The sequence below is a fragment of the Nocardiopsis metallicus genome, from assembly GCF_014201115.1.
GTDB lineage: Bacteria > Actinomycetota > Actinomycetes > Streptosporangiales > Streptosporangiaceae > Nocardiopsis > Nocardiopsis metallicus.
This window is the reverse complement of sequence record NZ_JACHDO010000001.1, coordinates 1,944,607-2,059,949: the sequence shown is the minus strand read 5'-3', so window position 1 is coordinate 2,059,949 and position 115,343 is coordinate 1,944,607. Positions and strand designations below refer to the sequence as shown.

The 115,343-nt window shown below is 71.7% G+C and carries 88 protein-coding genes and 2 pseudogenes (2 of these 90 only partly in view); 47 read left to right on the top strand and 43 right to left on the bottom strand.

The genetic code is table 11. The features are described 5' to 3' along the window. Positions 1–422: the start of a M20 family metallopeptidase gene (locus HNR07_RS08790; RefSeq protein ID WP_184364224.1), read on the bottom strand. 676 nt of this gene lie to the left of the window's left edge; the window shows 422 of its 1,098 coding nt (coding positions 1–422); it begins with the start codon at positions 420–422; the stop codon falls past the left edge of the window. A gap of 9 nt (positions 423–431) precedes the next feature. Beyond that, positions 432–911, bottom strand: coding sequence for an Lrp/AsnC family transcriptional regulator (locus HNR07_RS08785; protein ID WP_184364222.1), 480 nt, complete (start codon positions 909–911; stop codon positions 432–434). Positions 912–993: 82 nt separating this feature from the next. Here HNR07_RS08785 and HNR07_RS08780 point away from each other — a divergent pair, with 82 nt between their 5' ends. Genes HNR07_RS08780 through HNR07_RS08770 form a run of 3 tightly spaced genes read left to right on the top strand, consistent with a single transcriptional unit; the run spans position 994 to position 4,221 of the window. Next, entirely contained in the window at positions 994–1,989 is a 996-nt protein-coding gene (locus HNR07_RS08780; RefSeq protein ID WP_184364220.1) for a DMT family transporter, read from the top strand. Further along, positions 1,983–3,194: an aromatic amino acid transaminase gene (locus tag HNR07_RS08775; RefSeq protein WP_184364219.1), complete on the top strand. Its 1,212-nt coding sequence runs from the start codon at positions 1,983–1,985 to the stop codon at positions 3,192–3,194. The genes HNR07_RS08780 and HNR07_RS08775 overlap by 7 nt, the downstream gene beginning before the upstream one ends. Positions 3,195–3,219: 25 nt before the next feature. Beyond that, positions 3,220–4,221, top strand: coding sequence for a TIGR00341 family protein (locus HNR07_RS08770; protein WP_184364217.1), 1,002 nt, complete (start codon positions 3,220–3,222; stop codon positions 4,219–4,221). A 19-nt stretch (positions 4,222–4,240) separates the two neighbouring features. Here the strand turns inward: HNR07_RS08770 and HNR07_RS08765 are convergent, their stop codons facing one another. From HNR07_RS08765 to HNR07_RS08730, 8 genes are all read right to left on the bottom strand, one after another. Then, positions 4,241–4,528 carry a LapA family protein gene (locus HNR07_RS08765; protein WP_221318757.1) on the bottom strand — a complete coding sequence of 96 codons (288 nt, stop codon included), beginning with the start codon at positions 4,526–4,528 and terminating at the stop codon, positions 4,241–4,243. A 381-nt stretch (positions 4,529–4,909) separates the two neighbouring features. Beyond that, complete coding sequence (locus HNR07_RS08760) at positions 4,910–5,719, bottom strand: glycosyltransferase family 2 protein (RefSeq protein WP_246420194.1); 810 nt, start codon at positions 5,717–5,719, stop codon at positions 4,910–4,912. 117 nt (positions 5,720–5,836) lie between these two features. Beyond that, a complete protein-coding gene (locus tag HNR07_RS08755) occupies positions 5,837–5,995 on the bottom strand; it encodes a hypothetical protein (protein ID WP_184364215.1) in 159 nt (52 codons plus the stop codon). Positions 5,996–6,177: 182 nt separating this feature from the next. Beyond that, positions 6,178–7,419, bottom strand: a complete 1,242-nt coding sequence (locus HNR07_RS08750; protein WP_184364213.1) for an AI-2E family transporter — start codon at positions 7,417–7,419, stop codon at positions 6,178–6,180. A 66-nt stretch (positions 7,420–7,485) separates the two neighbouring features. Continuing rightward, complete coding sequence (locus HNR07_RS08745; protein ID WP_184364211.1) at positions 7,486–9,063, bottom strand: GMC family oxidoreductase; 1,578 nt, start codon at positions 9,061–9,063, stop codon at positions 7,486–7,488. Continuing rightward, positions 9,060–10,016: an alpha/beta hydrolase gene (locus HNR07_RS08740; protein ID WP_184364209.1), complete on the bottom strand. Its 957-nt coding sequence runs from the start codon at positions 10,014–10,016 to the stop codon at positions 9,060–9,062. The genes HNR07_RS08745 and HNR07_RS08740 overlap by 4 nt, the downstream gene beginning before the upstream one ends. Further along, entirely contained in the window at positions 10,013–11,569 is a 1,557-nt protein-coding gene (locus HNR07_RS08735) for a flavin-containing monooxygenase (RefSeq protein WP_184364207.1), read from the bottom strand. The genes HNR07_RS08740 and HNR07_RS08735 overlap by 4 nt, the downstream gene beginning before the upstream one ends. After that, on the bottom strand, positions 11,566–12,879 hold the full coding sequence (locus HNR07_RS08730; RefSeq protein WP_184364205.1) for a flavin monoamine oxidase family protein: 1,314 nt from the start codon (positions 12,877–12,879) through the stop codon (positions 11,566–11,568). Before HNR07_RS08730 ends, HNR07_RS08735 begins: the two co-directional genes overlap by 4 nt. Positions 12,880–13,077: 198 nt before the next feature. Between HNR07_RS08730 and HNR07_RS35525 the strand changes: the two genes are divergently transcribed. Further along, on the top strand, positions 13,078–13,707 hold the full coding sequence (locus HNR07_RS35525) for a TetR/AcrR family transcriptional regulator (protein WP_221318756.1): 630 nt from the start codon (positions 13,078–13,080) through the stop codon (positions 13,705–13,707). A 99-nt stretch (positions 13,708–13,806) separates the two neighbouring features. Here the strand turns inward: HNR07_RS35525 and HNR07_RS08720 are convergent, their stop codons facing one another. Beyond that, entirely contained in the window at positions 13,807–15,057 is a 1,251-nt protein-coding gene (locus tag HNR07_RS08720; protein ID WP_184364201.1) for a saccharopine dehydrogenase family protein, read from the bottom strand. A gap of 270 nt (positions 15,058–15,327) precedes the next feature. On the opposite strand from HNR07_RS08720, the gene HNR07_RS08715 reads away from it, so the two are divergent. Further along, positions 15,328–15,792 carry an NAD(P)-binding domain-containing protein gene (locus tag HNR07_RS08715; protein WP_184364199.1) on the top strand — a complete coding sequence of 155 codons (465 nt, stop codon included), beginning with the start codon at positions 15,328–15,330 and terminating at the stop codon, positions 15,790–15,792. Here HNR07_RS08715 and tnpA read toward each other — a convergent pair. Further along, complete coding sequence (gene tnpA / locus HNR07_RS08710) at positions 15,778–16,245, bottom strand: IS200/IS605 family transposase (protein WP_184364197.1); 468 nt, start codon at positions 16,243–16,245, stop codon at positions 15,778–15,780. The genes HNR07_RS08715 and tnpA overlap by 15 nt on opposite strands. Before the next feature lie 54 nt (positions 16,246–16,299). Between tnpA and HNR07_RS08705 the strand changes: the two genes are divergently transcribed. Next, entirely contained in the window at positions 16,300–17,568 is a 1,269-nt protein-coding gene (locus tag HNR07_RS08705) for an RNA-guided endonuclease InsQ/TnpB family protein (RefSeq protein WP_184364195.1), read from the top strand. A 316-nt stretch (positions 17,569–17,884) separates the two neighbouring features. Here the strand turns inward: HNR07_RS08705 and HNR07_RS08700 are convergent, their stop codons facing one another. The 3 genes from HNR07_RS08700 to HNR07_RS08690 all read right to left on the bottom strand — a co-directional run bounded on the left by HNR07_RS08700 (position 17,885) and on the right by HNR07_RS08690 (position 20,166). After that, positions 17,885–18,727, bottom strand: coding sequence for an MBL fold metallo-hydrolase (locus HNR07_RS08700; protein WP_312893693.1), 843 nt, complete (start codon positions 18,725–18,727; stop codon positions 17,885–17,887). 89 nt (positions 18,728–18,816) lie between these two features. After that, positions 18,817–19,644, bottom strand: coding sequence for an SAM-dependent methyltransferase (locus HNR07_RS08695; protein WP_184364193.1), 828 nt, complete (start codon positions 19,642–19,644; stop codon positions 18,817–18,819). A gap of 237 nt (positions 19,645–19,881) precedes the next feature. Beyond that, positions 19,882–20,166: a hypothetical protein gene (locus HNR07_RS08690; RefSeq protein WP_184364191.1), complete on the bottom strand. Its 285-nt coding sequence runs from the start codon at positions 20,164–20,166 to the stop codon at positions 19,882–19,884. Between the two features lie 65 nt (positions 20,167–20,231). On the opposite strand from HNR07_RS08690, the gene HNR07_RS08685 reads away from it, so the two are divergent. Next, entirely contained in the window at positions 20,232–20,591 is a 360-nt protein-coding gene (locus HNR07_RS08685) for a Clp protease/crotonase-like domain-containing protein (protein ID WP_184364189.1), read from the top strand. 312 nt (positions 20,592–20,903) lie between these two features. Here the strand turns inward: HNR07_RS08685 and HNR07_RS08680 are convergent, their stop codons facing one another. Further along, positions 20,904–21,791, bottom strand: a complete 888-nt coding sequence (locus tag HNR07_RS08680; protein WP_184364187.1) for an NAD(P)-dependent oxidoreductase — start codon at positions 21,789–21,791, stop codon at positions 20,904–20,906. Between the two features lie 429 nt (positions 21,792–22,220). Next, a complete protein-coding gene (locus HNR07_RS08675; RefSeq protein ID WP_312893692.1) occupies positions 22,221–23,612 on the bottom strand; it encodes an alpha/beta hydrolase domain-containing protein in 1,392 nt (463 codons plus the stop codon). Positions 23,613–23,852: 240 nt separating this feature from the next. Between HNR07_RS08675 and HNR07_RS08670 the strand changes: the two genes are divergently transcribed. Next, positions 23,853–25,226 (top strand): outer membrane protein assembly factor BamB family protein, encoded by a 1,374-nt coding sequence (locus HNR07_RS08670; protein ID WP_312893691.1) that lies wholly within the window; start codon positions 23,853–23,855, stop codon positions 25,224–25,226. Here the strand turns inward: HNR07_RS08670 and HNR07_RS08665 are convergent. The 3 genes from HNR07_RS08665 to HNR07_RS08655 form a co-directional block, all read right to left on the bottom strand. Then, a complete protein-coding gene (locus HNR07_RS08665) occupies positions 25,196–27,550 on the bottom strand; it encodes a hypothetical protein (protein ID WP_246420193.1) in 2,355 nt (784 codons plus the stop codon). The genes HNR07_RS08670 and HNR07_RS08665 overlap by 31 nt on opposite strands. A 103-nt stretch (positions 27,551–27,653) precedes the next feature. Next, positions 27,654–27,863, bottom strand: a complete 210-nt coding sequence (locus HNR07_RS08660) for a hypothetical protein (RefSeq protein WP_184364183.1) — start codon at positions 27,861–27,863, stop codon at positions 27,654–27,656. A 348-nt stretch (positions 27,864–28,211) separates the two neighbouring features. After that, on the bottom strand, positions 28,212–28,730 hold the full coding sequence (locus tag HNR07_RS08655) for a pyridoxamine 5'-phosphate oxidase family protein (protein ID WP_184364181.1): 519 nt from the start codon (positions 28,728–28,730) through the stop codon (positions 28,212–28,214). Positions 28,731–28,912: 182 nt separating this feature from the next. Here HNR07_RS08655 and HNR07_RS08650 point away from each other — a divergent pair, with 182 nt between their 5' ends. After that, positions 28,913–31,531, top strand: coding sequence for a M14 family zinc carboxypeptidase (locus HNR07_RS08650; RefSeq protein ID WP_184364179.1), 2,619 nt, complete (start codon positions 28,913–28,915; stop codon positions 31,529–31,531). Between the two features lie 130 nt (positions 31,532–31,661). Here the strand turns inward: HNR07_RS08650 and HNR07_RS08645 are convergent, their stop codons facing one another. Continuing rightward, entirely contained in the window at positions 31,662–32,423 is a 762-nt protein-coding gene (locus tag HNR07_RS08645) for an SDR family oxidoreductase (RefSeq protein WP_184364177.1), read from the bottom strand. Between the two features lie 175 nt (positions 32,424–32,598). On the opposite strand from HNR07_RS08645, the gene HNR07_RS35520 reads away from it, so the two are divergent. The 4 genes from HNR07_RS35520 to HNR07_RS08625 all read left to right on the top strand — a co-directional run bounded on the left by HNR07_RS35520 (position 32,599) and on the right by HNR07_RS08625 (position 39,174). Beyond that, positions 32,599–35,781: a BTAD domain-containing putative transcriptional regulator gene (locus HNR07_RS35520; protein ID WP_221318753.1), complete on the top strand. Its 3,183-nt coding sequence runs from the start codon at positions 32,599–32,601 to the stop codon at positions 35,779–35,781. 77 nt (positions 35,782–35,858) lie between these two features. Further along, complete coding sequence (locus HNR07_RS08635; RefSeq protein ID WP_184364175.1) at positions 35,859–36,338, top strand: GNAT family N-acetyltransferase; 480 nt, start codon at positions 35,859–35,861, stop codon at positions 36,336–36,338. 101 nt (positions 36,339–36,439) lie between these two features. Beyond that, positions 36,440–38,677 carry a fibronectin type III domain-containing protein gene (locus HNR07_RS08630; protein WP_312893690.1) on the top strand — a complete coding sequence of 746 codons (2,238 nt, stop codon included), beginning with the start codon at positions 36,440–36,442 and terminating at the stop codon, positions 38,675–38,677. Beyond that, the gene (locus HNR07_RS08625; RefSeq protein WP_246420192.1) at positions 38,677–39,174 is read left to right on the top strand and encodes a hypothetical protein; all 498 of its coding nucleotides are present in this window, start codon (positions 38,677–38,679) and stop codon (positions 39,172–39,174) included. The genes HNR07_RS08630 and HNR07_RS08625 overlap by 1 nt, the downstream gene beginning before the upstream one ends. 275 nt (positions 39,175–39,449) lie before the next feature. Here the strand turns inward: HNR07_RS08625 and eccCa are convergent, their stop codons facing one another. Further along, complete coding sequence (eccCa, locus tag HNR07_RS08620) at positions 39,450–43,358, bottom strand: type VII secretion protein EccCa (RefSeq protein ID WP_246420819.1); 3,909 nt, start codon at positions 43,356–43,358, stop codon at positions 39,450–39,452. Positions 43,359–43,703: 345 nt separating this feature from the next. Between eccCa and eccD the strand changes: the two genes are divergently transcribed. The 9 genes from eccD to HNR07_RS08575 all read left to right on the top strand — a co-directional run bounded on the left by eccD (position 43,704) and on the right by HNR07_RS08575 (position 53,960). Then, on the top strand, positions 43,704–45,050 hold the full coding sequence (gene eccD, locus HNR07_RS08615; RefSeq protein ID WP_184364173.1) for a type VII secretion integral membrane protein EccD: 1,347 nt from the start codon (positions 43,704–43,706) through the stop codon (positions 45,048–45,050). Positions 45,051–45,410: 360 nt separating this feature from the next. Continuing rightward, a complete protein-coding gene (locus HNR07_RS08610) occupies positions 45,411–45,743 on the top strand; it encodes a hypothetical protein (protein ID WP_184364171.1) in 333 nt (110 codons plus the stop codon). Between the two features lie 70 nt (positions 45,744–45,813). Further along, entirely contained in the window at positions 45,814–46,110 is a 297-nt protein-coding gene (locus tag HNR07_RS08605; RefSeq protein WP_184364169.1) for a hypothetical protein, read from the top strand. Beyond that, positions 46,107–46,526, top strand: a complete 420-nt coding sequence (locus HNR07_RS35865) for an ABC transporter permease (RefSeq protein ID WP_184364167.1) — start codon at positions 46,107–46,109, stop codon at positions 46,524–46,526. The genes HNR07_RS08605 and HNR07_RS35865 overlap by 4 nt, the downstream gene beginning before the upstream one ends. A 41-nt stretch (positions 46,527–46,567) precedes the next feature. Continuing rightward, the gene (locus HNR07_RS08595) at positions 46,568–47,572 is read left to right on the top strand and encodes an AAA family ATPase (RefSeq protein WP_312893689.1); all 1,005 of its coding nucleotides are present in this window, start codon (positions 46,568–46,570) and stop codon (positions 47,570–47,572) included. After that, complete coding sequence (locus tag HNR07_RS08590) at positions 47,572–48,702, top strand: DUF58 domain-containing protein (protein ID WP_184364165.1); 1,131 nt, start codon at positions 47,572–47,574, stop codon at positions 48,700–48,702. The genes HNR07_RS08595 and HNR07_RS08590 overlap by 1 nt, the downstream gene beginning before the upstream one ends. After that, on the top strand, positions 48,690–51,083 hold the full coding sequence (locus tag HNR07_RS35515) for a transglutaminase-like domain-containing protein (RefSeq protein ID WP_184364163.1): 2,394 nt from the start codon (positions 48,690–48,692) through the stop codon (positions 51,081–51,083). Before HNR07_RS08590 ends, HNR07_RS35515 begins: the two co-directional genes overlap by 13 nt. Then, positions 51,080–52,966 (top strand): protein kinase domain-containing protein, encoded by a 1,887-nt coding sequence (locus tag HNR07_RS08580; protein ID WP_184364161.1) that lies wholly within the window; start codon positions 51,080–51,082, stop codon positions 52,964–52,966. Before HNR07_RS35515 ends, HNR07_RS08580 begins: the two co-directional genes overlap by 4 nt. 283 nt (positions 52,967–53,249) lie before the next feature. Further along, positions 53,250–53,960, top strand: a complete 711-nt coding sequence (locus tag HNR07_RS08575; protein WP_246420191.1) for a DUF4352 domain-containing protein — start codon at positions 53,250–53,252, stop codon at positions 53,958–53,960. Positions 53,961–54,029: 69 nt separating this feature from the next. Here HNR07_RS08575 and HNR07_RS08570 read toward each other — a convergent pair whose 3' ends face one another. The 5 genes from HNR07_RS08570 to HNR07_RS08550 all read right to left on the bottom strand — a co-directional run bounded on the left by HNR07_RS08570 (position 54,030) and on the right by HNR07_RS08550 (position 58,576). Then, positions 54,030–54,662 carry an MBL fold metallo-hydrolase gene (locus tag HNR07_RS08570; RefSeq protein WP_184364159.1) on the bottom strand — a complete coding sequence of 211 codons (633 nt, stop codon included), beginning with the start codon at positions 54,660–54,662 and terminating at the stop codon, positions 54,030–54,032. Further along, positions 54,659–55,744, bottom strand: a complete 1,086-nt coding sequence (locus HNR07_RS08565; protein ID WP_184364157.1) for an S-(hydroxymethyl)mycothiol dehydrogenase — start codon at positions 55,742–55,744, stop codon at positions 54,659–54,661. The genes HNR07_RS08570 and HNR07_RS08565 overlap by 4 nt, the downstream gene beginning before the upstream one ends. A gap of 105 nt (positions 55,745–55,849) precedes the next feature. After that, positions 55,850–56,740 carry a LysR family transcriptional regulator gene (locus tag HNR07_RS08560; RefSeq protein ID WP_312893688.1) on the bottom strand — a complete coding sequence of 297 codons (891 nt, stop codon included), beginning with the start codon at positions 56,738–56,740 and terminating at the stop codon, positions 55,850–55,852. 95 nt (positions 56,741–56,835) lie between these two features. After that, positions 56,836–57,657 (bottom strand): alpha/beta fold hydrolase, encoded by an 822-nt coding sequence (locus tag HNR07_RS08555; protein WP_184364156.1) that lies wholly within the window; start codon positions 57,655–57,657, stop codon positions 56,836–56,838. Between the two features lie 562 nt (positions 57,658–58,219). Next, positions 58,220–58,576, bottom strand: a complete 357-nt coding sequence (locus HNR07_RS08550) for a DUF3817 domain-containing protein (RefSeq protein WP_184364154.1) — start codon at positions 58,574–58,576, stop codon at positions 58,220–58,222. A gap of 536 nt (positions 58,577–59,112) precedes the next feature. Between HNR07_RS08550 and HNR07_RS08545 the strand changes: the two genes are divergently transcribed. From HNR07_RS08545 to HNR07_RS08485, 14 genes are all read left to right on the top strand, one after another. Next, positions 59,113–59,898: a 2,3-dihydro-2,3-dihydroxybenzoate dehydrogenase gene (locus HNR07_RS08545; protein ID WP_376769911.1), complete on the top strand. Its 786-nt coding sequence runs from the start codon at positions 59,113–59,115 to the stop codon at positions 59,896–59,898. 128 nt (positions 59,899–60,026) lie between these two features. Continuing rightward, positions 60,027–61,190, top strand: a complete 1,164-nt coding sequence (locus tag HNR07_RS08540) for an isochorismate synthase (RefSeq protein WP_184364152.1) — start codon at positions 60,027–60,029, stop codon at positions 61,188–61,190. Positions 61,191–61,192: 2 nt separating this feature from the next. Beyond that, positions 61,193–62,881 carry a (2,3-dihydroxybenzoyl)adenylate synthase gene (locus tag HNR07_RS08535; RefSeq protein WP_184364150.1) on the top strand — a complete coding sequence of 563 codons (1,689 nt, stop codon included), beginning with the start codon at positions 61,193–61,195 and terminating at the stop codon, positions 62,879–62,881. After that, positions 62,881–63,540 carry an isochorismatase family protein gene (locus HNR07_RS08530; protein WP_184364148.1) on the top strand — a complete coding sequence of 220 codons (660 nt, stop codon included), beginning with the start codon at positions 62,881–62,883 and terminating at the stop codon, positions 63,538–63,540. Before HNR07_RS08535 ends, HNR07_RS08530 begins: the two co-directional genes overlap by 1 nt. A 37-nt stretch (positions 63,541–63,577) precedes the next feature. Next, on the top strand, positions 63,578–64,894 hold the full coding sequence (locus tag HNR07_RS08525; RefSeq protein WP_312893687.1) for a lysine N(6)-hydroxylase/L-ornithine N(5)-oxygenase family protein: 1,317 nt from the start codon (positions 63,578–63,580) through the stop codon (positions 64,892–64,894). Positions 64,895–64,897: 3 nt separating this feature from the next. Further along, the gene (locus HNR07_RS34305) at positions 64,898–65,167 is read left to right on the top strand and encodes a phosphopantetheine-binding protein (protein WP_312893686.1); all 270 of its coding nucleotides are present in this window, start codon (positions 64,898–64,900) and stop codon (positions 65,165–65,167) included. A gap of 83 nt (positions 65,168–65,250) precedes the next feature. After that, positions 65,251–76,317: a non-ribosomal peptide synthetase gene (locus HNR07_RS08520; protein WP_184364146.1), complete on the top strand. Its 11,067-nt coding sequence runs from the start codon at positions 65,251–65,253 to the stop codon at positions 76,315–76,317. Next, positions 76,314–79,700, top strand: coding sequence for a non-ribosomal peptide synthetase (locus HNR07_RS08515; RefSeq protein WP_184364145.1), 3,387 nt, complete (start codon positions 76,314–76,316; stop codon positions 79,698–79,700). The genes HNR07_RS08520 and HNR07_RS08515 overlap by 4 nt, the downstream gene beginning before the upstream one ends. A 61-nt stretch (positions 79,701–79,761) precedes the next feature. After that, entirely contained in the window at positions 79,762–83,832 is a 4,071-nt protein-coding gene (locus HNR07_RS08510) for a non-ribosomal peptide synthetase (protein WP_184364142.1), read from the top strand. Positions 83,833–84,022: 190 nt separating this feature from the next. Beyond that, positions 84,023–84,994 (top strand): ABC transporter substrate-binding protein, encoded by a 972-nt coding sequence (locus HNR07_RS08505; RefSeq protein WP_184364140.1) that lies wholly within the window; start codon positions 84,023–84,025, stop codon positions 84,992–84,994. A gap of 84 nt (positions 84,995–85,078) precedes the next feature. Beyond that, complete coding sequence (locus tag HNR07_RS08500) at positions 85,079–85,285, top strand: MbtH family protein (RefSeq protein WP_184364138.1); 207 nt, start codon at positions 85,079–85,081, stop codon at positions 85,283–85,285. 132 nt (positions 85,286–85,417) lie between these two features. After that, a complete protein-coding gene (locus HNR07_RS08495) occupies positions 85,418–86,221 on the top strand; it encodes a siderophore-interacting protein (protein ID WP_184364136.1) in 804 nt (267 codons plus the stop codon). A gap of 112 nt (positions 86,222–86,333) precedes the next feature. Beyond that, the gene (entS, locus tag HNR07_RS08490; RefSeq protein ID WP_312893685.1) at positions 86,334–87,614 is read left to right on the top strand and encodes an enterobactin transporter EntS; all 1,281 of its coding nucleotides are present in this window, start codon (positions 86,334–86,336) and stop codon (positions 87,612–87,614) included. Positions 87,615–87,627: 13 nt separating this feature from the next. After that, positions 87,628–88,026, top strand: a complete 399-nt coding sequence (locus HNR07_RS08485; RefSeq protein ID WP_184364134.1) for a GNAT family N-acetyltransferase — start codon at positions 87,628–87,630, stop codon at positions 88,024–88,026. Positions 88,027–88,225: 199 nt separating this feature from the next. Here the strand turns inward: HNR07_RS08485 and HNR07_RS08480 are convergent. From HNR07_RS08480 to HNR07_RS08465, 4 genes and pseudogenes are all read right to left on the bottom strand, one after another. After that, positions 88,226–88,672 (bottom strand): annotated as a pseudogene (locus tag HNR07_RS08480) (DUF5753 domain-containing protein); the annotation flags it as partial. A gap of 12 nt (positions 88,673–88,684) precedes the next feature. Then, on the bottom strand, positions 88,685–89,644 hold the full coding sequence (locus HNR07_RS08475; protein ID WP_184362065.1) for an IS481 family transposase: 960 nt from the start codon (positions 89,642–89,644) through the stop codon (positions 88,685–88,687). Between the two features lie 116 nt (positions 89,645–89,760). Next, positions 89,761–90,072: a helix-turn-helix domain-containing protein gene (locus HNR07_RS08470; protein WP_246420816.1), complete on the bottom strand. Its 312-nt coding sequence runs from the start codon at positions 90,070–90,072 to the stop codon at positions 89,761–89,763. A 460-nt stretch (positions 90,073–90,532) separates the two neighbouring features. Continuing rightward, positions 90,533–90,982 (bottom strand): MarR family winged helix-turn-helix transcriptional regulator, encoded by a 450-nt coding sequence (locus HNR07_RS08465; RefSeq protein WP_312893683.1) that lies wholly within the window; start codon positions 90,980–90,982, stop codon positions 90,533–90,535. 138 nt (positions 90,983–91,120) lie between these two features. Here HNR07_RS08465 and HNR07_RS08460 point away from each other — a divergent pair, with 138 nt between their 5' ends. The 5 genes from HNR07_RS08460 to HNR07_RS08440 all read left to right on the top strand — a co-directional run bounded on the left by HNR07_RS08460 (position 91,121) and on the right by HNR07_RS08440 (position 95,126). Beyond that, the gene (locus HNR07_RS08460; protein WP_221318752.1) at positions 91,121–92,206 is read left to right on the top strand and encodes a substrate-binding domain-containing protein; all 1,086 of its coding nucleotides are present in this window, start codon (positions 91,121–91,123) and stop codon (positions 92,204–92,206) included. 145 nt (positions 92,207–92,351) lie between these two features. Further along, the gene (locus HNR07_RS08455) at positions 92,352–92,624 is read left to right on the top strand and encodes a transcriptional regulator (protein ID WP_246420188.1); all 273 of its coding nucleotides are present in this window, start codon (positions 92,352–92,354) and stop codon (positions 92,622–92,624) included. Positions 92,625–92,634: 10 nt separating this feature from the next. Continuing rightward, positions 92,635–93,261, top strand: a complete 627-nt coding sequence (locus HNR07_RS08450) for an AmiS/UreI family transporter (protein ID WP_184364127.1) — start codon at positions 92,635–92,637, stop codon at positions 93,259–93,261. Between the two features lie 140 nt (positions 93,262–93,401). Continuing rightward, positions 93,402–94,649 carry a formamidase gene (gene fmdA, locus HNR07_RS08445; protein ID WP_184364125.1) on the top strand — a complete coding sequence of 416 codons (1,248 nt, stop codon included), beginning with the start codon at positions 93,402–93,404 and terminating at the stop codon, positions 94,647–94,649. Positions 94,650–94,859: 210 nt separating this feature from the next. Continuing rightward, positions 94,860–95,126, top strand: coding sequence for a hypothetical protein (locus tag HNR07_RS08440; RefSeq protein WP_184364123.1), 267 nt, complete (start codon positions 94,860–94,862; stop codon positions 95,124–95,126). Between the two features lie 12 nt (positions 95,127–95,138). Here HNR07_RS08440 and HNR07_RS08435 read toward each other — a convergent pair whose 3' ends face one another. Beyond that, entirely contained in the window at positions 95,139–95,948 is an 810-nt protein-coding gene (locus HNR07_RS08435) for a transposase family protein (RefSeq protein ID WP_376769974.1), read from the bottom strand. Between the two features lie 121 nt (positions 95,949–96,069). On the opposite strand from HNR07_RS08435, the gene HNR07_RS08430 reads away from it, so the two are divergent. After that, positions 96,070–96,639, top strand: a complete 570-nt coding sequence (locus HNR07_RS08430; RefSeq protein WP_184364121.1) for a hypothetical protein — start codon at positions 96,070–96,072, stop codon at positions 96,637–96,639. Between the two features lie 25 nt (positions 96,640–96,664). Further along, a complete protein-coding gene (locus HNR07_RS08425; protein WP_184364119.1) occupies positions 96,665–96,826 on the top strand; it encodes a hypothetical protein in 162 nt (53 codons plus the stop codon). Positions 96,827–96,896: 70 nt separating this feature from the next. Here HNR07_RS08425 and HNR07_RS36075 read toward each other — a convergent pair whose 3' ends face one another. The 3 genes and pseudogenes from HNR07_RS36075 to HNR07_RS08415 form a co-directional block, all read right to left on the bottom strand. Next, positions 96,897–97,346, bottom strand: a complete 450-nt coding sequence (locus HNR07_RS36075) for a DUF2207 domain-containing protein (RefSeq protein WP_344077526.1) — start codon at positions 97,344–97,346, stop codon at positions 96,897–96,899. Then, positions 97,344–97,729: pseudogene (locus tag HNR07_RS08420) on the bottom strand (VOC family protein); the annotation flags it as partial. The pseudogene HNR07_RS08420 and the gene HNR07_RS36075, both read right to left, overlap by 3 nt. A 318-nt stretch (positions 97,730–98,047) precedes the next feature. Further along, positions 98,048–98,947 carry a transposase gene (locus HNR07_RS08415; protein ID WP_184362068.1) on the bottom strand — a complete coding sequence of 300 codons (900 nt, stop codon included), beginning with the start codon at positions 98,945–98,947 and terminating at the stop codon, positions 98,048–98,050. Positions 98,948–99,029: 82 nt separating this feature from the next. Between HNR07_RS08415 and HNR07_RS08410 the strand changes: the two genes are divergently transcribed. Together HNR07_RS08410 and HNR07_RS08405 are read left to right on the top strand one after the other, a co-directional pair. Further along, entirely contained in the window at positions 99,030–99,566 is a 537-nt protein-coding gene (locus HNR07_RS08410) for a class IV adenylate cyclase (protein WP_184364117.1), read from the top strand. Between the two features lie 102 nt (positions 99,567–99,668). Continuing rightward, positions 99,669–100,364, top strand: coding sequence for a GNAT family N-acetyltransferase (locus HNR07_RS08405; protein ID WP_184364110.1), 696 nt, complete (start codon positions 99,669–99,671; stop codon positions 100,362–100,364). Positions 100,365–100,408: 44 nt separating this feature from the next. On the opposite strand, the gene HNR07_RS08400 is transcribed toward HNR07_RS08405, so the two are convergent. Next, positions 100,409–100,714, bottom strand: a complete 306-nt coding sequence (locus tag HNR07_RS08400; protein ID WP_221318751.1) for a hypothetical protein — start codon at positions 100,712–100,714, stop codon at positions 100,409–100,411. 31 nt (positions 100,715–100,745) lie between these two features. On the opposite strand from HNR07_RS08400, the gene HNR07_RS08395 reads away from it, so the two are divergent. Continuing rightward, positions 100,746–102,365 (top strand): LuxR family transcriptional regulator, encoded by a 1,620-nt coding sequence (locus HNR07_RS08395; protein ID WP_184364105.1) that lies wholly within the window; start codon positions 100,746–100,748, stop codon positions 102,363–102,365. A 135-nt stretch (positions 102,366–102,500) separates the two neighbouring features. Next, the gene (locus HNR07_RS08390; protein ID WP_184364103.1) at positions 102,501–103,355 is read left to right on the top strand and encodes a class I SAM-dependent methyltransferase; all 855 of its coding nucleotides are present in this window, start codon (positions 102,501–102,503) and stop codon (positions 103,353–103,355) included. A gap of 352 nt (positions 103,356–103,707) precedes the next feature. Here the strand turns inward: HNR07_RS08390 and HNR07_RS08385 are convergent, their stop codons facing one another. The 7 genes from HNR07_RS08385 to HNR07_RS08355 form a co-directional block, all read right to left on the bottom strand. Beyond that, a complete protein-coding gene (locus tag HNR07_RS08385; RefSeq protein ID WP_184364101.1) occupies positions 103,708–104,964 on the bottom strand; it encodes a DUF2207 domain-containing protein in 1,257 nt (418 codons plus the stop codon). A gap of 434 nt (positions 104,965–105,398) precedes the next feature. Beyond that, on the bottom strand, positions 105,399–107,153 hold the full coding sequence (locus tag HNR07_RS08380) for an ATP-binding cassette domain-containing protein (RefSeq protein ID WP_184371716.1): 1,755 nt from the start codon (positions 107,151–107,153) through the stop codon (positions 105,399–105,401). A gap of 104 nt (positions 107,154–107,257) precedes the next feature. Further along, a complete protein-coding gene (locus HNR07_RS08375) occupies positions 107,258–109,033 on the bottom strand; it encodes an ATP-binding cassette domain-containing protein (protein ID WP_376769910.1) in 1,776 nt (591 codons plus the stop codon). 137 nt (positions 109,034–109,170) lie between these two features. Then, positions 109,171–109,296, bottom strand: coding sequence for a SapB/AmfS family lanthipeptide (locus tag HNR07_RS08370; RefSeq protein ID WP_184364099.1), 126 nt, complete (start codon positions 109,294–109,296; stop codon positions 109,171–109,173). 35 nt (positions 109,297–109,331) lie between these two features. Beyond that, entirely contained in the window at positions 109,332–111,989 is a 2,658-nt protein-coding gene (lanKC, locus tag HNR07_RS08365; RefSeq protein WP_184364098.1) for a class III lanthionine synthetase LanKC, read from the bottom strand. A 1,012-nt stretch (positions 111,990–113,001) separates the two neighbouring features. Next, the gene (locus tag HNR07_RS08360) at positions 113,002–114,681 is read right to left on the bottom strand and encodes an ABC transporter ATP-binding protein (protein ID WP_184364096.1); all 1,680 of its coding nucleotides are present in this window, start codon (positions 114,679–114,681) and stop codon (positions 113,002–113,004) included. Beyond that, positions 114,678–115,343, bottom strand: partial view of an ABC transporter ATP-binding protein/permease gene (locus HNR07_RS08355; RefSeq protein ID WP_184364093.1) — the final stretch only. 1,008 nt of this gene lie beyond the right edge of the window; 666 of the gene's 1,674 nt are visible here — the last part of the coding sequence; its start codon lies off the right edge, out of view; the stop codon is at positions 114,678–114,680. The genes HNR07_RS08360 and HNR07_RS08355 overlap by 4 nt, the downstream gene beginning before the upstream one ends.

The following is a 115,343-nucleotide window of genomic DNA, read 5'->3' as shown; positions in this document are numbered from 1 at the left end:
GAGCCGACCTCCTCGTCGGCGGTCACCAGGAACTCCACCCCGGTCAGGTCGCCCAGGGCCGCCAGGCCGTGCACGGCCTGCACCAGCCCGCCGAGCATGTCGTACACCCCGGGGCCGGTGGCGCGCCCGTCCGCCACCCGGAAGGGGCGCCGCTCCAGGGTGCCGATCGGGAACACCGTGTCGTGGTGTCCCAGGACCAGTACCCGGGGCTCGCCCCCGCCCGACCATCGCACGTGCGGGCCGGCCGGGCTCGCGACGAGTTCCGCCCGTCCGCCCAACCGGTGTTCGATCATCGACGCCACCGCCTTGGCCGACCTCTCCAGGGCGGCCAGGTCACGTGAGGGGGACTCGGTCTCCACGAGCGTCCGCAGGTCCTCCAGCATCGCGTCGACGCTCACGCCGACACCTTCGTGCTTGTCCATGCCGACAGGCTACGGGCGCGCGCCCTCGCGGATCGGGAGCGGGGAGGTGGGTTTGGTGACGCTGATGGTGAAGGTGGTCTCGATGGAGGAGATCGCCGGGATGGCGCGGAGCTTGGTGCGCATCAGCTCCTCGTAGGCGGCGAACGAACCGGCGGCGACCTTCAGCAGGTAGTCGTGGTCGCCCGCGAGCAGGTAGGCCTCGATGACCTCCGGGATCTCCCGGATCGCCTCCTCCACCCGCTCCACCACCCCGGTGCCGTGCGAGTCCAGGCGCAGCCGAACGAACGCGGTGATGTCGAGCCCGACCGCGGTCGGGTCCACCACGGCGGTGTACTTGTCCACCACACCGGACTGCTCCAGGCGGCGCACCCGGCGCAGACACGGGGACGGGGACAGCCCCACCCGGTCGGCCAGTTCCTGGTTGCTGATCCGCCCGTCGCTCTGGAGTTCGTGCAGAATCCGCAGATCAATCTCGTCCAATGCGTTCATATGGCAGATTCTGCCAATATCGTCGTTCTGTAAGCAATAATTTGCAATCGTCAGTCTCGGTGTTTTCCGTACCGTCGCTCCTATGAGCAGACCAACCGGCGCCCCTTCCGCGCTCGCCAGCACCCCTTCGCTCGCCGTCGGGCTGGCCGCGATGGCGGCGACCGTGGTGCTGTGGGCCGGGTTCGCCCTGAGCATCCGCGGGATCGGTGCCTCCGACCTCACCGCCCTGGACACCGCCTTCCTCCGCTTCCTCACCCCGCTGATCGTCCTCGCCCCCTGGATCCCCCGAGCCCTGCGCCGCGTGCGCCGCGAACGCAAGGGCGTCCTGGCGGCGCTGTGCGTCGGCGCCGGGCTCCCGTACTTCCTCATCGCCGCCTGGGGCGGATCCCTGACCAGCGCCGCGCTGGTGGGGATCGTGATCCCGGGGACGGTGCCGCTGTTCGTCACCGTGCTGGCCTTCGGGCTCTGGCGGACCCGGGCCCGTCCCGCCCAGTTGGGCGCGCTGGTGCTGATCGTCCTGGGTGTGGCGGTGACCGTGGTGGCCGCCACCTCCCCGGACCGGGTCGCCGGGGTCGCTGTCCTGCTCTGCGCGGGACTGGTGTGGTCGGTGTACACCCTGGCGCTGCGCGAGACCGTGCTTGACCCGGTCAGTGCGGCGATCGTGCTCTGCGGTCCCTCCGCCCTGCTGTCCGGGGCGCCGATCCTGCTCGGCCTGGTCCCCTCCTCCCTGCCCCGGGGAGCCGCCCTCGGCGACGTCCTGACCTTCATCGTCGTGCAGGGAATCGGCGTGGGTGTGCTCGCCGCCCTCTGCTACGCCATCGCCATCCGCGGCCTCGGCGGTCCGGTCGCCGCGACCCTGGGCGCGCTCAGCCCGGTGCTGACCCTGCTCCTCGCCGTGCCGCTGTTCGGCGAGCCGGTCACCGTCGCGACCACGGTCACCCTGCTGCTGGTGCTGACCGGCGTGGTCGCCTTCAACCTCCTGGCCGCCCGGCCCGCACCACCGAGCCCGCCGTCTCCGCCCGACCTGCCCCGCACCCCGGCCGCGGGCCGCCGACCCGAACTGGAGCCCTCATGCTGATGCCGTCCATGCGCGCCCCGCGCACCGACCCCCTCTGGCAGCTCACCGCCGCCTGCGACGCGGACCGGCGCCCGCAGCGCCTGGACCTCATCGTCGGCGTCTACCGGGACGACACCGGCGCCTCCCCGGTCTTCGGCGCCGTCGCCGAGGCCGAACGCCGCCTCGCCGAACGCGCACCCTCCAAGGAGTACCTGGGCCCGGCGGGCAACCGCCCCTTCAGCGCCGCGCTCACCGAACTGCTCTTCCCCGCCGAACAGGTCCGCGACCGCACGCTCGCGGTCCAGTCGGTCGCCGGAACCGGGGCGCTGCGGCTGCTGGCCGAACTCCTCGCCGAGACCGGGCCCGACCGGACCGTGCACCTGGGCACCCCCGCCTACCTCAACCACCGCACGATCCTGCGCACCGCGGGGTTGCGCGTACGCGAGTACCCGATGCTGCTGCCCGACGGCCGCCCCGATCCCGACGCCGCCCTCGCCGCGATCGCCGGCGCAGCCCCCGGCGACGTGCTCCTGCTCCAGGGGTGCTGTCACAACCCCACCGGTACCGAGATGCCCGTACAGCGCTGGGAGGAGCTCGCCCACGCGATGGCCGCGCGCGGGGTGGTCCCCTTCATCGACCAGGCGTACTTCGGCCTGGGCGACGGGCTCGACGCCGACCTGGCGGGCATGCGCCGCATGCTCGAAGTCCTGCCCGAAGCGGTCGTCGCCGTCAGCGCCTCCAAGGCCTGGGGCCTGTACAACGAACGCACCGGCTGCGCGATCGTCGTCTCCGACGACCCCGCCCGCCGGGCGCACGCCTACAGCGTCCTGGAGACCGTCGCCCGCGCCGGCTACTCCCAGCCGCCGGACCACGGCGCGCGCATCGTCCACGAGATCCTCACCGGACCCGGCCTGCGCATGCGCTGGACCGACGAACTCGACGCCATGCGCGAGCGCCTGAGCGCCCTGCGCACCGCCCTGGCCGACGCCCTCGCCCACCGGACCGGAACCGCGGACTTCGAGCCGCTCCGCGAGCAGCGCGGCCTGTTCCTGCGCCTGCCCCTGACCGAAACCCAGATGGGCCTGCTGCGCCAGGACCACGCCGTCCACGGCCTGCCCTCGGGCCGGATCAACCTCGCCGGGATCCCCGCGCACCGCGTCGACCGCGTCGCCGACGCGGTCAGTAAAGTTCACCTGGCAGATCGCGCCGTGTCGTACTCCCGCTGAAGGGGGCCGCGGCGATACTCGACCCATGCTCAGCGGATTCCTCGAACGTGTCCTGCCCGCCTCGCAACGGCGTACGCCGGACGAGCTGGCCCAGGACCTCGACCTGTCGGTCGGCGACAGCCGGGCCAAGAGGTCGGCGTTCTGGACGATGCTGACACTGTCGTCGGTCATCGCGGCCGGCGGGGTGCTCACCGACTCCACCGCCACGGTGATCGGAGCCATGATCATCGCACCCCTGTCGACCCCGATCATGGGGATCGCCCTGGACATCGTCCGCCAGAGCCGGACCGGTGCTGTTCGGACGGTCGTGCTCGGCTGTCTGCTGGTGGTCGGCGTCGGGTTGCTGTTCTCCCTGGTGGTGCCGGGCGGCTACGACCTGCTCCAGAACGCGCAGGTCTCCGGGCGGACCTCGCCCGGGCTCATGGCTCTGGTCGCGGCGTTGGCGACCGGAGCGGCCGGGGCCGTGGGGCTGGCCCGCCGGGACGTCGCGGCGGTGCTTCCGGGCGTGGCCATCGCCATCTCGTTGGTTCCGCCCCTGGTGGTGGCGGGGGTCTGCCTGGGCAAGGCCGACCTGTGGCAGGCGGCGGGGGCGCTCGTGCTGTTCCTGTCCAACCTTCTCGCGCTGGTGTTCGCGGGGATGGTGGTGTTCGCGGCCTCCGGTTACGGCAAACCCCGGGAGCACCGGAACAGGCGGGCCGCGCGCAGGGCGTACCTGGCCCTGGGGTTGTTGTTCGCGGCCGTGTTCGTACCCCTGGCGGCCAACACGGCCGCCACCGTGCTGATCACGGTGTGGACCAACCGGGTCGAGGACGCGGCCGACCGGTGGCTGTCCGGACAGCCGGACTCCTCGGTGACGAGTGTGCGGCTGGTATCGAGGACCATGCACGTCGAGGTCCTCGTCGATGAGTCGGCGCCCTCGACGGACGATCTCCTGGCGGACCTGCGGGGCCGGATCCCCGCCCAGTTCCACGTGGTGGTGGACACGACGGCCGGTCAGCGTGTCGACGCCGGTCCGGTCGGAGGGTGAACCTCTCCGGTGAGGACCGTCATCTCCTCGAGCCCTTGCGCTTGCGGCGTTCCGAAGGGCGCAGCAGCAGCCCGATGGCCAGACCGACACAGACCGACACGGCCAGGGTGCCCCACAGCGGCGCCGTCAGGGAGATGAACAGGAGCTGGATCTCGGTCACGTCCCGGTTCTGGGTCACGAAGACGACCGCGACGACCAGCAGGCCCAGCGCCACCCACACACGGGGTGGGACCGAGGCTACGGAGAACCCCTTCGTGGACGTGCTGTCTCCGGACACGGCCTCTTCCCGCGGTGTGGGTGCCGTCATCGGATCGCCTCCTGCTCACAGAACCGTGGAATCAGCCGCCCGGAATGGTGGACCCCGCTCCGGCTGACCCGCGGTGCTCCCTTGCAGGCCCTCGCCTGCTCGGACAGCATTCCCCGGTCCGGGCACCGTCGAGGGCAGGCCGTGTCCAAATGTCGGCCCGGATTCGACAGGTGCGCACCCGTGCCCGGGCCGAAGGGGAACGAGGGCCCGAAGCGGGGGAGGGCGTTGAGCGGATCCGCCGTTTCATGGCCAACGCCGAGGCCGTGACCCACCCGGACACCACATCGGTGGACGCGCTCCGCGACTCACGGAGTGATGACGAAGAGAGGCCGAGGGCCCTGCCGCAAGGAGTGACACGGCCCTCGCCCTTTTCGGTTCCGGTTACGCGGAGACCTCGACCTTGTCGCGGGTACCCCACTGCGCGGTCCGACCGCAGGTGAGCATGGAGTCGTCGTTCATCTGCATGGGACGACCCATGAAGCTCTCGTTCTCGTACACCCCCGCGGCGTTCCGGACCAGGTGGGCCCGGTAGAAGGCCAACGTTCCCGAGTTGATGGTGACCCTGCGCATGACCGACTGCGCACTGCGCAGCCCTCGTGTGAACGGCAGGTAGAGCAGACCGGTCATCCGGGTCAGCAGGTTGGCGTCCCGGTTGAGCACGATGACGTGCCCGGCGACGGAACGCACCCGGGGATCGGCGAAGGGCGCCAAACCCTCCCGGACGGCGTGCCGGTCCATGACCGAGTCGCTGTCGAGCGTGGCGAAGATGTCCGCGTCGTCGTCGGCGAGGACGCGCACCTGCGCGAACCGCTTGCCCCGGTTGGGCGTGCGGTCCCACGTGGCGGTGGCCCCGGCCTCGGCGGCCCTGCGCAGGAACGCGTCGCGGATTCCGGCGTAGTCGACCACCGCCCCGGTGTCCGGATCGTGGGAGCCGTCGTCGACGACCCTGACCCGGTCCACCTTCCGGCTCTGTTCGAGTGCCGACCGCAGACACATCTCCAGGACCCGCGGGTCCTCGTTGTAGACGGGGATCTGCACGGTGACGAACAGTCGGTCGAGTGCCTCCCGCTGGTCGGCGGTGATCCGGAAGGGACGTTCGAACCAGGCCAGGGGAACCCACCACAGGAGCGCGAAGCACGCCAACCAGACCATGCCCAGGTTGGCTTCGGCTCCGATCCCGTGGCGGATCATGACGATGAGGTGAAGGGCCCCGGGACAGGAAGCCGCACAGGGCCAGAGCCCCGAGAGCGGCGACCACTCCGGGGCGCACACAGCGAGCCCGTGGAAGTTCGTCGAGTTGGCGGCTCACTACTGCGTCGGCCCCACCCCGGAGCGGAAGGAGAACCGGATACAGGCCGTGCCCACCAGTGTGAGAAGCAGGCCGATGGCGATGATCCACAGGTGTCCGGTGGCGAAGCCGGTGACGGCCAGGGTGGCTCCGGAGTCGGCCGCTGGTCCGTAGGGCATTTGATCACTCTCCGTTTCTTTTCGCCAGTCAGGATGACAGGGAGTGATGAGTGTTGGTTCTTGGGCCAGGAAAGGTCGATCACAGGTACGACCAGGAGGTGGTCGATGACGCTGAACGTGACCGCCACGAATCCGGATGGTCCGGTTTTCGGGAGGGGCCGTGCGCCTGCTGGGCCCTGGCCTCAGCCGCCTGCCCTGGTGCTGCCTGAGCCTTCCTGGGCGGGCTCCTCCCGGGCGCCTTCGTGCTCGTCCCCGGACTGCGGGTGCGCGGTCGGCCGGTTGCGCAGCAGAGCCGCCAGCACGGCCGCGACCGGGGTGGCCAGGAACAGGCCGGCGATGCCGCCGAGGATGCCGCCGATGGTGAGGGCGATCAGCACCACGGCCGAGGGCAGTTCCAGCGCCCGGCCGTAGATGCGCGGCGCGAACACGTTGCTCTCCAGCTGCTGCACGATGATGACCGCGGCGAGCACGACCAGCGCGATGATCCAGTTCTCGGTCACCAGGGCGACCAGAACCGCGATGAGCCCGCTCAGGAAGGCCCCGATGATCGGTAGGAACGCGCCGATGAACGTCAGCACGATCAGCGGGATGGCCAGGCTGGTGTCGAGGACGATGAGCAGCACGATGCCGATACCCACCGCGTCGAACACACCTACCAGCGCCACCCCCCGGATGTAGTTGCCCATCACGTCGTAGGACACCTGTGCGGAGTGGCGCAGGGTCGGGCGGGACCGGGGCGGGAACAGGCCGGCGACCCAGTCCATGAGCTTGTCGCCCGAGTGCACGAAGTAGATGGTCAGGACGATGATCAGCACGATCCCGAGTACGACGCGGGTCACGGCGGTGGTCGCTGTCCACGCACCGCTGAGGATCTGGTTGCTGTTCTCGGTGATCAGGGACTGCACCTGGGCCCAGGCGTTGTTGATCGCGTCGGTGAGCAGCGCCGGGTCCAGGCCGAAGGGCAGGTCCATGGTCTGGAGCTGGGTGACGGCGCGGTTGACGCTGTCCACGAGGGCGTCGAAGCTGGCGACGGCGGGGGTCACGATCAGGGTGACCGCCCCGCTGTAGACGATCAGGGCGACCAGCAGGGTGAGCACCGTCGACGTTCCGCGGCCGAACCCGCTCCGTTTGATCGGGTTCGGCCGGCGAAGCCAGTTGGCCAGGGGCATCAGCAGGGCGGTGAGGAACACCGCGATGATCATCGGGAGGGTGACCACCGCCAGGTAGGTGAGCGCGTAGACCAGCAGGCCCGCCAGCACACCGATGACCAGCAGGCGCCAGGCCGCGTCACTGATCACCCGCAGCAGGTCACCGGCGCGCGCGTCGTCCTCGGTCTCCTGTTCGGCCTCGGCCCCCTGCTGCTCGGCCTCCTGCCGGGCGTCGCGCTCGGCGCGTGCCCTGCGGGCGGCGTTCCACTTGTTCACAAGGGAGCCGACCCCTGGCCACTGGGATTGCACATCTACTCCGTTCCTCGGGCGCGTGAGCGTTCCTCACGCGCCCCTGGTGTGGCCGCCGCTCGCCTTGACGAGGTCGGCCGCCTTCTCCGCTGCCATGATCGTGGGCGCGTTGGTGTTGCCCCGCGGCACGGCCGGGAACACCGAGGCGTCCACGACCCGCAGGCCCTCCACGCCGAAGACGCGCAGTTGGGGGTCGACCACCGTGCCGATGGCACAGGTTGATGTTGGGTGGTACAGAGTCTGGCCGGATCGCCGTGCCCAGGCCAGGAGGTCAGCGTCCAAACCCCCGGTCGGCGTGTCGCCGAACGGCCCGGTGATGAGGTCGGCCAGGGCTGGTTGGGCGGCGATCTCCAGGGCGATCCGGATCCCGGCGAGCAGGCTGTCCCGGTCCTGCCGGGTGGTCAGGTAGTTGTGCGTGATCCGGGGCGCGGCGTCGGGCCTGGCCGAGCGCAGTGTCACCGCGCCCCGGCTGGTCGGTGCCAGGACACACGGCCCGAAGGCGAAACCGTGCTCGGTCGCGGCGCCCAGCCCTTCTTGATGGAACAGCACGTTGGCGGCGTGGAACTGCAGGTCGGGGGAGTCCAGGTCCTCCCTGCTGCGGAAGAACCCGCCGGTCTCGCCGATGTTGGAGGTCAGCGGTCCGCGCCCCTCGTTCTGCAGCAGCGCGGCGTTCTCCGGGGTCGGTGCCGCGAGCAGCGACGCGACGTCGGTACGGAAGTTCAGCAGCGCCATGTAGTGGTCCTGGAGCCCCTGGCCCACCGGAAGGTCGCGCACCACGTCGATGCCGAGGGCCGCCAGGGCGGCCGCGGGCCCGATCCCGGACAGCATCAGCAGCTTCGGGGACCCGTAGGCGCCCGCGCTCAGGACCACCTCGCGTTCGGCGCGCGCCATCTCGACGGTGCCGTCCCGTTCCATCTCCACACCGACGGCCCGGCCGTTCTCGATCACCACGCGGTGGGCCGTGGCCGAGGGGAAAACGGTCAGGTTGGGGCGTTCCAGGGCCGGGTGCAGGTAGGCCACAGAAGCGCTGCACCGCAGACCGCCGCGCTGGGTGAGCTGGTAGCGGCCCACCCCGAACTGGGTTCGGCCGTTGAAGTCGTCGTTGGCCGGGTACCCGGCCTGTTCGGCGGCCCGGACGAAGGCCGCGGGCAGCGGGTGCCCGGACCGGCCGTCGCTGACGGTCAGCGGTCCGCCAACCCCGTGGAACCGGTCCTCGCCGCGCTCGTTGTCCTCCGCCCGCCGGAAGTACGGCAGGACGTCGGCGTAGGCCCAGCCCTCGGCCCCGTCCCGGGCCCAGCGGTCGTAGTCGGCCCAGTCGCCCCGGATGTAGATCATCGCGTTGATCGAGCTGGAACCGCCGAACACCCGGCCTCGGGGCAGGTAGGCGCGCCGTCCGTCGATGCCCGGCTCGGGCTCGGTGTCCAGGTCCCAGTCCAGGCCGGACTTGAACAGCTGCGGAAAGGCGGCGGGGACGTGGATCTCCTGCGCGTGGTCGGGGCCGCCCGCCTCGATCAGCGCCACCCGGACGTCGGGGTCCTCGGACAACCGCGCCGCGAGCACACAGCCCGCGGATCCGGCGCCGACGATGATGTGGTCGTACGTACTGGTCATGCGCTGAGCGTTCCTTCTGCGGAGGGGGGTAGCCGTCGGTCGTTCGACGGGGTCAGGACGCGGGTGAGGAACTCGATCTGGTCGGCCAGCACCCGCAGCTGCCACGGTCCGTCGTAGACGTCGAAGTGGCCGAGCGGGTACTCACGCAGATATGCCCAGCGGCCCGCCTTCGAAGCGGCCCGGCGGGCGGCCGCGGGCGGAGCGACAAGGTCCTTGGTCCCCACCTGTATCAGCAGCGGACACCGCACGAACCCGGCGAAGAGCGTCGGCCGGTTCGGCCCCACCCGTAACGCGGCTCGGGCACGCACCGCGTTGATCCAGGTGGGACCCGCCATCGAGGCGATGATCCGCTCGGCGTCCGGGGTGGTCATGACCGCACTGGACCCGGGCGGGCCCACGATCGGCACATGGTGCGGCCGCCCCCGGGCCAGGGAGCGCGCGGCGTCGCGCAGCCCGTGCCCGGCCAGGCGCAGCAGCCGCCCGAACCCCGCGTGCCGCACCACGTGCGCCAGGGTGGCCAGCCCGTCCACGGCGGGTGTCAGCGAGACCACCGCCGCCACACCCCGGTCGCGCGCCGCCACCGCCAGTACGTGTCCGCCCGAGTACGACGTCCCCCACAGCACGATCCGGTCGGGGTCGATACCGGTCAGGCCGCGGGCTGCCGCGAGGGCCGCGTGGTAGTCCTGCCGCTGTCCGCGGACCGACACGTCCTGGCGCGGGGTGCCGCCGGAGGCCCCGAAACCGCGGTAGTCGAAGACGAACGCGTCGATCCCCGCTTCGGCGAAGCCCTCCGCGTAGCGCAGGAGCCCCGCGTCCCGGGTACCGCCGAAACCGTGCGCCATCACCACGCACGGCCGCCCTGACGCCGTGGCGAGGCGGTCGCTCACCGCGGGCAGGTGCCAGGCGGCGCATTCGTCGTCGTTCCTCCGGAAAGTGATCTCGCCCCTCTTCATCGGCGGCCCTCCGCGCGGGGGGCCGGTACGGCGGCCGGGGCCGAGGAGAACCGCAGCGCGTCGTCGGCGACCGGACCCCCGCGCAACCTCCGGACGTCCTTCTCGTAGGCCATCTCGACCGTCCACGGGCCCCGGGTCCCAGCCCGCGGGAACGCCCCGATCGCCCGGCGCACGTAACCGGCGCTCAGGTTCATCAGCGGTACCCGTTCCATGGCGGTGTCGGTCAGTACCGGTTGGACGATGTCGTGCCCGTGGGCGTCCATGTGGTCCAGCAGCCGGCAGAAGTGCTCGCAGACCAGGTCCACCTTGAGCGTCCACGACAGGTTCGTGTACCCGAGCGCGAAGACGAGGTTGGGCACCCCGTCGAGCATCATCGCCCTGAAGGCCGTGGTGTCCCGGGGCCGCACCTGCCGCCCGTCCACACTCAGCCGGATGCCGCCGAAGGGCACCATGTTGAGGCCGGTCGCGGTCACGACGAGGTCGGCGGGCAGTTCACGCCCGGATTCGAGCAGCAGGCCGTGCCGGGTGAAGCGCGCGATCCGGTCGGTCACCACCGAGGCACGCCCTGAGGAGAGCGCCTCGAACAGGTCGCCGTCGGGTACCACGCACAGCCGCTGGTCCCACGGGTCGTAGGCGGGGGAGAAATGGGTGTCCACGTCGAAGCCGTGGGGCAGGCGTCTGCGCACGTGGGCGATGAGCAGTTTGCGCATGAAGCCGGGGGTGCGTCGACAGGCCTTGTAGATCCCGCGGGTGAATATGATGTTCCGGCGCCGGATGAGGCGGTGGCCGAGTCGCTCGCCGACCAGCCGCCGCAGCCCGGCGGCCAGCCGGTCCCGGGACGGCATGGAGAAGACGTAGCTCGGCGAGCGCTGCAGCATGGAGACGTGCTCGGCCTCGGGTGCCATCGACGGCACCAGGGTGACGGCGGTGGCACCGCTGCCGATCACCACCACCCGCTTTCCGGTGTGGTCCAGGTCCTCGGGCCAGTGCTGGGGGTGAACCACCCGGCCCTCGAATTCCGTCGCCCCGGGGAAGTCGGGGGTGAATCCGGAGTCGTAGTCGTAGTAGCCGGTCCCCAGGAAGAGGAAGCGGGCGGTGAGGGTGACCGCCCGCGACTCGACGGCGCCCTGCGGGCCGGGCTCCCGCGGGTCGCTGACCTGGGCGGTGACGGTCCATCGCCCCTCGGCCGAGGAGAACTCCGCTCCGACCACCCGGTGGCCGTACCGGATGTGTCGCTCCACCCCGTGCTCGTGCGCGGTGCGGCGCAGGTAGTCCAGGATGCTGTGCCCCTCAGCGATCGCCCTTCGGCGCGTCCACGGCTGGAAGCCGTAGCCGAAGGTGGACATGTCCGAGTCCGAGCGGATGCCCGGATAGCGGAACAGGTCCCAGGTCCCGCCGAGCGAGGCGCGCCCCTCCAGGACGGCGAACGAGGTGCCCGGGCGGCGCGCCCTGAGCTGGCAGGCGGCGCCGATCCCGGAGATCCCGGCCCCGACGATCAGGACGTCGACGTCGGTGTCGGCGAACCGTCCCCGGTCCGCGGGTGTGGCGGTCACCGGTCTCTCCCCTCAGCCGTGGCGGCCAGGGCCGCCTCGATGTTCCGGGCGGCTCTGGCCCCGGTCTCCAGGGCGCCCTCGATCCCGCCCACGTAGACCGGGGCGATGTCGCCGCCGGCGAAGTGGATCCGCCCGTGGGGTTCCCGCACCAGCGGCAGCGCCCCGGTCAGGTCCCCGGGGCGGTGGTGGGCCCACGTGCCCCGGGCGAACGGGTCGCCGACCCAGTCATGGCCTGCGGTCTCCAACACCTCGATGCCGGGGACGAAAGTCCGCAGCGCGGTCTGGACTCCCGCGCGGTCGTCGGCGGCCAGCGACGCGGGATCGGAGACGAAGCAGACGACGAGCGTGTCGCCCTCGTGCCGGTGCTCCACCCGGGCGGTGGTGACGGGGTTCGAACCGAGCGGGGCGAAGGCCCCGAAGGGCTCGATCTCACCCCGGACACGGGCCCAGACCTTGGCGGTGCGTACCGGGTGCCCGCGCTCGATCAGGGAACGTACCGGGGGAGCGGGCTCAGGGGCGATCGCCACCTCGCCCAGGGTGTTCAGGGGCAGCGCCAGCACCGCGTGCCCGGCCCGGAAACGCTCGCCCGCGCGGGTGGTCACGGTGACCCCGCCACCGTCGTCCTCCACCGAGGCGACCGGGGTGGACAGGCGCAGCTCGGCCTTGGACTCGCCGAGCACGGCCTGCACGAGCCGGGTGGTCCCGCCTTCGATCGGCCAGAATCCGGCGGTCTCGAGGAAGGCGCCCCAGTCGCCGAAGGTCGTGGCCGCCCACAGCAGCATCTGGGCCAGGCCCTGCTCGCCGTAGGAGTGCACCAGCGTGGCCATCATGCCGTCCAGGACGTCGCGGTCGTGGGCGGACAGGTCCAGTTCGTCGAGCCGGTCGCCGAGGGTCTGCTTCTCCACGTCGCCGTTGTCGACGAGGCCGGGGGTGAGGGGGAGGGGGAAGCGGTCGCGGGCGTCGGCGAAGTAGCGGGCTGCCAGGGGAGCGGCGATCTCGGCGTACTCCTCCTGGCTGCCGGAGCGCACGGAGCCGTCGGCCAGCCAGTGCACGGTGTCGGCCTCGATCGGCACCTGTAGGGGGATGCCGTGGCGCTGGAGCTCGCGGCACACGTGCGGCTGGGACCAGTGCACGTAGCTGCCGCCGAGCTCCACCGGGTGGCCGAAGGCCTCGCCGGTGTGCGTGCGGCCGCCGACTCGCTCTCGCGCCTCCAGCAGGAGCACCGAGTGTCCTGCCGCTCCCAGGTCCCGTGCCGCGGTGATCCCGGCCAGGCCCGCGCCGATTACCACGACGTCACAGCTGTCGGTCATGACTCTCCGATCTGTCGCTCTCGCCCGCTGCGGCGAGGCGGTCGGTGGGCGTCCTGCCGCCCACGGATAGTAAACTCAATCTCGAATCGAGTTCGAGTTTATGGCACGGTGGTCGGCGCCTGTCAACCACGGAGCGGAGGAGTCATGGGAAGCGGGGGAAAGGGGGAGCCGGGCCCGGTGCTGGTACGATCCCGAATCGTGTTCGAGAAACATCCGACGACCCAGGAGCCGAGCCGCCCGGTGGTACAGCGCCGAGGGGTGCAGCGCAGACGCGCCATCCTGGAGGCGGCCGAGGAGCTGCTCGGCGAACAGGGCTACGAGGCCGCCACCCTCAAGGCGATCGGCGAGCGGGCGGGCATCCCGACCGCCTCCGTATACCACTACTTCGCCGACCGCTACCGGGTCGACGCCGAACTCCTGCGCTACCACGTGGGCGAACTCGACACGCTCATCGGCGCGTCGATGGAGGCCTCCGGCGTGAGTACGTTGTCCGCGGCCGTCGACGCCTTCATCGGCCTGCTCCGGGACTACTTCCGCCGCCACCCGAGCTGCACCGTGCTGTGGTTCGCCGGGCGGCACACCACCCTCGACCAGCTGGTCCTGGAATTCGACCGGGCCCAGGCCGAACGGCTCTGGCGCTTCCTGGTCGAGCACGGGCTCCTCCGGGAGGACACCCCGAAGCTCGCCCTGGAGCTGGCCTTCGAGATCGGCAGCCGCCTCTTCGACATCGCCTTCCGTGACAGCCCGGACGGGGACGACACCACGATGGTCGAGGCGCGGCGCGCCGTCACCGCCTACCTGGAGACCTACGCCCCGCCCGCGGCCTGACCGGCGCCCGCCCGTCGGCGCCGGGGCGACGTACGGGCCGGGCCCCGCGATACTCGTTGAGCGTCGCGGGGCCCGATCCGTTTCGCGCGACCGGCGTCCCTAGCGCACCGACTCCACGATCTCCGAGCGCGGGGTGCCCACGCGCTCCAGGGCGGTGTAGAACGCCTCCGGCTCGGCCCAGTCCTCGGGGGCGAACGAACCCGTGCGCTCCCCGAGCCCGTCCAGGGCCAGCACCATGAACGCCGCGCAGGCGGTGCCGGTCAGGGTGGCCATGCTGCGAGCGAAGTAGGTCTGCGGCCCGCTGACCGGGGTGCGTCGGACGGCCACCGCGGGTCTGCCGTCCCTGGTGCCGCTCACCCGGGACACCAGGCCGCCCTTCCAGGGTTCGGTCCGGTGCAGGGCCGAGGAGGCCAGGAAGCCGAGCGTCTGGCCGGTCCCGCTCTCGTTGCGGCGGATCTGCTCGATCATGCCCGCCGCCGAGTGGCGCCAGCCCGCCGAGGGGCCGTAGCGCTGCCGCGCGAGGTCGTGCAGGAAGTCGACCGCGTCCTTCTGGGGGATGCGGCCCTCGTGCACCGCCTGGCCCAGGCCCCGGGCGATGCCGTTGAGCGGGGCCGGACGGAGCCCGCCCAGGCAGCGGATGCGCTGTGCCCCTGGGTAGCGGCGGGGCAGGGTGACCGGCTCGGGGTGCCCGGTCTCGTACAGGAGGGTGTCGCCCAGGCCCCCGCCCATCGGGGCGATCCCGGTCTCCTCGTACGAGCGGTGCATGGCCGGTCCGCCGTGCTCCCAGGTCAAACAGTCTCCGCCGGCGATGTGCAGCAGGTGCTCCAGCACCGCCCGGCCCACGTTCGGCCGCTCATCGCCGACCAGCCAGAACATCTCGATGTTCTCGACGGTGTCGAGTTCGTTGGCAGCGTCCACCGTGAGCACGTTGCTCATCCCGGGGGAGGCGCCGCAGCCGACGTAGACCGGGATTCCGGCCTCCTTCGCCTTGTCGTCGAGGGCCAGCGCCTCCTGGGTGCTCTCGACGTCGTCGTCGAAGTCCAGGTAGGGCACCTTGGCCTCCAGGCAGGCCGAGATGACCGGCTCGGAGGTGCGGATGTAGGGGCCCGCGCCCAGGACCACCAGAGCGGCGCCCTCGACCACATCCATCAGGTCCTCGCTGTCGAACAGGTCCAGCCGCCGGGCGGTGGCCCGCCCGCTCGGCAGCCGCTTGACCAGCGGCTCGAGAATCTCGGGCCGGATGTCGCACAGGACCAGTTCCCAGTCCCCGCCCGCCCTGGCGAAGCGCTCGATGGCCAGGCGGCACATCTCGCCCGCGGCGCCGATGAAGACGATCCGCCCCGCGCTCATAGGGCGGCTCCGGAACCGGCGGCTTCGGTACGGCTCGCTTCGGTCGCCACCACGTCATGCCTCGCGGCCATGGCTCACTCCGTTCGGGTTGGCGGCGGTGCGCCCGGTCGGACGGCCCGAACGCACCACACTCGATCTCGAATCGAGTTCGAGTTTACCGATCGGTCGATGGTCGTCAAGGGGTTGGGGTTGACCGTGGGAATTCCGCGCCCCTAAAGTCGAACTCGATTCGAGATCGAAAAATTATGCCTCTCTGAACGGAAGACCCCCATGAGTGGACCGCACGGCGCCGCCGAACCGACCGAGATCACCGTCCTGGGGTGCGGACTGATGGGATCCGCACTGGCGCGGGCCCTCGCGGCCGCCGGACACCCGGTGACGGTCTGGAACCGCACACCGGAGCGGGCTGAGGCACTGGCCGGTGAACGCATGAGTGCGGAACGCACCGTCGCCGAGGCGGTCGGGTCCGCCCGGCTGGTCGTCGCCTGTTTGGCCGACTACGCCGCCACGCTCGCGGCCATCGACCCCGTCACCGACTGGACCGGCACCACCCTGGTCAACCTCGCCAGCGGGGCGCCCTCCGAGGTCGAGGAGATGGAGCGGCGGATCGAAGGGCGCGGCGGCCGCTACCTCGACGGGGCCGTGCTCGCCTACCCCGACGACATCGGTACCCCCGGCGCGATGATCGTCTACCTGGTCCTGGCGAGAGTGCCACCGGCTTCAGCCGGTGGGTGAATCGCCCCACCACCCCTCGGGCTGGCGGCCGGGACGCTCCTGCGCCTGGATGTAGCGCCGCACGATCTCCAACGGCGCGCCGCCCACCGACCCGGCGAAGTAGGACCCGGACCAGAACCGTCCGTGCATGATGTTGCGGTTCACCTGACCAGTGAACTCCTGGCGCAGATATCGGGAGGACACACCCTTGAGCGAGTTGACCAGCTTGGAGAGCGCGACCTTGGGCGGGTAGTGCACCAGCAGATGCACGTGGTCGCGCTCGCCGTTGAACTGCTTCAGCTCGGCGTCGAAGTCCGCGCACACATCCCGCATGATCTCCTCGCACCGGCCCAACATCTCGGTGGTGAAGACTCCGCGTCGATACTTCGTGACAAAGACCAAATGGGCATGAAGGTGATAAGCGACATGTACACCCCTGCGCACTTCAGGATTGTGTTCCCAACGTGGTGACATGAACCAAACGATAGAATGAGCACGTCACCGAACACGCCGGGAGGGAGGTTCCCTGTGCAACTCCAACGCGGACACAAGGCCAGACTCGACCCGACCCGCGACCAGGCCGCCCTGGTCGAAGACCAGGGCCACGCCGCCCGCGCCTTGTGGAACCTCCTCCACGACTGGTGGACCATGGCGTCGGAGAACCGGCGGGTGTCACTGGCCGACGCCGATGTCGCGATCAAGCAGGCACGCAAGGACATCCCCTGGCTGGCGGTGCTGCCCGCGCAGGCCGCCCAACAGGTACTGAAGATCTACTTCAACGCTTGGCGGGCCTGCTGGGCGGGCAAACGCGCCGAGCCCCGATTCAAGGCCCGGATGCGCTCCCGCGCCGCGATCGACGTCCCCCAAGGCCGCGACCTCCAGATCGTTCGGCTCAACCGCCGATGGGGACAGGTCAAGATCCCCAAGGTCGGCCGTGTCAAGTTCCGGTGGACCCGGGGCCTGCCCATCGGTAAGCAGACCAACAAGGACAATCGGGTCACCGGCGCCCGCCTGGTGCGTGAGGCCGACGGGTGGCACATCGTCTTTCGCGTCCAACGCCAGGTGGACAGCCCGGTCCCGCACGAGGGGCCGACCGTGGGCATCGACCGGGGCATCGCCAAACCCCTGGCCCTGTCCGACGGAACATTTTGTGAACACGGCCCGTGGATGACCGATGGCGAGACCGAACGCCTGCGCCGATTGGAGAAGAAGGCCGCACGTCAGCGCCACGCGCGCAAGCAGGGCGAGAGGAACTCCAACCGGCTGAAGCGGACCTATGACCAGATCTGCGGGCTGCGCGCGAGAGCCAAGCGCCGAGCCCTGGACTGGCAGCACAAGACCACTACCGAACTCGCGCGGGACTTCTCCCGCATCGGGGTGGAGGATCTGAACATCCAAGGGATGACCAGGTCTGCCCGGGGTAGTGTGGAAACCCCCGGCACACAGGTCCGTCAGAAGGCCGGGTTGAACCGCGCCATCGCCGGTCAGGCGTGGGGGCGCACTGTCACCCTGCTGGAATACAAGGCAGCTGAGCGTGGTGGGACCGTGGTGAGGGTTCCCGCCCAGGGCACCTCTCAGCGGTGCTCGGTGTGCGGCTTCATCACATCCGGGAACCGGGAGTCGCAGGACAGGTTCGTGTGCAAGGACCCCACCTGCGGGCACACCGATAACGCGGACACCAACGCTGCGAACAACATTGATCACGCCGCCGGACTGGCGGTGTCAGTGCGTGGAGACCTGGCCGGTAGGCGGTCTGAGAAGCGCGAACCACCCGAGAACCCGCCACAGGCGGCGTAAGGGATTCTCCCGCCTTCAGGCGGGAGAGGAAGTCAAGGAATCGCGTGCAACGGGCACGGCCTGTCCCAGGCTCCCTACCTGGGCACCCTGCTGGCCGACCGGATCGTCGGCGACCGGCCCCACGAGGACCTCGGCCCCCTGTGGCGCGAGCGCCCCCGCTTCGCGCCCTCACCGGTCCTCAACACCCCCGTTCTGCGTACCGTCTGGGCGGTCGACCGGCTCGCGGACCGGCTCGGCCGGGGAGGGACCGGCTCCGGTTCCGGCTACACGACGCGGTAGCGCCCGGGCTCCGCCTCGGTGACGCGGCCCCGCTCCATCAGCTGGTCCAGGTGCCGCCGGGCCGTGCGCCGCTCCACCGGCCGCACGTGCGCCCCCGCACGTGCGGCCGGTAGACCAGCCGGTGCTCGACGATCTCCTCGACGGTCCGCGGTTCGGTCAGGAACCTCAACAGGGTCTCCTCGCGCCGCCGGATCACCCCGGCGTAGGCGTCCAGGCGACTGCGGAACTCTCCGGTGCCCTCGATCACGCCCTTCTGGTGGGCGGTTCCGTACCAGCGCGCGTCGATTTCCCGCAGGCGGCCGATGGACGCCTCGAACTCCGCCAGGCTGCTGCCCACATCCCCGTAGTAGGGGCCGAACGACGTCAGGTCGACATCGGCAACGAACAGGAAGCCGTCCGGCTCGACGAGGAAACCGCAGTGCCCCGCGGTGTGGCCGGGCAGGTGCACGACCGTGACCGTGCGCCCGCCCAGGTCGAACACCGCGCCGTCCTCGAACCCTCGCGCGTCCGGGCGTCCTCGCACGTGGAACCGCTCCCGCAGCATCGCCGCCGCCTCCTCGGCCTCCTCCGGGGCGAAACCGAAACCGGCGACCAGGGACTCGGGCGAGCGCAGCGCCTCGAGGTCGCCCTCGTGCACGTGGACCGGGACGTCGTAGCTGCCCAGGCCCGCGATGTGGTCCTCGTGGGCGTGGCTGACCAGCACCAGGTCCGCGGGCGGCGCACCCTCGACCAGGGACAGCGACGGGTCCACCACCAGCGTCGCGTCCGATCCCTTGACGAGCAGGGAGTTCCCGTACGGGTAGGCTCCCCGCTCGGCGCCGTGGAGCACGGTCACCCTCCCGTAGTCCGCCCTCGTGTAGCCGTCGACGCGTGTGTTCACGGCCTGTTCGCCCCTCTCGGCTGGCTTGGTCCCGGAGGCCCCGGTCCCCACGACCCTCTCAACCCTGCGAAGGGCGGACTGTCACCGGGTCAGGGCTTGCGGGCCACTCCGCCGTACTGGTCCAGCCCCTTGCGGGCGCCCTCGATGTGCGGGCGCCAGAGCGGGCAGGGGACCACTCCGGGTTCCAACAGCTCCAGCCCCTCGAACCGGGCGGCGACCGCCTCGGGGCTGCGCAGGAGGTAGGGCACGTCGCCCTGCTTGTTGCCCACCTCGATGGCCTGGTTGTAGGCCTCGCTGGTGTTGGTGCCGTCGTAGCTCGCCAGGTAGCTGCCGGACGGCAGGGCGGCCACGAGACGGTTCACGATCGGCTGCAGTTCGTCGTCGGGGATGTGGCCCAGGATCCCCATCAGCATCAGCGCGATCGGCCGGTCGAAGTCCAGGGTCCGGGCGGCGTGCTCCAGGATCGTGTCGGGGTCGCGCAGGTCGGCGTCGACGTAGTCGGTGGCCCCCTCGGGGGTGCCGACCAGGAGAGCCCGTGCGTGCGTGAGGACCAGCGGGTCGTTGTCCACGTAGACCACGCGGGACTCGGGGGCGATCGACTGGGCGACCTCGTGGGTGTTGTTGGCGGTGGGCATGCCCGTGCCGATGTCGAGGAACTGCCGGATGCCGACCTCAGCGGTCAGGTGGGTCACCACGCGGACCAGGAACTCGCGGCTGGTGCGGGCCAGGTCCACGATCTCGGGGAAGAACTCGGCCACCTGGTCACCGGCGGCGCGGTCGATCGGGTAGTTGTCCTTGCCGCCCATCCAGTAGTTCCAGATCCGGGCCGAGTGGGTCCGGGTGGTGTCGATCTGCGGTTTGTCGCCGGAGGGGGCGCCGGCGGAGGGAGCAGCGGACGGCGTCGCGTCGTCGGTCATGGGGGTGTGTCCACCTCGGGTGCGTCGGGGGTCGGCTCCGCGGCCGGGCGAACCGCAGCACACCCGAAAGCGGCGCACGCCGGAAAGCCCTGCCACGACGGGGCTCATGATAGCCCGGGCGCCAGGGGGCGACCGGTGACGACTCCGGACGGTGCCCCAGCGGAGCGGCGCGGCCTCGAGAGATCGGACAGAGCAGGTCGGGGACAGCCGACTCGGACCCCTCACGCACCGTGGCGGTCAGGAAGACCACCGCTCGGGGCGGGCCCCGCCGTCCAGGGGCCTACGAGGTGGAGACGGGGTGACCGAAGCGTTGCGGCTGCGGCTGCGGCCACGGCCTGTCGGGCGGTGGCCGACCGTGCCTGGGGCCAGGGCCGCGTACCGTTCGGCCGGCTCGGTCGAGTCGATATCACCGTCGGGGTCGAACCGGTGCGGCACCGCCCGGCACATGGCCAGCACGGCCCGGTCCGCCCCGCGCGGGTACGGGGTGGTGAACCCGCCCCGCGCCGCCCCGGCACCGATCACCGCGTTGAGCTCGTCCTCCAGATGTTCCCGCCCCGGATCGTCGGCATCTCCCAGGCGATGAGTGGGTGGCCGCCGGACGGGTCTTCGAGGCCCAGGAGGCTCTCCCCGGAGGATCGGTCTCCCGGGCCGAACCCGCCTACGGGCTTCTTGCCACCGCCTACGGGACAGCCCGCGGGATCACCGAGAACACCTCCGCGGTGTCGGTGACGCTCTCCCGCCGCATGTTGTGGTCGATGCCGGGCGCGGAGGGCCCTCGGGACGCGCACCTAATGGACTCCCGGGCGATCCACCGGCTGGGCGGAGGTGGCGAGGCGGCCGAGGACGCGCTGTCCTTCCCGGAGAAGCGCCCGCCCCGCTTCTCCGGCCGCGTCGAGGAGTACCGCGACGTCCTGCCCGAATGGCCGCGGCGCCCCGAGGAGGGCTGAGCGGGGTCCCGGTCACGTTGCCCGGCGCCGCTTGTCCTGTCAGGCTTGGGCGTTCTCGCGGACGGACTCCCGGACGACCCCGTCCGGGCCGGTGAGGGCCGTGGCGCCGTTTCCGAGGGTGAGCCGGTGCGATCCACTGCCCTCGGGGGACCCGCGACCTCGGCCAGTCCACGGCGCTCGGAGAGCGCCAGCTTCACCGGGCCGGACCCGGCCTCGAACCGGACGTGCTCTCCGCCGAGACTGTCGGCCATGGCCAGGAGGGTCCGCGTCCGGAAGTCCGCGGGTGGAGCGGGGCCGTGTCCGGACCTCTGCTCACCCCCGCTCGCCCAGGAGCTCGAACAGACTGGAGAAGCCCTGCTCCCCGTGGCCGTCGGCGACGCGCTTGGCCATGAGCTCCTGGACCTCGCGCATCCGCACCGTGTCCGCGCCCAGGGTCCGCCGGTGCTCGACCAGGTCGCCCATCAGCGCGGACTGCACGGACAGGGGCCCCAGGTCCGGCGGGTACTCACCGTCCCGGACGGCCTCGCCGATGGCTTTCAGCAGGGGCGGGTACATGGCGACGGTCTCGGCGGCGCGGTCGGCGAACTCCGCCGGGTCGACCCCCTCCTCGCGCACCAGTCGGAGTGTGTGCAGGAAGCCGATCAGCAGCTCGTAGCCGAGTGCCACCTGGGCCATGAACTCCACGGAGGCAAGACCGGCGTCGGCCCCGTAGTAGGTGGGGGAGCCGAGCTCGCGCAGGATCCCCTCATGGGTTTCGTAGGCCTCCCGGGAACCGCTGACCGGGAGCAGCACCTCCCCCGAGCCGATCTCCGGCGGGTCACCCATCACCCCGCCGTCCAGGTACGCGGCGCCGTGCTCCCGCGCCCACCGCTGGACCGCCCGCGCCTGCTCCGGGGAACCACTGGTCACGTTCACCAGGGTCCGCCCCGACACCGCGTCGCCGACCGCGGCCAACACCTCGTCCACCGCCGCGTAGTCGAGGACGCACAGCACCACCAGCGGGCTGGACCGCACCGCCTCCGCCGCGGAGTCCGCCGCCGTGGCCCCGGCCGCCACCAGGGGCGCGGTCCTGCTCGCGGTGCGGTTCCACACCGTGGTGGAGTGGCCCCGCTCCAGCAGGGTTCGGGCGATCGCGGACCCCATGTCGCCCAGGCCGAGCACGGTGACCGCGGTGGTGGCGGAAACTGATTCTGTCGTCATGGTTCTCTCTCGTCGCCGGGAACCCGCTTCGGTTCCGACCAAGCTAGAACCTCTAGTTGACTTGAGGTCAATGGGTGCTCTCCGGCCAGAACCCCGCCGCCGGTCCCGTGGACCGGCGGCGGCCGGTTCGCTGCGATGCGCTTGCCCTGGCCGGGGGCGGAAGAACGCGGGGACCAGAGCGCCCGAGGCCGCCCGGCGTGCGCGCGGCCCCGTGGACCGGTATCAGCTGCCAGTCCCGGAGGCCGACCAGGAACAGCTCCTGTGCTCCGTCCCTGTTCGCGATCGCATGAACGCACGCGGACGTTGACGGGCGGTCGGGTGGGCCACCGACTGACTTGAGCAGGCCGAACGGCCGGTGCCCCCGTCACCCGCTCGGCTGACAGGGACACCGTGAGGGAGCGGGCTCCCGCCGGGGGCTCGGGCGGGGGCCTACTCGGAACCGCGGAGGCGGGCGGCCTCCTGCCGGTTCTGCGCGGAGTCCGCGGCGGTGACATGACCCGCGGACACGTTCTTCCGCTCAGCCCGCACCACACGGGACACGTAGTCACCGTGGCCCCGGTACCGCTCGGCGAGCTGCTCCTCGCTGAACTGCACATGGGTGCCGAACAGCACGCAGAACTCGTTCTCCGGGGAAGCAGGCAGGTTCGTGCCGGTGTTCAGGGCCCGGGGCGCCTCCACCTGGGACAGGCGGATACCGCCCAGGGCGAAACCGTCGCCGTCACGCGCCACCCCGCCGCCCGGGGCCCGCTCGATCGGCTCCGCGGTCGGCGGCGGGGTCCCGTCGGCGGCCCAGGTGCGCAGATGGTCGTAGGAGGCGTTGAGGACCTGGTAGAGGGGAGCGCGGCTGAACGGCGGTTCCGCGCAGTCGTACTCGCCCTGCTCGCCGAAGTCGCGGACCTCCGCCTCGCGCCGGGCCTCCCGGCCGTCCCAACCGGAGTGCGCGGTCCCGGCGACCTCCCACACCCGCACGTCGTCGCCGTCCTCCTGGACCGGGAACAGCGTCACGTCCGTCTCCGACATCACCTGGAAGACCGGCTCCGGCCGCTCTCCCGCGGGCGCGGTGCCCACCACGAAGCCGTATCCGTCGTAGACCGGTTCGATGTGGGGCAGGACCTCCTCGTAGTAGACGGTCATCCGCATCGCTGACTGGGACGCGCCGATCGCCAGGACCTCGTCGAACTCGATCCCGCCCGCGATCCCCGTCTCCGGAGAGCGCAGGGCCTTCGCGGCCTGGGAGAAGACGTCGTAGGACAGTTGGTCGTCGCCGACGGTGCCGTCGTCGGTCACGTCCAGACCGCCGTAGCGCGCGGGGCTCCACCCGGTCAGGTGGGACACGCCCACGTGCTGGGCCGACACCCCCACCCAGGTGTAGCCCGAACGCATGATGTGCTCGGCGCTGGGGCCCCACAGCGCGTCCAGGTCATTGCCCGCGGTGACGTTCTGCCACTCCACCAACGCGGCCCCGTTGGAGCCGCCCTGGTCGGCCGGCCGACGTACCAGGACCCGGGTCCGGTAGGGGTGCTCTGAGACGACCGCGCCGTCGGAGTACCGGTGGCCGGTGCCGGAGACGACGAACTCCTCCTCCACGTACCCGTAGGCGTCGAGGTCCTCGGTCGTGGCGAAGAAGGGGTAGGTGTCCTCGATCCTGTCGGCGTCGCGGTCCCCGGGAACACCCCCCGGCAGGGGGCCCTCCACCTGGGGGACGGGGACGGGGATCAGGGGTTGGTCGGGCGCGGGGGAGGCCGACGCCGTCGACGCGAGTAACGCGGTGCTGACGCCGAGGGCGGCGACCGTTCCCAGGCGGGACGCGAGTACAGCCACGGCAGTGCCTTTCGTGGGGCCGGTAGGGGGCGGGCCGGAGTGATCACTGGCGGCCAGGCGAACGTAAACCCTTCGGTGGGCGCCCACAACGGGGGTTGTGCCGCCCGGAACCCGGACTGGTCGTTTTCCTGATGCCAGGGCGGGCGCATCCGGCCACGCCCCTGGAACGGGGCCGGGAGCCCGGATCGCTACGATGCGCGTATGCCTTCCGCGCTCCCTCCCCCCGGTTTTCTTCCCGGTGTGCGAACCCTCTCCGTGGTGGGGCTGGTGTGCGTACTCGGGCTCACCGCGTGTTCCCGGTGGGCGCAGGAGAGTGACCCTGCGGCCTCGGAACCCACCGCGATCAGCCCGGACGCGCTGGTCACCTGCGAGGAGAACGGGGACTGCGGTGAGGCGGGCTCGGTGCGCTGGTCGCTGCCGCTGGAGGGCGACTACGTGATGTACACCTATGGCGATGACGCGGCCGTGCTGCTCGACGAGGAGCACGCGGTCGCCGGCGCGTACCCCTACTCCGGGGCCGTGGCCCACGACGGAGTCCTCTACCACTTCGAACACGAGCGGGTCAGAGCCGTCGACCTGGACACCTTGGATCTGCTGTGGACCGAGGAGGTCGACCCCGAGCAGGCCAAGCAGGTGCAGATACTCCAACCGGTGGGGGACCGGTTGCTCATGCTCGCCCAGCACAACCGCGGGCGGGAGGACCTGGTCTACATCCTGGACCCCGGCGCGGACGGCCTGGAGTGGGAGGCCCTCGACTTCACCGCGGACACCGGTTGGAACCGTGAGCTCCCGGCCAACGACACCCATCTCCTGGTCCCCGAGGAAGGCGGCGCCGGGCTCCACCACTACGTCGAGACAGTCAGCGGGGAGGTGGAGTGGTCGGCCGAACTCCCGGGGCGGATCGATCCCACCGCTCTTGTCGTCGACACCGCCTTCACCCTGGAGAGAGCGGACGAGGACGACGGCGAACCGGACCTGATCCGGCGGATCGACCTGACCGACGGCCGGGTGGTGGACGAGATCCCGGTCCCCGGGGGCCTGTACCCCGAAGGGAGGCCCACCCTGGTGGCCAGCCCTGACGGTGACATCCTGATGGGGACCCGGGGCGCCCTGGACACCGCGACCGGAGAGCTCCTCTGGACGCATCCGCAGGGGCGCCTGGGTGAGGAGGCCTCCCTCGACGGCGCCGGCCGGTTCGACGAGGACGACCCGGCCCTGTTGCACGTCCAGGAGGGTGGGGACGCCTGGGTGTTGGAGGCGCGCACCGGTGAACTCGTCGAGGAGGACGCCCCCGATCCGCGGCCGGAGGCCTTCGAGAACCAGAGTCTCTGGAACTCGGACGCATTCGACCTGTCCGGTTCCGACCGGTACCTGGCCCCGATCCGGGTGCTCGGTCCCGGGATCGAGGACGCCCTGATCATCGAGTTCGGTGCGGGCGCCCGCCATCTGACCAACTACCGCACCGAAGACGGCGCCTACGTCGGGGTCTACCAGGCCTGTGCCCCCGACGGAATGCGCTCGACTGGCTGGGACCGAGCGACCGTCCACCGCGCCTGTGTCGCACCCCGCCTGTTCGCCGTCGACTACGGGGTGAGGGGCTCCGAGCCGCAGTAGGGTTCCGCGCACCCCAGGTACAGGAGCTCGGTCAAGGGCCCGCCGAAGGCCGTTTCCGCGCTGTGCCCGACCCACGCCATGTGCGGACGGTCATGGGGGTCGAACGCCAGGGCGGTGACCACGGGCTCGTCCTCGAACCCCACCAGCCCTCGGCTCACCGTCTCCTCGCACCCCCGGTCCACACAGGAGAGCAGGACCAGGCGGTTCTCCTCCATGTCCGTGGTCAGCAGGTGGGGGCGGTCCAGCGAGTCGACCGCCAGCCCCGGAACCGGCCGGGCCCAGCTGGGCCCGGTCACGGCGGTGTCGGTGAACTCCGAGCACACCGCGTCGTGACAGTCCACCAGATGTGCCTGACCAGTGAGGGCGTCACGGTAGGCGACCACGGGTGCGCCGTCGGAGCGGTACTCGACCCGAGCACCCGCCTTCAGCCCTTGCCTACTCTCGTTCTTGAGCCGGAACCGGTCGCCGACCAGCTCGGTCACCTCCGGCTCCGCGCAGTCGGCGTCGGCACAGGTCACCAGGGACAACGCACCGAAGCTCAGATCCATCGCCGCCACTGCGAACCCGCCTTCGGGGGTTCCGCTCACGTCCAGGTGGGCCCGGTCGAGGTCGAAACCGTCCTCGATCAGTTCCGGTGGCACGTCGAGTACGCGCGGGCCCGCGCAGCCGGTGTCCTCGCACACGTGCACACGCAGACCTCCGGTGTCACCGTCGACCACCTCGTCGGGGGCCAGTCGATCGTCGTGGCGGACGTAGGAGGCCACGACTACTCCGCCCCCGGGCATGGGTGCCACAGCGGAGGCGGGAGCTGCCATGCGGCCGCCGAAGGGCCGCAGGAACACGGGGTCGGTGTCGTCCCCGCACGCCGAGGCCTGGTCACACGCGTACAGGTAGAGCCCGGACTCCGGGTGCGGGGCCCGGCGCTCCTTTACGGCTCCCGTCGCGTGCTCGAACTCCATCCACTGCGTCCGCAGCGGTTGGCCGCCCTCGACGGAGAAACCCTTCCCCTCGTCCCAGGTGTCGTGCTGGAGCTCGACCGTGCAGTCGGGGTCGCAGCTGGTGAATTCGAGGCCGTTGTGATGGGCTCTGCCGATCAGCGCGGCCCCGTCCGTGACCCCGATGCTGACCGGACTGCCGTAACCGGCCACCGTCTCCGAAGGGCTCGCGGTCATTTCGGCGAGCCCGAAGGGGTTGGCGGCGACCGTCACCGGGCCGACCAGCGGGGGTGCGAACAGAGCGACGACCAGCGCGGTCATGGTGATCCACCGTCGACCGCGGCCTCGGCGGGGCGCTTCGGAGCCCTCTTGAGGGACATCCGAGGCGGGAGCGGCGGTTCCGGGGGCGATCGCGGACAGCTGCCGGTCGACCCGGCTCAGATCCAGGTCGTCCGTGGGCCGGAGCCCTACGGAGTTCGTTCCGGAGTAGACCACGGGTGCGCAGAGCAGCAGTAGGGCCAGTGGCGCCACCAACGTCGCCGACGTCGCGGTGAGGGCCACCGTCAGCAGGCCGTCCTCGGGCAGCTCGGCCCAGCGCGACAGTGACCGTGGCAGCACGGTGTTGAACAGCACGGTGACGCCGTAGGAGGCGGCGACGAACAGCAAGTGCGGCCACCGGCGCTCACGGCCGACGCGCCAGGCCGCCGCCAATCCGCGCAAGGGTCCGTGTCCCTCCAACAGGGCGGCCGGGAGCATCACCGACAACGGGGTGAGCAGGTACAGCAGCGGCGGCAGGACCACCACGCCGATCAGCGGCAGTGGCCACCCCAGAAGGATCAGCCACAGCGAGACCGCCAGGGCCACGACCACCAGACCGAAAAGCATCAGGGCCCAGGTCAGGGTGGTGAAGTAGCGGCGCAGCGCTCCCCGCCAGGCGTCCCGGACGGTGATCCTCCGGCCCAGGAGCGCACCGCCGCCGAGCAGGACCGACCCGCCGAGGGGGATCGGCCCGACCAGCACGGCCAGCACCAACACGGTTCCGAGCACGACCAGAGAGGGCGTCCCCAGTGTTTCGGCGGTGCTCTGCAGCACGCCGTTGAGGTAGGCGCCCTCGCGCGCGGGCAGCACCACGGAGATCTGGGCGAGCAGCACCAGGGGTACGACCGGCAGACCCGACACGAGCAGCAGCGGCCACAGGTTCCGCGCGTACACCTCGAACACCCGCTTGCGCAGGTCCGAGGCGTAGTCCTGGAGGGAAAGATCCGTGGGGGCCGCGTCCGGGGGCTCCGCAGCGGCCCCTCCGGCCCCGGGGCTCCCGTCCGGATGGTCGGCGTCCGGCTTCTCCTGACCGTCACCGTCGTGATCCGGTCTGTCGTCCGGCTCGCCCATCATCTCCCCTTGCGCCTTCTGAAACCGCGCTGAGTCGCGTGTGTCGGCAGACTACTGGGGCCCGGGGCCGCCCACCGAGCCCAGGGTGAGGAAGGAGCTCGGGTTACTCGGAGGGTTCGGGGATGGGCGGGCACTCCACGGTCGGGTTGACGCCCATGTAGTTCAGGGGGCCGACGAAGATGGTCACCACGGTGCTGCCCAAGCTCGAACAGGAAGCCTCGGAGGTACTGAAGTAGCCGCGTTGGACGGCGGCTGCCACGCCGATGGCCAACCAGATGAGGACGAGTACCGACAGGGTGATACTGGTGCGCACTGTTGCCTCCTGGGGGTGGGGCTTATGCGGGTGGCGGGCCTGCGGGAGCCGTCGGTCCGCTTCGGCCCGAGCTGGTTCGGCCAGGGCCCTGTACACCTCCTACCCCAGGCCTCCCGTCTTCACCCGACTTTGGCCCGCAACGTGCCGGGCAGGCGCTGCGCGAAATGGCGGTGGGGACCGGTAGGTCCGCGCCACTCTGGCCGGACGCGCTCGGAGGGTGGTGGCCGTCTCCGGCCGCCGAGGCGTGGCGCGGAACGCGGCCAAGCCGTTCCGGTGAAGGTGAAGGCTCTCCTGCCCGACCGCTGTCCCCTCCGTCCGCCCGCGGCCTGACCCCGCAGGCGCTCAGGCCTACGTGTCGAACCGCCAGCGGGTGGGGCCGTGGCCGACGTCGTCGGCGGGGAAGGCGTAGACGGTCTCGGGGGTGATCCCGTACACCGCGTAGGGCGGGGGACCGGCGGTCGGGGCTCCCTCCGGGCCGGTGATCAGCTCGCCCTCGGCGACCGGCGCCCAGCCGTAGACCGCCGGGTAGACCCCGGCCACCTCCTTGACCAGGTTCTCGTCCTGGACCCGGGCCACCCTTCCCTCGACGACCACGTCCAGGCTGCCGGTGGTCACCGCCAGGCTCACCCGTGGTGAGCCGGCCAGCAGCCGGGCCTTGCCGGTGCCGTCCCCGCAGGCGAAGTACGGCCGACCGGCCACCCACACCGCCAGCAGCGGCCGGGTGTGCACGGCCCCTTCCTCCCGGGGCACGGACAGCCAGTACGTACCGGCCGTCTCGCTCAGGTGGGGGAGCACCTTCGCCCAGGCACCGGGGGAGTGGTCGGTCAGGGCCTCGGCCCGGGGGCGCAGGGAGTTCTGGGACGCCATGGCATGCCTTCCATCGTGGTCACCTGTGCTGGCCGTCACCCTATCCCGGGGTGCCGACACGCAGCGGGCACCCGACCGCACGGCTCCGAACGTCCAACGAAACAAGCATTTCATGACTTGGCGTATTGTTCCGGGCCGTTCGGGACGGTAGGAACGTCGAAGACCACAGAGGAGCCTTCTTCGTGTCACAGACCCCCGAAGCACCGTCCCCCGTCTCCGCCCGCCCTCTCACCCGTACCCTTTCCCTGGCCGGTTCCGCGGCCGCCTTCGTCGCGGTCGGGCTGATCGCCCTCCCCGTGCCCGCCCTCGCCGAGCCGCGCGAGGACGCCGACGGAGCCGACCGCAACGAGATCGCCGCCGGCCCCGAGTCGCTGCCCGCCGGACCGGGGGCCGCCGACACGATGGCCGGTGCCCTGGACGCCGTCGGGATCGACCCGGGCGCCGCCTACCCCCGCCAGACCGAGCTGCCAGAACCCCCCGAGGACCCCGACGACGCGTCGGTCAAACTCGACCTGATTCCCTACCACGGCCTCGCGCCCGCGCTCAACGAACTCCAGCAGACCTCCGACCGGGTCAGTGTGGAGGTCATCGGCGAGTCCCTCCAGGGCCGAGAGCTGTACCTGGTCACCCTCACCGAACCCGAGACCCGCGCCGAGGCCCGCCACCAGCAGCGCATGCGCGAGCTCATCGCCGAGAACCCCGACCGGGCCGCCCGCGACCGCACCCTGCCCGACCGGTACAAGACCCCCGTCCATGTCAACGCCAACATCCACGGCAACGAGTGGGAGGGCACCGACGCCTCCCTGCGGATCATCGAGGAACTGGCCACCGCCGAGGACGAACAGACCCTGGACCTGCTGGGCGCCTCGCGCCTGTACTTCACCGTCACCGCGAACCCGGACGGGCGGGTGGCGGGCACCCGCGCCAACAGCGCCGGCTTCGACCTCAACCGCGACTTCGTCACCGTCTCCCAGCCCGAGACCGCCGCGATCCGTCAGGTCATGCTGGACACCCAGCCGCTGGTCATGATCGACCAGCACGGGTACGTCAACGGCACCCTGATCGAGCCGGCCACCCCGCCGCACGGCCAGAACTACGAGTACGACCTGTTCATCAAGAACACCTACGCCAACGGCCTCGCCATGGAGCAGGCCGTGCTCGACCTCGGCTACACACCCGAGGACGACGGGGTGCGGCCGCCGCAGATCCCCTTCCGGGACTGGGAGGACGGCTGGGACGACTGGCCGCCGATCTTCACCCCCATGTACGCCCCCTACCAGGGCGCGGTCGCCGCGGCCACCATCGAGTTCCCGCTCCGGGTGAACAACGCCGACTACAACCTGCCCGAGGCGGAGCTGCACCGGCGCACCGCGATCAACACCGACATCTCCGCCGCCACCATCGAGGCCACCCTCGACTTCGCGTACGAGAACCGCGAGGAACTGCTCGGCGACCAGATCGAGGTGTTCCGCCGCGGCGCCGCGGGGGAGGAACAGGTCGTCCCGCCCGAGGACTGGGTGCCCGGGTTCGGCCCCGAGGACGTCTACACCACCGACTTCCCGCGCGCCTACGTGATCCCGGTGGGGCAGGGCCAGCGGTCCGCCCCGGCCGCCGCCCGCCTGGTGGACTTCCTCATCGCCAACGACGTGCGCGTGGAGCGGGTCCGGAACGCGTTCGAACTCGACGGCACCGCCTACCCCGCCGGGACCTACCTGGTGGACATGCACCAGCCCAAGCGCGGCATGGCCAACGTCCTGCTGGAGGACGGCCGGGACATCACCGAGGACATCGAGGCGATGTACGACATCTCCGGGTGGAGCCACGGACGCCTGTGGGGTGCCACCGTGGAGTCCACCGAGTCCGCCCCGCCCGGAGCCACCGCACCCGTGACCGGGGCCGCGCCCACCGGTGCGGTCGAGGGCGACGGGGACTGGACACTGCGCTTGGACGACACTGCGGATGTGAGCGCCCTCAACGATCTGGTCGCCGCCGGCGCCGGGGTCACCTGGGCCGGGTCCGGCACCGTGCGGGTCCCCGCCGAGGCCGCCGACGCCGTGGCCGAGGCCGCGGAGCAGCACGGCGCGGTCTTCCACCCCGTGGATCCAGAAACCGGGCCCGGGTCCGACGCGGCATCCGGGCCAGCGGTGTCGGAGACGGTGAACGTGGCCGTGGCCGGAGCGGCCGACGAGGTGCACACCCTCGGTGAACTGGGCTTCGGTGTCGAGACGGTGTCCACCGCCGTGCTCAACGACGGCTTCGACTGGTCCGGCACCGACGTGCTGTACGTGTCGAGCGGCCTCGTCTACTCCAACCTGACCGAAGAGGCCCGTACCGGCCTGGACGTCTTCCTGGAGGAGGGTGGTGTGGTCGCCCGCGGCACGACCGGAGCGAGGTTCAACCAGGAGGCCGGGCTGTTGGACGTGCGCCACCAGGCCGGTCGTTCGGACGCCAACGGCGTGGTCCTGGTGGAGGACGGCGGTGGAGAGCTCGCCGGTACCGGCGGCTACGGGTTCGTGTACTCGCCGGGCTGGTTCACCGACCTCGGCCCCGGGGTCGTGGCGGAGCAGACCTACGGCGCCCAGAACCCGCTGCTGGCCGGGCACTGGCGGGCCGCCGCCGACGGCTCGGGCGGTCAGGACGCGGCGGCCGGGCGGGCTTCCGTGGTCAGCGGTGTGGCCGCCCCCGGTGCGTCCGTGGTGCTCTTCGGCACCGAACCGCTCTTCCGCAACCATCCGAAGGGGTCGTTCGGCCAGGTGGCCCAGGCGCTGTACTGGACCGCCACACCGACCGAGGCGCGGTAGTCCCGCCCCCGGGCCACACGGGTGACAACGCCGAGGACCGTTCCCCGCAACGGTCAGGCGGCACGGGTGACCACCTCGGACACTTCTTCCGGGGTGGCCCCCCTACTCGTGCTTCCGGCGCGAACCCGAACTAGCCGAACGGCTGCAGGGCGGGGCCGAGCCCGCCGTCCACGGGCAGCTCGGCGCCGGTGGTGAAGGTGGCCTCGAAGCCCAGGAACAGCACCGCCCGCGCTACCTCGGCCACCGTCCCGTGGCGGCCCATCGGGGTGACCTGGTCACCGGTGGCCTCGATCGCGGCGCGCTCCTGCGCCGAAGCCCCGGCGAACCCGCCCGAGCGGGTGTGCACGAACCCCGGGGCGACGCTGTTCACCCGGATCCCGCGCGGCATCAGCTCCGCGGCGAAGGTCCGGGCGAAGCCCGCCACCGCCGCCTTGGTCCCGGTGTACACGCTCAGCCCGCCCGATCCGGTCGCGTTGGTGACCGACGTGGTGAACACGATCGACCCGCCCTCGGCGATCATCGGGGCCAAGCGCTGGACGGTGAAGTACGCGCCCTTGGCGTTGATCCCGAACATCCACTCATAGGTCTCCTCGGTGACCGCGGCGAACGGCTCAGCCGCGGCCACACCCACGTTCACGTGCAGGAAGTCGATCCCGCCAAGGGTCTCGCGCACCGCCTCGGCCAGTACGTCGGCGTCCCCGACCCGCGCGGCGTCCGCACGCACCGCCTGCACCCGGGGCCCGAACCTGCCCCGCACCTCCTCCAGGTTCTTCTCGTTGTTACCGGTGAGCAGGACCTTCGCACCACCGTCCAGGAGCTGCTCGACCACGCCCAGACCCATACCGTGTGTTCCGCCGACCACCACAGCTCGCTTGCCCTCATAGGCACCCATGCCCGAATCCCCGTTCCGTTTGCCTCGGGCGGTCCGGTGACCGCCCCGACTGGTGACCACGGTGCCGGGCACCGCCACGGGTTCCCCACGGCTGCGCTACGGGTCCGCCACGGATGCTCCTCGGACCTGAAACCGGCCTGGCCCGGAGCCGCTGCCGGGCCGCTACGGTGAAGGCATGCGATTCGGGGTGCTCGGACCACTGTCGGTGACGACCGACCGCGGCGATCCCGTCCCGATCCCCGACACCAAGGTCCGGACCCTCCTGGCCCGCCTCCTCCTGGCCCGGGGCCGCCCCGTCTCCGTCGACCAGCTCGTCGACCACTTGTGGGGCGACACCCCGCCCAGCCGCCCCACCGCCGTCCTCCAGGCCCGGATCTCCCAGCTGCGCGGTGCCCTGGACGCCGCCGAACCCGGTGCCCGGGCCCTGGTCCGCCACCGCGCCCCCGGCTACCTGCTGGTGGCCGACCACCTCGACGCCGCGCACTTCGAGCAGCTCCTCGGCCGCGCCGCCCAGGTCACCGAAACCCGTCCCCGCGCGTCCCTGCTCACCCGTGCTGACCTGCTCACCCAAGCCCTGGCGCTGTGGCGCGGACCGGCACTGGCCGAGTTCGCCGACTCCGCGGCCGGGGCCGAGCAGGCCTGGGCGGGCGAACTCACCCGCTGGGCACAGCTGCGCTTGACCGCACTGGAGGACCTCGCCGAAACCCGCCTGGAACTGGGCGAACACAGCGCCCTGGCCACCGAGCTCGCCGAACCGGTCGCCCGAAACCCCTACCGCGAACGCCTGCACGCCGCCTATTTCCGAGCCCTCCACGGGGCCGGACGCCACGCCGAAGCCCTGGCCGCCTACGCCCGCCTGCGCAACCGGCTGGCCGAGGAACTCGGCGCGGACCCCGGGCAGCAGCTCCTCGACCTGCACCGGGCCATGCTCGCCCGCGACCCCGCCCTGGACCCGGTGCCCGACCCGGTCCCGCCGCCCGGCCGCCTGCCCGAACCCGTGGACGCACTGGTCGGCCGAGAACGCCCCCTGCGGGACCTGGCCGCCCTGCTCGCCCAACACCGGCTGGTCACCCTCACCGGACCGGGTGGAGTCGGCAAGACCCGCCTCGCCCTGGCCGCCGGGGCCGCGCTCACCCACCGCACCGAAGCCGGGGACGGCGCCTGGCTGGTGGAACTGGGCGGGCTGCCCCCCGGCGGCGACCCCGTGCCCCTGCTGGCCGCCACCCTCGGCGTCCGGGACGGTCGCGCGGGCGAGGACTCCGAGGAAGCGGCCCGGATCGTGGCCATGCTCAGAGGCCGTCGCGCCCTCCTGGTCCTGGACAACCACGAGCACGTCGTCGCCCCGGCCGCCGCCCTCGTCGCCCGCCTGCTGGGCGCCCTGCCCCACCTGCGCGTCCTGGCCACCGGCCGGGTCCCCCTCGACATCGCCGGGGAGCACCTGTACGCGTTGCCCCCGCTCGACCTGCCCGAACCCGGTACCACCAACCCCGACGAACTCTCCGCCTCGGGCGCGGTCCAGCTCTTCACCGCCCGGGCCCGTGCCGCCCGCGCCACCTTCTCCCTGGACACCGCGACCGCCCCGGCCGTGGCCACCGTCTGCCGCCGCCTGGACGGCATCCCGCTGGCCCTGGAACTGGCCGCCACCCGCCTGCGCCACTTGAGCGCGGACGAGATCGCCGCCCGCCTGGACGACCGCTTCGCCCTGCTGGGCACCGGTCGCCGTGACGCCCCCGAACGCCAGCGCACCCTGCGCGCGGTGATCGACTGGAGCTGGGAGCAGCTCACCCCGGCCGAACGGGCCGTGCTGTCCCGTCTGGCCGTCACCGCCGACGGCTGCGAACCCGACACCGCCGAGGCCCTCTGCTCCGGCCCGGAAACGGGGGAGGAAGCCGGGACGACCGTGGCCGAAGAACAGGTGCGGGTGCCCGCGCACCAGGTCCTGGACCTGGTCGGCGCCCTGGCCGACCACTCCCTGGTCACCGTCGAGACCCACCCCTCCCACACCCGCTACCGGCTCCTGGAATCCGTGGCCGCCTACGCCCTGGAACACCTGGCGGCTTCTGGCGACCAACCCCGTGTCCGCGCCCGGCACGCCCGCCACCTCGCCGACCTCGCCACCCGGGCCGACAGCCACCTGCGCGGCCCCGAACAGCACCGGTGGCTGGAACGCCTGGACCGGGAGAGCGCCAACCTCAACACCGCCCTGGACCACGCCGCGGACGCCGGCGACACCGAGCTGGCCCTGCGCCTGGCCGTCGCCCCCTGCTGGCACCGCTACCTGCGCGGACGATCAGGATCGGCACGGGCCGCCCTGGACCGGGCCCTCGCCCTGCCCGGGGCGGACCCCGCTGACCGAGCCGAGGCCGCCCTGTGGCGTACCGCGCTCGCCGTACCCGCCACCGGCGACGAACAGCGCCGGCGCGCACGCGCCCCCGAACACCTGGACCGGGTCAGCGACCCCGTCACGCGCGCCCGGCTCTCCTGGTTGATCGAACACCTGCGCTGGGGACTGGGCGACCAGGACCGCGCCGTCGCCCGCGTGCGCTCCGCCCACGCGACGGCCGCCGGGGCCGGGGACCGCTGGGGCGCCGAAGTCTCCCGCGTCACCCTCGCCTACGCCGCACTGCGCCGAGGCGAGATCGCCGAAGCCCTGGACACCGCCCGTCAGGCGGAACAGGCCCTACGGGAGATCGGTGACGGGTGGGGGGTCCTCCAGGCCACCGACGCCCTCGCCCAGGCCTTGGAGTCCCTCGGCGACCTCGACGGGGTCGCCGACCACCACGAACGCGCCCTGCGGCTGGCCGAGGAACTGCGCCTGTGGGGCAACGCCACCCTCGCCCTGTCCGGCCTGGGCCGCGTGGCCCTGCTCCGCGGCGACCTGGACCGGGCCGACGTGCTGCACGCGCGGGCCGCGGCCCTGGCGGCGGAGCAGTCCGACACCGGGGCCGAGCAGTTCGCCGAGGCGGGCACCGTGCTGGCGGCCCGCCGTCGCGGCGACCTCGACCGAGCCGAACGCCTCCTGCGCCGCTGGATGGAGTGGAACCTGCGCGCGGGCAGCCACATCGGAACGGCGTTCCTGCGCACCCAGCTGGGGTACGTCGCCGAACAGCGCGGGGACGCCGCGACCGCCCTGCACCTGCACGCCCGGGCCCGTACCGACGCCGATGCCAGCGGGGATCCCCGCGCGGTCGCCGCCGCGCTCGAAGGACTGGCCGGGGCGCACGCTTTGGCCGCAGACGACGCGATCGCCGCTGACCTGCTCGCCGAAGCCACCCGGATCCGGGAGCGGATCGGGGCACCCCTGACCGCCCCGGAACGCTTCGACGTGGACCGGGCCCTCGCCCGTCTGGCCCGCTGAACAGCAGAGCCCGTTGAACACCCTCGCCTGCCGAAAACACGTGGCGCCCACCCGAACCAGGGCATAAATTACGCATCATGACAGAAGCCCCCTCCCCCTCTCAGCGCGCACCGCGGCTGGTCGAGATCACCGACGACAACTTCGACGCGGCCGTCCGGGTGCAGGTCCGAGAGGACCAGAACCGCTTCGTCGCTCCGGTCCTGCGCTCCCTGGCCCAGGCGTACACGAACCGCGACACCGCCTGGCCCCGCCTGCTCATGGACGGTGACGAGGCGGTGGGGTTCATGATGCTCCAGTTCGACCCCGAAGAGGAGGACCCCGACTTCCAGGCCGAGATCTGGCGGCTCAACATCGACGAGAAGCACCAGGGCAAGGGCTACGGCCGGTTCGCGGTGGAGGGCGCGCTCGCCGAGGCCCGGCGCCGCGGCCTGTCCCGGGTCACGGTCTCCTGGGTGCCGGGCGAGGCCAGTCCGGAGGACTTCTACCTGGGCCTGGGCTTCCGCAAGACCGGACGAGTGGAGGACTCGGAGGTCATCGGCGAGATCTTTCTCGACTGATCTTCCTCTGACCTTCGCCTCCGGCCCCCGTCCCCGCCGGGGCCCGGATTTTCCCGCGCGAAACCAGAACCACAAGCCCGTCCAGTTGCATCGGAACGATCGTGACCCAACCCCCGCACCGGCGCGCCGACGCCGCGCCCACCGCTGCGAACCGGCTACGTGAGCACCTGCCCGAGCAGGGCCGTTCCCGACGCCTGCTCGGCAGCCTCGCCCAGCGCACCCGCGCGGGCTCCTCCGGGCTGGTCCTCAGCCTCATGGCCACCGCCCTGGTCAGCACCGCCTTCGGGGTGGGTGCTCTGGGCCAGTCGGACGAGGTCTCCGACGGCGCCGCCTGGTTGTGGAACGCCGCCACCAACGAGGCGCTGCGGATCAACGGCAACAATGCCGAGATCGACCTGGTCGCCTCCCTGCCCGAGGCCGAGGGCGCCCGGGTCCAGGTCGAGCAGAACGACGACCACCTCCTCCTCATCGACCCCGAGACCGGCAAGGTCACCTCGGTCGACCTCAACGAACTCGGTTTCTCCGGCCGACTCGAACTCGGTTCCGGTGACCACGGGGTCGTGCTCGGTAAGGAGACCGCCGTGGTCATCGACCGCGCGGGCGGCGAGATCAGGGCCGTCGACCCCGCCACCCTCCAAGCCACCGGCAACTCCCTGACCCTGGAGGGCCCGCTGGTCGGCGGCGCCTTCGACGACTCCGACACCCTCTGGGTGGGGGCTCCCAGCCAGGGGCACACCGTCGGGATCCAGGTCACCGAGGGGGAGGCCGCCATCACCCAGACCGTCGCCGTCGCCTCCCCGGGCGCCGACATCGGCGTCACCGTCTTCGACGACGGCGCGCTCGCCGTCGACCGGGGCGGCTCACGGGTGGTGGCCATGCGCGAGGGCGACGACCCCGTGATGGTCACCATGCCCGCGCCGATGGCGGACTCGGCCATGCCCGCCCGCACCCGGGGCGAGATGGCCGCCGTCACCAAGACCGAGGACGACGAGATCGTCACCCTCCTGCACCCCTACGGCGCTGCCGAGACCACCCTCTTCCCGGTGGAACAGCCCGGCAGCGGCGTGGCGGTGCCCTTCGCCGGGCGCGTCTACGTGCCCTTCGACGACGAGGGGATCGTCCGCTCCTACGCTCCGGACGGCCGTGAACTGGACTCCCTCACCCTGCCGGACGCCGAGGGCCCGCTGGAACTGGAGGCCCGCGAGGGCAGCCTGTTCGTCAACGCCCCCGACACCGGTTCGGCCGCGGTCGTGGACGAGACCGGCCGGGCCACCCTGGTGGACACCGCCGAGGCCCCGCCGGGCCCCGGTGAGATCCGTGGTGAGACCCCCGCCGTCCAGCCCGAAAACGGGGCACCGGTCCCCGATTCCCCGCCCGTGGGAAACCCCGACCCCGGAGGCGATCCCGGCAACCAGAACGAGGGGTCCCCGGGCGGATCGGAAGGCGGACCGGGCAACGAGACCACCAACGACCCCGGAACGCAGGACCCCGAACCCGGGCAGTCCACCGGACCGCCCGGCGCCCCCACCCCCGTCACGGCCCAGGCCGGGGACGGCAGTGTCGAACTGACCTGGCCCGAGGCCTACTCGCCGGACGCCCCTGTGCAGTCCTACGAGATCACCTGGGAGGGCGGCGGGACCACCGTCGGCGGCTCCGAGCTGCACACCGAGATCACCGGCCTGGCCAACGGCACCGCCTACCGGTTCCGGGTCCGTGCGATCAATGAGTACGGCACGGGGCCCGCCGCGCAGTCCCCCCAGGTCATACCGGACCGGGAGGCGCCCGGCGCGCCCGGCAGCGTCTTGGCGGAGGCCAGCGGTAACGAGAGCGCGACCGTCTCCTGGGAGGGCGCCGACAACGCCGTGGACTACCTGGTCTCCTCCAACGCCCAGGGCGGCGCATCCGCCCCCAGTAACCGCACCACCAGTTCGACCTCGCTGGTGGTCACCGGCTTGGAGCCGGGGGCGACCTACACCTTCACGGTCACCTCACGCGGGGCCGGCGGGGTCACCGGAGAGTCCGCCACCAGCTCCTCGGTCACCATGCCGGAGATCGAGGTGGGCGCACCGGACAGCGTCACCCACAGCGTCTCGAGCGGTTCGGTCTCGGTCAGCTGGACAGCGGTCGAGAACGCCGAGCAGTACCGGATCACCCCGCACGGTGACGGAGCCGCGAACGGCATGGCCGAGACGACCGTGGCAGCCGAGAACACCTCCCACAGCTTCACCCGATCCCAGGGCCGCTGCTTCTCCTTCACCGTGCGGGCGCTGGGCCCGGGCGGGATCGAGGGTGAGGGCGCGGCCCGGAGTACACCCGCGTGCGAGAGGGAGTTCCTCTGATGGCAGCGAATGGTACGCAGGAGCAGGCGATCGCGCACCGTGGCGGACCGCGTCGGACCGGATGGGCCGCGCTGGTGAGCGCGGCCACCCTCGTCGCGGCAGGGCTGGTGCTCTCGGGCTCCACCGCCGCCCAGGCGGTGGACCCGGCGGCGCTGTGCACCAGCGGTCACCCCGAGCCCGGCCCCGATGTACCGGCCTACCGGAACAACGCCGACGGTTGGCCCCAGCCCATCCCAGGTGAGCCCGGTGGCCGGATCTTCGTGTTCTACGAGGGAGTGACCGGACACAACTGCGCGGTGGTCGTCAGCAACGGCTCCGGGGGCGCCTACATCGACGTCGGCCTCCGACGCTCCGACGGCACCGGCCCCGACTGGGACAGCGGAGGGGGCACGCACGCCGGACCCGTGTACGTCAAGGCCCCCGGGGTGTGTATCGACGTCACCGGGGCCGTGGGCGAGCGCTCGTTCAGCAGCTCCGGCACCAACTGCGAGGAGTGACCAGCACCGGCCCCGCCGCTGGGCGATGAGACCAGGGGCCCGCCGAATCACCGGTGCTGTTGGTTAATTCCGGTGTGGGGTCTGGGGTTTCGTTTCTGGGAAACGGGGAACCCCGAACCCCAGAAACGAAACCCCAGCCCCCACACCGGACGCCCTACCCGAGCCCGAGCCTGACCCGAAGAAGCCCTCCCAGGCCAGCCTCTCCGCTTCTCCGGGCCCCAACGCCGCGGATCCGCCACAGCATCAATCACCGGGCGGGCCCCGCCGTGTGTACGTCACTCCGCCGGGTCGGTCCAGGCCACCTGGACCTGCTCGGGCGGCAGCCCGCGGCGGGCCAGCAGGGCCCGCCCCGGGGGCAGCCGCCGGGAGACCACCCCGTTGGCGAGCCGACCCTCCATCCGGTCCCCGGAGAACAGCAGCCCCGGGGTGGCCATGTCCGTGAGTGTCTGGGAGACCGGCTCGAACATCGACCGCGAGGCGCCGCCGGTACGTCTGGCGGTGACCAGGTGCAGCCCCAGGTCGGCACCCTGGGCGAGCAGGTCGGCCAACGGGGCGAGCGGGTTGCTGCGCCCCGCCACCAGGTCCGTGTCGTCGACGAAGACGAACACCTCCAGCCCCTCCCACCAGCTGCGTTCGCGCAGCTGCCGGGGGGTGACGTCCGGTCCGGGCAGGCGCTGGCGCACCAGCCCGGCCAGTTCGCGGGCGACCCCCTCGGTCTGCTGCGGGCTGGTGCTGTAGGCCAACAGGTACTCCTGCGGCACCAGCCCCAGGTGGGCGCGCCGGTAGTCGACCATCACCACACCCACCTCGCTGGCGGGGCGTTGGATCACCTGCCGGGCCAACGCCCGGATCAGGGTGCTCTTGCCGGTCTGCGGGTCGCCGAAGACCATCAGGTGCGGGTCCTCGTGCGGACGGTACAGGGCCGCGCCGAGGTCGCTCTCGGCCATGCCGAGGACCAGCCCGGCGCCCTGCTGCCCAGAACCCTGCACCAGAGGCAGGAGCTTGTCCAGGGAGACCTTGCCCGGCAGCACCCGCACCCGGCGCACCGGCTGGCCGGGCCATCGGTCCGCGATCCGGCTCAGGGCGTCGCGCACCCCCTCGCCCAGGTCCGCGTCCTCGGCGATCCCGTCCAGGCGCGGCAGCGGCACCTGGACGAACGCCTCATCCGAGCGCAGTCCGCGTCCGGGCACGTCCCTGGGCATGCGTTCGGCGACCTTGCGGCCGTGCTGTGAGTCGTAGGAGTCGGTCAGGCGCAGCTCGAAGCGGCCGCCGAACAACGACTGCAGCTTGGTGCGGATCTGGTTGGCGGCCGAGCTGGTCAGCACCGTGTGCACGCCCAGGGAGGGGCCGCGCGAGACGATGTCGGTGAGGACGTCGTCCACGTCCGGGAAGGCCTCCCGCAGTCCGGCCCAGCCGTCGATCAGCAGGAACACGTCGCCGTGTGTGCCCGCCGGGAGTCTCCCCGCGGCCCGGGCCCGGCGCAGCGCCGCGGGCGAGTCGAGTCCCGACTGCTGGAAGACCTGTTCGCGCAGGTCCAGCTGGCCGCGCACGTCGGCCAGGATGCGCTGGGCCAGTTCCAGCTCGGAGCGGCCCGCTACCCCGGCCACGTGCGGCAGCTCGGCGAAGGGGGCGAGCGACCCGCCGCCGAAGTCGATCGCGTAGACCGCCACCCGGCCCGGCGGGTACCGCCAGGCCAGGCTGGAGATCATCGTCCGGACCATGGTCGACTTGCCGGACTGGGGCCCGCCCAGGATCACGATGTTGCTCTCACCGCCGGTGAAGTCCAGGTCGGCGGCGCACTGGCGCTGTTCGCGGGGCAGGTCCGCCAGCCCGATGATCGCCCGGACCTCCTCCGGGGCGGGTTCGATCGGTCTGCCGTCCGGACCGGTCCGGGTCTCGCCCAGCCGGTCCAGCAGCTGGTCGAGGGTGAGGACGTCGGGGAGCGGCGGGACCCAGACCGGCCGCACCGGTGCGGCCCCCGAGTCCACGATCCGCTCCACCGCCACCTGCAGGGTGGTGGGTGCCTCCTCGGCCGACTGCTCCTCGGCTTCGGACTCCTCCGCCAGCCGGGGACCCCGGACCAGGGAGCCCAGCCCGTTGAAGGAGATCAGGGGGAGGATCTGCGGCACCTCCGCCACCTTCTCGCGGGCGGGCGGCACGTAGGGCTGGGAGACCATGGCCGCCTTGAACCGCTCGAACACGGTCGTGTCGACCTTCAGGTAACCCGAACCCGGCTCGGGCGGCAGGTGGTAGGCGTCGCCGACACCGATGGCCTCGCGGCTCTCGGCCTCGGAGAAGGTGCGCAGCCCGATCCGGTAGGACAGGTGCGACTCCAGGCCCTTGATCTTGCCCGAGTCCAGCCGCTGGGTGGCCAGCAGCAGGTGCACACCGATGGAACGGCCGATCCGGCCGATCGCCACGAACAGCTCCGCGAAGTCGGGGTGCGCGGTGAGCAGCTCGGAGAACTCGTCGATGATGACGAGCAGGTGGGGGAGCGGCTCCAGCTCCTGCCGCCGCGCCCGCGCCGTCTCGTAGGCGTGCAGGTTGGGCAGGTTCCCCGCGTCCTTGAGGACCTGCTGGCGCCGGTTCAGCTCACCGAACATGGCCTCCCGGAAGCGCTCCACGAGGCCGTCGTCGTCGGCGAGGTTGGTGATGAGTCCGGCGCTGTGCGGCAGCCGGTCGGTGTCGGCGAAGGTGGCACCGCCCTTGAAGTCCACCAGCAGCAGGGCGAGCTGTTCGGGCGGGTGGTTGATCACCAGCGACGCCACCAGGGTGCGCAGCATCTCCGACTTGCCCGAACCGGTCGCGCCCACGACCAGCCCGTGCGGGCCCATCCCGCCGAACGCGGACTCCTTCAGGTCCAGCAGCACGGTGTTGGCCTCGGGCCCCACCCCGATCGGCACCCGTAGGAAGTCCCCGGCGCCGCGCGGCCGCCAGGCCCGGCCGGTGTCCAGCCGGGCGACGTCCGGGACCCCCAGGATCTCGGGCAGCCCCACCGTGGCGTGCATGGCGTCGGTGCTGTCGCCGGCGGCCAGCCGCAGCGGCGCCAGCGTGCGGGCCAGCGTGGTGAGCAGCTCCCGGCCGACCCGGTCGGACCGGCCGCGCAGCGGCGGGTCGTCCTCCTCCGCCGAGGGCTGTCCGGGCGAGGCCGCCCGAGGTTCGCGGTCCTCCCGCAGCGTGCCGTCCGCCGACACGTACAGCCGGGTGTCCACGTGTTCGGGCTCCTCCCGGCGGTCCCCGACCAGGACCACCACGTGGATGCCGATGTCGGCCAGCGAGGCGACCGGCGGCTCGGCGGCCAGCCCGGACAGGGTCGCCTGGAACTCGCCGTCGACGACCACCACCAGCCGCCGCGTACCCGGGCCGGGCGGAGCACCCCGTCTGCGCTGCATGTCGATGGTGCGCTGCTCGATCTCCGCGGTCAGCAGCTCGGTCATCTCCACGGTGTTGCCCGCGACCAGCCGTGCGGGCAGCGGACCGTCCTGGACGCCCTCGAAGGTGTTGTGGGGGAGCCACTTGACCCAGTCCCACTCCTCGGTCAGCCGCTGGTGCCGCACCACCCCCAGCAGCACGTCATCGGGGGCGGAGAAGGTGACCAGCTGCGCGGCCAGGGCGCGCGCTAGTTGTCTGCCGACGGCCCGGTCGCCGACCACCGAGACCACCCCGCACTCGCGCAGTCGCAGCACCAGCGGCTGCTCGGACACCTCCGAGTACAGGTCGACGATCTGCTCGGCGATGCCCTGGCAGACGGGGTCGTAGACGATGAGCGGGTTGGTCCGGTCGATGTTGAGGCTGAGCCGTCGGGCCAGCGGTCTGGACCCCTCGCCGATCCGCAGCTCGAGGAAGTCCGGGTCGCCGGGCCGCCGCTCCCAGCGTCTGGCGGTGAGCCTGGCGGTCTCCTCCAACAGGTGCGGCTCCGGGTGCCGGAACAGGGACGCCGACCGCTGTAGCCCCGCCACCTCACGCACGGTCTCACGCAGGTGGTCCAGGTAGTCCAGGTAGCGTTCCCGCTGCTCCCGGATGCGCTTGCGGGGACCGTTGCGCTGCGCCACGAACATGACGATGCCGACCGCGACACTGGCCAGCATGATCATCGCCCCGGCCACCGCGAACAACGGCCGGTTGCCCAGGGTGACGGTCATCAGCAGTGAGCCCGAGCCGGTGATGATCGGCATGATGATCATCGCCGAGGAGCTGGCCGCGGGAGGGTTCTCCGGCAGCTGCGGCGGCGTCGCGATGACCAGGGGCGACCGGCCGGGGTCGGGCACGGCGTTGCGCGCGGGCCGATGCACCAGCGTCGTTGTCACGGGCACCTCTCCTGTCCCGTGCGCCCGGAACGCCCCGAACGCACTCTTGCTACGGTGATGATCCCGCGCCCCGGCGGTGCCGGACAAGCGGCGCGCACGGGCCTGTGGACAACCGGACCACGGCCGGATGTGATCCTCGCGCGGGCACTTCGGTTCGCGTCCGTCCCCGGACGCTCGCGCGCCGCACAAGCAAGTACGGACGTCGAACGCGGGGAGCCCTGAGTGAGCGGATACTGCCGGGTCACGGTGACCGGTCCGGACCGGTGGGCCGACCTGGTCCTGCCGGGCACCGTGACGGTGGCGGCGCTGATGCCGCAGGTGGTGCGGGTGTGCTCCCCGGCCGACGACGGACTCCAGTCCGCGGCCTGGAACCTGGTCACGGTGGACGGCAAACCCGTCCCCCCAGGCGGGTCCCTGACCGACGCCGGGGTGCGCGACGGCGACGTCCTCCTGCTGGACCGGGTGACCGCCCCGGACCGCCCGGCCTTCGTGGACGACGTGCGCGGCACCGTGGAGGACCGCGTCGACGAACGGGCGTGGCTCTGGAAGCCCTCCACCACCTTCGGTTTCGGCCTGGTCCTGGCCGCGCTCGGACCGCTGCCGCTCATGGTCGGCATGACCCTGGTCCGCACCGCGCCGCTCGATCTCGCCGTCTGCCTCCTCGGGCTCCTGACCGCGCTCGGCGCCCTGTGGCTGGCTGGGAACCGCTCCCTGCCCGGGGTGGCCCACGCCGCCCAGATCGCCGCCTGCGGCTGGGGAGCCCTGACCGCGGTGCTCGCGGTCGCGGCGGTGAGCACCGCGGCGCCATCTCCGATCGTCACGGCGCTGTTCGCCTGCTTCGGTGCGCTGGCGGCCGCGACCGGGGGCTGGTCCCTGGCCCACTTCCTGCTGCCCTACCTGGCCGGGCTGGGCGTGCTCACCGTCTCCCTGGTGCTGCTGGTGGGCCTCGGGCTGTTCGCGGACGGCCCCATGGCCGTACGGTTCCTGGCGGTCCTGCTGGCCCTGGGTATCGGCGCGCTGCCCAGGATGGCGCTGGCCCTCGGCGGTCTGTCCGGCCTGGACTACGAGGTGCGCCAGGTCGGACAGACCGAGAACGCGAGGTTCGAGGAGAGCCTGGCCAACAGCGACCGGGTGCTGCTCGGCACCCTGCTGGGCGTGGTGGTCACCGCCGCGTTCGCCGTCTGCCTGCTGGCCTTCACCGGGGACGGCGGCCGCGACCTGGTCCTCGCGGCCCTGGTGTCGCTGGCGCTGCTGATGCGCTCACGCCTGTTCGACCGCGTCTCCCACGTGCTGCCGGTGCGTCTGGCAGGACTGGTGGGCCTGGGCGCGACCGGCGCGGCCGCGGCCCTGACCCACACCTGGGCGCTCGTCGCACTACCGGCCGTGGCCCTGGTGCTGTGCGCGGCCGTCGCCGCCCTGAGCGCGGTGCGCCTGACCGACGTACCCCGGGCCTCGCTCCGGCGCCTGCTCAACGGTGTGGAGATCGCGGTCGTGGCCGCCATGTGCGTGGCCGCCGTCTGGGCGCTGGGCGTGTACGAGGTGGTCACCACCATCCGCATCGGAGCCTGACCACAGCCCCCACGCGCTGCCCTGACCCACAGCCCGCGCCCGCGGCCCGGCCCTGGTCCCGGCACCCGCATCCGGCCGGAGGCCCCGGCGGAGCGTTCCGCGCACACCTGCGCATGGATGGCCGGTGACCTGTGGGACGCACGCGGAGCCCGTTTGGATCTGGGAATGTCCTGTTTCGGTCACATCCCCTGCCCAGGACCCCCTCGCGTTGACAGCCACCCCGGAACTTCATTACTTTCCGGTTCGGGTTGTTCGGTGATCGCGAACGAACCCCCCGGCCCCGGCCCGCACAGGGCGACCACGCCTCTGCGACCGGCGTAGCGCGGGGCAAGGGGAGGTCAACGGGGAGAGGACGGGCGGATGAGTCAGAACGTCGGCAGCGAGGAGAGCAATTCCCTGTCCCAGGGCGGTTCCCGCCTCGACGAGCAGAGCAGGGGCATCAACGACCGGATGCAGTCCCTGTTGGACGTGCTGGACCAGGACGGTCAGGCACTCCAGGGCAACGCGCTCCGCGCCTACCGCCAGGGGCAGGCCGAACTGGTCGCGGGGTTCAAGGCCCTGACCGACTGGTGCAACAAGTACGGCGTCAACCTCACCCTCGGCCAGGAGAAGATCAACGCGGCCGACGCCCAGAGTGAAGAGGACTTCGCCAAGGCCCAGACCGAGCTCACCTTCCTGAACCGGTCGATCTGACCGGGAACGGGACTCTGACCGGGACCCGCACCGGGTCCGGCACGGAACAGCACCGAGGGGAGAGCACGCCGTGAGCGTGAGCAAGTACGAGGTCGGCGCGGACATCGACCAGCTCGAGCAGCTGAGCACCGACCAGCGCCAGTACCTGGGCTACTTCCAGGCGATCATGCAGGAGATCGACGCCCAGACCAAGGACACCGTCGCCAAGTTCGAGGGCGGCGACGAGGCCTTCCAGGCCAGGGCCGCCGAGTTCAACAACGCCTTCGAGATGACCAATCGCGGGTTCTCGAGGATGATCGACGCCGTCGACGGGACCGTGGACGGCTACCGCGAGACCAAGAGTTACCTGAACAACCTCTTCGAGTGAGCCAGCCGTACGGCGCCTACGGCGCCACCGGGCAACCCCCGACCCGGCATCCCCCGCCCGCGGGCCGGGGGGAGCGACCCGAAGGGCCCCCGCCCACCCCGCTTCCGGAAGCCTTCCAGAGCACACCCCACACCGAGCGCTACGTCCTGCAGGCCGACGCACTGCGGCGCAGGCAACTGCGCGCGGCCATCCTGTACGGGTCCAGCCGTTACTGGCGCAGACGCCACCACGTGTGGCCGTCGGTCGTGGTCGGCCTGATCGCCGCCGCGGTGCTCGCCGCGGGCATCGTGGTCGCCAACGCCTTCCAGGTCCAGCAGGAACTCAACGAACAGCGCCAACAGGAGCAGACCCAGGACCCGTCGACCCCGCTCATCCCCCAGGAGCGGACCACCGCCGGGCCGGGCGGCCCGCCCTGAACCGCCCTGTCCCGCCTCCTCCACCACCCGAAGGAAACGCCGTGAACCTGCACGCTCCCTCAGCTCCGCTCTCCACGGACGAGGCCGCGGTCCATGCGGACGCCTTCGACTCCATGGTCGCCTCCGTCGGGTCCGCGCTCCTGGGCAAGACCGAGGTGGTGCGCCTCGCCCTCGTCGCCCTGCTCTCCCAGGGCCACCTCCTGCTGGAGGACGTTCCCGGCACCGGCAAGACCACCCTGGCCCGCGCCATCGCCGCCAGCGTGCACGGGGTCTGGCGGCGCGTGCAGTTCACGCCCGACCTGCTGCCCTCCGACGTCACCGGCGTGACCGTCTTCAACCAGGGCACCCGTGAGTTCGAGTTCCATCCGGGGCCGGTCTTCGCCAACGTCGTCGTCGCCGACGAGATCAACCGGGCCTCGCCCAAGACCCAGTCGGCCCTGCTCGAGGTCATGGAGGAGGGCGCGGTCACCGTGGACGGCGTCCGCCACGCGGTCCCCGAACCCTTCCAGGTGGTCGCCACCCAGAACCCCGTGGAGATGTCGGGTACCTACCGGCTCCCCGAAGCCCAGCTCGACCGGTTCCTGATGCGCCTGACCGTGGGCTACGCCGACCCCGCAGCGGAACTCGCCATCATCCGCGGCGACCGCCTCACCACACCGGACAGCCTGCCCGCGTTCACCGACGCCGCCCGGATGGAACAGGTCCGCCTGGCCGCCCGCCGGGTCCGCGTCGACGAGGCCGTCTACGAGTACGTCCTGCGCGTGGCCCGCGCCACCCGCGAGCACTCCGCGCTCAGCGTGGGCCTGTCCACCCGCGCGACCGTCGCCATGGCCCACACGGCCCGCATCCGCGCCCTGGTCTCCGGCCGCCCCTACGCCACGCCCGAGGACGTCAAGACCCTGGCCCAGCCGCTGTGGGCGCACCGGCTGGTGCTCTCCCCGGAGGCCTCCGTCGGCGGCCGCACCGGTACCGACGTGCTCGCCGAGGTCCTCGAGGCGACCCCGGCCCCCCAGCCGGGCCACCCGGGGGCGACGGCGACCCGCTGATGCCGACCACACGAGGGTGGCTGGTGGCGGCCGCGGGGGCGCTGCTGCTCGTCGGGGGAACCCTCTCCCAGTACCAGGAACTCGCCCTGCTCGGGGCCCTGGCCGTCCTGGCGGTGGCCACGGCCGCCCTGGCCGTGGGCCGCCCCGCCGCGGTCACGGTGACCCGGTCCCTGCCGATGGGCACGCGCTCCAGCCCCGGCCGGTCTGTTCGCGTGCACATGAGCGCCCGCAACACCGGTCGCCGCACCCTGCGGATCAGCGAACGGGTGGTAGGCCCCGACGGCGGGCACGACGTCACCCTGCCCGCCCTGCCCGGGAACGGCACCGGGGGATCGGACTACTGGCTCCAGTCCCACCGGCGCGGACTCCTCGAACTCGGCCCGCTGAGCGCGGGCCGCTCCGACCCCCTCGGCCTGGCCCGGAGCGTACGCGTCCACGGCGCTACCGACCAGGTGTGGATCCACCCGTCCTGGCAGTACCTGAAGGCCATCCCGGTCGGCAACGTCGCCGACCCCGACGGCGAGGTGGACGGCGCCCGGGCGGGCACCCTCACCTTCCACACGCTGCGCGACTACGCCCCCGGCGACGATCTGCGCCACGTGCACTGGCGCAGCTCGGCCCGGCTGGACCGGCTCGTGGTGCGCGAGTACGTCGACACCTCCCAGACCCGGGTGTGCGTCCTGGTCGACGACCGCCCCACCGAGGACGGCGCGGCCCGGCTGGACGAGGTCGCGGGGGCGGCCGCCTCCCTGCTCGCCACCGGCGTGCGGGCCTCACTCCACTGCGAACTCCGGCTGGTCAGCGGACGCGGCCGGGACAGCAGCGCGGGCCTGCCCTCCCTGCTGGATCTGCTCGCCGAGGCCGAACCCACTCCCGGCGCGGACCTGGCCGACGCACTCCACCTGGCCCGCACCCACAGCCAGGGCGACACCGCCATCCTGGTCAGCGGGGGCCTGGACGCCACCGACCTGCGCCTGTTCGGCCAGCTCGGCGATCGCTACTCCGGGCTGTTCGCGGCCGCCATCGGCCAGCGCGAGACCCCGCCTGCACCCGACCCCGTCACACTCATCCAAGCGGGCGACGCCGCCTCGTTCGCGGACCGCTGGAACGAGGCGCCATGGCCACGGTGACGGCCCCGGCTCAGAACCGGGGCGGAACCACACCGGGCGGTACCGGCCCCGGCTCCGCGCCCGCGGCCACCGCCCGGCGCCCCGGCGGTACGCCCCGTCCGTCCATCGGCGCGCTCCCGGCCTGGGCCGGGCTGGTCCTGGCCACCGCCGCGGGCGGCGCGGCCCTGGCCGACTCCTACAGTTCACCGGTGACCGTGCTGGCGGTCCTCGTGACGTGCGCGCTCACGTCCGTGGCGGCCACACTGTTCCTGCGCTCGCGGTTCGGCCCGCTCCGCACGGTCCTGACCGGGATCCCCCTTCCGCTCACCGCGGTTTTGGTGAGCGCCGTGTGGATCCCCGGGCAGGGGTACGGCGCGGGCGGACCGACCGGGGTGCTGCGCGGAGCGGGTGAAGCGCTGCTGCACTCGGGCGCGCGCATCCTCACCACCACCGCACCCACCCCCCTCACCGCCGACACCCTCACCCTGCCCCTCCTGGCCACCTGGCTCGCCGGTACGGCCGCCGCCCTGGCCTGGCACGCCGACCGCCGGGCGCTCGCCCTGCTGCCCGGACTGCTGCTGCTCGTGGGCGCCGTGGTCCTCAACGGGCCGGTCACCCCGCCCGGGTTCGGCTCGATCGGCCTGCTCGGTGTGGCCGCGGTCCTGGTGATGTCCGTGGGCTCGCGCAGCGGGGACCAGGGGGCGGCGGCGCAGGGTTCACCAGCGCAGGGTTCGACAGCGCGCGGTTCGACGGGATCGTCCGCTCTGGTCATCCAGGTGGACGCCCCACCCCAGGCCCCCTCCCGATTCCGCGACGCCGCGGTCACCGGGGCCATCTGTGCGCTCACCGCCACCACCGCCGTGCTCGGCGGCCCCCATCTGCTCGCCGGATGGGCCGCCGAACCCGCGGACCCGCGCGCCGTCCTCACCCCGCCGATGGACCCCCACGACGCCCGCAACCCCCTCGGCTACCTGCCCGGGTGGGCAGCCGAACCCGACCGGCACCTGCTCACGGTGGCGGCCGACCGGCCGGTCGGCCTGCGCTGGGTCGCCCTCGCCGACTTCACCGGCACCACCTGGCTGCCCGAGAGCGGTTACCGCAACGCCGGCCAGATCCTGCCCGAACCCGTGCCCCCGCCGCCCGGGGCCGAGCTCGTGAGCGCGCACGTCACCGTCGGCGAGGAACTCCCGGGCAGTTGGGCGCCGGTGGTCGGGGCGCCCCGGGAGGTGGGGCTGGACCCCCTCGGCTACGACGCCCTCACCGGCACCGTCGTCACCCTGGACGGCGACGTGGCCGGGCGCAGCTACGAGACGGTCGGCGAGGTAGCCGACTGGAGCGGGGTCGACCCCGCACGCTCGGCGCCGCCCGTGGGGGACGTCTACGACCTCTACCGGGACCTGCCGCCCGGGGCCCCGCCCATCATCAACGAGGTCGTCACCGAGATCGCCGCCGAAGGCGACTACTACGACCGGGCCCGCGCCCTCGCCGACTACCTGCGCGAATCCCACACCTTCGACCCGACCACCCCCGGCGGCCACGGGTACGCGCACATCGACGCGCTGCTGGCCGCCCCCGGCGGCCGGGGAGGCGGCGGCACCTCGGAACAGTTCGCCAGCGCCTTCACCATGCTGGCCCGCGCCGCCGGTCTGCCCAGCCGGGTGGCGGTCGGCTTCGCCCCCGGAACGGAGCGGACCGAGGGCGAGTACGAGGTGACCACCGGCGACGCCTACGCCTGGGGCGAGGTGTACTTCGACGGCCTGGGCTGGGTGCCCTTCCACGTCACCCCCGGGGGTCAGGACGACACCGCCGCCGGGCAGAGCCCCGCGGACGAGAACGACTCCGAAGACCCCGAAACCGAGGAACTGGAGAGCTCCTCCGCCGCCGAGGCCGCAGAGGGGACGGCCACGGAACGCGCGGACTCCGACCACGGTGCGTGGATCTGGGCCGGGGCCGCCTCCGGCGGTACCTTCGCCCTGATCCTGCTGGTCCCCGCACTCAGGCTCACCCGCCGCGCGCTGCGGCTGGGGTCCGGTGACCCGACCGAGCGCGTCCTGGGCGCCTGGCGTGAAATGCGCGAGGCCCTGCGGCTGGGCTCGGCGGTCCTGAGCGCCGGGGACACCGTCACCGACACCGTGGCCGTCGCCCGCTCCCTGGCTCCGCCCCCGACGCTCGACGCCGGGCTCGACCGGCTGGCGGCGGCCGTCAACGGGGCGGGTTTCGGCGGCGGATCGGGTATCGACGCCGGGGCCGCGGACGAGGCGGGGCGGGTCGTACGCGCCCACCAGCGGATCCTGCGCAGAGGACGGCCCCGGCTCGCACGACTCATCTGGTGGTTCGATCCCCGCCCCCTGTTCTGGAGGGACGGCCCGAGAACCGGCCGTCAACGGAGAGGACGCCGATGAGCGGCGCTGAGCAGCACAGCAGACTGGCCTTGGGCTTCCACTCCACGGAGGTCCTGTACCGGGGAGCGGACTCGACCGTCTACCGGGCCCTGCGCGACGGGGACGACCACCCGGTCGCGCTCAAGGTCATGCGGGACGGCTCCGGCAGCCGGGAGGCCGACCGGCTGGTCGAGCTGTCCGGGACCCCGGGCCTGGTCACAGCGATCGGCGGCGGACGCACCTCATCCGGGCGGGCGTTCGTCGCCATGGACCTGCACCCGGCAGGGGACTACGCCTCCGTCCTCGCGGACCGGGGACCGCTACCACTGGCCGAGGCCCTCGCAGTGGGCCGGTCCGTGGCCGGCGCCCTGGCCGCCCTGCACGGCCGGGGCCTGCTGCACCACCGGATCGAACCTGGCAACATCCTGAGCGCCCCCGGCGGCGGTGTCCTGACCGACGTCGGCGGGGTACTGCCCGCGGACCAGCGAACCGAACCGGTCGGCCTCGACCCTGTGGCGGTCGCCTACGCCTCGCCCGAGGCACTGAGCGGACAGCACCCCCTCACCCCCGCCTCCGACGTCTACCGGCTCGGGGCGGTGCTGTGGACCCTGCTCGCCGGGCACCCGCCCTTCGCCGAGGGGCCGGGTTCGACGGGGGACCCGTTCACCTACCGGGAACGCGCCTTGGCCGGGGAGCTGCCGCGCCTTCCCCGGTCCGACCTGTCCGCACCGCTGCGCGCGGTGCTCGAACGGGCCCTGTCCCGGGACCCGGCCCAACGGCAGAGCGCCGCCGACCTCGCCAGGGAGCTGGGCGGTCCGGATCCGGGTGGTCCGGATCCGGGTGGTCCGGATCTGGATGGCCGGGATTCGGGCGGGCGGGAACCGGGTCCCGGACTCCCCGAAGCGGCTGATCCGAATGCCGTCGTCACGGCCGCGGTCGAACCGACCTCGCACGGGGGACCGGGCACCTCCCCGGACTCGTCCCCGTCCTCGGCCCCGGAACCGGTGGCCTCAGACGGAGACCAACCGGCCGAGCCCGGCGAGGGGCGGGACGCTCACGGCGGCCCACCGGCCAGGTCCGACAACGACCCCGCCCGCTTTCTGGCCGACCACCCGGAAATCGCCTGGGCGTCCCTGCCCGGGTGGGCCGGGGGCGCCTCAGCCGAATCCCCGGCCGGTACACCGGGCCAAGGCACGGCAACGGCCGTCCCGGGCCAGGACCAGGCCGCCCCGGACACTGCGCTCGTTCCGGGGCAGGCATCCCCCGGGTACCACTGGGACCAGAGCCAGGCACCGCCCCAGCCACCGGTACCGCCCCAGCCACCGGCGCCGCCCGAACCTCCGGCGTCACCCGGGCCCGTTACCCGGCCGCCGGGACAACCCGGGCGCCGCCCCCTGTTCATCGGTGTGACCGTCGCCGCCATCGCTTTCGTGGCCGTCGTCCTCGGCCTGGTCGCCGTCCTTCGGCCGGGCGTCGGCGGAGACCTTCTGGCCCAGGCCAGGACAGCCGAACCCGTCCCGGACGCCTCCGACACCCCGGCGGCCTCCGGTACTCCCGACGCCCCCGCCGCCCAGCCGGGCGGAAGCGGCGAGAACGAGGCCCCTCCGGCTCCCGCACTCCAGGTGGAGGAGGCGGCCCCCACCGACCTCGGCCTGGAGGACTCCGGACACACCGTGCTGGTGACCTGGACCGACAACACCGAACCAGCCGCGAACCACCAGGTGATCGGCGGCCCGGCCGGTCAGACACCGGGCAACCTCGCCGACGCCGAGCCCGGTTCCGGGCAGGCCAGGGTCAGCGGCCTGGAACCGGACCAGGAGTACTGCTTCGTCGTCGCCGTGCTCAGCGTGGAGGAGATCGCCCCGTCGGAACAGGTGTGCACCGACCGCTCGGCCACCGTCTGACCCGGCCGGTGGCCGACAACGGTCGGCCATTCCGGGTATGAACCGAGCGTTCCCTCGCGGAGCAAACTTTTCAGGTGTCCGCTTCCGGTCATTTGTCGAGTTGTTTTTCGGGAATGTGTTCAAAGGTTGCCTGCGTCCCGCATTCGGGCCATTGATTGGCGGTTTCATCGACCTTTTCAGGAAAAACGATTTCCATTCGTTTTCCTCTTTTTTTCGGGTTTGTGCGTGACTCTGGAAGCAGGGGGTGAAGCTCCCCCCGGGTGCGGCTTCGGGAGGGCGCGCGATGAGCAGCGGCATGCAGGACGGTCCGGAACGGCACGGCCCCTACCAGGGTGGGCAGCCTCAGGAGAATCCCCAACAGTTTCAGCAGCCCCCGTATGGTCAGCCCCCGTACGGCCAGCAGCAGTACCTTCCGCCCCAGTACGGGCCGCCGCCGGTGGCCGCACCTCGAAAGCGGAGGAAGTGGCCGTGGATTCTGTTGGCGGTGTTCGTCCTCATCGTGGGCATGTTCGCGTGCACCGCCGGAGGCGGACAGGAGGCCGAAACCACTTCGGGCGCCGGGGAGAATACGACCGGAGCGGAAACTGAGGAGGCCGACGAGGAAAGCGGGGACTTCGCCATGGGTGAGGCCGCCCAGTTGGGCGACTGGGTGGTCACCGTGCACGGAACGGAGACCGCCGCGACCTACGGCGAGGAGTTCTTCGAGGAGCAGGCGCAGGGGGAGTTCGTCATCGTCGACATGACGGTGGAGAACGGTGGCAGCGAGTCCACCACCTTCGACGACTCCGCGCTCTCGCTGATCGACGCCGATGGCAACAGCCACTCCGCCGGCGTCGTCCTGGGCGCCGACTCGTTCTTCCTGCAACAGATCAATCCCGGCAACCAGGCCTCCGGTGAAGCCGTGTTCGACGTGCCCGAGGGCACCGAGCCGGTGGCTCTGGAGGTGGACGACGTCTGGAGCTTCGACGACCCGATCCGGATCCAGCTCGACTGACCACGGGAAACGAGCGGAGCGGGGGTCAGTGCCAACCCCCGCCCCGCTCCATGCGCGTACGTGGAGCGGCTACTGCCCCCGGTACAGCCACTCCTGCAGGTGCGGGGCCTCCGCGCCGATGGTCGTGGAGTCGCCGTGCCCGGTGTTGACCACCGTCTCCTCCGGCAGTGACAGCAGCCTGCGGCGGATCGATTCCACGATGGTCGGGAAGTCCGAGTAGGAACGCCCCGTCGCACCCGGACCGCCCTGGAACAGGGTGTCGCCGCTGAACAGCACACCCAGATCCGGCGCGTACAGGCAGACCGCGCCCGGTGCGTGGCCCGGGGTGTGCAGCACCGTCAGCTCCGTCCCGCCGACCTTCAGGGACTGGCCGTCGGCCAGCTCACCGTCCGGGGCCCGGTCCGGATGGGTCATGTCCCACAGCACCCGGTCCTCGGGGTGCAGCAGGATCGGCGCGCCGGTCGCCTCGGCCACCGCCGGGGCGGCGTTGACGTGGTCGTTGTGCCCGTGCGTGCACAGCACCGCCACCACTCGGCGACCGTCCACCGCCTCGACGATCGCGGCGGGGTCGTGCGGGGCGTCGATCACCACGACCTCGTCATCGTCACCCACCAGCCAGACGTTGTTGTCCACCTCCCAGGAACCTCCGTCCAGGGTGAAGACCCCGGACGTGGTCAGGTGTTCCACACGCGTGTCACTCACAGCCGCACCACCGATCGCAGTACCTCGCCCCGCTCCATTCGAGCGAAGGCCTCCTCGATGTCACCGAGCCCGATCTCCTCGGAGACGAAACCGTCCAGGTCCAGCCTGCCCTGGGTATAGAGGTCGATGAGCATGGGGAAGTCGCGCGAGGGCAGGCAGTCGCCGTACCAGCTCGACTTCAGCGCCCCGCCCCGGCCGAACACGTCCAGCAGCGGCAACTCCAACCGCATCTGAGGGGTGGGCACGCCCACCAGCACCACGGTCCCCGCCAGGTCACGGGCGTAGAACGCCTGCTCATACGTTTGCGGCAGACCGACGGCGTCGATCACCACGTCCGCGCCGAACCCGTCGGTGAGCGCACGGATCGCCTCGACCGGGTCGGTTCGGGAGGCGTTGACCGTGTGGGTGGCGCCGAAGCCGCGCGCCCACTCCAGCTTGCGGTCCTCCAGGTCCACGGCGATGATCTTGCCAGCCCCGGCCAGGCGGGACCCGGCCACGGCCGCGCTGCCCACCCCGCCGCAGCCGATCACCGCCACGGAGTCACCACGGCCCACCCCGCCGGTGTTGATGGCGGAGCCGATCCCGGCCATGATCCCGCAGCCGAGGAGCCCCGCGGCGGCGGCCGAAGCGGTCGGGTCGACCTTGGTGCACTGGCCCGCGGCGACCAGCGTCTTCTCGGCGAACGCGCCGATGCCCAGGGCGGGGGAGAGTTCGGTGCCGTCCTCCAGGGTCATGCTCTGCTCGGCGTTGTGCGTGTCGAAGCAGTACTGGGGCCGCCCCCGGCGACAGGCCCGGCACTGCCCGCACACCGCCCGCCAGTTCAGGATCACGTAGTCCCCGGGTTCGATCTGGGTGACCCCGGCGCCGACGGACTCCACCACACCGGCGGCCTCGTGGCCGAGCAGGAAGGGGTACTCGTCGTTGATCCCGCCTTCGCGGTAGTGCAGGTCGGTGTGGCAGACCCCGCACGCCTGGACCTGGACGACCGCCTCCCCCGGCCCGGGGTCGGGGACGACGATGGCGGTCAGTTCGACCGGTGCGCCCTTCGCACGTGAGATCACACCCTGGACCGTTTGAGACATGAGAGCACTTCCTGAACCTCGGGGCAGGCGGCACCGGAGGGCACCGTCTCCGTTCACCCTGCCCCACCCTCCGTGCACGTGTCCAACATGTGGAACGTCTGGGATTCAGAAGTGGGAGTCATCAATCGGATGGTTCTCTCCGAGCAGCTTCACGAAGGCCCGCGTGGCGGCGGACGGACGCGCGGCCCCGGGCAGGGCCAGGGCCACCCGCCACCGCGTCGGCCCGGGAACCGCGACGCTTCTGAGCCCCTCAGCCTGGGGCTTTCGGGTCACCGGCCGGGGGACCACCGCGACTCCCATACCGCGACCTACCAGGTCCAGCAGCGTGTACACGTCGTTGACCTGGAGGGCGACGCGCCTGGCGATCCCGAAGTCCGCGAACGCCCGGTCCGCGCAGTCGCGGGCGCCCCACCCCGGATGCAGGTCGACGTACTCCTCCTCGCCCAGGGCCGAGGGGATCGCCCCCTCGGGCACGAGGCGGTCGGCGGCGGTCAGCAGCATGAGCGGTTCCTCGGTGATCCGCAACAGCCGTACGTCCCCGCCCGCGTCGAGAGGACCGGCCACCAGCGCGGCGTCGATCCTGCCCGTGCCCACGAGTTCGAGTAGCTGCCCGGTGGCGGCCTGCTGGAGGTTGATCGCCACGTTGGGGTGGCGCTCCCGGTACTCGTGCAGCAGGGGTGCGGCCTCCACCACGCCCATACACTGCTCGGTGCCCAGGGACAGGGCGCCGCGCACTCCGTGGTCGTCGGTGGCCAGTTCCCGCAGCCGCTCGGTCGCGGCCAGGATGCGCTGGGCCTCGGCCAGGAGCACGTGCCCGGTGGGGGTCGGATAGACCCGGCGGGTGGTGCGCAGCAGCAGTTGCGCGTCCAGGTCGCGTTCCAGGGCACGGATCGACGCGGACAGGCCGGACTGGGTGATGCCGAGGTATTCAGCGGCCCGGGTGAAGTGCTCCTCCTCACAGACCGCCACGAAGTGCCTCAGATGTCGTAGCTCCACGTCGCGCAGCCTAGCCGTACGGGGGTGCTCCGGCGTTCGCCCGTGCGGGCCCGCACCCGGCCCGGCTGCCCTTCGCTCCGAGCCCAGAACGGGGTTTATCCCCTGAGGAAGTCCGTCAGGGCCGCGGTCAACTGAGCGGGGGCGTCCAGCTGGACGAGGTGGCCCGCGCCCTCGATGGGGCAGGTGACCAGGCCGGGGATCATCGCGGCCAACTCACGGGTGCGTTCCGGGGGGATCCACGCGTCCTGCTCGCCCCAGGCCAGCAGCACCGGCAGGTCCAACCCCGGGTACAGGCCCTGGATCTCGTCGGTGTGCGCCTGGTCGGCCTGCTCGATCTGGCGGTAGAAAGCCGCCTGGCCCTCCGCCCCGGTCCACGGCTCCACCAACCGGTCCACAACCCCCGGCCCCAGCCCGGGCGCGCTGGCCGAGCCCACGTACTCGGCCACCAGGGCCCGGTGCAGCGCGGGCGGCAGCTGCTCGAAGACCTCGGTGTGCTCGCCCACCAACCGGAAGAACGGCGAACCCCACGGGGCCAGGGCCACCGGCGAGACCAGTGCCAACCGCGAGTAGGCGGTCCGGTGCAACAGGTGCGCGCGCAGTGCCACCGCACCGCCGAAGTCGTGTGCGACAACCCTCGGGCTCTCCAAGCCCCAGTGCCCGAGCAGCTCGGCGAACACCTCCCCCTGCGCGGCCAGGGACACCCGCTGCCCCGAACGCATCTCCGAGGTCCCGTAGCCGGGCATGTCCCAGAAGTACACCCGGTACCGGAGCGCCAGCGCTGCGGCCACGTCCCGCCACACGTACGACGAGAACGGGGTGCCGTGCAGCAGGACCACGGGCTCTCCGGAGCCGACGGCGCCCCAGCGCACCGCCCCGGCAGTCGACGTGAACACCTCGGTCGGCTCCTGTACGCCCATGTCCGTCCCCTTCGTCTGCGCCCCGCGGTCCCGCTTCGAGGCCGCAGCCGAGGCGATTCTAGCCGCGGGGTCCGACAGAGCCTGGACATCCCACGAGTTTATTGACCACGGGGCACAGCCGGTTTCCGCCCCTCTCACATCCGTGATCTTGCTACCAGGAGCGAAATGGGCGCCCATTTCGCTCCTGGTAGCAAGATCACGGGGAATGATGGGGGTTTGGGGGTAATAGGCGTATGCTGCGCTCGGGTTTTGGGGCGTCCCCTATTGTGCGTTTTTCTGGCTGGCTCCACTGCTGGAACTTCCGGAGCCGCCGGAGCCGCTGGAGCTGGCGGTTTCGGGGGTTCGGGCCTAACCGTCGAAGGTGCGGGATGGTCAGCGCGGTGTGCGGCAGAACCCTTCGACCTGGGTCTTGATTCGTTCCGCCGGGTGTCCGCGGATGCTCTCCCGGGCGTCGCCGGACGACATTTCTGCGCATTTTCCCACCGAACGCAGAACGGGCCGCGGTTGTTGCCGGGGCCCGTTCCGCACCTGGTTTCACCAAAAAAGTCTTTCGGAGACCTTCTCAGGAGACCTTCTCGGCCTGCTCGACACTCGTGCTCCCGGGTTCCCGGGGCGGGGCCAGGCGGCCGGTCCGGTGCAGCCACCAGTCAGCGGGCAGGGTGCCCAGGGGAGGGATGGACGCGGCCAGCGCCACCAGGGTCGGCCACACGCCCCAGCGCAGCCGGTAGGCGGCGGCCAGGGCCACCAGTACGTACGCGATGAAGGCTCCGCCGTGCAGCGGGCCGAAGATCTGCACGCCCAGCTCACTGCCGTTGCCGAGGTACTTGAAGTACATGCCGACGAGGAGTCCGGCCCAGGTGAAGGCCTCGAAGACGGCCACCACTCGGAAGGTTCGGGCGGTCAGGGTCGTGATGCTCAACGCGGTTCCTCGGGATCGTCATCGCGGTCGGGGAGGGGTCCCGGGGGTCGTTCCGCGGGCCGCATCCAGGCTAGACGAACTCTCTGGCGTGCTGACTCCGGGTCCCGGCTGGTTCGGCGGGGTGCGACTCCTGTCGGTGCCGGGTGCCGGGTGCCGGGTGCCGGGTGCCGGGTGCCGGGTATGCCCGGCCCGGGTGTGCGTGAAGGTGACAACCGCCTCACCCCGAGCAGGTTTCGAGTCTGTTCTTCGTGGGTGTCGGTGCGGTTTCCGGTGGTGGTGAGACTGGTGCTTTCGTTCTCATGAATCGGAGCTGAACTGGACAAATGCCATCGCTCTATGTGGTGTCCGACTGGCCGCGAGTGAGGTGCGGTCGGGCTTCGACTTCAGTCCATGTGACCCAGGTCTCCCACTGGCTCCTGTTGACATCCCGCCGTGACCCGCCGGAGACTTGCCGCGGACTTATTAGGTAAGGATTGCCTAATTAAGGCAAGCTTTGCCTTACTTTTTGCAGCTCAGCACGGCTAGGGGAACCACAGATGAGGAGGGAGAAGCGGTTGAACGGGATCGACGGTGCCGTCGCCGTGGTCACCGGAGCGGCGAGCGGTGTCGGCCGCGCGGTCGTCACCGACCTCGCCGAGCACGGGGCCCTGATCGCCGCCGTCGACATCGACCCCGACGGGCTCGCCGAGACCGTCCGCGCTCTGGAGGGCAACGGACACCAAGCCCGTGCCTTCACCGCGGACGTCACCGACACCAACGCGGTCGAAACGCTCTTCGGCGAGGTCGAGGCGCTCCTCGGGCCGGTCACCGTCGTGGTCAGCGCCGCCGGCACCCTCGCCACCGGTCCCGTCGTCGACTGTGCCGACCGTGACTGGCACCGGATGATCGCGGTCAACGCCACCGGAGTCTTCGCCGTCTGCCGAGCGGCCGCCCGCCGGATGGGACCCCGCGGCCACGGCACCCTGGTCACCGTCGCCTCCAACGCCGCGGGCGTGCCCCGATCCGGCATGGCCGCCTACGCCGCCTCCAAGGCCGCCGCCGTCGCCCTCACCAAGTCCCTGGGCCTCGAACTGGCACCCCTGGGTGTTCGCTGCAACGTCGTCTCGCCCGGCTCCACCGACACCCCGATGCTCCGCACCATGGCCGCCGACCCCCAAGCCCTGGTCGCGGGCGACCCAGAACACTTCAAGGTCGGCATCCCCCTGGGCAGAATCGGCCAGCCCGAGGACGTGGCCGCGGCCGTGCGCTTCCTCGTCTCCGACGCCGCCCGCCACATCACCATGCACGAGCTCTACGTGGACGGCGGCGCCACCCTGCGCTGACCCCACCACCCCACACCCCGACGCCTCGACCTCCACCGCCTGCGCGCCTTCACCACCGCAGTCGCCCCCTGCCCGGCGGTTCCAACCCGGCCGCCCTCCCACGTGCCTGACACAGAAAGGCCACACCCATGCCCGAACAGCGCACCGCCGCCCCCGCGGCCACGGCGGGTGAACTCCTGGCGGAGTACCGGCCAGGGGACTCGTTCTTCTCCACCGCCACGCGAGCCCTCCACGGGACGGGGGCCCTGACCACCCTGGACCGGCTCGATGCCATCCCCGCCGCCCTCGCCGAGGCGGGCGACGGAGCGCTCGCCATGGGTGCCGTCCCCTTCGACCCGGCCCAGCCCGCCCACCTGGTCGTCCCCGAGACGGTTCGCCGGTCGCCCTCCCCGGCCAGGGCCGCCAGGAGCGAGCACAAGTGGAGCCCGCTCGGCGGACAGTGGACGCTCACCCCCGTCCCCGCACCCGACGCGCACGTCGCCGCCGTCGAACGCGCGGTCAAGCTCATGGCCGAGGACACCGAGCTGCGCAAGGTCGTCCTCGCCCGCTGCCTCAAGGTGCGGAGCGACCAGGACGTGGACGTGGCCACCGTCCTGGCCAACCTGCTCTGGCGCGACCCCACCGCCTTCGTCTTCGCCGCCGACCTGCCCCAGCGCGGCTCCGGCACCCGCTCGCTGCTCGGCGCCAGCCCCGAACTCCTCATCGCCAAGCGCGGCCGCCACGTGCTCTCCAACCCCCTGGCCGGGTCCGCGCCGCGCAGCGCCGACCCCACCAAGGACCAGCGCCGCGCCGTCGGCCTGCTCACCTCCGCCAAGGACCGCCACGAACACTCCGTGGTGGTGGAGGCGGTCACCGAGGCGTTGCGCCCCTACTGCCGCAGCCTCTCCGTCCCCGCTGAACCCGAGCTGATCAAGACCGCCACCATGTGGCACCTGTCCACCCGGGTGACCGGCGAACTCACCGACCCCGACGTGCCCGCCCACCGGCTCGCCGCGGACCTGCACCCCACCCCCGCCGTGTGCGGCACCCCCACCGGGCGGGCCTTCGACACCATCGGCGGACTCGAACCCTTCGACCGCGGCTTCTACACCGGTGCCGTCGGCTACACCGACGCCGCCGGGGACGGTGAATGGGTGGTCACCATCCGCTGCGCCGACGTCGCCGGACGCACCCTGGAGCTGTACGCGGGCGGCGGGGTCATGCCCGAGTCCGACCCCGACTCCGAACTCGCCGAGACCTCGGCCAAGCTGCGTACCCTCCTGCTCGCCCTCGGCGTGGACGGGGCCGCCTGACCATGACCTCCCACCCGCGCGGCGACGCGAACCCCGCCCCGACCCCCCGGACGATCTCCGAGGGCGACTGGACCCCCTGGCCCAAGGACTTCGCCGACACCTACCGCGAGGCCGGGTACTGGACCGGCGAGACCTTCCCCGACTTCCTGCGCGAGCGCGCCACCCGCTTCGCCGGGAACACCGCCGTCGTGGACGGCGCCACCCGCTGGACCTACGCCGAACTCGACCGGCGGGCCGACTCCCTGGCCACCGGCCTGGCCCGGCTGGGCGTGGCCGAGGGCGACCGGGTCGTGGTGCACCTGCCCAACACCGCGGCACTGTTCGAGGTGGTCTTCGCGCTGTTCCGGCTGGGCGCCCTGCCGGTCTACTCGCTGCCCGCCCACCGTCGCAGCGAACTCCTGCACCTGGCCGCCACCGCCGAGGCGGTCGCCCTGGTCACCTCCGACGTCCACGCCGGGTTCGACTGCCGCCCGATGGCCGCCGAGGTGCGCGCCCAGGTCCCCGGCCTCCAACACGTGGTCGTGGCCGGAGACCCCGGAGAGCCCTCCGGCGGCCTGACCGCCCTGGCCGAGCTGCGCGCCGAACCGGACCCGGCCGTCCTCGCCGCCCCCGACCCCGGTGCCGTGGCGTTCTTCCAGCTCTCCGGCGGCACCACCGGCCTGCCCAAACTCATCCCCAGGACCCACGACGACTACCTGTACTCGGTGCGGGCCAGCGCCGACATCTGCGGACTGGACACCGACACCGTCTACCTGGGCGTCCTGCCGGTCACCCACAACTTCCCGATGAGTTCGCCCGGGTTCCTCGGCGTGCTGCACGCGGGCGGCACGGTCGTCCTGGCCCCGGACCCCAGCCCGGCCACCGCCCTGGCGCTGGTCGAGAGCGAGCGCGTCACCATCACCGCCGTGGTCCCGCCGGTGGCCATGCTCTGGCTGGACGCCGTCGAGCACGGCTCGCAAGGCCAGCGCGATCTGTCGTCCCTGCGCATGCTCCAGGTCGGCGGCGCCACCTTCCCCGAGGAGGCGGCCCGTCGGGTCACCCCGGTCCTGGGCTGCACCCTCCAGCAGGTCTTCGGCATGGCCGAGGGTCTGGTCAACTACACCCGCGACGGCGACCCCGCCGAGGTGGTCACCACCACCCAGGGCCGCCCGATCAGCGACCACGACGAGATCCTCGTCGTCGACGACCAGGACCGCCCGGTCCCCGAAGGCGAACCCGGCCACCTGTTGACCCGCGGGCCCTACACGATCCGCGGCTACTACAGGGCGCCCGAACACAACGCCACCGCCTTCACCGCCGACGGCTTCTACCGCACCGGCGACATCGTGCGCCGCCACCCCGGCGGCAACCTCGTGGTCTCCGGCCGGGCCAAGGACCAGATCAACCGCGGCGGGGAGAAGATCGGCGCCGAAGAGGTCGAGAACCACATCCTCGCCCACCCGGCCGTACACGACGCCTCCGTCGTCGCCGTCCCGGACGCCTACCTGGGTGAGCGCACCCACGCCTACGTCATCGCACGCGGCCAGGCACCCGCCCGCGGTGAGCTCCTCGCCTTCCTGCGCGAGCGCGGACTCGCCGCCTACAAGATCCCCGACCGTGTCAGCTTCGTGGACTCCTTCCCGGCCACCGCCGTCGGCAAGACCTCCAAGCGCGACCTGCGCGGCTCCACCGACCCATCCGGAGACCAGTGATGGCACTACCCACCATCGACCCCTACCCGCTACCCACCGCCGAGGAGCTGCCCGAGAACCGGGCGCACTGGACCGCGGACGCCGGTCGGGCGGTGCTGCTCGTGCACGACATGCAGCGCTACTTCCTGAGCCCCTACACCGAGGGAGCCCAGCCGGTGGCGGACGTGATCGCCAACATCGCCGCCCTGCGCGCCGCCTGCCGCGCCGCCGGGGTCCCGGTCGTGTACACGGCCAAGCCGGGCGACATGACCCCGCAGCAGCGCGGCCTGGAACGCGACTTCTGGGGCGGCGGCATGAAGGCGGTCGCCGAGCACACCGACATCACCGACGCCCTCGCCCCCGAGGACGAGGACGTGCTGCTCACCAAGTGGCGCTACAGCGCCTTCGCCCAGACCGACCTGGCCGAACGCATGGCCGCCCAGGGCCGCGACCAGATCATCGTCACCGGTGTGTACGCGCACGTCGGCTGCCAGCTCACCGCCGCCGACGCGTTCATGCGCGACATCCAGCCGTTCCTGGTCGCCGACGCCGTCGCGGACTTCAGCACCGAGCACCACCGCTCCGCCCTGGTCTACGCCGCCGGGCGCTGCGCCTGCGTGATCACCGCCGACCAGGCCCTGACCGCCCTACGGGAGGTCCCCGCCCGCACCGGGGTCTGACGTGACCGTGAACGACCACCACCGAGAAGGAACAACTGTGGCCTCCACTGACCACCCGCCCGTCGTCCACGACCTGGTCGGGGTGGGTTTCGGCCCCTCCAACCTGGGGCTGTCCATCGCCTTGGCCGAACGCCGCGACCAGGGCCGGTACCCGCCGCTGTCCGCTGTCTTCCTGGAGAGGCAGGAAGCCTTCGGCTGGCACCGGGGCATGCTCATCGACGACGCCACCATGCAGGTGTCCTTCCTCAAGGACCTGGTCACCACCCGCAACCCGGCCAGCGACTTCAGCTTCCTGTCGTTCCTGCACCACGTGGGGCGGCTGCACGACTTCATCAACCACAAGACCCTGTTCCCGCTGCGCCAGGAGTTCCACGACTACCTGACCTGGTGCGCCGAACGCGTCGCCGACCAGGTGCGCTACGGCCACGAGGTCGTCGAGGTCCGGCCCGTGTACTCGGGGGAGCGCGTCACCCACCTGGACGTGGTCGCCGAGAACGGCGCGGGGGAGCAGGCCGTGCTGCGCGCCCGCAACGTGGTCTTCGGCTCGGGCCTGCGCCCGCGCATGCCCGAGGGCGTGGAGCAGTCCGCCCGGGTGTGGCACAACGAGTACCTGCTCACCCGTCTGGGCGAGCTCGCGCCCAAGGCCGACCCGCGCTCCTTCGTGGTCGTGGGCGCCGGGCAGAGCGCGGCCGAGGTCGCCGACCACCTGCACCAGCGCTTCCCGCGCGCCCAGGTCCACGCGGTGCTCTCCCGGTACGGCTACAGCCCCTCCGACGACAGCCCCTTCGCCAACCGCATCTTCGACCCCGAGGCCGTGGACGCCTTCCACAGGGCACCGCAGGAGGTCAAGGACCAGCTCACCGGCTACCACCGCAACACCAACTACTCGGTGGTGGACCCGGATCTGATCGGTGAGCTCTACCGGCGCCACTACGCCGAGAAGGTCCACGGTGACCAGCGCCTGCACCTGCACAACACCTCGCGGGTGGCCGGGCTCAGCGAGAGCACCGAGGGTGTGGCGGTGGTCGTGGAGGACCTGGTCACCGGTAAGCAGACCCCGGTCCCCGCCAACTACGTGGTGTTCGCGACCGGCTACCACCCGGCCGACGCCCGTCCGCTGCTGGGCGAGTTGGCCGACCGGGTGGTCACCACCCCCGAGGGGCGCCCGGTCGTGGAACGCGACTACCGGGTGGCCACCGACGACACCCTGACCTGCGGTCTGTACCTGCAGGGCGGTACCGAGCACAGCCACGGGGTGTCGGCCTCCCTGCTGTCCAACATCGCGACCCGCGTCGCGGAGATCATCGACTCCGTCGCCACCCGCGCCGGAGCCCCCGCCGAAGAGAGGGCCTGACCCGTGACCCAGGAGACCGACAGCACGACCGGAACCGCCGGCACGACCGGTACGGAGTTCACGGTGGAGCGCGTGCTCGCCGAGGCCGCGCACATCCTCGCCGAACCGACCGGGGACATCGATCCCGCCGAGAACCTCTTCGACCGGGGCATGGACTCGGTCCGGATGATGAGCCTCATGGAGCGGTGGCGGGCCGCCGGGGCCGAGGTCGAGTTCGCCGACCTCGCCGAAGAGCCCACCATCCAGGCCTGGGTCACCCTCCTCAACCGCTGACCCGGCCACCCCTCGCCTCCCCTTCCGCCCTCCCCGCCTCCGCCCCGCTTCGACCCGCGTACTTCTCCGAGGAGCCCGATCCCATGGCTGACATCCACGACACCCGTTTGGGCCTGACCGGCGCCCAGGCAGGCGTCTGGTACGCCCAACAGACGGCACCGGACAGCCCGGTGTTCAACGTCGGCCAGTACACCGACATCCCCGCTGACCTGGACACCGACCGCTTCGCGACGGCGGTGCGCACGGTGGTCGCCGAGAGCGACGCCCTGCGCACCCGCGTGGTGGCCGACGGGGATCGGATCGGCCAGGTCGTAGGGGAGGGGGTTCCCCGGGAACTGGAGGTCGTCGACCTCACCGGCACCGGCGACGGTGAGGACGCGGGGGGAGACGGCGAGCACGGAGCGGTCGAGCGCGCCCTGGCCTGGATGCGCGCCGACCGCGAACGCCCGGTGGACCCCACCCGCGAACCGCTGTACCGGTACGCGCTGCTGCGGGTGGGGCCGCAGCGCTGGTTCTGGTTCCAGCGCTTCCACCACATCGCGGTGGACGCCTACGCCATCACGATGATGGCCCGCCGCGTCGCCGACGTGTACACCCGCCTGGGCCGGGGCGAGGAGATCCCGGCCAGCAGGTTCGGCGCCCTCACCGACCTGGTCGCCGACCAGGAGGCCTACGCCGCCTCCGACCGCTGCGCCCGGGACCGTGCCTACTGGAACGAGCTGCTCGCCGACCGCCCCGAACCCGCGCTGCTCTCCGCCGCCCCGCCCGCCCCGCACGCCTCCTTCCTACGGGTCCGCACCACGGTGGGCCCCGGGGTCGCCGAAGGCCTGGACGCCCTGGCAGCAGCCACCGGGGCCAAGACCACCGGCGCGACCTGGGCCGACGCCCTGGTCGGTGCCTTCGCCGCCTACACCCACCGCCTCACCGGAGCCGACGACCTCCTCCTCGGATCCCCGTCCATGGGCCGGGTCGGCTCCGTCGGCCTGCGCACCCCCGCGATGGTCGTCAACGTGCTGCCGCTGCGCCTGCGCACCACCTCGGCCCACACCGTGTCCGAGGTGATCGCGCACACCGCCGCCGCCCAGCGCGACCTGCGCACCCACCAGCGCTACCGTTCCGAACAGCTGCGCCGCGACCTCTCCGCCGTCGGCGACCGTTTCGGGCTCTACGGACCCGAGATCAACGTCAAGCTCTTCGACTACACCTTCACCTTCGACGGCGTCCCCTCCACCACCACCAACCTCTCCGAGGGGCCGGTCGACGACATCGCCGTGTCCGTCTACCGGCCCGCCACCGGCGGCCTGGTCCTGGAAGCCAACGCCAACGACGCCCGCTACGACCGGCGCGGCGCCCGCGCCCGCCTGGACGGCTTCGCGCGCTTCCTCACCGGCTTCGCCGGCGCCGACGCCTCGACCACGGTGGCCGCCCTGGACACCACCGACCCGACCGGCGCCCCGCTGGTCACCCCCGCGGTGGCCCAGGACCCGCTCACCGTCCCCGAACTCCTTTCCCGGGCTGCCACCGCCGAACCCGACGCCACCGCGCTCGTACACGGTGACACCCACCTGACCAGGGCCGGGTTCGCCGACCGGGTCGACCGCCTCGCCCAACTGCTGCGCGAGGCCACCGTCGGCCCCGGCGACGTGGTCGCCCTCGCCCTGCCCCGCTCAGTCGAGCTGGTCGTCGCCCTCTTCGCGGTCCTGCGCGCGGGCGCCGCCTACGTCCCCCTGGACCCCGAACACCCCGCCGACCGGATCGGGCACGTCCTCGCCGACGCCCGACCCACCCTCGTCCTGGCCGACTCCACCACCTCGCACCGCCTACCCGAGACCGCCGAGGCCCGCCTGCTGGAACTCGACACCGACGAGGTCCGCACCGCCCTGGCCCAGCAGTGCGGCGGCGCGCTCCCCGCCCCCGACCCCCGCTCGGCCGCCTACCTCATCTACACCTCCGGCTCCACCGGAAAGCCCAAGGGCGTGGTGATCGAACACCGCGCCCTGGCCGCCCTGGCCGCCACCCAGCGCGCCCACCTGGGCCAGTACCTGCCCGAGCGGGCGAGGATCGGTCACACCGGTTCGTTCACCTTCGACGCCTCCTGGGACACCCTCCTGGGCCTGGTCCACGGCCACGAACTCCACCTGCTCGACTCCGACCTGCTCTTCGACCACGCCCGCCTGGCCGCGCACGCGGCCGAGCAGCGCCTCGACCACCTGGACTTCACCCCCACCTACCTCCAGGGCCTGCTCGACTCCGGCGAGCTCCACCACCCGCCCGCCCTGGTCACCTTCGGCGGCGAGGCCTGCCCCCAGCGCCTGTGGGACCGGCTGCGCGCCCTGCCCGGCACCCGCGCCCTCAACTTCTACGGGCCCACCGAGAACACCGTGGACGCCCTGGTCTGCGACGTGCGCGACAGCGAGGAGTGCGCCATCGGCCGCCCCGTCGCGGGTGTGCGCGCCCACATCCTGGACGCCGCCCTGCGCCCGGTCCCGGCCGGCGTGCCCGGCGACCTGTACCTGTCCGGCGACCAGCTCGCCCGCGGGTACGCGGGCCGTCCCGCGCTGACCGCCGAACGCTTCGTAGCCGACCCCTACGGCCCGCCCGGCACCCGCATGTACCGCACCGGCGACCGCGCCCTGCTCCGCGAGGACGGCAACGTCGCCTACCTGGGACGCGCCGACGGCCAGGTCCAGGTCCGCGGCTACCGGGTCGAGCCCGGCGAGGTCGACGCGGTGGCCCGTACCCACCCCCGGGTGGGCCAGTGCGCCACCGTGGTCCGCCGCACCCCGGCCGGAGCCGCCCAACTCGTCGCCTACGTGGTCGCGGCCGCGACGGAGCCGTCCGGCGCGGAAGGCACCGCGGAGTCGGCCGGGCCAGCCGCGGAACTCACCGAGCAGGAGGTACGCGACCACCTCTCCGTGCGCCTGCCCGACTACATGGTGCCCACCCGCGTGGTGACCCTGGAGCGGCTACCGCTCAACTCCAGCGGCAAGGTCGACACCCGCGCCCTGCCCGAACCCGCCGCCCCGACCACCGGCGCCGGTGCGACCGAGCCCGGTACCCCCGCCGAGCACGCCCTCCTCGGCATCCTGCGCGAGGTCCTCGGTACCGACCTCGGCCCGCACGACGACTTCTTCCGCCTCGGCGGCGACAGCATCCTCGCCATCCAGGCGGTCAACCGCGCCCGTTCCGCCGGACTGGAACTGGCCGTGCGCGACGTGTTCGAGGCGCCGACCGCCGCCGGACTCGCCACCCGCGCGGGCGCCGCCGTCAACGCCCCGCGCGTACCCGACAACCCGGTCGGCGAGGTCGAGCCCACCCCCGTCACCGCCCAACTCCTCGCCGAGGGCGGACCCCGCCCCCGCTTCACCCAGTCCCAGGTGCTGTGGACCCCGGCCGGGATCACCCGGGACCTCCTCACCGCCGCCCTGCGCGCCGTCGTCGCCCACCACGGAGCCCTGCGCCTGCGCCTGCGTGAGGGCCGGATGGACGTCCTGCCCGCCAGGGATCTGCGCGGCTTCGACCCCCTCATCCGGGTGGACGCCGCCGGGCTGACCGAAGACGCCCTGACCGACCTGGTCCAACAGGAGGCGGCCCGCGCCCACACCCGCATCGACCTCACCGGGGGGCGCCCGCTCACCGCCGTGTGGTTCGACAGCGGTCCCGACCGCATGGGACAACTCCTGATCCAGGTCCACCACCTGGCCGTGGACGGTGTGTCCTGGCGCGTCATCGGCCCCGACCTCGCCGACGCCGTCGCCGCCCTGAGCGCGGGCCGCGCCGTCCAGCTGCCCGGCGCGGGCACATCCTTGCGCCGCTGGACCACCCTGCTCCAGCAGGAGGCCCGCCATCCCGGCCGCCTCGCCGAACTCGACCACTGGACCGAGCAGACCGACCCCGCCCGCCACCACCGCCTGGGCGCCCGCGACCTGGACCCCGACCGCGACGTGGTCGCCACCCGCCACAGCCTCGAACTCGAACTCGACCCCGAGCTCACCCACCAGGTCCTCACCGGCATCGGCGCCACCTACCGCGTCGGAGCCGAGGAAGTCCTCCTGGCCGCCCTCACCCTCGCCACCGACCAGCGCCTCCTGGTCGAACTCGAAGGCCACGGCCGCCGCGACCTGCTCACCGCACCCGCGGACCTGGCCCGCACGGTCGGCTGGCTGACCACATCCCACCCGGTCGCACTCACCCCCGGCGCCGACCCCGTCCGTACCCTCAAGCGGGTCAAGGAGACCCTGCGCGCCACCCCCGGGCACGGCCTCGGCTACGGTCTCCTGCGCCACCTCAACCCCGAGACCGCGCCCCGGCTCACCGGCCGCGCTCGTCCCGACGTCCTCTTCAACTACCTCGGCCGCTTCGGCGCCCCCGCCGCCCAACCCTGGGAGTCGGCCCCCGCCACCACCCGGGTCATGCTCGGCGAGGACCCCGACCAGCCCCTCACCCACGGCCTGGAGATCGGCGCCATCGCCCACGAGGGCCACGGCGGCCCCCGCCTGCACCTGACGCTGCGCTGGGCGCCCGGCGTCCACGACCACCACGGCGTCCGCACTCTGGCCGATGACCTCACCGCCGCCTTGCGCGCCCTGGCCGAAGCCGCCACCGACCCCGGCCCACACACCCTCACCCCCTCCGACCTGCCCCTCCTCGAACTCGAACCCTCCCGGATCGAGCAGGTCGAGCGCGCCTGGGCGCACACCTGCGGTGACCCCGCGGCCCGCGTGGCCGAACTCTGGCCCGCCACCCCGCTCCAGTCGGGCCTGGTCTTCCACAGCCTCTACGGCTCCGGCCACGACGCCTACACCGCCCAGTCAGCCGTGCGGGTCGACGGCGCCCTCGACCCCGAGCGCCTGCGCCGTGCCGCCGCGCTCCTGCTGGAGCACCACCCCAGCCTGCGCGCGGGCTTCCACGCCGAGGGCGAGGACCTGATCCAGTTCGTCCCGGCCGCCCTCGAACCCCGCTGGCGCAGCGTCGACCTGTCCGAGCACCCCGACCCGCGCACCGCACTCGAACAGCTGCGCGCTGATGAGCTCGCCACCCCCTTCGACCTCGCCCACCCGCCGCTGCTGCGCTTCACCCTGGTACGCCTGAACCCCACCCGCCACGTGCTGGTCACCACCGACCACCACACCCTCCTGGACGGCTGGTCCACGCCACTGTTCCTGCGCGAGCTCTTCGACCGCTACGCGCGGTCGGACACCCCCGCGCCCAGCACGCACTTTCGGGACTACCTCGCCTGGCTGGCCGACCGCGACACCGACGCCGCCGACCACGCCTGGTCCACCGAACTCGCCGACCTGAGCGGTCCCACCCTGCTCGCCCCCGAGGCACCCGCCCACGGCGGTCGCGGACAGCGGGTCATCACCGCCGCGCTCACTCCGGAGGAGACCGACCGGGCGGCGGCCACCGCCCGGGCCCTGGGCGTCACCACCAACACCCTCGTCCAGGCGGCCTGGGCCCTGGTCCTGGGTACGGCCACCGGACGCACCGACGTCGTCTTCGGCGCCACCGTCTCCGGCCGCCCCGCCGACCTGCCCGGCGTGGAGTCCACCCTGGGCCTGTTCATCAACACCGTGCCGGTCCGCGTGCGCACCGCCCCCGGCACCCCGCTCGCCGAACTGCTCACCGACCTCCAGCGCCGCCAGGCCGCCCTTTCCGAGCACCACCACACCGGCCTGACCCGCGCCCAGGAACTGTCCGGGTACGCGCCCCTCTTCGACACCCTGCTGGTGTTCGAGAACTTCCCGGCCCGCGCCGCCCTGGCCGACCACGACCACGCCGGGGTCCGCCTCACCGACGTCCAGGTCGAGGACGCCACCCACTACCCGGTCTCCCTGAACGTCTTCCCCGGCCAGAGCCTGGGCCTGCGCCTGTACCACCGCCCCGACGCCGTCGGCGCGGACCAGGCCGAGGCGCTCCTCGACCGCCTGCGCGCGGTCATCAACCAGATCGCCGGCCAGCCCGAGCTGTCGGTCGCCGAGATCGCCACCACCACCCCGACCGAACGCGACCAGCTGATCGAGGGCTTCAACCGCACCGCGACCGCCGTCACCGCGGCCCGCCCCTGCGACGCCCTCGCCGACTGGGCGGCCTGGGCGCCCAGCAGTACGGCCGTGGTCGACACCGAGGGCGAGCACACCTACGCCGAACTCGACGTGTGGGTGGAGGAGATCGCCGCCCTGCTGCGCGCGAACCGGGTCCGCCCCGGCCAGGTCGTGGGTGTGGCGGTGCCGCGTTCGGTGGACATGCTGGCGTCGCTGTTGGCGGTGCAGCGGGTGGGTGGTGTGTACCTGCCGTTGGACCCGGAGTTCCCGGCCGACCGGTTGGCGTACATGCTCGCTGATTCCGGTGCGGTCCTCGTTCTCACCGGCGGGGGAGTGGAGGCCCCCGCCGGTGTCAGTACCCCTGCGCTGGACCTTTCCGTCCTGGGCCCCGAGGGTCCCGAAGGCCCCGCGGCGACCCCGGCCCCCGACCAGGGTTCAGGCAGCACGGCTGCGGCCGAGCGCCTGGCCGCGGCCCCGGCAGACGGACCGGCCGCGACCACCGGCCCGGTGCCGGGCAACGGCCCCACGGACGCCGACTCGGTGGCGTACGTCCTATACACCTCCGGTTCCACCGGTAAGCCCAAGGGTGTGGTGATCAGTCACCGCAACCTGGCCAACTTCCTCACCGACATGGGTCAGCGCTTCCCGCTCTCCCCGGGTGAGCGCTGGCTGGCGGTGACCACGGTGAGTTTCGACATCTCCGCCCTGGAGCTGTACCTGCCATTGCTCTTCGGGGCCACGGTGGTCCTCGCCGACAAGGACACCGTCCGCGACCCCCGCCTGCTCAGCGAACTGGCCGCCACCTCCGGTGCCACGATCATGCAGGCCACCCCGTCACTGTGGCGTTCCCTCACCGAACACGACCCGGCCACCCTGGCCCCGCTCCGCGTCCTGGTCGGCGGTGAGGCGGTACAGCCGCCGCTGGCCGTCACACTCGCCGAACACTCCCGGGGCGCGCACAACGTCTACGGGCCCACCGAGACCACCATCTGGTCCACCACCATTCCCCTGGGCACCACCGGTCCCGTCACCATCGGGCGCCCCATGGCCAACACCCGGGTGTACGTGCTGGACGCGGCCCTGCGCCCGGTTCCCGTGGGGGTCGAGGGTGACCTGTACATCGCGGGCGCGGGGGTCGGACTCGGCTACCACCAGCGCTTCGGCCTGACCGCCGAACGCTTCGTCGCCGACCCCTTCGGCCCGCCCGCGTCCCGCATGTACCGCACCGGCGACCTCGCCCGCTGGCGCGCGGACGGCACCCTGGACTTCCTCGGCCGCGCCGACTTCCAGGTGAAGGTGCGCGGCTTCCGGATCGAGCTCGGCGAGATCGAGACCGCCCTGCTGTCCGCCCCGGGCGTCGCCCAGGCCGTGGTCACCGCCCGCGAGGACGAGTCCGGCAGGGCCTGGCTCGCCGCCCACGTCGTCCCCACTGCCAGCTCAGGTCTCTCGGTCGCTGACCTGCGGGCTCACGTGGCGGCTCAGCTGCCCGAGTACATGGTTCCCTCGGCCATCGTGGTCACGGACGCCCTTGCGCTCACAGCCAACGGCAAGGTCGACCGCAAGGCCCTCCCCGACCCCGGCGGCTCCCTCCGGCAGGGCCGGGCCCCCGCCACCGCGCGGGAGGAGATCCTCTGCGCAATCCTCGCCGACGTCCTCGGCAGGCAGACGGTCGGACCGGACGAGGACTTCTTCACCCTGGGCGGGCACTCCCTGCTCGCCACCCGCGTGGCGGCGCGGGTCCGGGCCCTCCTCGGCGCCGACGTGGGCGTGCGCGACCTGTTCGAAGCCCCCACCGCGGCCGCCCTGGCCCGCCGCACCGAGAAGACCGCCCACAGCCGACCCTGCGTCACCCCGCGTTCCACGGACCAGCCGCGCCGCCTGTCCCACGCCCAGCACCGGCTCTGGCTCGTCGACCGCCTGCACGAGTCCGGTGGCGCCTACAACGTGCCCCTCGCGGTGCGCGTCGCCGATTCCCTGGACCCCGAAACCCTCCGCGCCGCCGTCGCCGACCTGGTCGCACGCCACGAAGTACTGCGCACCGTCATCCGGGCCGACCCCGACCAGCCCGGCACCCCCGTCCCGCACCTGCTGGAGGCCGACCCCGACGACCCCTCGGATCTGGTCGACGTCGCGGCGGAGCACATCAGCGAGCCTGTGGACGCGGCGCTCGCCCGTATCACCGCCCAGCCCTTCGACCTCGCCGAACGCCCGCCCCTGCGGGTCCGCCTGCTCACCGGTCCCGGTTCCGGCTGTGTCCTGCTGATCGTCCTGCACCACATCGTCGCCGACGAGTGGTCCTTCGGGCCGCTCCTGGCCGACCTGGACGCCGCCTACCGGGCCCGTGCCGCGGGCCGAGCCCCCGACTGGGCGCCGCTGCCGCTCCAGTACGCCGACTACGCCGCCTCCCGTGCGGACTGGCTCGGCACCGCCGAGGACCCCGAAAGCCCGCTCAGCCAGCGACTCGACCACTGGCGTCGCAGCCTGGACGGTCTCCCCGACGAACTCGCCCTGCCCACCGACCGCCCCCGACCCGCCGTCGCCTCGCACACCGGGGGCCTCGCCCGGACCCCCGTCGACCCCGAACTCCACACGGCCCTGCGCGAGCTGGCCGCCGACCACGGCGTCACCGTGTTCATGGTGGTCCAGGCGGCCGTCGCCACCCTCCTGCACCGCCTCGGCGCGGGCGAGGACATCCCCCTGGGCAGCCCGGTCGCCGACCGCGCCGACGAGGGCCTCCAGGACGCGGTCGGATTCTTTCTCAACACCCTGGTCCTGCGCCTGGACCTGTCCGGGCGGCCGACCTTCGCCGAACTCCTCGCCCGGGTGCGCGAGGTCGACCTGGCGGGCTTCGCCAACGCCGACGCGCCCTTCGACGCCGTGGTCGAGGCGCTGCGCCCGGAGCGCTCGGTCAGCCGACACCCGCTGTTCCAGACGATGGTGTCCTACCAGCGCAGGCCCGAGGGCGCCGACCAGCTCTTCGGCTCGACCACCCACCTGGTCGAGATCCCGCTGGAGACCGCCAAGTTCGACCTGGAGTTCGCCTACATCGAGGACCCGCAGCAGGGAACCCGACTGGCGCTCAACCACTCCGCGGACCTGTTCGACGCCTCGACGGCCCAGATGATGGCCGACCGTCTCGTGCGGCTGCTGAGCCAGGTCGCGGCCGCCCCCGAGCTGTCCATCGGCGAGATCGACGTGCTCGGCGACAGCGAACGCGACCAGCTGATCGAGGGCTTCAACCGCACCGGGACCGCCATCACCGCGGCCCGCCCCTGCGACGCCCTGGTGGACTGGGCCAAGCGTGCACCCGAGGCGATCGCGGTCGAGGACGGTTCGGGAACCCACACCTACGCCGCCGTTCTCGAACGGGTGACGGCGATCGCGGGCCTGCTCCGGCAGCGGGGTGTCGAACCCGGCCAGGTCGTGGGTGTGGCGGTGCCGCGTTCGGTGGACATGCTGGCGTCGCTGTTGGCGGTGCAGCGGGTGGGTGGTGTGTACCTGCCGTTGGACCCGGAGTTCCCGGCCGACCGGTTGGCGTACATGCTCGCTGATTCCGGTGCGGTCCTCGTTCTCACCGGCGGGGGAGTGGAGGCCCCCGCCGGTGCCACCACCCCGGTCCTGGACCTGGACGGAGCACGTCCTGGTCAGGGCGCTCAGGGTGCCCATGGTTCCGAGAGCACCCCGACGGACGCCGACTCGGTGGCGTACGTCCTGTACACCTCCGGTTCCACCGGTAAGCCCAAGGGTGTGGTGATCAGTCACCGCAACCTGGCCAACTTCCTCACCGACATGGGTCAGCGCTTCCCGCTCTCCCCGGGTGAGCGCTGGCTGGCGGTGACCACGGTGAGTTTCGACATCTCCGCCCTGGAGCTGTACCTGCCGCTGCTGGCGGGGGCCACGGTGGTCCTCGCCGACAAGGACACCGTCCGCGACGGGGTGGCCCTCGCCGACCTGCTGGAAGGCGGCGGGATCGGGATCATGCAGGCCACCCCCACCCTGTGGCGGATGCTCCTGGAGACCAAACCCGAGGTCCTGCGCGACCTCCGCGTACTGGTCGGCGGCGAAGCCCTGCCGCAGGCGCTGGCCGATGACCTCGCCGCGCACGCACCGCAGGTCACCAACGTCTACGGGCCCACCGAGACCACCATCTGGTCCACCACCTCTCCGGTTCACACGGACGATCCGGTCTCCATCGGTCGCCCCATGGCCAACACCCGGGTCTACGTGCTCGACGCCGACCTGCAGCCGGTCCCGGCCGGGGTCCCCGGCGACCTGTACATCGCGGGCGCGGGGGTCGGACTCGGCTACCACCAGCGCTTCGGCCTGACCGCCGAACGCTTCGTCGCCGACCCGTACGCCACCCCGGACCAGCAGGGTTCCCGGATGTACCGCACCGGTGACCTGGCCCGTTGGCAGCCCGACGGCACCCTGGACTTCCTGGGCCGCGCCGACTTCCAGGTGAAGGTGCGCGGCTTCCGGATCGAGCTCGGCGAGATCGAGACGGCACTCGCCCGCCTCGACAGTGTCGCCCAGGCCGTGGTCACCGCCCAGGAGGGGACCGACGGCCGCCACCGCCTCGTCGCCTACCTCACGGCAGTGCAGGCCGTGCCCGAACCGGTCGACCTGCGGGCCGCGCTCTCCGCGCAGTTGCCCGGCTACATGATCCCCTCGGCCTTCGTTCCGCTGGACTCCTGGCCGCTCACCGCCAACGGCAAGGTCGACCGCAAGGCGCTGCCCGACCCGTCGACCACAGCCAGTGACCGACCCGCCGGGCGGGCCCCCGCCACCGAGGCCGAACACGCCCTGTGCGCGGTGTACGCCGACGTCCTCGGCCTCGACGAGGTCGGAGCCGACCAGGACTTCTTCGCCCTGGGCGGCGACAGCGTCCTCACCCTGCGCCTGGTCGGCGGGGCCCGCCAGGCCGGGTGGACCGTCACCGGTCGCCAGGTCTTCCGCCACCCCGTGGTCGCCGACCTGGCAGCCGTGGCCGAGCCCGCCTCCCCAACCGAACCCGAACCCGCTCCCGCCGCTCCGGAGGAACCCTTGATCTCCCTGGCCCCCGGCCAGCTCGACCAGCTCGAATCGATGTGGAGGAAGCGGCGATGATCCAGCCCACCGACCCCACCCCCGCCCCCCACTCGTCCGCCTCCGACGGGCCCGCTCCGGGAGCGATCGCCGACGTCCTGCCGCTCAGCCCGCTCCAGGAAGGGCTGCTGTTCCACCACGCCCTCTCCGGGGGCGAGGGAGACGTATACGGCATCCAGCTGCGCGTCGAACTCCTCGGCCGGGTCGATCCGGAACGCCTCCGCCTGGCCGCGGCGGCGCTGCTCGGACGACACCCGAACCTGCGTGCGGGTTTCCTGCACGAGGAGCTCGACCAGCCGGTCCAGTTCGTCCCCGCCGACACCGATCTCGACTGGACCCGCACCGATCTGGGCACGAGCACCGGTCCCGCGCACCCGGGGGCCCTGAGGGCGGCCGAGGAACGGGTGGCCGAGCAGGAGTTCGCGAAGGGGTTCGACCTTTCGGCGCCGCCGCTCATCCGGTTCCACGCCCTCACCACCGACCCCGCCCGCACCGTCTTGGTGGTCACCGCCCATCACGTGCTGCTCGACGGCTGGTCGCTGCCGATCCTCGCCCGCGACCTCCTGCGCTTGTACGAGGCCAACGGCGACGGCGCGGCCCTGCCCGCCGCCCCGCGCTACCGCGACCACCTGGCCTGGCTCAACGGCCGTGACCACGAGTCGGCCCGCAAGGCATGGGCCGCCGCTCTGGAGAGCCTGCCCGAACCCACCCTGCTCGCCTGCGCCGACACCGGCACACCCGATCCCGCGCGGGCCGCAATCGAATCAGTCCTCGGGGCCGACTCCAGCCAGCGGCTCCGCGCCCTCGCGGCCCAAACCGGGGTCACCGTGAACACCGTCCTCCAGGTGACCTGGGCGCTGACGCTCGCCGCGCACACCGGCCGCGGCGACGTCGTCTTCGGTCAGCCCGTCTCCGGGCGTCCTCCCGAGCTCACCGGCTCCCAGGACACCGTGGGCCTGTTCACCAACACCCTCCCGGTCCGGGTCGCCCTCGACCCCGCCGAACCCCTCGCCGACCTGCTCACCCGAGTCCGGATGGACCAGGCCGACCTGCTGGACCACCAGTGGACCGGCCTGGCCGAGGTGCAGCGCGCAGCCGGGCACGGAACCCTCTTCGACACCCTCCTGGTCGTCGAGAACTACCCGCTCGACGAGGCCGCCGCCCGGGCCGACCACGCCGGTGTCCGCGCCGGGGAGATCCAGGTCCGCGACGCCACCCACTACCCGGCCATGCTCACCGTCCTGCCGGACGAGGGCCCCGACCGGAGCACCCTGCTGCGCCTGGACCACCTGCCCGCAGCGGTACCCGAACCCGCCGCCCGCCAGCTGCTCGAACTCTTTGAGCACCTACTCGCCCAGGTCTGCACCGATCCCCGGCGGACCCCGCGCGAGCTCGACCTGCTCACGCCGGATCAGCACTCAGAGCTCTCCCGCCACAACAGCACCGCACACCCCACCACCCACAGCACCATCACCGCGCTGCTCGCGGCCGCCGAGCGGGCCCACCCGGACCGGCCCGCCGTCGTCGCGGAGGACCGCGAACTCACCTACCGGCAGCTACACGGCGACGCCGCCCGCCTCGCCCGCCTGCTCAGCGAACACGGAGCCGGTCCCGATACCGCCGTGGCGGTGGCCCTGCCGCGCGGAACCGAACTGGTCACCGCTCTGGTAGCGGCCGTACGCAGCGGCGGTGCCTACCTCCCGCTGGACCTGGACCAGCCGCCCGGGCGCCTGGCCGACATGGCTGAGCGCGCCGGCGCGATCGTCGTGATCACCACCTCGGCACAGCGGGAGGCCCTCGCCGACCTGCCCGACGACATCGTTCGCATCGAACTCGACGACCCGGCCACCCGGGCCCGTCTGGCCGGGCGCACGCCCCTGCCGTGGGCGGAACCGCACCCGGATCAGCTCGCCTACACCCTGTTCACCTCCGGCTCCACCGGCCGCCCCAAGGGCGTCGGGGTCTCCCACCGAGCCATCGCCAACCGCGTCGAGTGGACTCAAGCCGCCTACCAGCTCACCTCCGAGGACCGCATCGCACAGAAGACCCCGATCGGCTTCGACGTCTCGGTGTGGGAGTTCCTCTGGCCGCTGGCCGTCGGAGCGGCCATCGTCCCGGCCCGCCCGGACGGCCACCGGGACCCCGTCTACCTGGTCGAGTTCCTGGCCGAGCAGCACGTGACGGTCTGCCACTTCGTCCCGGCCATGCTCCGCCTGTTCCTCGACGAACTCCCTCCGGCGCCTGCGCGGACCGGCCGCCCGGCCAGCCTCCGCCTGGTCATCGCCAGCGGCGAGGCACTCACCGGCGACCTCGCCCGAGCCTTCGCCGAAGCCCTGCCCGCCACCCGGCTGGAGAACCTCTACGGCCCCACCGAGGCGGCCATCGACGTCACCTCCCACCCCGCCGCCGTACCCGGTCCTCCTCCCGCCGTACCCGGCACCGGACCGGGCGGTCCGGTCCCCATCGGCCACCCGGTCTGGAACACCACCCTGCACGTCCTCGACCACGCCCTGCGCCCGGTCCCGCCCGAAGCTGTGGGAGAGCTCTACCTCGGCGGGGTCCAGCTCGCCCGCGGCTACACGGGCCGCCCAGACCTCACGGCGGCCCGGTTCGTCGCCGACCCCTCCGGCCCGCCCGGAGCCCGTCTCTACCGCACCGGGGACCTGGTGCGCCGCCGAGCCGGCGGCGCCCTCGTCTACCTCGGACGCTCCGACGACCAGGTCAAGATCAACGGAGTGCGCGTCGAACCAGGGGAGGCCGAAGCGGTCCTGCGCGCCCTGGACGGAGTCGCCGACGCCGCCGTCACCGTCCGTACCGGCGCCACGGGCCCCGCGGGAGGCAGTACCGCCCTCGCCGGATACGCCGTCCCGGCCCCCGGTCTGGCCCCGGACCCAGAACACCTGCGCGCCCAACTCGCCGCGGCACTGCCTCCGGCCCTGGTGCCCGCCACCGTCACCGTCCTGGACCGCCTGCCCCTGAGCGTCAACGGCAAGCTCGACCGCAAGGCCCTGCCCGAACCCGCACCGGTTCCCGGCCCCGGCCGTCCCCCGGAGGGCGAGGCCGAACGCACCCTGTGCTCGGCCGCGGCCGACATCCTCGGCCTGGCCGCGGACCAGGTCCCCGCCGACGCCGACTTCTTCGCCCTGGGCGGAGACAGCGTCACCTCCATCCGGCTGGTCGGGCGGGCCCGCGCCGCCGGGCTGGAACTGACCGTGCGCGACGTCTTCACCCACCGCACCCCGCAGCGCCTCGCCGAACACGCCGAGCGGGCCGCCGCCCAGCCCTCCCCGGGGCCGCACACCGAGGGCCCCGACCCCGCACCGGCGCAAGGGGACGAGTTCGCCGACCTGCTCGACGCGGGCGAGATGGGCCGGCTCCAGCAGCTCTGGGACACCCGGGACTGACCCCGCGGCCGCAGAGGCCGCACTCCGCCTCCACACCAGCACCGACAAGAAGAGGACACCCATGAACGCCAGCGCCACCGGCCCCGGCGACATCCAGGACGTGCTCCCCCTCGCCACCCTCCAGGAGGGGCTGCTGTTCCACTCCGTCAAGGATGAACAGCACCTGGACGTCTACACCGTCCAGAACGTCTTCGAGTTCACCCGCCGGGTCGACGCCGCGGCCCTGCGCGCAGCCGCGCAGACCCTCCTGCGCCGCCACCCCGCCCTGCGCGCCGGGTTCATGCACGAGGGCGTGGAGCGCCCCGTCCAGTTCATCCCGCGCGAGGTCCCGGCCGCCTGGCACGAGACCGACCTGTCCGACCTGCCCCCGGCCGAGGCCCGCCGCCGCTTCGAGCACGTCCGTGTCGGCCAGCGCGAACGCCGCTTCGACCTCGCCCGGCCGCCGCTCATCCGGCACGTCCTCGTCCACCTGCCCGAGGACCGCGACATCCTGGTCCTCACCTTCCACCACATCGTCATGGACGGCTGGTCCGGCGAGCTCTACAACGCCGAGCTCATGGACCTCTACCTGCGCGGCGGAGACGACACCGGCCTGCCCGCCCCCCGCCCCTACCGCGACTACCTGGTGTGGCTGTCCAGGCAGGACCACCAGCGCTCCGTCGACGCCTGGCGCTCCGCCCTCGAAGGGGTGGAGGAGGGCACCCTGGTCTCGGCCGCCGATACCGGGGACACCACGATCATGCCCCGCACCGTGGACGGGGTCCTCGCCCCCGACCTGGTGAGCCGACTCACCGAACTGGCCCGCGGCACCGGGGTCACCCCCAACACCCTCTTCCTCGCCGCCTGGGGGCTGGTCCTGCGCTCCCACACCGGTGGCGACGACATCGTCTTCGGTAGCACCGTCGCCGGGCGCCCGCCCGAGATCGACGGGGTGGACTCGATCGTCGGCGTCTTCTTCAACACCGTCCCGGTCCGGGTACGGGTCCGGCCCGCGGAGACCGTCCGTCAGCTGCTGGTCCGCCTCCAGGGAGAGCAGGCCGACCTGCTCGCGCACCACCACGTCAGCCTCGCCGACATCCAGGGCGCGGTCGGCGGCCAGCGGCTCTTCGACTCGCTCTACGTGCAGCGCAACATCCCCCGTGACGACGAGCGCTACCAGAGCGTGCGCGAGCGGACCGGCCTGGAGTCGGTCACCGGCAACGACGCCACCCACTACCCGCTGACCCTCGTCGCCCAGCCCGGTGAGGAGCTGCGCCTCAGTCTCGCCTACCGGACCGACGTCGTCGCCGCGGAGGTCGCGCAGGACCTGTATGACCGGGTCGTGCGCCTGCTCGAACAGATCGCCGCCCAGCCCGACGCCCCTGTCGCCGACCTGAACCCGCTCCCGGTACGCGCCGCGAGAGCCGCCCTCGCCCTGGGGGAGGGGGTGCGGCGCGCACTGCCCGAGACCACCCTCGCCGGAATCTTCGAGGAGTCCGTCCGGCGCAATCCTGAGCGAACCGCTTTGGTCACCCGCGACGAGAGCCTCACCTTCGCCGAGCTCGACGAGCGCGCCGAGCGGTTGGCCCGCCTGCTCGGCGGCCTCGGCGCGGGACCCGAGGCCAGGGTAGCCATCGCCCTGCACCGCTCGGCGGACTGGGTGGTGACCCTGTTCGCCGTCCTCAAACTGGGCGCCGCCTACGTGCCCCTGGACCTGGAGCATCCGGCCGCCCGGCTCGGACACATGATCGCCGACTCCGGCCCCCTGGTCACCGTCACCACCACCCGGGCGGCCCAGCACCTGCCCGGGGAGGACGCAGCCGGGCGGAGTACCGGCGGACACCGCGTCTACCTGGACGAGCCGCACACCGTCGACGCCCTCGCCGGAACCGACCTCTCCCAGCCCCGGCCCCCGGCCGCCCACCGGCCCGGCCACCTCGCCTACACCATCTTCACCTCGGGTTCCACCGGACGGCCCAAGGGTGTGGAGATCCCCTACCACGGCCTGGTGAACATGCTGGTCAACCACCGCGAGGAGATCTTCGGTCCGGTCGTGCGGGCCCAGGGCGGGCGCTTGATGCGCATCGCGCACACCGTCTCGTTCTCCTTCGACATGTCCTGGGAGGAACTCCTGTGGCTGATCGACGGCCACGAGGTCCACCTCATGGACGAGGAGCTGCGCCGTGACTCCGCCGCCCTGGTCGCCTACTGCGCCGACCACGACATCGACGTGATCAACGTGACCCCCTCCTACTGCGGACAGCTCATCGAGGACGGTCTGCTGGGGCCGTCGGGAGCGGGCGGCACCGGCGCCGGGGGCTTCGCGCACCGGCCGCCGCTGGTCCTGCTCGGCGGCGAGGCGGTCACCGCCACCGTCTGGGACGCCCTGCGTGAGGCCGACGGCGTCCTCGGGTACAACCTGTACGGGCCCACCGAGTACACGATCAACACCCTCGGCGGCGGCACCGCCGACAGCCGGACCCCCACGGTGGGCCGCCCGATCGCCAACACCGACGTCCACGTGCTCGACTCCGCCCTGCGCCCGGTCGCCCCGGGGGTGCCCGGAGAGCTCTACGTGACCGGCGCCGGACTGGCACGCGGCTACACCGGCCGTCCCGACCTGACCGCCGAACGCTTCGTCGCCGACCCCTACGGGCCGCCCGGCTCCCGGATGTACCGGACCGGCGACCTGGTGCGCTGGGACGACGACGGCCTCATCGACTACCTGGGCCGCGCCGACGACCAGGTCAAGATCCGCGGCGTGCGCATCGAACCCGCCGAGGTGGTCTCCGCCCTGGAGGAGGACCCGTCCGTCGCCCAGGCGGCGGTGCTCGTGCGCGAGGACACCCCCGGCCTCAAACGGCTGGTCGCCTACCTGGTGCCCGCCGCGGGCGGCGGTATCGACACCGACGCTCTGCGGCGCGGCCTCCAGCAGGCCCTGCCCGACGCCATGGTGCCCGCCGCGCTGGTGGCCCTGGACTGGCTTCCGCTCACCGTCAACGGCAAGCTGGACGCGGCCGCCCTGCCCGCGCCCGCCCACCAGGGCACGGCGGGGCGCCCGCCCCGCGACGACACCGACCGCGACCTGTGCGCCGACTTCGCCGCCGTCCTGGGCCTGGGTACCGACAGCGGGGCAGCCGGATCCCCGGCACCGACCATCGACGACGACTTCTTCGACCTGGGCGGGCACTCCCTGCTGGCCATGCGCCTGGTCGGCCGGATCCGCAAGCGCACCGGCCAGCGGCTGCGCGCCGGAGACCTCATCGCGGCACCCACCGTCGCCCGGCTGCGGGAGTACCTGGAGTCCCCGCGCCGCGAGGACCTGCTCGCCCCGGTCCTGCGCCTGCGGGAAGGCGGCCGCAGGAGCCCGCTGTTCTGCTTCCACCCGGCGAGCGGATTCAGCTGGTCCTACGCGGGTCTGGCCCCCTACATCGACAGGGAGCGGCCCATCGTCGGCGTCCAGTTCCCCGGCCTGCGCGAGGACGACCTGCCGCCCACCATGGACGCGCTCGTCGAGCGTTACGCACGCCTGGTCCGCGCCGTCCAGCCCAACGGCCCCTACCACCTGGTCGGCTGGTCCTTCGGCGGACAGATCGCCTACGGGCTGGCGACGCTGCTGCAGTCCGAGGGGGAGCGGGTCGCCTTCCTCGGGCTGCTCGACACCTACCCCACCGACTCCGAACCTGTGCTGCGCGCGGGCGGCGCCATGGCGGAGGACGAGGCAGAACAGGAAGCGCTCGACTTCCTGCTCTCCAGTTCCCAACGCGACCTGCCATCCCGGCTGACCAGGCCCTACAAACGCGAGGAGGTGGTGGAGTTCATGCGCGACAGCGACGGGGTCTGGGCCGACTTCGACACCGCCACCATCGAGCGCGTGGTGCGGGCGCGCATGTACACCAACGAGGTCATGTACCGCACCGGCTACCGGGTCTTCGACGGTGACCTGCACTTCTTCTCCGCCACCGCGCAGCGGGACCCGGACTCGGGTATCAGCGCCGAACTGTGGAAGGAGCACGTGCGCGGACAGGTGCACGACACCCCGGTCGACCACCACCACAACGACCTGACCGGACCCGCGGCGCTGGCCGTGATCGGCCCCGTCCTGGAGCGGGCACTGCGCGGCGAACAGCCAGGGGAGGGAAGCCTCACCTAAGGAAAACCCGCCCCCGGGTTCCCGTTGGGGGTAAGGCAAGGCTAGCCTTATCGATGCCGCGCGTTCCTCTCCGCTCTCCGGAACACCGCCCGCGCACCATGCCCGGAGTGCGTCTGCGACACCCCCGACCACTCCTGCCGAACACCCCTGAACAGACTCCCCGAACCCCACTCCCACGAAAGCGGACACCGTGACCCAGCTGACGACCCGCCTCCGCGGCGGCGCACTCACCGCGAGCGGCCTCGCCCTGGCCCTGGCCCTCACCGCCTGCGGAAACTCCTCCGACGAGGCCGAGACCGCAGGGGAGACCACCACGGTCGAGACCGACTACGGCACCGTCGAGGTCCCCACCGAGCCCGAGCGCATCGTCGCCCTGGAGTTCGGCAACGAAGCCGTCGTCGAAGCCGGGATCACCCCCGTCGGCGTCATCGACCCCAACCCCAGCCTCTACACCCCCGAGCAGCTGAGCATCCTCGAAGAGGCCGCTGTGGTCCAGGAGATGAGCCTGGAACTCAACATCGAGGCCATCGCCTCGGCTGAGCCGGACCTCATCATCGGCGGTGTGCGCGAGCAGAGCCACGACGCCTACGAGGACCACTACGAGGACCTCTCCCAGATCGCCCCCACCGTCTTCTTCGACTTCGAGGGCGCCGGCCCCGAGATGCGCGACATGAACCTGAAGCTCGCCGAGGTCATCGGTAGCGCCGAGGACGCCGAGGCCGAACGCGACCGCTACCAGGAACGCCTCGTCGAGCTCGGCGAGACCTACGCCGACCAGCTCCGTGACAACACCTTCGCGGTGGTGTTCGGCGTCGAAAGCGAGTTCGCCGTCATCAACACCAACGCCTGGGGCGCCTACGTCCTCGACGAACTCGGCGCGCAGGCCGTCTCCGTCACCGAGGAGGCCGAGGGTGACTTCGCCGCCTGGCAGTCCTACGAGAACATCGACAAGCTCGACGAGGCCGACGTCGTCTTCTACGAGACCGACGTGTCCCACGAGCCCGACCCCTTCACCGCCGACCTGCTCGACCAGAGCCTCTGGCAGAGCCTGCCCGCCGCCGAGAACGACCAGGTCCACCCGATGCGCTACAGCGCCTCCCGTACCTGGGCCCAGGCCAACGACGTCCTCGATCAGATCGAGGAGGTCCTCCAGGGCCTCTGACCGCCCCCTGGCACACCGGCACCGGCGGACCCCGCCCCCGAACCCCGGGGGACCGCACCCCGCGACCCCAACGGAGGAGTCACCATGACCAACCCCTTCGACGACACCGAAGGCAGCTTCCTCGTGCTGGTCAACGACGAGGACCAGTACTCGCTGTGGCCCGGGTTCGCCCAGGTCCCCCAGGGGTGGACACCCGTCCACGGCCCCGTCTCCCGCGACGAGGCCCTGGAGTACGTCAACACGCACTGGACCGACCTGCGCCCCCGCAGCCTGCGCGAGGCCATGGCCTGACCCGCACCCCTACCCGAGCGGCGGAGCCCCTCATGAACCGGGGCTCCACCCGCCGTCTCCCGGCACACCGCCCGTCGCTCCGGGCGGCGCCGCCCGGAGCGACGCAACCAGCACCCCAAGGATGAGGAAGCAGTGACCCACGAACGCATCATCGAGATGTATCCGCTCAAGCGACGCGTGCTGGAGGTCGCCGAGGTCGAGCGGATCACCCCGAGGATGATCCGCGTCCACCTGGAGGGACCCGACTTCGAAGGGATCCAGAGCGACCACTTCGCCGACCACGTCAAGCTCTGGTTCCCGAACGAGACCGGCGGGCACGTGCTCCCGGTCGTCGAGGACGACCGCTGCCTGAACTTCCGCGCCGACGGTGCCCTCTTCCGCGACTACACCGTGCGCGCCCTCGACCCCGAGGCCCAGCGCCTGAGCATCGACTTCGTCGCCCACGACCACGGCCCCGCCGGGCGCTGGGCGATCAACGCCGAACCCGGCCACAAGCTCGGCGTGCTCGGCCCCCGCGGCACCGCCTGGATCACCGGGGAGTTCGACTACCACGTACTCCTGGTCGACGAGACCGCACTGCCCGCCGCCGCCCGCTACATCGAGGAACTGCCCGCCGACGCCGAGGTGATCGCGTTCTTCGAGGTCTTCGACGCGGCCGAGGAGCAGCAGATCAAGGCGCCCGAGGGCAGCAAGCTCACCTGGCTGCACCGCGGCGACGCGGAGCCCGGCAGCACCGACCTGCTCCTGGAGGCCTTCCGCGCCCTCGAACTGCCCGAGGGTGAGGGATTCGTCTACGCGGCGGGGGAGGCCGACACCCTCAAACCCATCCGCCGACTGCTCAAGGAACGCGGTTTCGTGCGCAACGAGACCTGCGAGGTGGACGGCTACTGGCGGCGCGGCACCTCCAACCTCGACCACCACGAGGAAGACGACTAGGAAGCGGCGGTGCCCTCGGGCACCGCCGCCTGAGGGGGCACCGGGGCGGCCCCGCCCCGGCCCCTCGCCTCGCACGCCCTGCGACCCCGCCCCACCACCAGCGAAGGCCTCCGTGAAACTTTCCCAGCTGATGGTCGACGTCAGCCCCCTGCGTCTGAGCCGCGAGTTCCGCATCGTCTTCGTTGCCCGGCTCGTCTCCATCTTCGGGCTGGGCTTCGCGGCCGTGGCCCTGCCGATGCAGGTCTACCAGCTCACCGGGTCCTCGCTGCTGGTGGCCACCGTGCACACCACCTCCGCGGTCAGCGTGCTGGCCGGAACACTGGTCGGCGGGATGCTCGCCGACCGCGGCGACCGGCGGCGCCTCATCGTCATCGGCCGGGCCTCCGCCGTCCTCGGCTTCGGCGCCCTGGCCGTCAACACCCTCGTCCCCGACCAGCCCTGGCTGTGGGTGATCTACGCGGTCGCCGCCTTCAACGGCTTCCTCGGCTCCTTCAGCGCCGTCGCCCTCCAGGCGGCCGCGCCCGGCTTCGTGCCGCGCGACAAGCTCCCGGCCGCCGGGGCGCTGCTCGCCCTGAACGGCGAACTCGGCTCCGTGCTGGCACCGGCGCTGGGCGGTGTCATCATCGCGGCGGCGGGGATGGGCGGAAACTACCTGATCACCACGGTCCTCTCCCTCTTCACGACCGTCCTCGTCTGGCGGCTGCCCCGGCTCGAAGCCCCCGAGGAGGCCCGCGTCCAGTCCGTTCTGGCCGCGATGCGCGAAGGGGCGGGGTTCGCCTTCCGGCACCGGGTCGTCGGGCCGCTGCTGCTCCTGGGGCTGGCGCAGATGTTGTTCGCCGCGCCCCAGGTACTCATCAACGAGTTCACCGACAAGGTGCTGGGCGGCGGACCGGCCATGGTCGGGCTGTTGTACACCGCCCCGGCGGTCGGCGCGCTGATCGGCTCGCTCACCAGCGGCTGGGCCGGACGCGCCCGCCGGACCGGCTCTCTGCTGCTGGTCGCGGTCGCCCTGTGCGGCCTGGCGGTGTTCGGCTTCGGGGCCAGCACCTGGGCACCGCTGGCCTTCCTGTTCCTGGTCTTCCTCGGCTTCGGCCAGGTCGTGGAGGAGATCCTGCGGTACGCGCTGCTGCAGTCGCACACCCCCGACCGGCTGCGCGGGCGGGTCAACTCGGTGTGGACCGCCCAGGCCACCATCGGAGATTCGGCCGGTGCGCTCACCCTCGGCGGGCTGGCGCCGCTCATCGGCGCGGCGGGCGCGCTGATGGCGGGGGGAGCGCTCACCGTAGTCAGCGTCGGTGCTCTGGCCGTCGCCTTCGCCGGACTGCGCACCGCCCAGGTCCTGCAGGAACCGGCCGTTGCACCAAGCCAGCCCGATACCGAGGGGAACCGGTGATTAGCCTTCCCTCATGCGCGAGGAGATTCGACTGCGGTTCCCCGTCGACGACGGGGAGCTGTCCCGCCTGCACGCCGACGCCTTCTCCCACGAGGTCGCCCTCGTCCCCTGGGGCGAGAGGCTGGAACGGCACAGCCGTTCCTGGGCGGGATCCTTCGTCCGGGGGCGGCTGGTCGGCTTCGTGCACGCGGTGTGGGACGGGGGGAAACACGCGTTCGTCCTGGACACCGCGGTGGCCTCGGACATGAGGCGTCGGGGCGTGGGCGGGCGGGTGGTCGCCGCCCTGCTGGAGGACCTGCGGGGGCTGGGCATCGAGTGGGTGCACGTCGACTACGAGCCCCACCTCGAAGGTTTCTACCGCGAGGCGTGCGGCTTCGGCCCGACACGGGCGGGCTTGCTCAGGTTGAACTGAGGCCGTTCCACAGCCGAGCCCAGGGCCGTGCGGACGGTCCCGTGGCTCGGAGCGTGCTGGGGAGCGAGGGTCAGCTGGCGCGCGGGGCCTTCACCGAGGAGACGAAGGCGTTCCAGCTGCCCGAAGCGAATAGAGCAGCCTCAACGCACTACCCGATCGCTTTGGCGTAGCTGTTCTTGTGCCACTGCCCGATCAAGTCTCACCTCAGGGCGCTGCGCAGACCGTCCTTGGTCCTCGCGTCCCCGTGGGCTTTCATGCGCAGCCTATCGAGCACCCGGAGGTGCTCCTCCACCTCATGGGAGTCATCGCGGAACAGGACGCTCTTGTGCTGCTCCACGTGCACGACATCCAAGGACCCGACGTCTATCACCGTGAACGGGCCGGTTTCCATCGCGGCATGCGCACCCACCTCATAGGGGAGCAGCTGAACGGTCACGTACGGCTCGTTCATCAGGGCGATGACATGTTCGAGCTGTTCCCGCATGACAGCGGGTCCGCCTACCATTCGGTGGATAGCGGCTTCATCGATGATCGCCCAGGTCTGCGGTCGGTTGCTCCTCCAGACACGCTGCCGTTCCTTGCGGACTCCGATCCGGATGTCGATCTCGTCCTGGCTCACATCGGCCATGCTTCCGGCGGCAAGCGCGCGCTGGTAGTCCTAGGTGTACTGACCTGAGAGGTTAGGAACACGAGAAGCGGGAGGGCCGCCAACGGCGGTGTGGAACCGGTGGTGATTGTACTCGTGCAACCACCCACCGAACGCCTCCCGCTTCTCGGTCTCTGATCGATAGGGGCGGGCGTAGGCCCATTCGTCGACCAGGGTGCGGTTGAACCGCTCGACCTTGCCGTTGGTCTGAGGCCGGTAAGGGCGGGTGCGTTTGTGCTTGATCCCGGCCTTGACCAGGGCGTCGCGCCACAGGTGGGACTTGTAGCAGGACCCGTTATCGGTCAGTACCCGCTCCACGGTGATCCCGACCGAGGCGAAGTAGGAGTTGGCTCGTTCCCAGAACCCGACAGCGGTCTCCTTTTTCTCGTCGGCCAGGATCTCGGTGTAGGCCAGCCGCGAGTGATCGTCCACGGCGTTGTGGAGGAAGGCATAGCCAACGTTGGCGCGGTTCTTGCGGCCTTGGGGCCGCCCCAGCGTCTTGTGGCCGCCGCCGTCGGGGATGTTGCCGAGCTTCTTGATGTCCACGTGCACGAGTTCACCGGGCCGCTCGCGTTCGTAGCGGCGCACGGTGCGGCCGGTGGCGCGGTCCAGGTGGGACAGGCGGGCGCACTTGTAGCGGGTCAGGACGCGGTGCACGGTCGAGGCGCACATGCCCAGGTGCCCGGCGATGCGGGCTGGTCCCCAGCGTTTGAGGCAGCGCAGTTTGATGACGCGGCGCTCACGGTGGGTGGGGGTACGCCGGGGTGAGTGGTGCGGGCGGCTGGAGGCATCGACCATGCCCGCCTCGCCATGGGCGCGGTAGCGGTCGGCCCAGCGTTTGGTGGTGCTCACGCTGGCCTGGAAGCGTTCCGCGGCCCTACGCAGTGTCCAGCCGTCTTCGACCACGCAGCGGGCCAACTCCAGGCGTCCGGCGGGTGTGAGACGGGCGTTGGCATGGGTAGTGTGGGCCACGGAGGGCCTCCTGACCTACTTCAGGTGTTGATCTAGACAATCCACACCTATGTCGGAGGCCCTCTCTTGCTGTCAAATCACTGCCGGGCCGTACTCAACCTCTGTGGTCAGTACACCTAGGTCTGGAAGAGGCCCGGTATGTGGAGGGCGTCGTAGCGCTGGATCCTGCGGGCGTCACTCTCCAACCCGATGTAGGCCCCGTATTCCCCCTTGATGCCGTAGCGCTGCCACCAGCCCGATTCGCGAGCACGCTCCCGTAGTTCCAGGTAGCGGGCGGCGTCGTCCTCGGAAACGCCGTAGTACTCCAGGAGGGCGCGCAGGTCACGGCGGCGGGGGATCGCCCCTGCTGGGTCCTCCCACCTGGTGATGCTGCTCGGCGCTACGTCGATGGACTTCGCCACTCGATCACGTGGCCGCCCCTCGGGCAGGGGTGAGCGTGGTCGGCTACAGCGTCTTTCCCAGCCACGAGATCCAGCGGCTGCGCAGGGAGTTCCCGCACCACCTGATCGGCGAGCTCCACGACCGCCACGGCCAGCCGGTGTTCGTGGCGACTCTTCTCCGCCGGAGCTGTCCCTGCCCGCCGGACCTCGTTACTGCGTCCAGCCCCACTGGCCTGCGCGAGGCGCTCGCCCCCATGTCCGGCCCTTCACCATGTGTTGCAGTGCAGTACCGGAATCTCGGAACCCATGCCCTGAATCTAGGTTGCGGCAAGATAACGGCCCGCATTGTCGCAGTTCGTTAAGTGTGAGCCCCGCGCACGCGGGGACGGGAAGAACCTGTAAGCCGAACGTCGCCGGGACCAGCTTCTGGGGCGGGCGCACCTTCACGCGCGAGCACGGCTCGGTCATGCTCGAGGACTCCCCCGCCCTTGCGGAACCCTCGTACTGCTCAGACGCTCTGGCTGCCTTCCCGTTCGGTGCCGAGGGAGCGTAGGAGCGAGGCGAACTCCGCCTGTTCACTCTCGGTGAGCAGGTGAAAGGCGCGCGCCTGGGCCTCCTCGACCTCGGGAGCCAGTTGGCCGTGGAGGGTGCGACCGCGTTTGGAGACCTGGAGGACGACGCGCCTGCGGTCGGTGGGGTCGACGTTTCGGTAGGCGAGTGCCTCACTGACCAGACGGTCCGCGACACGGCTGGCGGTGGGCCCGGTGAGGCTGAGCTCCTCGGACAGCACCGCCATGGACAGCGGCCCGCGGGCCACCAGGAGTTCGAGCATGCGCCACCGGTCGACGGTCAGGCCGTGTTCGCGCACCAGGCCCGCGGCACAGGCGTCCAGTCTCGCGGCCATCTTGCGCAGGAGCAGGGGTGGGAGACCTCCGCCGAGCATCGTCTGCAGCTCCACATCTCGTGTCTCGTCCGGTACCTTGCCTGGAACATCTTCATTCGAGAAGATTTCATTCGGGGGTAAATTTAGCATACTCGGCATCATTGGTTACTTTCAGTAATGAGTCGGTGATGTGTGGCCCGGGAGGGAGCGTTCATGTTGTGCCACTGTCCCGAACACGGCGCGGAGCGGTCCTCCGACGACTTCCCCGTGGGTGTGGTCATCCCGCTGCGCGGCCCCGCCGGGATCTTCGGTCCCTCCTGCGAGGCTGTCACCGAGACCGCTCTCGACCACATCAACGCCTCGGGAGGTCTGCTGGGCAGGCGCGTGCGACCCGTGGTCATCGACGGCGGCCGACCCGTTCGCGAGATCGCGGCCCAGGTGGGGGCGCTCGTGCGCTCAGGAGAGATCCACGCGGTGACCGGTTGGCACATCTCGCAGGTCCGCCAGCACCTCGTCCCCGTGGTGCGGGGCCACGTTCCCTATGTGTACACCTCCCTGTACGAGGGCGGTGAGAACTCCAGTGGGGTCTTCTGCTCCGGTGAGACACCCCCGGACCAGATCGCTCCCGCCATGCGGTGGATGCGGGACGAGCAGGGAACCCGGGACCTCTTCGTCGTCGGAGACGACTACGTCTGGCCGCGGAGTACCTCGCGCTCGGTCCGCGCCTACGCCCGCGAACTGGGGATGCGCGTCGTGGGGGAGTCGTTCGTCGAACTCGGCACGGAGGACTTCGGCCCCACCCTGGAACGTGTCCGGGGCAGCGGGGCCGACACCGTGCTCATGCTGCTGGTCGGCCAGGACGCGGTGGCCTTCAACCGACTGTTCGCCGCGCGCGGACTCCACGAGCACGTCCGGCGCCTGACTCCGCTGATGGAGGAGAACATGCTGCTCGGAAGTGGCGCGGACTGCACGGCGAACCTCTTCGTGGCCGCTGCCTACTTCCGTTCGCTGCCCACCGAATCCGCCCTGGACCTCTCCGGTGCCTACACGCGTATGCACGGCCCGGAGGCCCCTCCGCTGAACAACATGGCCGAATCGTGCTACGAGGGTCTGATGGCGCTCGGCGCGCTGGTCCGGCGTGCGGGTACCACCCGGCCCGAACACCTTTCGCGGGTGGGCGACTCCGTGGGTTACGACGGGCCGCGCGGGCCCATGCAGCTGAGGTCCGGCAACATCCACCAGCGCGTGTACATCGCCCGCGCCGAGGGCCTGGGCTTCGAGATCCTCGCCCGGCTCTGACGCTCCCGCCTCTGACGCTCCCGCCTCTGACGCTCCTGCCTCCGGGGCCCGCGCCCTGAAGCATGCGCCCCGGCCTTCCCGATGAAGTCTCCGTCCCTCCCTTGCCACTTCCCTTCATTTGAATTATTTTCATTTGAAAGGAGTGATGATGGTCACCTACCTGTACCGCTGTCCGGACCGCCACGAGACCGACCTGGCCGCCCCCATGGGGCAGGCCCCCGCACACACCGGCTGCGCCTGCGGAAACCAGGCGCGCAGAACCTTCACCGCACCGATGGTGCGAGCCGTCCCCCGCACCGGGGAACGGGTGCGCGACGCCGCGGAGCAGAGCACGGAACTGCCCGCGGTCACCACGATGTCGGCGCCGGCCCCGCAGCCGCTCGCCGACCCCCGCCACGCCCTCCTCCCACGGGCCTGAGGAGCAGGAGATGAGTGCCGCCGGACTCTTCTACGTCGGAGCCGTACTGATCATCAACGGCCTTCTCCTGCTGGGCGTCATCTCCGCGAAGGCCGCCGCCCCGCTCAACCTCTTCGTCGGCTCCCTGCAGGTGGTCGTGCCGACCGTCCTGCTGGTCCAGGCCGCCGACACGTTCGCCATCGCCGACGCCGCCCCGCTGTACCTGTTCGGGTTCACCTACCTGTGGGTCGGCGTCAACGCGATCACCGGCTGGGAGCAGCACGGCCTGGGCTGGTTCTCGCTCTTCGTCTCCGCCACCGCCCTGACCACGGCGGTCTACACCGGCCTGATTCGCGGCGACGGTCCCTTCGCGGTGATTTGGCTTTACTGGGCTGTGCTCTGGTTCCTCTTCTTCTGTGTCCTGGGAGTCGAGCGCACGCACCTGGCCCGCCTCACCGGCTGGTTCGCGATCATCACCGGCGTGGTCACCGCAGCGGTTCCCGGCGCCCTGCTCGTGAGCGGTTACTGGCCCACCAACACACCCGTCGCCATCGCGCTCGCCTGCGTGGGGGTGCTCAGCCTCGCCTGGCTGTGGCTGTCCACTGCACGCCCTGCGCCCGAAGAGACCACACCCGCAGAACCCGCGCACAGCACCTGAGTCCTCTGTCGCCCGAGCCCGCTCCGCCATGAGCCCGATTCGATCCCGCCACCCGATCCCGCCCCGGCCCGGACAGCCGTTCCGGGCCGCACACCACCACCCGGGCCACGCCCGGTGAACATTCGGAGAGAGAGCCCGTCATGCCCGACGTCGTCTTCAGCCACGATCCGTCCAAGCCCATGGCCCAGCAGGCCGTCCCCGGGCACAACCGCTTCCACCCCGAGGTCCCCGCCGCGGCCAGCGTGCGCCCCGGCCAGGAGTTCCGCATCGAGTGCCGGGAGTGGACGGACGGCCAGATCGGCAACAACGACTCCGCCAACGACGTGCGCGACGTGGACCTCAACCGCTGCCACATGCTCAGCGGTCCTGTCCGCGTCGAGGGGGTCGAGCCGGGCGACCTGCTCATCGTCGACATCCTCGACCTCGGCCCCATCCCGCAGGAGAAGGGGCCCGTGTGCGGCCAGGGGTGGGGATACAGCGGCATCTTCGCCAAGGTCAACGGGGGAGGATTCCTCACCGACTACTACCCCGACGCCTACAAGGCCATCTGGGACTTCCACGGCCAGGCGGCCACCTCCCGGCACGTGCCGGGCGTGGAGTACACGGGGATCACCCACCCCGGTCTCATGGGGGTGGCGCCTTCACACGGGTTGCTCGACACCTGGAACCGCCGTGAACAGGCGCTCATCGACACCGATCCGGAGCGGGTACCCCCGCTGGCGCTGCCGCCCCTGGTGGATCAGACCCTGGCGGGGAACGCCGACGGCGACCTGTTGGCCCGCATCGCCGCCTCAGGGGCACGCACCGTGCCGCCGCGGGAGAACGGTGGCAACCACGACATCAAGAACTTCACCCGGGGGTCACGGATCTTCTACCCGGTCCACGTCCCCGGGGCGCTGCTCTCCGTGGGAGACCTGCACTTCAGCCAGGGCGACGGCGAGATCAACTTCTGCGGCGCGATCGAGATGGGCGGCTTCATCGACCTGCGCGTCGACGTGATCAAGAACGGTATGGAGACCTACGGGGTCCACCGCAACCCCGTCTTCCAGCCGGGCCGGGTCGCCCCGCTGTACTCGGAGTTCCTCACGTTCATCGGGATCTCCGTCGACCACCGGGACAACACCAACCTGTACATGGACGCCACCGAGGCCTACCGGAACGCCTGCCTCAACGCCATCGAGTACCTCAAGAAGTGGGGGTACACCGGGGAGCAGGCCTACCTGATCCTCGGTACCTCGCCGATCGAGGGGCGGATCGGGGGCGTGGTGGACATCCCCAACGCCTGCTGCGCGCTCTACCTGCCCACCGAGATCTTCGCCGACGACATCCGCCCGGGTAAGGCCGGGCCTGAGCACAAGGACCGCGGCCAGGTCGCCGTGACCTCCTGACCCGCTCCAGTCTGAGCCGTTCACGGGGCCGGAGGACGACACCCGTTGATTTCCTCCGGCCCCTGCTCGGCTCAGAGGAGAGCCGACCCCAAGGAAAAAGAGAATTCGCAGTTCAGCGAAGTGTGACGCCTTTTTCTGGCGATCGTAACAATTCCACGATCCTGTCGAATCGTGGTTATCCGGGGAAAGGGTGCCACTAAAGTTGGCGGTGTGAAAAAGCCAGTCAACCCCCTGCTGGCCACAACTCTGTGGCTGGGATACGTCGCTCACCGTCACAAGCCGGTCGCTCTGCTGCTCTCCGGGTTGCTGTTCGCCTTCGGCGGTGTCCTGGCCGGATCCAGTGTCTGGTGGGGAGCACCACCCATCCTGATGGGCGTGACGATCCCCGCCCTCGACCTGTGGTGGGAGCGCAAGAGCGAGAACAACGACGTTCTGGCCTCGGCACGGGAGAAGGTTCTGGAAGAGGCACTGAGGTGATCCCAGTGAGTTTTATGCCAGGCGCCCGTGTTCGAAGTGCGTGAGGACGAGGGCGGCTCTGGCGATGCCCCCGATCTTGCTGGGGCTGGCGGTGATGTGCTGGAGCAGCCGCCACCGCTGGGTGAGCAGTGCGAACCCACGCTCGCCCAGACAGCGCACACCCCGTTGGAGCTTGTTGAGAGCGCGGTTGTCCAGGGCCAGTGCCGACCCGTCACTCGGCTGCTTGATGGGGGTGATGACGCCGATTCCGGCACCCTCGTATCCCAGGTCGGCCAGCGTGGGCAGGCCTTTGGCCGCGAAGGCGTAGAGGGCGCCGAGCACGTGGGAGCGGGCCGCGGGCAGGTCATTCACTGATCCGGGCTCGACATCGCTGATGAACAGGGGAAACCCGTCCGGTTCCATGACGCCTTGGACGTTGCCTCCGTGGTGGCGGGCCTTTCCCGAGTACCACAGATCGATGCTCTTTCCTTTGACGCTGGTCGTCTTCTCCAAACATCGGTCGGTCGGGATCACCATGCCGTCGAGTACCAGGTGGGACACGCCCGCCTCGTGAGCCTGCTGGAGTGCGTCGTGTAGGTGCGGGGCCTGATCGGCCAGGACAGCGGTGGCTTCGTCGATGTAGCGGTAGCCGGTGGATCGGCCGATGCCGTGGTCGCGGGCCAAAGTGGCGGGGTCGGTCCCCTCGCGGAAATGGCGCAGGACCATGATCGCCTGGTGGTAGCAAGTCAGAGCACGGGTCCCCTTCCGGGTGCCGCGCAGTGCGCGTTCGGCGGCCAGAAGGCGGGCCAGGGAGAGAACGGCTTCCCTGGGGACGTCGAGGATGGCACGATAGGTGACCACGTGGAGCCTTTCACGGTAGCCCGGCAAGATTCGACACCTCGCCTTCTACCTGGGGCTCCACGTCTATGTCTGCCGAACGGTCATTCCTCCTCCAGGATCCGGATTGCCGTTTTCATCCCACTTCAAAGTCGCTGGGATCACCTCACTGGCTCCTCTCCTCGAACTGGCGGCCACCACGACCTTCCGTAACCGGGACGAACGCGGCAAGGTGGCTGAAGGCGCCGCCATGCGGGTGGCCGGCGACCTGCGCTCCGCCTTCAGCGACGTCCCCGGGGTGCGGGCGGTGGTGTTCGTCGTCAGCGCGGACGGGCAGAGGATGACCCCGAGCTTCCCCGCCGGGAGGCCGGACCGGCCGGGGGACTTCGAGCGGGGAACGCCCCGGGGAGATAGCGCCTTCCGGATCCTGGACGAGCTCACCGACCGGTTCTACATCGTGGAGGACCTTGACAGGGAAGGGCCTCGGAGCCCTTACTGGGCCGGTACGGGGTCGCGCTACCGGACGTTCATCTCCGCGCCGATCCGCTCCACCGAGCACGCTTTCGGGATGGTGACCATCGACGCTCCCGTCCCGGGAAGCCTGGACCATCAGCACGGGTCGACGATCGCTTTGTTCGCCGCCGCGCTGGGTATATTGTTCGCGGAAGCGGCACGTGGCGGTATGTCCGGGTCATAGACCCTGGAGAAGCGAAATGGATGCCATGGGCAAGATCAAGTTGACCAAGCCGAGAGACAGCTACCTCTCCAAGGACACGAAGAAGCCCGAGGAAGGGCTGCGGAAAGCCCTCGCGGAAGTGCGCTCCGAACGCAAGAGGCGCGACAAGGCGCTCCTGCGCGCCCACACCGTCGTACGCCCGGCGTGACCGGGGCCGGCCACGCACCCTGCGCGGAGATAGCGGCCACAGTGGTGGACCGGGTCGGTTTCTGCGGGTTTCAGCGGGAAGACGGGCGCGTGGGATGCCCCTCTCCCCGGATGCTGGTGAGGCCGAAGTCGCGCCAGCCGTAGCCGTCGATCCAGCCGGTCTCGGGTAGTTCTCGGGTCAGGCCGTGGGAGGGGTGGCTACCGAAGTCGTAGGTGATGGTCTCGATCGTGTCGACTGATCCTGAGGCGTGCACGGTGATCTGGGTATCGAATCCTGTGATGCGCCATCCGGGATACGGTTCGGCTTCCCGGTCGAGGAGGAGGTGGAGGCCGAGGGCGAGCAGGATCAGCAGTGAGGCGCTTCCCACGAGTAGGGCCGTGACGGGGTGTCGTGTTGCGGTTTGTGCTCGATGGCTCTGAGCGCGTGGGCGCGTTCGTGTCGGCGTTTGGCGGCACGGATCTTGTCCCGCCTCTTCCGACGCTTGGCGGAACAGGACCTCGTCGTACGTCCCATCGTCCATGATCTGGATGAGGTTGCCGCAGGTGTCGTCCAGTACCGCTGTGGTGACCGGCCCCATCTCCAACGGCCCCTGGGTGAAGCGGACGCCGAGTTCGCGCAGCCGCTCGTACCCGGCGTGCACGTCGTCCACGGTGAACTGGGTGGCCGGAACGCCGTCGCTGACCAGTGCCTCGCGGTGCGGCCCCACCGCTGGGTGGCCGGAGGGCTCCAGCAGGAGTTCGGCGCCTCCTGGTTCTCGGGCGAGACCACGGGCAGCCAGCGGTGCTCCTCCGAGGGCTCGCCGAGGGCGACGTCGTGCTTCTTCTCGAAGCCCAGCACGTTCGTGTAGAAGTCCAGGGCCTTGACCTGGCCGTCCACGAAGACGCCGTTCAGGTGGATCCTCATGGGCCGCTCTCGTTCGTCGGGCTTGAGCCACCGCTTGGTGATGTGCCTCAGCGGTGCCGGGTCCATGTGGTGGAACTTCTGGCGCCCCTCCCGTCGGCTCTCGACCAGGACGTCGGTCTCCAGGACGGCGAGGTGCGGGGAGATCGCCTGCCGCTCAATCCCCGGCCTTTGATTCTTCTGTAAAGACGAAGCTCCCGCCGATGCTTCGGTGTCATTGCGGGCGCCTTCGGCGGCGAACGCGGCACATACAGCCGACTGTCTCGGTACGCTCGCCGGGACGGTGGGGTCTAGATCGTTGATGGGGGTTTGGTGTCCTGGTCAGTGGTCGTAGGCGATCAGGGACCGCTTGACCGGGGCACCGATCAACCAGTTGTGCCAGATCGCGGCGTTGAGCGCGCAAATCCTCTGACAGGTGCGCGCCCACAACCCTTCCGTGGTGCGGGCCGCGTGACGCTCCAACCCCAGCTGGTTCTTCAACGTCCAGATCACCGCCTCAACGCGTTGGCGCAGCCAGGAGGGGAACACCTTCACGTCGGGTTCGGGCTCATCCTCGCGGATCGGGCGGATGAGTAGATAACCCAGCTCAGCCGCATCAGCCTCGATCTTGGCTCCGGCGAAGCCCTTGTCACACACGATCGGGGCCGGCCCGGGAGCGCAGGCCTGAACGTGCAGCAGGTGCAGGGCCTGAGCACGCTCGTCCAGCTCTTTGGGATGAGCCAGGCTGAACGCGCACACCGCTCCCTCGGTGGTGGTGATGAGCATGAGCTTGGCGCCCCAGTAGAAGGCGTGGTGGGAGACGTCGCGTCCGTATCCGGCGATCTCGCCCAGCATGGAGCGGTTGACCGTGGTGCGCGAAGCACCGCAGCGCAGTGGGGTTCCGTCCATCAACCGCAGCCGCTCCCACCAGGTAGGCACGGCCCTGGCCAACCACATCGCTGCTGTGAACAGGGCCGGTGCCAGATCGCGCAGGTGGCGGTTGTACTCGGACTGGCCGGGCAGGCGGGGGAAGAGGTGGCCGATCCGGGCCGGTGCGGCGCGCAGCCAGTGGCGCTCTGAGTCATGGCGCAGCAGGACTTGGGCGATGGCCACGCACACGAGTTCTGGGTCGGTGAGCAGCCTTTTGGGGCCGCGTTTGCGGGGTTGTTCACGCGAAGGCAGGACGTGGTCGTCCAGATGGACGTAGAGTGCGGTCAGAAGGGCGTCAAGGTTGGTCGTCACACACCGATCCTTGACGCCCTTCGTCATGGGCGCAGGAGTTCCAGAAAACTCCCATCAACGATCTAGACGCTGGGGATACGTATTGCGGGAAATCGAGACGAAGTACCGTGTGGTCGACCTGGAGGCGCTGCTGGTCGCGCTCAAGGAGGCCGGGGTGGAGATGAGTGCTCCCGCCTACCAGGATGACCAGGCCTACGCGCCCGCCGGGTGGGAGCCCGCACGCGGCAAGGTCGGTCACACCTTCGCCCGTCTGCGGACGCAGGGCGGTACGCACACCATGACGACCAAGACCCCGCTGGCCAACCCCATGGAATGCGTCGAGTACGAAACCGTGGTGGCGGACCGGGAGCAGATGCACGGTGCGCTGCTGGCGCTGGGATACGAGCCCGCCGTGCGCATCGTCAAGGACCGCCGGACGGGGCACGCCGGGCCGATCGGTGTGTGCGTGGACGTCGTCGAGGGCGCCGGGGTGTTCGTCGAGCTCGAGGTGCTCGCCGACGACGATCGTGACGGGCCCGCCGTCCAGGACGAACTCGACGCCTGGGCGCGCGGGCTCGGTGTGGAGCTGGAGCGCACCACCGACACCTACGACGTGCTCGTGCGTCCCCCCGCTCCCTGAGAAGTCGCCCCGAGATCCCTTGCCCCGTGGGGAATGTCACGGGGTCCACGGCCCCTGCCTGCGGTACTGTACCGTCCAGACGGTCAACTGAGGGGGAGAAGAGTGGGCAACGGGACCCAGCGCAAGGACCGAGCCCGGGTCAGGGCCGCGCGAGCCTCGGACGTGGTGGAGGTGGCCCGCGTCCTGGGCCGGGCCTTTGAGCAGGATCCGGTCAACGCGTGGATGTTCCCCGACCCCGATGAGCTGCCGGGCAGGTCCAGGCGGCTCTACGCGATCGAGGCGGGGTTCGAGTACCTCCCGCACGGTCGGGTGGAGGTCGCCGAGCTCCACGGGAAGGTGGTCGGCGCCGCGATGTGGGGTGACCCCGAGGCATCGCGGACGGCCTCCGCGATGGCCCTCCTGCGCTCCGCCCCGCACCTCGCCGGGCTCTTCGAACCGCGCAGGCTGCCCGTGATCATGAGGGGGATGGGGATGCTCGGGGCGAGCGCGCCCAGCACCCCGCACTGGTACCTGTCCGAGCTCGGCACCGACCCGGACGTGCGGGGCGCCGGAGCCGGGGTCGCCCTGCTGCGCTCCGGCCTTCGCCGCGCGGACCAGAGCGGACTCCCCGTTCACCTGGAGTCCAGCAAGGCCGAGAACCTGCCCTTCTACGAGAGGTTCGGGTTCCGCACGACGGAGGAGATCACCCTCCCCGAAGGGCCCACGCTCTACGCGATGCTGCGCGAGGCGGGCACGGGCGAGAGCGTTCCGGCGGGACGGGCGGCGGACACCGCCGTCCGCCCTCAGGGCGCACTCTGAGCCTGACCGGGTTCCTGGCGCTCCGCCGTACGTCCGCAACCCCTCTATCCCCGAGGAGAGGGGCGCGGGAGAAGAGGGCTCAGGTTCGTCCCGTCCTTCTCATCCGTGACCGCGCCCACCCGCAGCGAGGTGTGTGCGAGCGAGTGCTGGGCGAGCGGGTCCGCCGGGGAGAGCAGTGCCGCGCCGACCAGTACCGCACCGACCAGTGCCGCACCGGTCAGGTCCACCACGCCGCCCAGGCTGGTCAGCCGCCGTGCGATCTGCGGTGCGGCCAGCGCCTGGTCACTGCGCTGGTGGTCGCGGCCACAGCCTGCCTCGCGCCCAGGAACGCGATGTGACCGGTGGCACAATGGAGGTGTCCCCTGGGGGAGGTGCCTGGTCGTGGCGAACGAGCCGAGGGTGGAGGCGGCGCGGGCCGCGGCCCTCGCGTGCCGGTGGGCGGAGGCCGAGCGGTGCTTCCGCGACCTGGACCCCGCCGAACTGGACGGGCCCGCGCTGGACGACCTCGCCGACACCCACTGGTGGCGGTGCCGACTGGAGGAGTCCATCGCCGCGCGCCAGCGCGCCTACGCCGCCCACCACGCCGCCGGAGCGGCGCCCGAGGCCGCCATGGCCGCCTGGCGGCTGTTCGACGCCCACCTGATGTCCGCCAGGGAGCGGGTGGCCGCCGGATGGCTGCGGTGCGCACGCAGGCGCCTGGAGGGTGTGCCGGAGTGCGCTGTGCACGGTTACCTGGCCTTCGCGGACTCCGAGGGCGCCTTCCAGCGCTCGGACCTGGCCGCCGCGTGGGAGGCCGCCGGGCGGATGGGACATCTGGGTGAGAGGCACGGCGACTCGGACCTGGCGGCGATGGGCACCGTCGTCAGGGGGCGCGTCCGTGTCGCCGAGGGTTTGGTGGAGGAGGGCCTGGGCCTGCTGGACGAGGCCATGTGCGCCGTCCTGGCCGAGGAGACCACCCCGCTGTTCACCGGTTGGATCCACTGCCTGGTGGTGTCCGACTGCTTCGCCGTGGGTGACCTGGAACGTGCCCAGGAGTGGACCGAGGCCGCCATGACCTGGTGCGAGAGCCTGGATCCGGAAGCCCCCTACCATGGCATGTGCCGGATCAAACGGGTTGAGCTGAGCGCGCTGCGCGGCGACCTGGACGGAGCCGAGCGCGAGTGCCGCCGCGCCTGCGACGAACTCCTCGCCTACCAGCCCGCCTCGGCCGCCGAGGGATACACCGTACTCGGCGAGATCCTCCGTCGCCGGGGCGCGGCCGCCGACGCGGACAGGTCCTTCGCCCGCGCCCGCGACCTGGGCGGTGACGGCCAGCCCGGGCTCGCCCTGGTACGGCTCGCGCTCGGAGACCCCGACGTGGCGGCGGACATGCTCGAAGGACGTGGGTCCGTGTCCGGCATGGACCCCGCCAGCCGCGCCCGACACCTGACCGCGGTGGCCGAGGTCGCACACGCACGCGGTGACCTGCCCGCGCTCAAGTCCGCCGCGGCCGGACTGGCCGAGTACGCGCGCAGCACCCTGGAGGGCGCCGCCGCGGACCTGACGACGGCGCGGCTACGCCTCATGGAGGGCCGTCCCGCGACGGCACTGGTCTCCGCGCGCCGTGCGCACGGCGCGCTGACGGGGATCGGACTGCCCTTCGAGGCCGCTCAGGCGCGCATGCTGGCCGGGACCGCCCGCGCCGAGGAGGGCGACCTGGACGGTGCCCGACAGGACTGGGCGCAGGCACGCGAGCAGTTCGCTTTGGTGGGGGCCCGTGCCGACGCCGAGCACGTGTCCGGGCTCCTGGGACCGGCCACCCGTCTGCCGCACGGGCTGACCCCGCGCGAGGCACAGGTCCTGCGACTGGTCGCGACGGGCAGGAGCAACCGGTGCATCGCCGCGGGGCTGCACATAAGCGAGCACACGGTGGCCCGCCACATGAACAACATCTTCACCAAGCTGGGAGTGTCCTCCCGTGCGGCGGCCACCGCCATCGCCTTCCGGAGCCGCCTCGTGTGAGCCCGCTCCGGACCCGGGCCCGTGGGCAGAACGCACCATACCCGGAACCGGGGGTGAATAGGCAGGTCAGGCGATGTGGCTGCAGCGGCCTTCGGCCTACGGTGACAGTGTCCACCGTGATCCAGGGAGGCCGAGATGACCACTCAGAACATTCCTCAGCAGTCTCCGTCGTGGCAGGGCTGGCAGTTGACGGACTCGACCGCCCAGGCCTATGAGCGGTTCCTCGTCCCGGCGATCTTCGCTCCCTGGGGCCGCGAACTCCTGCGTTCGGCCGACCCCGCGCCCGACGCCCGAGTCCTGGACGTCGCGTGCGGCACCGGCGTGATGGCCCGGATCGCGGCCGAGCGGCTGAACGCGGACGCCGAGATCACCGGGGTCGATGTCAACCCCGACATGATCGCGGTCGCCCGCGCGGTCGCCCCCGAACGTGCCGAGCCGATCACCTTCGTGGTCGGCGACGCCTGCTCGCTCGGCCTGCCCGGTGCCGACTTCGACACCGTGCTGTGCCAGCAGGCCCTGCAGTTCTTCGACGACCGCCACGCGGCCCTGTCCGAGATGCGCCGTGTGCTGGTGCCCGGAGGGCGGGTGGCCTTGAGCGTGCTGCGTCCGCTGAGCCACAACGCCGCCTACCGCCACTTCGCCGACGCGCTCGACCACCACGCTGGGCCCGACGCCGGGGCGATGATGCGGTCCCCGTTCGCGAACCTGGCCGTCGACGACCTGCGCGACCTCATGCGCGGCGCCGGGTTCGCCCGGGTCGCCGTTCGGATCGCCGTGACGAGCGTGCGCTACCCGTCGGTGGCGGAGATGGTCCGTCAGGAGACGGTCAGTTCACCGCTGGCCGCCCACGTGGACGGGCTCGGCGACGTCACCCGCGCCGCGCTCATCGAGGAGACCGGCCACCTGCTCGCCGACCAGCTGGACGACGACGGTGTGGTTCTGCCCGTGCAGACTTACCTGGCCACCGCCGAGCGCCCGGCGCTCGGCTGAGCGCGCCGCCGAAACCGCGAGGGGAGGAGGGCCGCTGCTTGGACCCTCCTCCCCGGGGCCCGTCAAGCTGAGACGGTTCCCGCGGAGCAGCGGTCGAGCAGAGGGCCTGGCAGCACCTGGGGCATCGCGTTCACCAACCGGGAGTCCGAACCGGCTCGGTAACGCGTACGCGGCTCGGGGTCGGCGCAGGGGCCACCATCGCGGCGAAATCCTCGGGAGGGGTGCGGCTCTGGGCCGGCTGGGGCAGCGCGGGGCGCACCCCGGGTCGACTTCATTCGACGGAGCCCGGCTCTGGCCGGTGGAACAGCTCGGGGCGGGGTGCTCGCGGTGAGGTCCCCCGGACGGCCCGATCTCAGCCTCCGCCGCCGCCTCCACCTCCTCCTCCGGCACCGCCTCCTCCGCCACCCCCACCACCTCCGCCACCCCCACCACCTCCGCCACCCCCGCCTCCTCCTCCGCCCATGCCGCCACCGCCTCCGACCGCTCCGGGGCCGGTGGCGGACCCGGGCCTGGGCGGGAAGTAGTGCCCGACCAGGTGGACCATGCTGAACATCAGCCCACCCACACAGACGAGGGCCAAGACACCGACAGCTGCGAAAGAGACCGCGGGGTCAGGCGGATCGGGTCGGGCAGCGCCCTCGCCCTCACCGGTGCGATCAGCGGAGTAGACGGCCGGGGGAAGGGACAGTCGCACGCTCACGGCCTGTCCGGGCGAGAGCCATTCGTGTCCTGCGGTCAACAGCGGCCCGACCGGATCCGGTTCCGCCCACACCAAGTCCGCGCAGTCGCCGCGCTCGCCGGTGTACCCCGCGTAGCAGGCAGCGTCGATCTCGGTGTGCGGCTCTCCCGTCCCGCTCCCCTGCCCGGCTCGCCCCTCTTCGGGCGAACCGTCGGGGTGGGCGAGGTCGGGCAGGTGGAACGCCACGTCGACCGACTCGATGGGAACCCTCCAGCCTGTGCCGATGATGTCGGCGTAGTAGTTCGGCGCGCCGTCACTGCCCAGGGTGGTGAGGCGTTCGTAGGTGTAGGCGATCTCGAAGACGTGTTCACCGGTGAGAGCCGGACCGGCTTCGAAGTCGCCGATGCGCACGACGGTCGTGCTCTCTCCGCGGCCCTCTCGGTGGTGGGGGCTGATCTCCACCGGCAGGCCGTCGGGTCCCTCTCCCCGGATGCTGGTGAGGCCGAAGTCGCGCCAGCCGTAGCCGTCGATCCAGCCGGTCTCGGGTAGTTCTCGGGTCAGGCCGTGGGAGGGGTGGCTACCGAAGTCGTAGGTGATGGTCTCGATCGTGTCGACTGATCCTGAGGCGTGCACGGTGACCTGGGTATCGAATCCTGTGATGCGCCATCCGGGATACGGTTCGGCTTCCCGGTCGAGGAGGAGGTGGAGGCCGAGGGCGAGCAGGATCAACAGTGAGGCGCTTCCCACGAGTAGGGCCGTGACGGGGGGTCTGGGGTGCTCCTGCTCGTCTTCGGTGGTCTGGAGCGGGGCGTCGTGTTGCGGTTTGTGCTCGATGGCTCTGAGCGCGTGGGCGCGTTCGTGTCGGCGTTTGGCGGCACGGATCTTGTCCCGCCTCTTCCGACGCTTGGCGGAACGGGACCTGTTGGCCACGGGGATCTCGCTCTCTCGGGGGGGGGGGGGGGGGGGCTGCGCAACCGTCATGGTCCCCGGAGGGACTCCGGTTATTCCTCTTACTCCTCACTCCGGACAGCGGTACCAGCGACCGCGCCAGCCAGCGCCGCACCGGTCGGGTCCACCACACCGCCACCGCCGGTCAGCTCCGTGCCCCTCCCAACCCTGGGCGGGGCGGTGACCCGCCCAGGCCCCGGGGGAACGCGGGAGCACGGTTTGGCCCGGGTCCGCGCCTGGTCCACACGGAGGGCCGCGTGCAGCCGCAGTCAACGGGCAGCGTTCCGCGAAACCCTGGACCGCGGTTCCCGGCCGCACGGAGGGGCGCGCACCCCTGCGACCGCGAACCGTCGGCGCGGCCCCGGACCGCGGGCGGGGGTGGAGGAGCCCTGCCCCGCACACGGGGCCCGGCGTGCTCAGCCGGACGCGTTCCAGTGCCCCGCCAGGTCCCGGTAGAGCGGGGAGTCGCGTAGCAGGGACTCGTGCGTGCCCAAGGCCGTACCCGCGCCGTCCAGGACGAGGATCCGGTCGGCCCGCAGCGCCGACGACAGCCGGTGCGCGATGACGAGCAGTGTCGTGTCCGGCCGGCCCGCCAACGCGTCCTCCGCGTGCGCCTCGGCGGCCGGGTCCAGGTGGCAGGTCGACTCGTCCAGGATGAGCAGCGGCGCCGGGGACACGTAGGCCCGGCCCAGGCAGAGCGCCTGCCGCTCCCCGGCCGAGAGGCTCGCGGGATCCACGTCGGCGTCCAGGCCGCCGAGGCGGTCCACCAGCGCTTCCATGCGCAGCGCCGCCACCGCCCGGACGATGCGCTCGTCCCCGGCACCGGGCTCCAGCTGGGCGAGGTTCTCCCTGACCGAACCAGCGAAGACGTAGCCCTCCTGGGGGAGGAGCACCCGCATCCGGGCCAGTTCCCGTGGGGAGCGCCCGGAGACCGGCTGTCCCGCCAGACGTACGGTTCCCTCGTCCGGGGCGTGCAGGCCGGACAGCACGTGCGCCAGCGTGGACTTGCCGATCCCGCTCGGGCCGACGACCGCGATGCGCTCCCCAGCCCCGACCGAGAGCGAGAAACCCTCCACCAGGGGGCGTGTGCCCGCCCCGTAGGACACCCGCACACCACGGCACCACACCGCCGGCACCGGCCCCGGTCCGGTGTCCGGGAAGGAGAACGCCCGCCGCGCACCCGGCTCCGCCGTCCGGCGGGTTCCCCCGCCCGCGGTGTCCGCGCCGTCCGCATCCACGGCCACGAAACGGTCCAGGACCACCACGAGACGGCTGCCCGCGGCGCCCACGGCGGTCATCATCGCCCGGAGCGCCGGCAGCAGGGACTGTACGAGATAGGCAAGGGCTCCCATGATCGCGCCCGTGGTGACGCCCTGCCGCAGGAGCCACGGCGTTGCGGCTAGCAGCATGAGCACGGGGAGGTGACCGGCGACGCCGAGCGTCAGGGTCCGCACGGCCGTCCACCGGGCCAGGGACCGCGCCGACGCGGCTGCTTCCTCGACCAGGGCTCCGGTCTCCTCGCCCGCCGTGTCGGTGACCCCGCAGGCCACCAGGTCGCGCAGTTGGCCCGGCAGGCCTCCGGCACGGTCGGTGAACGCCTCGTCGGCGTCCAGGAACCGGCGTTGCGCCGCGGCCATGGGGGCCAGGGTCAGTAGGAAGAGCACCAGCCCGAGCAGCATGGGGGGTAGCACGACCAGCAGCAGTTCGGGGGCCAGGGCGAACATCCCCACCAGCGCCCCCGCCGCGATGAACAGGAAGGACCGAACCGTCAGGACCAGGCCGGCGAAGCTGTCCCGCGCGATCTCCGTCTGCTGGGTGAGCCGCGAGACCGCGGCGCGCCGGGCACCCGACGCCCGTGCCGGATCGGCCACGGCCCGGTTCAGCGCCTGGCGGACCGCGCGCCGCACCAGCCCGTCCCGCAGCGGTTCCACCAGTCCGGAGAGCTGACCGAACACACCGCGCAGTACGGGTCCGGCCAGCAGGATCGAGACTGCGGCGACGGCCAGCCACCCCAGGCCGACGGTGGGCTGCCCCGCCAGAAACCCCTGGTCCAGGGCGCGCGCCAGACAGATCCCGACGAGGAAGGTCTGTGCTGACTCCAGCAACGACCAGGCGCCCAGGCGCAGCAGGACCCGCCTGTGGCGCCACAGGAAGGGCCAGGCGTGCGGCATCAGCCGGCGCAGCGCGCCCCGGTGGTGGGCGGGCCGGGGTGAGGGCTGGCTGGCCGCCCCGGCTGTCCGCGCCGCTCCGGCCTGCTCCGCCACCGCTGCGGGCCTCACCGGTCCACCCGCTCGCCGCGTGCGTCGCCGCAGTCGAAGACCGCTCGGTACTCGGGGTCGCGCCACAGTTCGGCGTGCGTGCGCACGGCTCGGACACGGCCGCCCTCCAACCACACCACCTGGTCCGCGCGCGCCGCGGTGGAGAGCCGGTGCGCCATGACGATTCGGGTACCCGGGCGGACCTCACGCGCCAGAGCCCGGTCCACCTGCCGTTCGGTCGCCGTGTCCAGGCTTGAGGTGGCGTCGTCCAGGATCATCAGCCGTCCGGCGTGGGCGAAAGCCCGGGCCAGTCCCAACCGTTGCAGTTCCCCGCCCGAGAGCGGAGCCTCCTCCAACGCGGTGGCGTACCCCCGGGGGAGCGCTCTGACGAAGTCGTCGGCTCCGGCCGCTCGGGCGGCCGCCCGTACGCGCTCGGCCGACGGGGTCTGGACCCCCGAGGCGATCGCGTCCGCGACGGTGGCGCCCCGGAGGGAGGGCCGCTCGAACGCGTACCCGACCTCCCGGCGGAGTACATCGGCGGCCACCGCTTCCAGGGGCACGCCGTCCAGGCGGACCTCGCCCTCGTCGGGGGCGGTGAGCCGTCCCGCGACGGCGCCCAGCGTCGACTTGCCGGAGCCGGAACGCCCCACGACGGCCACCGTCTGGCCTCCGGGCACGCACAGGTCCACCCCGCGCAGTACCCACACGCCGTCGAGTGCCACTCCGACACCGCGCAGTTCCAAGGTCCCGGTACCGCCGAGGGGCAGCTCCCTCCGCCCGTGGGTCAGCGGGGGGACGGTGACGAGCTCGTTCACGCGGCGCGCGGCCGTGCGGCCGCGGATCAGCGCTCCGAGCGGACCGGCCACCGCCCCCAGCCCCGCGGCCAGTGCGGCGTAGCGGGACACCGCCAGCAGGTCACCGACGCTGATCCTCCCCTCCGCGAGGCCGAACCCGCCCACCGCGAGCACGGCCGTGATGAGCAGGGGCATGAGCACTCCGCTGCGCGCCATCGCGGAGCCGTGCACCGACCACATGCGCCGCCCCTCGGTGCCGAGCTCACCCAGGGGGCGCAGGACGCGTGCGCGTTCCTCGTCCGCTGTCCCGGCGGCGGCGATGGCGCGGGCACCGCCCAAGGCGTCCGTGAGCCGCGTCGCGAGCAGGGACTGCACCCGCTGGTACCGGGAGACGGTGTCGGAGGAGTCGCGGGCGAAGGACCGCAGCAGCAGGCCCAGGGCGGGCAGTCCCAGGAGGAAGGCCAAGCCGATCCACGGGTCGATCACGAACAGCGCGACCAGGGCTCCGGCGGGGGCGAGGACCGCCGTGATGACCTGGGCCGCGGCGGCCGGGGCCGCACCTGCCTCGGTGGCGTGCACCGAGAGCCGGGTAGCCACGTCGCCGGGGGAGAACCGGCTCACGCTCCTGGGCGGGGCTGCCAACAGCCGTCGGATCGCACGCAGCCGCAGCCAGGCGGTCGATCGTGCGCCGACCGTTCCCGCCAGCAGGGCGACGGTCGCGCCCAGGGCGACCTCGGCCGCGGTCAGGGCCACCGTCGCCGCCAACGCGCGTCCGGCGCCCGGACGGCCTTCCAGGAGCAGGTCGAGGGTGAGGCCGAGCACGGCGGGCAGGGCCAGCGAGGCAGCCGCCGCCGCGGCGGCGCACAGCAGGATAGCCGCGGTGCGTCCGGCGCTCGCCCTGGTCACCCGGACGAGCAGGGCGTCCGCGGAGCGTACGGCACGGGGGTCTGCCTTGCCGTCACGGGGGCGGGTGGACACCATCCGGTCGCCTTCCTGCATGGCTCGTGGTGAAGCCCGGCGGCGCCCGTGGGCACCGCCGGGCCGCAGCAGGGTCCGTGCTCACCGGACCCGGGGCCGTGGGGGCGGGATCCCGCCCCCACGGCTCGCTCACGCCGCGTTCGTCCGCGGCGGGCTCCCTAGCAGGTGGTGACGCTCAGGCTGCTGTCGCCGCACAGGAGCAGGCTGGCGGTGCTGGTGCCGCCGGATCCGCCGTGCGCCTCGTTCTTGGCGGTCTCCATGGACTGCAGGTCGAGCAGGGTCATAGCTGTTATCCTTTCGATCGGAATTCGCTTCTCCGTTATTCATTTGTTCCGGACCATGGCAGTGGCCGGTTCTGGGTCCGCCGCAGCGGAGGGAGGAAGGGCAGCCGGGCAGGCTGTTCACTCTGCGCTGCGGCGAGTGCCAGCAGACAGCCCGCGGTGCCCGTGGAGAGGTCCATGGAGAGCCGCATCAGCTGCTCTCCGGGGAAGGCCAGGTGGCCCTGGTAGCGCATGGCGTACCGGGTCAGCGCGTCGATCTGGCGACGCACCTGTGCCGGCTCGGTGCCGGGCCCGGGAGCCGTCGTCCGGCTCAAATACAGGATCATTCCCGCCAGACCGCGGAAGAGGCCGGGCTGGGCGTAGAAGCCGGACCGCGCGGCTCCGACGATCCCCGGGCGGGCCCGCTCGAACACCTCGTCGGAACGGTGCTCCAGGTAGTCGTCGAGCACGATCCCCACACCGGCGCTGCCCTCACCCAGGTAGGGCATGGTCCGCCACCCCTCGTCCACCTGGAGCGTGCCGAAGGCGCTGGTGACGCAACGGTCGAGGTCGGCCCGGAGGGCGCGCTCGGCCAGGTCGAGCAGTGCGGTGTCACCGGTCCGCTCGTACAGGCGCAGGCAGAGCAGGGCCACGCCCGCGCCCCCGTGCAGCAGTCCGGCGCGGCGCCGCTCGGGCGCGGCCGCCAGAAAGCCCTCTGCGGCCAGTTCCGCGCAGCGCAGCGCGCCCGAGTGCAGCTCCGACTCCCCGGTTCCGGTGCCCAGGGAGTCCAGGGCCAGCCCGATTCCGGCCGTCCCGCCGTGCAGGCCCGGACCCAGCCCCTCCCACGGCTGCTCCATGACCAGCTCGGCCAGAGCCAGGGAGGCATCCACGTGACCGAGGCGGTGCAGGGTCCAGGACAGTCCCGAGAGGCCGTCGAAGAAACCCAGCGGGGCTCCCGAGTCGGGCTCCTTGCTGTGCCGCACCAGCCACTGTTCGGCTTCGGGGTATCGCGCGGCGCCGCTCTCAGCGAGGGCGTAGAGTACCCCGGCCGCGCCGTAGCCGAAGGAGAGCCCGCCGCCGGGCGTCGTGAACTGGGTGATGTCGCCTGGAAAGTAGCGGTCCTCCCGGTCGGGGGTCGCCGATGCGAGGATGGCGCGGACCATCGAGTCCCGGCTGCGGGGCCAGTCCCCCGGCTCGACCGGCGGGAAGGGGGCGCGCGCGTCGCTGGCCGCGGGGCGCACCCTTCGGGTGGAGGTGCCCGCCCCAGCGGCGCCGTCCGGCTCGCGCAGGATCTCCCTCACACCGGTCTCCAGGAACTCCCGGGCCTCGGGGAAGACACGCGTGGCCTCCTCGGCCAGGTGCCGGGCCTTGCCCCGGTCCACCGCCAGCACATTGGTCAGGGGTAGGAAGAGAGCGATGCGCAGGCAGGCCAGTGCGTACAGGTCCACGTCGAAGCCCCGGTGCCCCCGCGGGGCGACGAAACCCGGGTTGGCGACCGTCTGTCGGCTGCCCTCGTGCGCGCTCCGGGCGACCTCGAAGTCGAGCAGTACCACCGAGGACTCGTCCTCGGAAACCATGATGTTGAACAGGTGCAGATCGTTGTAGACGACGCCGCGCGCGTGCACCGCCTCGATGGCCTCCTCCACCAGACCGTGCAGGCGCATCGCCCACCGGCCGTACTCCCTCAGCGCCTCCGGTGCGGGGTCGGCCTCGACCAGGGGGTGCCGATGGGCGAAGAAGGAGTTCAACGGTTTGCCGTGGATGAACTCCATCACCAGGAAGTGGTGCTCGCCCAGGGTGAAGGAGTCCTTGACCTCGGGGGCGCAGGCCAGTCCGGAAAGGCGTTCCAGGGCGCTGCGCTCCTGTTCCAGGCGGTGTACCGCGTCGGCGCCGTCGGCGGCCAGGCCGGCGTGCGGCCGGGCTTCCTTCAGCACCACGGGCTCACCTGTGCGCCGGTCCCGCCCGGCGTAGACACCGCCGCCGTTGGAGAAGTGCAGGGCGCGCTCGATGTCGTAGGGCAGACCTGTGACGTCCACGGCCTCGCGCGCCTCCAGGTGCGGACGGAGGAAGTCGGGGACGGTCACCCACTCCGGCACGTGGAAGGCCGGGCCGCGCTGGTCCGGCACGAGCACGCCCTCGTCGTTCTCCAGCGCGGGTACCGGCTCGCCGTGCTCGTCGTAGCAGTGCCGCCGGGTGAAGCTCCCGTAGCGCAGGTGGACCGGTCCCGCGTTCCAGCGCAGGTCGCTGAGGATGTACGGGCCGGGTTCGCCGCCCACGAGTGCGTCCAGACCGGCGGCGACCGAGGCGCACTCGTCGTCGGTCGGGTAGACGGTGATGAACTTCCCGCTGCCCCCGCGATCCGCGTACTTGGCGTTCCGGTTGTGCAGCAGGTACCGGGTGGGGACGAACTTGAAGGAGACGGCCCGTTCCACGCAGTAGTCCCAGACCCGGGCCAGGATCGATTCCGCGTTGTCCAGGCAGGCGGAGACATGGATCTTCCAGCCCTGGTCCGGTAGCCGGTGCTCGACGGGACGCAGCGCCAGCCAGTCACCGGCTCGGTTCCTCTGCCACCCCTCGGGTGCCGGCCACGCCGCCCTGGTGAAGACCTGGTCGCGTTCGCCGACCGTTCCTGAGGTGTCGGAACCAGCCCAGACGCGGTGGGGCGTGTCGTAGAAATAGCGGTCGGCGTCGCAGAACACACCGTACCCCTTGATCATACGAACTCCCTCACGGCTTAATTGGTCAGCGGCCTTCCAAAGGGTGGCATGTGGGTTATCTCCATGTCCATACCTTTGCCTGTTATTTTTCGGGTCTTCCTTTACTCGTCATTAACTTACGGGGTGGAAAAGGGCGTCCTTCTTCGGTCCTGATCTGCGTATTCGCTGCTCCTGGGGCCAGGTTCGGCGCCGGGTCTGGCTTGCGGGGTTCCTACGGGCTCCTCCCTGTCACTTCCAGGGTCGAAAGGCCTCTCTGCTTCGGAGGTGGCCGATGAAGGCAGGTCGAAGCGCTGTGAGGCCTCTGGCCTGGTATTTCTCTGCACTTGACGTGCTGTCGGCAATATGCTGATTTGTGAAGTTTTGCGAGGTCTGAAAGGGGTGTGAACAGGGAGGTTAAGTCTTCTCGGGAAGGTGTGGAGGTCTATCCAGAGGTCTCTCGGATGAGGTCTAGTTGAACCGCATGGACTTGAGGAAAACGTTGAAGGCCTATCTCCGGTGTCAGCATGTGCGATGCCCTCCGAGGGCGTATCCGTCTTCGGTATATCCTCGTCACGAAGAAATGCATCTCCCGGAAGGTAGAAGGCGTGCATGTCGGGAGTGCGGCTGCTCAGGCCTCTGCTGAATTCCATGTGAGCTGCTCTGGAGGGCCATCCGAAGCGCTTTCCGGCCTCATGGGGGAGGCCGATTCGGGGTGAATCCCAGGACTTCTCGCCCGCTGCGGTTCCTCCATCGCCAAAAAGGTTTTTCGCGTCGGAGAACACTGCGCCTGACAGACACGGAACGGCCGGGCAGTCGCTCAGTTCCACAGCCTGCCCGGCCTTGACCCGTGGTGGCGGTGACACCCCCGACCCCTCGCCGGAGAGCTCGGCCGTCGGCTTCGCGCGGTCGGTGCCCTCGGCTCGGCCCCGGGCGGCATGAGCCGCAGCCGCGCGGGCTCACGGACAAGGCCCCAGGGGCCCTTCCCGCCACTGTCTCCCGTGTTTCCCCGGGGCCTGGGGCGGCCGCGGCCGAGTCACCCCCGGGCGGCCTGCGGGGTCGCGGCCACCTCGACGACGCGTTCGAGGCGGGCCAGGGTCTCGGCTCGGTGGGACGCGATGAGGACGGTGCCCTGGAATTCGGCGATGACGTCGGAGACCAGTCGTTCGGTGGCCGGGTCGAGGCTGGCGGTCACCTCGTCCACGAGGAGGACGCGCGGTCGGCGGGCGAGGGCGCGGGCCAGGCACAGGCGTGCCCGCTGTCCGCCGGACAACCGCACCCCCGCCTCTCCGAGTTCGTCGTCGAGACCGATCCAGGTGGTGGCTTCGACGCGTTCGAGCAGGGCGGTCAGTTCACTGTCGGAGCGCGGTCCGCAGCCGCGCAGCAGGTTGTCGCGGACGGTGCCGTGGAAGAGCACGGCGTCCTGGTCGACCAGGGCCACCGCACCCCGCAGCGCCCCGTCGTCCAGTTCGGCGACGGGTACGCCCTCGCCGTCGGCCGTGATGAGCTCGACGGCGCCCGCGGAAGGATCCCAGAGGCGGGCGGCCAGGGCGATGAGGGTGCTCTTGCCCGAACCGGAGGGGCCGACCAGACCGACGTGCTCGCCCGGGGCGAGTTCGGCGGACCAGGACGTGAGCGTTGGCCGTCGGCCCTCGTAGGAGAAGGACACGTCCCGGAACCGCAGGCCCAGCGGCCCGTCGGGCAGCTGCCTCGGAGCCTGGGGCAGGGCGACGACCGGGGGACGGTTGATGCCGGCGGCGACGCGTTCGGCGCCGGAGACGAGCGGATGGAGCCGGGTGAGTGTGTCGGTGGCGTCCACGACCGCGGCGATGCCGACCAGGGCCAGGGCGACCAGCGCGGGCAGTTCCGCGGGCGCCAGCCGAACCGGGGCGCCCGCGGAGAGCACGCCCGCCGCGGCGGCGCTGGTGGCGATGACGCCGATGACCACGCCGGTGAGGATGAGTTCCCGTAGGCTGGTGACCAGCTGTGACAGCAGTTCGCGCCGTCGCGCGAGGGCGGTGGCGCGGGCGGTGGCGTCGTTGGTCTGGGCGATGGTGCGGGGCGCGAGTCCGTAGGCGAGTACCTCGCGGAGTGCGCCCAGCGCGTCCACGATGTGCGCGGACAGGTCGGAGCGCTCCCGCTGCTCCCGCTCACCCAGCCGCCGGGCGGTCCGCGCCCAGTACAGTGCGCTGCTCGCCACGAGGGCGGAGCCCAGGAGCATGACCAGTGCGGCTTCGGGCAGCAGCAGGGACGCGGTGGCCAGGGACGCGGCGAACAGGGTGAGCGAGGCGCCGAGCTGAGCGAGGGTGTGGGCGTAGAAGAACTCGAGCTTTTCTATGTCGTCCATCGCGACGGACGCGGCGCGCCCGGAGTGCTCCCGGCGCCGACCGGGGACACTGCGCGCGTAGGCGTCGAACAGCGCCATCCGCAGCCGGGCCAGCACACGGTAGGCCAGGGCGTGCGAGACGTCCATCTCCCGCCAGGTCAGGAGCACGCGCAGCACCACGAGCCCCAGGACCAGGGCCCACCACACGGGGCCGGGCGGTGTGCGCTCCACCACGGCGTGGCCGACCGCCCACGCGGTGAGCACGGTCAGAGCGGCCAGGGCGAGCGCGCTCAGGGTGCCCAGCAGGTAGCTCCAGACCATCCCCCGCCACTGCGGGCGCAGGACGGGCAGCAGTTCACGGAAGGCCCGGAACGCGGAAAGGGTGTTCACAAGGTGCTCCTGTGCAGGTGTCCGGAGTCGAGGCTGAACACGGCGGGAACCTCGGTGAGCGTCTCGGTGCGGTGGCTGATCATGAGGACGACGCGGTCGCGCGCCACGCGGTGCAGGGTGTGCACGACATCCGCTGAGCGGTCGGCGTCCAACGCGCTCGTCGGCTCGTCCACCAGCAGGACCGGGCGCCGTGCCAGCAGCGCGCGGGCCAGGGCCAGGCGTTGGCGCTGGCCGCCGGAGAGGCTGGTCCCGGCTTCGGTGACCTCGGTGTCGAAGCCGCGCGGGAAGCGCTGGATCTCGTCGAGGATGCCCGCGTCGCGGCAGGCCCGGACGAGGTCCGCTTCCGCGGTGGCGCCGGTGACCGCGAGGTTGTCGCGGATGGTCCCGGCGAAGAGCACGGGCCGCTGGGAGACCACGGCGATGTCGCGGGCGCGCAGCGGCCGCCCGTCGAGTTCGATGCTTCCGGTACGCGGGGTGAGGAAACCCAGGAGGAGGTCGAAGAGGGTGGACTTACCGGCTCCGGACTCTCCGACGATCGCGGTGAGCGAGCCCCGCCGGGCGGTCAGGTCGAGGTCGTGGATGACGTCGCCCGCGGCGTCGGGGTAGCCGAAGCTCAGGCCCCTCACCCGTAGTTCGTCCGCCGACCGTACCTCGCCGGACTG

What these genes read in the sequence shown, in the direction of transcription:
- HNR07_RS08785 (WP_184364222.1), bottom strand. Translation starts at nt 911, where the DNA reads ATGAACGCATTGGACGAGATTGATCTGCGGATTCTGCACGAACTCCAG.
- HNR07_RS08780 (WP_184364220.1), top strand. Translation starts at nt 994, where the DNA reads ATGAGCAGACCAACCGGCGCCCCTTCCGCGCTCGCCAGCACCCCTTCG.
- HNR07_RS08775 (WP_184364219.1), top strand. Translation starts at nt 1,983, where the DNA reads ATGCTGATGCCGTCCATGCGCGCCCCGCGCACCGACCCCCTCTGGCAG.
- HNR07_RS08770 (WP_184364217.1), top strand. Translation starts at nt 3,220, where the DNA reads ATGCTCAGCGGATTCCTCGAACGTGTCCTGCCCGCCTCGCAACGGCGT.
- HNR07_RS08765 (WP_221318757.1), bottom strand. Translation starts at nt 4,528, where the DNA reads ATGACGGCACCCACACCGCGGGAAGAGGCCGTGTCCGGAGACAGCACG.
- HNR07_RS08760 (WP_246420194.1), bottom strand. Translation starts at nt 5,719, where the DNA reads ATGATCCGCCACGGGATCGGAGCCGAAGCCAACCTGGGCATGGTCTGG.
- HNR07_RS08755 (WP_184364215.1), bottom strand. Translation starts at nt 5,995, where the DNA reads ATGCCCTACGGACCAGCGGCCGACTCCGGAGCCACCCTGGCCGTCACC.
- HNR07_RS08745 (WP_184364211.1), bottom strand. Translation starts at nt 9,063, where the DNA reads ATGACCAGTACGTACGACCACATCATCGTCGGCGCCGGATCCGCGGGC.
- HNR07_RS08740 (WP_184364209.1), bottom strand. Translation starts at nt 10,016, where the DNA reads ATGAAGAGGGGCGAGATCACTTTCCGGAGGAACGACGACGAATGCGCC.
- HNR07_RS08730 (WP_184364205.1), bottom strand. Translation starts at nt 12,879, where the DNA reads ATGACCGACAGCTGTGACGTCGTGGTAATCGGCGCGGGCCTGGCCGGG.
- HNR07_RS08720 (WP_184364201.1), bottom strand. Translation starts at nt 15,057, where the DNA reads ATGAGCGCGGGGCGGATCGTCTTCATCGGCGCCGCGGGCGAGATGTGC.
- HNR07_RS08715 (WP_184364199.1), top strand. Translation starts at nt 15,328, where the DNA reads ATGAGTGGACCGCACGGCGCCGCCGAACCGACCGAGATCACCGTCCTG.
- tnpA (WP_184364197.1), bottom strand. Translation starts at nt 16,245, where the DNA reads ATGTCACCACGTTGGGAACACAATCCTGAAGTGCGCAGGGGTGTACAT.
- HNR07_RS08695 (WP_184364193.1), bottom strand. Translation starts at nt 19,644, where the DNA reads ATGACCGACGACGCGACGCCGTCCGCTGCTCCCTCCGCCGGCGCCCCC.
- HNR07_RS08680 (WP_184364187.1), bottom strand. Translation starts at nt 21,791, where the DNA reads ATGACGACAGAATCAGTTTCCGCCACCACCGCGGTCACCGTGCTCGGC.
- HNR07_RS08665 (WP_246420193.1), bottom strand. Translation starts at nt 27,550, where the DNA reads ATGGGCGAGCCGGACGACAGACCGGATCACGACGGTGACGGTCAGGAG.
- HNR07_RS08655 (WP_184364181.1), bottom strand. Translation starts at nt 28,730, where the DNA reads ATGGCGTCCCAGAACTCCCTGCGCCCCCGGGCCGAGGCCCTGACCGAC.
- HNR07_RS08645 (WP_184364177.1), bottom strand. Translation starts at nt 32,423, where the DNA reads ATGGGTGCCTATGAGGGCAAGCGAGCTGTGGTGGTCGGCGGAACACAC.
- HNR07_RS35520 (WP_221318753.1), top strand. Translation starts at nt 32,599, where the DNA reads ATGCGATTCGGGGTGCTCGGACCACTGTCGGTGACGACCGACCGCGGC.
- HNR07_RS08635 (WP_184364175.1), top strand. Translation starts at nt 35,859, where the DNA reads ATGACAGAAGCCCCCTCCCCCTCTCAGCGCGCACCGCGGCTGGTCGAG.
- HNR07_RS08625 (WP_246420192.1), top strand. Translation starts at nt 38,677, where the DNA reads ATGGCAGCGAATGGTACGCAGGAGCAGGCGATCGCGCACCGTGGCGGA.
- eccCa (WP_246420819.1), bottom strand. Translation starts at nt 43,358, where the DNA reads ATGATCATCATGCCGATCATCACCGGCTCGGGCTCACTGCTGATGACC.
- HNR07_RS08610 (WP_184364171.1), top strand. Translation starts at nt 45,411, where the DNA reads ATGAGTCAGAACGTCGGCAGCGAGGAGAGCAATTCCCTGTCCCAGGGC.
- HNR07_RS08590 (WP_184364165.1), top strand. Translation starts at nt 47,572, where the DNA reads ATGCCGACCACACGAGGGTGGCTGGTGGCGGCCGCGGGGGCGCTGCTG.
- HNR07_RS35515 (WP_184364163.1), top strand. Translation starts at nt 48,690, where the DNA reads ATGGCCACGGTGACGGCCCCGGCTCAGAACCGGGGCGGAACCACACCG.
- HNR07_RS08580 (WP_184364161.1), top strand. Translation starts at nt 51,080, where the DNA reads ATGAGCGGCGCTGAGCAGCACAGCAGACTGGCCTTGGGCTTCCACTCC.
- HNR07_RS08575 (WP_246420191.1), top strand. Translation starts at nt 53,250, where the DNA reads ATGAGCAGCGGCATGCAGGACGGTCCGGAACGGCACGGCCCCTACCAG.
- HNR07_RS08565 (WP_184364157.1), bottom strand. Translation starts at nt 55,744, where the DNA reads ATGTCTCAAACGGTCCAGGGTGTGATCTCACGTGCGAAGGGCGCACCG.
- HNR07_RS08555 (WP_184364156.1), bottom strand. Translation starts at nt 57,657, where the DNA reads ATGGGCGTACAGGAGCCGACCGAGGTGTTCACGTCGACTGCCGGGGCG.
- HNR07_RS08545 (WP_376769911.1), top strand. Translation starts at nt 59,113, where the DNA reads ATGAGGAGGGAGAAGCGGTTGAACGGGATCGACGGTGCCGTCGCCGTG.
- HNR07_RS08540 (WP_184364152.1), top strand. Translation starts at nt 60,027, where the DNA reads ATGCCCGAACAGCGCACCGCCGCCCCCGCGGCCACGGCGGGTGAACTC.
- HNR07_RS08535 (WP_184364150.1), top strand. Translation starts at nt 61,193, where the DNA reads ATGACCTCCCACCCGCGCGGCGACGCGAACCCCGCCCCGACCCCCCGG.
- HNR07_RS08530 (WP_184364148.1), top strand. Translation starts at nt 62,881, where the DNA reads ATGGCACTACCCACCATCGACCCCTACCCGCTACCCACCGCCGAGGAG.
- HNR07_RS08520 (WP_184364146.1), top strand. Translation starts at nt 65,251, where the DNA reads ATGGCTGACATCCACGACACCCGTTTGGGCCTGACCGGCGCCCAGGCA.
- HNR07_RS08515 (WP_184364145.1), top strand. Translation starts at nt 76,314, where the DNA reads ATGATCCAGCCCACCGACCCCACCCCCGCCCCCCACTCGTCCGCCTCC.
- HNR07_RS08510 (WP_184364142.1), top strand. Translation starts at nt 79,762, where the DNA reads ATGAACGCCAGCGCCACCGGCCCCGGCGACATCCAGGACGTGCTCCCC.
- HNR07_RS08500 (WP_184364138.1), top strand. Translation starts at nt 85,079, where the DNA reads ATGACCAACCCCTTCGACGACACCGAAGGCAGCTTCCTCGTGCTGGTC.
- HNR07_RS08485 (WP_184364134.1), top strand. Translation starts at nt 87,628, where the DNA reads ATGCGCGAGGAGATTCGACTGCGGTTCCCCGTCGACGACGGGGAGCTG.
- HNR07_RS08460 (WP_221318752.1), top strand. Translation starts at nt 91,121, where the DNA reads ATGTTGTGCCACTGTCCCGAACACGGCGCGGAGCGGTCCTCCGACGAC.
- HNR07_RS08455 (WP_246420188.1), top strand. Translation starts at nt 92,352, where the DNA reads ATGATGGTCACCTACCTGTACCGCTGTCCGGACCGCCACGAGACCGAC.
- HNR07_RS08450 (WP_184364127.1), top strand. Translation starts at nt 92,635, where the DNA reads ATGAGTGCCGCCGGACTCTTCTACGTCGGAGCCGTACTGATCATCAAC.
- fmdA (WP_184364125.1), top strand. Translation starts at nt 93,402, where the DNA reads ATGCCCGACGTCGTCTTCAGCCACGATCCGTCCAAGCCCATGGCCCAG.
- HNR07_RS08425 (WP_184364119.1), top strand. Translation starts at nt 96,665, where the DNA reads ATGGGCAAGATCAAGTTGACCAAGCCGAGAGACAGCTACCTCTCCAAG.
- HNR07_RS36075 (WP_344077526.1), bottom strand. Translation starts at nt 97,346, where the DNA reads ATGGACGATGGGACGTACGACGAGGTCCTGTTCCGCCAAGCGTCGGAA.
- HNR07_RS08390 (WP_184364103.1), top strand. Translation starts at nt 102,501, where the DNA reads ATGACCACTCAGAACATTCCTCAGCAGTCTCCGTCGTGGCAGGGCTGG.
- HNR07_RS08380 (WP_184371716.1), bottom strand. Translation starts at nt 107,153, where the DNA reads ATGCCGCACGCCTGGCCCTTCCTGTGGCGCCACAGGCGGGTCCTGCTG.
- HNR07_RS08375 (WP_376769910.1), bottom strand. Translation starts at nt 109,033, where the DNA reads ATGCAGGAAGGCGACCGGATGGTGTCCACCCGCCCCCGTGACGGCAAG.
- HNR07_RS08370 (WP_184364099.1), bottom strand. Translation starts at nt 109,296, where the DNA reads ATGACCCTGCTCGACCTGCAGTCCATGGAGACCGCCAAGAACGAGGCG.
- lanKC (WP_184364098.1), bottom strand. Translation starts at nt 111,989, where the DNA reads ATGATCAAGGGGTACGGTGTGTTCTGCGACGCCGACCGCTATTTCTAC.